Annotated in this window: 116 protein-coding genes and 1 other RNA gene (2 of these 117 cut by a window edge); 69 read left to right on the top strand and 48 right to left on the bottom strand. The window is 63.6% G+C overall.

Features of this window, described 5'->3' with window-relative positions; translation table 11 throughout:
- From IPF49_09620 to IPF49_09610, 3 genes are all read left to right on the top strand, one after another.
- Positions 1-231, top strand: partial view of an FAD-dependent oxidoreductase gene (locus IPF49_09620; protein ID MBK6287870.1) — the 3' end only. It extends 1,143 nt beyond the left edge of the window; 231 of the gene's 1,374 nt are visible here — the last part of the coding sequence; its start codon lies beyond the left edge, outside the window; its stop codon occupies positions 229-231.
- A gap of 16 nt (positions 232-247) precedes the next feature.
- A complete protein-coding gene (locus IPF49_09615) occupies positions 248-1,537 on the top strand; it encodes a dicarboxylate/amino acid:cation symporter (GenBank protein ID MBK6287869.1) in 1,290 nt (429 codons plus the stop codon).
- A 162-nt stretch (positions 1,538-1,699) separates the two neighbouring features.
- On the top strand, positions 1,700-5,104 hold the full coding sequence (locus tag IPF49_09610) for a DUF748 domain-containing protein (protein ID MBK6287868.1): 3,405 nt from the start codon (positions 1,700-1,702) through the stop codon (positions 5,102-5,104).
- Positions 5,105-5,131: 27 nt separating this feature from the next.
- Here IPF49_09610 and IPF49_09605 read toward each other — a convergent pair whose 3' ends face one another.
- Together IPF49_09605 and recG are read right to left on the bottom strand one after the other, a co-directional pair.
- A complete protein-coding gene (locus IPF49_09605; protein ID MBK6287867.1) occupies positions 5,132-6,511 on the bottom strand; it encodes an HDOD domain-containing protein in 1,380 nt (459 codons plus the stop codon).
- Positions 6,512-6,586: 75 nt separating this feature from the next.
- Positions 6,587-8,695, bottom strand: a complete 2,109-nt coding sequence (recG, locus tag IPF49_09600) for an ATP-dependent DNA helicase RecG (protein MBK6287866.1) — start codon at positions 8,693-8,695, stop codon at positions 6,587-6,589.
- A 52-nt stretch (positions 8,696-8,747) separates the two neighbouring features.
- Here recG and IPF49_09595 point away from each other — a divergent pair, with 52 nt between their 5' ends.
- Positions 8,748-9,617 (top strand): SDR family oxidoreductase, encoded by an 870-nt coding sequence (locus IPF49_09595; GenBank protein MBK6287865.1) that lies wholly within the window; start codon positions 8,748-8,750, stop codon positions 9,615-9,617.
- On the opposite strand, the gene IPF49_09590 is transcribed toward IPF49_09595, so the two are convergent.
- From IPF49_09590 to IPF49_09570, 5 genes are all read right to left on the bottom strand, one after another.
- On the bottom strand, positions 9,595-9,984 hold the full coding sequence (locus tag IPF49_09590; GenBank protein ID MBK6287864.1) for a RidA family protein: 390 nt from the start codon (positions 9,982-9,984) through the stop codon (positions 9,595-9,597). The two genes, IPF49_09595 and IPF49_09590, sit on opposite strands and share 23 nt — an antisense overlap.
- Before the next feature lie 30 nt (positions 9,985-10,014).
- A complete protein-coding gene (spoT, locus tag IPF49_09585; GenBank protein ID MBK6287863.1) occupies positions 10,015-12,132 on the bottom strand; it encodes a bifunctional GTP diphosphokinase/guanosine-3',5'-bis pyrophosphate 3'-pyrophosphohydrolase in 2,118 nt (705 codons plus the stop codon).
- Between the two features lie 44 nt (positions 12,133-12,176).
- Positions 12,177-12,434 (bottom strand): DNA-directed RNA polymerase subunit omega, encoded by a 258-nt coding sequence (gene rpoZ, locus IPF49_09580; protein ID MBK6287862.1) that lies wholly within the window; start codon positions 12,432-12,434, stop codon positions 12,177-12,179.
- Between the two features lie 84 nt (positions 12,435-12,518).
- A complete protein-coding gene (gmk, locus tag IPF49_09575; GenBank protein ID MBK6287861.1) occupies positions 12,519-13,154 on the bottom strand; it encodes a guanylate kinase in 636 nt (211 codons plus the stop codon).
- Positions 13,151-14,005, bottom strand: a complete 855-nt coding sequence (locus IPF49_09570; GenBank protein ID MBK6287860.1) for a YicC family protein — start codon at positions 14,003-14,005, stop codon at positions 13,151-13,153. The genes gmk and IPF49_09570 overlap by 4 nt, the downstream gene beginning before the upstream one ends.
- Positions 14,006-14,143: 138 nt before the next feature.
- Here IPF49_09570 and rph point away from each other — a divergent pair, with 138 nt between their 5' ends.
- Positions 14,144-14,872, top strand: a complete 729-nt coding sequence (rph, locus tag IPF49_09565; protein ID MBK6287859.1) for a ribonuclease PH — start codon at positions 14,144-14,146, stop codon at positions 14,870-14,872.
- An 18-nt stretch (positions 14,873-14,890) separates the two neighbouring features.
- Here rph and IPF49_09560 read toward each other — a convergent pair whose 3' ends face one another.
- Positions 14,891-15,667, bottom strand: a complete 777-nt coding sequence (locus tag IPF49_09560) for an endonuclease/exonuclease/phosphatase family protein (protein ID MBK6287858.1) — start codon at positions 15,665-15,667, stop codon at positions 14,891-14,893.
- A 137-nt stretch (positions 15,668-15,804) separates the two neighbouring features.
- Here IPF49_09560 and pyrE point away from each other — a divergent pair, with 137 nt between their 5' ends.
- Positions 15,805-16,446 carry an orotate phosphoribosyltransferase gene (gene pyrE, locus IPF49_09555; GenBank protein MBK6287857.1) on the top strand — a complete coding sequence of 214 codons (642 nt, stop codon included), beginning with the start codon at positions 15,805-15,807 and terminating at the stop codon, positions 16,444-16,446.
- Between the two features lie 66 nt (positions 16,447-16,512).
- Positions 16,513-17,199: a hypothetical protein gene (locus IPF49_09550; GenBank protein ID MBK6287856.1), complete on the top strand. Its 687-nt coding sequence runs from the start codon at positions 16,513-16,515 to the stop codon at positions 17,197-17,199.
- Here IPF49_09550 and slmA read toward each other — a convergent pair.
- From slmA to coaBC, 4 genes are read right to left on the bottom strand one after another with little or no spacing between them, the layout of a single operon-like run.
- Positions 17,184-17,780 (bottom strand): nucleoid occlusion factor SlmA, encoded by a 597-nt coding sequence (gene slmA / locus IPF49_09545; GenBank protein MBK6287855.1) that lies wholly within the window; start codon positions 17,778-17,780, stop codon positions 17,184-17,186. The genes IPF49_09550 and slmA overlap by 16 nt on opposite strands.
- A 52-nt stretch (positions 17,781-17,832) precedes the next feature.
- On the bottom strand, positions 17,833-18,753 hold the full coding sequence (gene argB / locus IPF49_09540; protein ID MBK6287854.1) for an acetylglutamate kinase: 921 nt from the start codon (positions 18,751-18,753) through the stop codon (positions 17,833-17,835).
- Positions 18,754-18,811: 58 nt separating this feature from the next.
- The gene (locus IPF49_09535; GenBank protein ID MBK6287853.1) at positions 18,812-21,262 is read right to left on the bottom strand and encodes a phosphomannomutase/phosphoglucomutase; all 2,451 of its coding nucleotides are present in this window, start codon (positions 21,260-21,262) and stop codon (positions 18,812-18,814) included.
- Entirely contained in the window at positions 21,259-22,476 is a 1,218-nt protein-coding gene (coaBC, locus tag IPF49_09530) for a bifunctional phosphopantothenoylcysteine decarboxylase/phosphopantothenate--cysteine ligase CoaBC (protein ID MBK6287852.1), read from the bottom strand. The genes IPF49_09535 and coaBC overlap by 4 nt, the downstream gene beginning before the upstream one ends.
- Positions 22,477-22,592: 116 nt before the next feature.
- On the opposite strand from coaBC, the gene radC reads away from it, so the two are divergent.
- The 5 genes from radC (at position 22,593) to IPF49_09505 (ending at position 25,153) form a co-directional block, all read left to right on the top strand.
- The gene (gene radC, locus IPF49_09525; GenBank protein ID MBK6287851.1) at positions 22,593-23,267 is read left to right on the top strand and encodes a DNA repair protein RadC; all 675 of its coding nucleotides are present in this window, start codon (positions 22,593-22,595) and stop codon (positions 23,265-23,267) included.
- A 135-nt stretch (positions 23,268-23,402) separates the two neighbouring features.
- On the top strand, positions 23,403-23,639 hold the full coding sequence (gene rpmB / locus IPF49_09520) for a 50S ribosomal protein L28 (GenBank protein ID MBK6287850.1): 237 nt from the start codon (positions 23,403-23,405) through the stop codon (positions 23,637-23,639).
- A gap of 26 nt (positions 23,640-23,665) precedes the next feature.
- On the top strand, positions 23,666-23,821 hold the full coding sequence (gene rpmG, locus IPF49_09515; GenBank protein MBK6287849.1) for a 50S ribosomal protein L33: 156 nt from the start codon (positions 23,666-23,668) through the stop codon (positions 23,819-23,821).
- A gap of 100 nt (positions 23,822-23,921) precedes the next feature.
- Positions 23,922-24,740, top strand: a complete 819-nt coding sequence (gene mutM, locus IPF49_09510; GenBank protein MBK6287848.1) for a bifunctional DNA-formamidopyrimidine glycosylase/DNA-(apurinic or apyrimidinic site) lyase — start codon at positions 23,922-23,924, stop codon at positions 24,738-24,740.
- 86 nt (positions 24,741-24,826) lie between these two features.
- Positions 24,827-25,153 (top strand): hypothetical protein, encoded by a 327-nt coding sequence (locus IPF49_09505; protein MBK6287847.1) that lies wholly within the window; start codon positions 24,827-24,829, stop codon positions 25,151-25,153.
- 22 nt (positions 25,154-25,175) lie between these two features.
- Here IPF49_09505 and IPF49_09500 read toward each other — a convergent pair whose 3' ends face one another.
- Genes IPF49_09500 through rsmD form a run of 3 tightly spaced genes read right to left on the bottom strand, consistent with a single transcriptional unit; the run spans position 25,176 to position 26,614 of the window.
- A complete protein-coding gene (locus IPF49_09500; GenBank protein ID MBK6287846.1) occupies positions 25,176-25,427 on the bottom strand; it encodes a YfhL family 4Fe-4S dicluster ferredoxin in 252 nt (83 codons plus the stop codon).
- 18 nt (positions 25,428-25,445) lie between these two features.
- Positions 25,446-25,931 carry a pantetheine-phosphate adenylyltransferase gene (coaD, locus tag IPF49_09495; protein ID MBK6287845.1) on the bottom strand — a complete coding sequence of 162 codons (486 nt, stop codon included), beginning with the start codon at positions 25,929-25,931 and terminating at the stop codon, positions 25,446-25,448.
- A gap of 56 nt (positions 25,932-25,987) precedes the next feature.
- On the bottom strand, positions 25,988-26,614 hold the full coding sequence (gene rsmD, locus IPF49_09490; protein ID MBK6287844.1) for a 16S rRNA (guanine(966)-N(2))-methyltransferase RsmD: 627 nt from the start codon (positions 26,612-26,614) through the stop codon (positions 25,988-25,990).
- Between the two features lie 88 nt (positions 26,615-26,702).
- Between rsmD and ftsY the strand changes: the two genes are divergently transcribed.
- From ftsY to trmB, 4 genes are all read left to right on the top strand, one after another.
- Positions 26,703-27,749, top strand: coding sequence for a signal recognition particle-docking protein FtsY (gene ftsY / locus IPF49_09485; GenBank protein ID MBK6287843.1), 1,047 nt, complete (start codon positions 26,703-26,705; stop codon positions 27,747-27,749).
- Positions 27,750-27,849: 100 nt separating this feature from the next.
- Positions 27,850-28,701: an RNA polymerase sigma factor RpoH gene (rpoH, locus tag IPF49_09480; GenBank protein ID MBK6287842.1), complete on the top strand. Its 852-nt coding sequence runs from the start codon at positions 27,850-27,852 to the stop codon at positions 28,699-28,701.
- 40 nt (positions 28,702-28,741) lie between these two features.
- On the top strand, positions 28,742-29,131 hold the full coding sequence (locus IPF49_09475; protein MBK6287841.1) for a DUF423 domain-containing protein: 390 nt from the start codon (positions 28,742-28,744) through the stop codon (positions 29,129-29,131).
- A complete protein-coding gene (gene trmB / locus IPF49_09470; protein ID MBK6287840.1) occupies positions 29,127-29,861 on the top strand; it encodes a tRNA (guanosine(46)-N7)-methyltransferase TrmB in 735 nt (244 codons plus the stop codon). Before IPF49_09475 ends, trmB begins: the two co-directional genes overlap by 5 nt.
- Here trmB and hemW read toward each other — a convergent pair.
- The 9 genes from hemW to IPF49_09425 all read right to left on the bottom strand — a co-directional run bounded on the left by hemW (position 29,858) and on the right by IPF49_09425 (position 36,346).
- Positions 29,858-30,994 (bottom strand): radical SAM family heme chaperone HemW, encoded by a 1,137-nt coding sequence (gene hemW, locus IPF49_09465; GenBank protein ID MBK6287839.1) that lies wholly within the window; start codon positions 30,992-30,994, stop codon positions 29,858-29,860. The genes trmB and hemW overlap by 4 nt on opposite strands.
- The gene (rdgB, locus tag IPF49_09460; protein MBK6287838.1) at positions 30,991-31,602 is read right to left on the bottom strand and encodes an RdgB/HAM1 family non-canonical purine NTP pyrophosphatase; all 612 of its coding nucleotides are present in this window, start codon (positions 31,600-31,602) and stop codon (positions 30,991-30,993) included. Before rdgB ends, hemW begins: the two co-directional genes overlap by 4 nt.
- Entirely contained in the window at positions 31,602-32,030 is a 429-nt protein-coding gene (locus IPF49_09455; GenBank protein MBK6287837.1) for a DUF4426 domain-containing protein, read from the bottom strand. Before IPF49_09455 ends, rdgB begins: the two co-directional genes overlap by 1 nt.
- A gap of 28 nt (positions 32,031-32,058) precedes the next feature.
- Positions 32,059-32,649: a methionine biosynthesis protein MetW gene (metW, locus tag IPF49_09450; GenBank protein ID MBK6287836.1), complete on the bottom strand. Its 591-nt coding sequence runs from the start codon at positions 32,647-32,649 to the stop codon at positions 32,059-32,061.
- Positions 32,639-33,817, bottom strand: a complete 1,179-nt coding sequence (locus IPF49_09445) for a homoserine O-acetyltransferase (GenBank protein ID MBK6287835.1) — start codon at positions 33,815-33,817, stop codon at positions 32,639-32,641. The genes metW and IPF49_09445 overlap by 11 nt, the downstream gene beginning before the upstream one ends.
- Positions 33,814-34,152 carry a DUF167 domain-containing protein gene (locus IPF49_09440; protein ID MBK6287834.1) on the bottom strand — a complete coding sequence of 113 codons (339 nt, stop codon included), beginning with the start codon at positions 34,150-34,152 and terminating at the stop codon, positions 33,814-33,816. Before IPF49_09440 ends, IPF49_09445 begins: the two co-directional genes overlap by 4 nt.
- Positions 34,152-34,745: a YggT family protein gene (locus tag IPF49_09435; protein ID MBK6287833.1), complete on the bottom strand. Its 594-nt coding sequence runs from the start codon at positions 34,743-34,745 to the stop codon at positions 34,152-34,154. Before IPF49_09435 ends, IPF49_09440 begins: the two co-directional genes overlap by 1 nt.
- 18 nt (positions 34,746-34,763) lie before the next feature.
- Positions 34,764-35,588 (bottom strand): pyrroline-5-carboxylate reductase, encoded by an 825-nt coding sequence (locus IPF49_09430; GenBank protein ID MBK6287832.1) that lies wholly within the window; start codon positions 35,586-35,588, stop codon positions 34,764-34,766.
- 74 nt (positions 35,589-35,662) lie between these two features.
- Positions 35,663-36,346, bottom strand: a complete 684-nt coding sequence (locus tag IPF49_09425) for a YggS family pyridoxal phosphate-dependent enzyme (GenBank protein ID MBK6287831.1) — start codon at positions 36,344-36,346, stop codon at positions 35,663-35,665.
- A 146-nt stretch (positions 36,347-36,492) separates the two neighbouring features.
- Between IPF49_09425 and IPF49_09420 the strand changes: the two genes are divergently transcribed.
- Both IPF49_09420 and IPF49_09415 read left to right on the top strand, forming a co-directional pair.
- On the top strand, positions 36,493-37,527 hold the full coding sequence (locus tag IPF49_09420) for a type IV pilus twitching motility protein PilT (protein MBK6287830.1): 1,035 nt from the start codon (positions 36,493-36,495) through the stop codon (positions 37,525-37,527).
- A 25-nt stretch (positions 37,528-37,552) separates the two neighbouring features.
- Positions 37,553-38,701, top strand: a complete 1,149-nt coding sequence (locus tag IPF49_09415; GenBank protein ID MBK6287829.1) for a PilT/PilU family type 4a pilus ATPase — start codon at positions 37,553-37,555, stop codon at positions 38,699-38,701.
- 3 nt (positions 38,702-38,704) lie between these two features.
- Here the strand turns inward: IPF49_09415 and ruvX are convergent, their stop codons facing one another.
- The 4 genes from ruvX to gshB are packed head-to-tail and all read right to left on the bottom strand — an operon-like array spanning position 38,705 to position 41,570.
- Positions 38,705-39,136: a Holliday junction resolvase RuvX gene (ruvX, locus tag IPF49_09410; GenBank protein ID MBK6287828.1), complete on the bottom strand. Its 432-nt coding sequence runs from the start codon at positions 39,134-39,136 to the stop codon at positions 38,705-38,707.
- Entirely contained in the window at positions 39,137-39,697 is a 561-nt protein-coding gene (locus IPF49_09405; protein ID MBK6287827.1) for a YqgE/AlgH family protein, read from the bottom strand.
- A gap of 44 nt (positions 39,698-39,741) precedes the next feature.
- Positions 39,742-40,614: an energy transducer TonB gene (locus IPF49_09400; GenBank protein MBK6287826.1), complete on the bottom strand. Its 873-nt coding sequence runs from the start codon at positions 40,612-40,614 to the stop codon at positions 39,742-39,744.
- Between the two features lie 8 nt (positions 40,615-40,622).
- The gene (gshB, locus tag IPF49_09395; GenBank protein MBK6287825.1) at positions 40,623-41,570 is read right to left on the bottom strand and encodes a glutathione synthase; all 948 of its coding nucleotides are present in this window, start codon (positions 41,568-41,570) and stop codon (positions 40,623-40,625) included.
- Positions 41,571-41,743: 173 nt separating this feature from the next.
- Here gshB and pilG point away from each other — a divergent pair, with 173 nt between their 5' ends.
- The 6 genes from pilG (at position 41,744) to IPF49_09365 (ending at position 52,292) form a co-directional block, all read left to right on the top strand.
- Positions 41,744-42,133, top strand: coding sequence for a twitching motility response regulator PilG (pilG, locus tag IPF49_09390; GenBank protein MBK6287824.1), 390 nt, complete (start codon positions 41,744-41,746; stop codon positions 42,131-42,133).
- Between the two features lie 19 nt (positions 42,134-42,152).
- Positions 42,153-42,527 (top strand): response regulator, encoded by a 375-nt coding sequence (locus tag IPF49_09385; GenBank protein ID MBK6287823.1) that lies wholly within the window; start codon positions 42,153-42,155, stop codon positions 42,525-42,527.
- 11 nt (positions 42,528-42,538) lie between these two features.
- A complete protein-coding gene (locus tag IPF49_09380) occupies positions 42,539-43,072 on the top strand; it encodes a purine-binding chemotaxis protein CheW (protein ID MBK6287822.1) in 534 nt (177 codons plus the stop codon).
- A 66-nt stretch (positions 43,073-43,138) separates the two neighbouring features.
- A complete protein-coding gene (locus IPF49_09375; protein ID MBK6287821.1) occupies positions 43,139-45,187 on the top strand; it encodes a type IV pili methyl-accepting chemotaxis transducer N-terminal domain-containing protein in 2,049 nt (682 codons plus the stop codon).
- A gap of 29 nt (positions 45,188-45,216) precedes the next feature.
- A complete protein-coding gene (locus tag IPF49_09370; protein ID MBK6287820.1) occupies positions 45,217-51,825 on the top strand; it encodes an Hpt domain-containing protein in 6,609 nt (2,202 codons plus the stop codon).
- Entirely contained in the window at positions 51,822-52,292 is a 471-nt protein-coding gene (locus IPF49_09365; GenBank protein MBK6287819.1) for a chemotaxis protein CheW, read from the top strand. Before IPF49_09370 ends, IPF49_09365 begins: the two co-directional genes overlap by 4 nt.
- A 10-nt stretch (positions 52,293-52,302) precedes the next feature.
- Here the strand turns inward: IPF49_09365 and IPF49_09360 are convergent, their stop codons facing one another.
- The 5 genes from IPF49_09360 to IPF49_09340 form a co-directional block, all read right to left on the bottom strand.
- Positions 52,303-53,025 (bottom strand): 16S rRNA (uracil(1498)-N(3))-methyltransferase, encoded by a 723-nt coding sequence (locus IPF49_09360; protein MBK6287818.1) that lies wholly within the window; start codon positions 53,023-53,025, stop codon positions 52,303-52,305.
- On the bottom strand, positions 53,026-53,865 hold the full coding sequence (metF, locus tag IPF49_09355; GenBank protein ID MBK6287817.1) for a methylenetetrahydrofolate reductase [NAD(P)H]: 840 nt from the start codon (positions 53,863-53,865) through the stop codon (positions 53,026-53,028).
- Between the two features lie 17 nt (positions 53,866-53,882).
- Complete coding sequence (locus tag IPF49_09350) at positions 53,883-55,271, bottom strand: adenosylhomocysteinase (GenBank protein MBK6287816.1); 1,389 nt, start codon at positions 55,269-55,271, stop codon at positions 53,883-53,885.
- 77 nt (positions 55,272-55,348) lie between these two features.
- Positions 55,349-56,509, bottom strand: coding sequence for a methionine adenosyltransferase (locus IPF49_09345; GenBank protein ID MBK6287815.1), 1,161 nt, complete (start codon positions 56,507-56,509; stop codon positions 55,349-55,351).
- Positions 56,510-56,529: 20 nt separating this feature from the next.
- Positions 56,530-57,516, bottom strand: coding sequence for a metalloregulator ArsR/SmtB family transcription factor (locus IPF49_09340; protein ID MBK6287814.1), 987 nt, complete (start codon positions 57,514-57,516; stop codon positions 56,530-56,532).
- Between the two features lie 163 nt (positions 57,517-57,679).
- Between IPF49_09340 and tkt the strand changes: the two genes are divergently transcribed.
- Genes tkt through IPF49_09310 form a run of 6 tightly spaced genes read left to right on the top strand, consistent with a single transcriptional unit; the run spans position 57,680 to position 66,846 of the window.
- The gene (tkt, locus tag IPF49_09335) at positions 57,680-59,680 is read left to right on the top strand and encodes a transketolase (protein ID MBK6287813.1); all 2,001 of its coding nucleotides are present in this window, start codon (positions 57,680-57,682) and stop codon (positions 59,678-59,680) included.
- Between the two features lie 56 nt (positions 59,681-59,736).
- Positions 59,737-60,753, top strand: coding sequence for an erythrose-4-phosphate dehydrogenase (locus IPF49_09330; protein ID MBK6287812.1), 1,017 nt, complete (start codon positions 59,737-59,739; stop codon positions 60,751-60,753).
- Between the two features lie 33 nt (positions 60,754-60,786).
- Entirely contained in the window at positions 60,787-61,956 is a 1,170-nt protein-coding gene (locus IPF49_09325; GenBank protein ID MBK6287811.1) for a phosphoglycerate kinase, read from the top strand.
- Positions 61,957-61,976: 20 nt separating this feature from the next.
- Positions 61,977-63,044, top strand: a complete 1,068-nt coding sequence (locus IPF49_09320; GenBank protein MBK6287810.1) for a cyclic nucleotide-binding domain-containing protein — start codon at positions 61,977-61,979, stop codon at positions 63,042-63,044.
- A 50-nt stretch (positions 63,045-63,094) separates the two neighbouring features.
- Positions 63,095-64,759, top strand: coding sequence for an acyl-CoA dehydrogenase family protein (locus tag IPF49_09315; protein MBK6287809.1), 1,665 nt, complete (start codon positions 63,095-63,097; stop codon positions 64,757-64,759).
- A gap of 11 nt (positions 64,760-64,770) precedes the next feature.
- The gene (locus IPF49_09310; protein MBK6287808.1) at positions 64,771-66,846 is read left to right on the top strand and encodes an SDR family oxidoreductase; all 2,076 of its coding nucleotides are present in this window, start codon (positions 64,771-64,773) and stop codon (positions 66,844-66,846) included.
- Between the two features lie 221 nt (positions 66,847-67,067).
- Here IPF49_09310 and IPF49_09305 read toward each other — a convergent pair whose 3' ends face one another.
- Positions 67,068-67,622 (bottom strand): hypothetical protein, encoded by a 555-nt coding sequence (locus IPF49_09305; GenBank protein ID MBK6287807.1) that lies wholly within the window; start codon positions 67,620-67,622, stop codon positions 67,068-67,070.
- A 182-nt stretch (positions 67,623-67,804) separates the two neighbouring features.
- Between IPF49_09305 and IPF49_09300 the strand changes: the two genes are divergently transcribed.
- The 7 genes from IPF49_09300 to IPF49_09270 all read left to right on the top strand — a co-directional run bounded on the left by IPF49_09300 (position 67,805) and on the right by IPF49_09270 (position 71,966).
- Positions 67,805-68,869 carry a fructose-bisphosphate aldolase class II gene (locus IPF49_09300; GenBank protein ID MBK6287806.1) on the top strand — a complete coding sequence of 355 codons (1,065 nt, stop codon included), beginning with the start codon at positions 67,805-67,807 and terminating at the stop codon, positions 68,867-68,869.
- A 7-nt stretch (positions 68,870-68,876) separates the two neighbouring features.
- Complete coding sequence (locus IPF49_09295; protein MBK6287805.1) at positions 68,877-69,854, top strand: alpha/beta hydrolase; 978 nt, start codon at positions 68,877-68,879, stop codon at positions 69,852-69,854.
- A 53-nt stretch (positions 69,855-69,907) separates the two neighbouring features.
- Positions 69,908-70,054, top strand: a complete 147-nt coding sequence (locus IPF49_09290; GenBank protein ID MBK6287804.1) for a hypothetical protein — start codon at positions 69,908-69,910, stop codon at positions 70,052-70,054.
- 97 nt (positions 70,055-70,151) lie between these two features.
- Positions 70,152-70,649: a hypothetical protein gene (locus IPF49_09285; protein ID MBK6287803.1), complete on the top strand. Its 498-nt coding sequence runs from the start codon at positions 70,152-70,154 to the stop codon at positions 70,647-70,649.
- Positions 70,646-71,104 (top strand): hypothetical protein, encoded by a 459-nt coding sequence (locus tag IPF49_09280; GenBank protein ID MBK6287802.1) that lies wholly within the window; start codon positions 70,646-70,648, stop codon positions 71,102-71,104. Before IPF49_09285 ends, IPF49_09280 begins: the two co-directional genes overlap by 4 nt.
- Positions 71,105-71,122: 18 nt before the next feature.
- On the top strand, positions 71,123-71,644 hold the full coding sequence (locus tag IPF49_09275) for a sigma-70 family RNA polymerase sigma factor (GenBank protein MBK6287801.1): 522 nt from the start codon (positions 71,123-71,125) through the stop codon (positions 71,642-71,644).
- A gap of 16 nt (positions 71,645-71,660) precedes the next feature.
- A complete protein-coding gene (locus IPF49_09270; GenBank protein ID MBK6287800.1) occupies positions 71,661-71,966 on the top strand; it encodes a hypothetical protein in 306 nt (101 codons plus the stop codon).
- Between the two features lie 7 nt (positions 71,967-71,973).
- Here the strand turns inward: IPF49_09270 and IPF49_09265 are convergent, their stop codons facing one another.
- The 8 genes from IPF49_09265 to IPF49_09230 form a co-directional block, all read right to left on the bottom strand.
- A complete protein-coding gene (locus IPF49_09265) occupies positions 71,974-73,554 on the bottom strand; it encodes an ERAP1-like C-terminal domain-containing protein (protein ID MBK6287799.1) in 1,581 nt (526 codons plus the stop codon).
- A gap of 48 nt (positions 73,555-73,602) precedes the next feature.
- A complete protein-coding gene (locus IPF49_09260) occupies positions 73,603-74,160 on the bottom strand; it encodes a hypothetical protein (protein ID MBK6287798.1) in 558 nt (185 codons plus the stop codon).
- Between the two features lie 120 nt (positions 74,161-74,280).
- The gene (locus IPF49_09255) at positions 74,281-74,610 is read right to left on the bottom strand and encodes a hypothetical protein (GenBank protein MBK6287797.1); all 330 of its coding nucleotides are present in this window, start codon (positions 74,608-74,610) and stop codon (positions 74,281-74,283) included.
- A gap of 166 nt (positions 74,611-74,776) precedes the next feature.
- Positions 74,777-75,733 carry an ATP-binding cassette domain-containing protein gene (locus IPF49_09250; protein MBK6287796.1) on the bottom strand — a complete coding sequence of 319 codons (957 nt, stop codon included), beginning with the start codon at positions 75,731-75,733 and terminating at the stop codon, positions 74,777-74,779.
- Positions 75,730-76,764: an ABC transporter ATP-binding protein gene (locus IPF49_09245; GenBank protein ID MBK6287795.1), complete on the bottom strand. Its 1,035-nt coding sequence runs from the start codon at positions 76,762-76,764 to the stop codon at positions 75,730-75,732. The genes IPF49_09250 and IPF49_09245 overlap by 4 nt, the downstream gene beginning before the upstream one ends.
- Positions 76,764-78,119 (bottom strand): ABC transporter permease, encoded by a 1,356-nt coding sequence (locus IPF49_09240; GenBank protein ID MBK6287794.1) that lies wholly within the window; start codon positions 78,117-78,119, stop codon positions 76,764-76,766. Before IPF49_09240 ends, IPF49_09245 begins: the two co-directional genes overlap by 1 nt.
- Positions 78,119-79,060, bottom strand: a complete 942-nt coding sequence (locus tag IPF49_09235) for an ABC transporter permease (protein ID MBK6287793.1) — start codon at positions 79,058-79,060, stop codon at positions 78,119-78,121. Before IPF49_09235 ends, IPF49_09240 begins: the two co-directional genes overlap by 1 nt.
- 10 nt (positions 79,061-79,070) lie before the next feature.
- Positions 79,071-80,678: a peptide ABC transporter substrate-binding protein gene (locus tag IPF49_09230; protein ID MBK6287792.1), complete on the bottom strand. Its 1,608-nt coding sequence runs from the start codon at positions 80,676-80,678 to the stop codon at positions 79,071-79,073.
- Between the two features lie 132 nt (positions 80,679-80,810).
- On the opposite strand from IPF49_09230, the gene IPF49_09225 reads away from it, so the two are divergent.
- The gene (locus IPF49_09225; GenBank protein MBK6287791.1) at positions 80,811-81,302 is read left to right on the top strand and encodes a histidine phosphatase family protein; all 492 of its coding nucleotides are present in this window, start codon (positions 80,811-80,813) and stop codon (positions 81,300-81,302) included.
- Positions 81,303-81,399: 97 nt separating this feature from the next.
- Complete coding sequence (locus IPF49_09220; protein ID MBK6287790.1) at positions 81,400-82,992, top strand: fumarylacetoacetate hydrolase family protein; 1,593 nt, start codon at positions 81,400-81,402, stop codon at positions 82,990-82,992.
- Positions 82,993-83,005: 13 nt separating this feature from the next.
- Here the strand turns inward: IPF49_09220 and rpiA are convergent, their stop codons facing one another.
- Complete coding sequence (rpiA, locus tag IPF49_09215; protein ID MBK6287789.1) at positions 83,006-83,683, bottom strand: ribose-5-phosphate isomerase RpiA; 678 nt, start codon at positions 83,681-83,683, stop codon at positions 83,006-83,008.
- Positions 83,684-83,826: 143 nt separating this feature from the next.
- Between rpiA and ilvA the strand changes: the two genes are divergently transcribed.
- Positions 83,827-85,362, top strand: a complete 1,536-nt coding sequence (ilvA, locus tag IPF49_09210) for a threonine ammonia-lyase, biosynthetic (protein ID MBK6287788.1) — start codon at positions 83,827-83,829, stop codon at positions 85,360-85,362.
- Here the strand turns inward: ilvA and IPF49_09205 are convergent.
- The 4 genes from IPF49_09205 to IPF49_09190 form a co-directional block, all read right to left on the bottom strand.
- Entirely contained in the window at positions 85,348-85,956 is a 609-nt protein-coding gene (locus IPF49_09205; protein MBK6287787.1) for a 5-formyltetrahydrofolate cyclo-ligase, read from the bottom strand. The two genes, ilvA and IPF49_09205, sit on opposite strands and share 15 nt — an antisense overlap.
- A gap of 34 nt (positions 85,957-85,990) precedes the next feature.
- Positions 85,991-86,170: non-coding RNA, 6S RNA (gene ssrS, locus IPF49_09200), on the bottom strand.
- A 44-nt stretch (positions 86,171-86,214) separates the two neighbouring features.
- Positions 86,215-86,529, bottom strand: a complete 315-nt coding sequence (locus tag IPF49_09195) for a cell division protein ZapA (GenBank protein MBK6287786.1) — start codon at positions 86,527-86,529, stop codon at positions 86,215-86,217.
- On the bottom strand, positions 86,526-86,735 hold the full coding sequence (locus tag IPF49_09190; protein MBK6287785.1) for a TIGR02449 family protein: 210 nt from the start codon (positions 86,733-86,735) through the stop codon (positions 86,526-86,528). Before IPF49_09190 ends, IPF49_09195 begins: the two co-directional genes overlap by 4 nt.
- Before the next feature lie 97 nt (positions 86,736-86,832).
- Here IPF49_09190 and IPF49_09185 point away from each other — a divergent pair, with 97 nt between their 5' ends.
- The 8 genes from IPF49_09185 to ptsP all read left to right on the top strand — a co-directional run bounded on the left by IPF49_09185 (position 86,833) and on the right by ptsP (position 95,749).
- Positions 86,833-87,378, top strand: coding sequence for a UPF0149 family protein (locus tag IPF49_09185; GenBank protein MBK6287784.1), 546 nt, complete (start codon positions 86,833-86,835; stop codon positions 87,376-87,378).
- Positions 87,378-88,730, top strand: a complete 1,353-nt coding sequence (gene pepP, locus IPF49_09180) for a Xaa-Pro aminopeptidase (GenBank protein MBK6287783.1) — start codon at positions 87,378-87,380, stop codon at positions 88,728-88,730. Before IPF49_09185 ends, pepP begins: the two co-directional genes overlap by 1 nt.
- A 38-nt stretch (positions 88,731-88,768) precedes the next feature.
- Positions 88,769-89,950 (top strand): 2-octaprenyl-6-methoxyphenyl hydroxylase, encoded by a 1,182-nt coding sequence (gene ubiH, locus IPF49_09175; GenBank protein ID MBK6287782.1) that lies wholly within the window; start codon positions 88,769-88,771, stop codon positions 89,948-89,950.
- Between the two features lie 6 nt (positions 89,951-89,956).
- Entirely contained in the window at positions 89,957-91,186 is a 1,230-nt protein-coding gene (locus IPF49_09170; GenBank protein ID MBK6287781.1) for a UbiH/UbiF/VisC/COQ6 family ubiquinone biosynthesis hydroxylase, read from the top strand.
- Between the two features lie 115 nt (positions 91,187-91,301).
- Positions 91,302-91,691, top strand: a complete 390-nt coding sequence (gene gcvH, locus IPF49_09165) for a glycine cleavage system protein GcvH (protein MBK6287780.1) — start codon at positions 91,302-91,304, stop codon at positions 91,689-91,691.
- Positions 91,692-91,721: 30 nt separating this feature from the next.
- Positions 91,722-92,912, top strand: coding sequence for a class I SAM-dependent rRNA methyltransferase (locus IPF49_09160; protein ID MBK6287779.1), 1,191 nt, complete (start codon positions 91,722-91,724; stop codon positions 92,910-92,912).
- Between the two features lie 67 nt (positions 92,913-92,979).
- Positions 92,980-93,471 (top strand): RNA pyrophosphohydrolase, encoded by a 492-nt coding sequence (locus IPF49_09155; protein MBK6287778.1) that lies wholly within the window; start codon positions 92,980-92,982, stop codon positions 93,469-93,471.
- A 19-nt stretch (positions 93,472-93,490) separates the two neighbouring features.
- Positions 93,491-95,749, top strand: a complete 2,259-nt coding sequence (gene ptsP / locus IPF49_09150; protein ID MBK6287777.1) for a phosphoenolpyruvate--protein phosphotransferase — start codon at positions 93,491-93,493, stop codon at positions 95,747-95,749.
- Positions 95,750-95,758: 9 nt separating this feature from the next.
- On the opposite strand, the gene IPF49_09145 is transcribed toward ptsP, so the two are convergent.
- Entirely contained in the window at positions 95,759-96,523 is a 765-nt protein-coding gene (locus IPF49_09145) for an NRDE family protein (GenBank protein MBK6287776.1), read from the bottom strand.
- A gap of 91 nt (positions 96,524-96,614) precedes the next feature.
- Here IPF49_09145 and IPF49_09140 point away from each other — a divergent pair, with 91 nt between their 5' ends.
- The 21 genes from IPF49_09140 to IPF49_09040 form a co-directional block, all read left to right on the top strand.
- Complete coding sequence (locus tag IPF49_09140) at positions 96,615-97,424, top strand: prolipoprotein diacylglyceryl transferase (GenBank protein MBK6287775.1); 810 nt, start codon at positions 96,615-96,617, stop codon at positions 97,422-97,424.
- Positions 97,421-98,215: a thymidylate synthase gene (locus tag IPF49_09135; protein ID MBK6287774.1), complete on the top strand. Its 795-nt coding sequence runs from the start codon at positions 97,421-97,423 to the stop codon at positions 98,213-98,215. The genes IPF49_09140 and IPF49_09135 overlap by 4 nt, the downstream gene beginning before the upstream one ends.
- On the top strand, positions 98,212-98,757 hold the full coding sequence (locus tag IPF49_09130) for a dihydrofolate reductase (GenBank protein MBK6287773.1): 546 nt from the start codon (positions 98,212-98,214) through the stop codon (positions 98,755-98,757). Before IPF49_09135 ends, IPF49_09130 begins: the two co-directional genes overlap by 4 nt.
- 174 nt (positions 98,758-98,931) lie before the next feature.
- Positions 98,932-99,711: a DUF3450 domain-containing protein gene (locus tag IPF49_09125; GenBank protein ID MBK6287772.1), complete on the top strand. Its 780-nt coding sequence runs from the start codon at positions 98,932-98,934 to the stop codon at positions 99,709-99,711.
- Entirely contained in the window at positions 99,708-101,105 is a 1,398-nt protein-coding gene (locus tag IPF49_09120; protein MBK6287771.1) for a MotA/TolQ/ExbB proton channel family protein, read from the top strand. Before IPF49_09125 ends, IPF49_09120 begins: the two co-directional genes overlap by 4 nt.
- Entirely contained in the window at positions 101,105-101,632 is a 528-nt protein-coding gene (locus IPF49_09115) for a MotA/TolQ/ExbB proton channel family protein (GenBank protein MBK6287770.1), read from the top strand. Before IPF49_09120 ends, IPF49_09115 begins: the two co-directional genes overlap by 1 nt.
- Positions 101,633-101,641: 9 nt before the next feature.
- Entirely contained in the window at positions 101,642-102,055 is a 414-nt protein-coding gene (locus IPF49_09110) for a biopolymer transporter ExbD (protein MBK6287769.1), read from the top strand.
- A gap of 4 nt (positions 102,056-102,059) precedes the next feature.
- The gene (locus IPF49_09105) at positions 102,060-102,671 is read left to right on the top strand and encodes an energy transducer TonB (GenBank protein ID MBK6287768.1); all 612 of its coding nucleotides are present in this window, start codon (positions 102,060-102,062) and stop codon (positions 102,669-102,671) included.
- A 14-nt stretch (positions 102,672-102,685) separates the two neighbouring features.
- Positions 102,686-103,231: a hypothetical protein gene (locus IPF49_09100; protein MBK6287767.1), complete on the top strand. Its 546-nt coding sequence runs from the start codon at positions 102,686-102,688 to the stop codon at positions 103,229-103,231.
- A complete protein-coding gene (locus tag IPF49_09095) occupies positions 103,195-104,001 on the top strand; it encodes a hypothetical protein (protein MBK6287766.1) in 807 nt (268 codons plus the stop codon). Before IPF49_09100 ends, IPF49_09095 begins: the two co-directional genes overlap by 37 nt.
- 425 nt (positions 104,002-104,426) lie before the next feature.
- Positions 104,427-104,801, top strand: a complete 375-nt coding sequence (locus IPF49_09090) for a hypothetical protein (protein MBK6287765.1) — start codon at positions 104,427-104,429, stop codon at positions 104,799-104,801.
- A gap of 563 nt (positions 104,802-105,364) precedes the next feature.
- Positions 105,365-105,994 carry a manganese efflux pump MntP gene (mntP, locus tag IPF49_09085; GenBank protein MBK6287764.1) on the top strand — a complete coding sequence of 210 codons (630 nt, stop codon included), beginning with the start codon at positions 105,365-105,367 and terminating at the stop codon, positions 105,992-105,994.
- A gap of 107 nt (positions 105,995-106,101) precedes the next feature.
- Positions 106,102-106,425, top strand: a complete 324-nt coding sequence (locus tag IPF49_09080) for a hypothetical protein (GenBank protein MBK6287763.1) — start codon at positions 106,102-106,104, stop codon at positions 106,423-106,425.
- A gap of 43 nt (positions 106,426-106,468) precedes the next feature.
- Positions 106,469-107,059 carry a DUF2269 domain-containing protein gene (locus IPF49_09075; GenBank protein MBK6287762.1) on the top strand — a complete coding sequence of 197 codons (591 nt, stop codon included), beginning with the start codon at positions 106,469-106,471 and terminating at the stop codon, positions 107,057-107,059.
- 99 nt (positions 107,060-107,158) lie between these two features.
- Positions 107,159-108,016 carry a class I SAM-dependent methyltransferase gene (locus IPF49_09070; GenBank protein MBK6287761.1) on the top strand — a complete coding sequence of 286 codons (858 nt, stop codon included), beginning with the start codon at positions 107,159-107,161 and terminating at the stop codon, positions 108,014-108,016.
- Positions 108,017-108,806: 790 nt separating this feature from the next.
- Complete coding sequence (locus IPF49_09065; GenBank protein ID MBK6287760.1) at positions 108,807-109,064, top strand: helix-turn-helix transcriptional regulator; 258 nt, start codon at positions 108,807-108,809, stop codon at positions 109,062-109,064.
- 138 nt (positions 109,065-109,202) lie between these two features.
- On the top strand, positions 109,203-110,009 hold the full coding sequence (locus IPF49_09060) for a nucleotidyltransferase domain-containing protein (protein ID MBK6287759.1): 807 nt from the start codon (positions 109,203-109,205) through the stop codon (positions 110,007-110,009).
- Positions 110,010-110,153: 144 nt separating this feature from the next.
- A complete protein-coding gene (locus IPF49_09055) occupies positions 110,154-110,663 on the top strand; it encodes a hypothetical protein (GenBank protein ID MBK6287758.1) in 510 nt (169 codons plus the stop codon).
- A 162-nt stretch (positions 110,664-110,825) separates the two neighbouring features.
- Complete coding sequence (locus IPF49_09050; protein ID MBK6287757.1) at positions 110,826-111,113, top strand: type II toxin-antitoxin system RelE/ParE family toxin; 288 nt, start codon at positions 110,826-110,828, stop codon at positions 111,111-111,113.
- A gap of 15 nt (positions 111,114-111,128) precedes the next feature.
- Complete coding sequence (locus tag IPF49_09045) at positions 111,129-111,428, top strand: putative addiction module antidote protein (GenBank protein ID MBK6287756.1); 300 nt, start codon at positions 111,129-111,131, stop codon at positions 111,426-111,428.
- 558 nt (positions 111,429-111,986) lie between these two features.
- Positions 111,987-112,186: the 5' portion of a type II toxin-antitoxin system HicB family antitoxin gene (locus tag IPF49_09040; GenBank protein MBK6287755.1), read on the top strand. The gene runs 13 nt beyond the window's last position; the window shows 200 of its 213 coding nt (coding positions 1-200); it begins with the start codon at positions 111,987-111,989; its stop codon lies beyond the right edge, outside the window.

Raw genomic sequence — 112,186 nt, 5'->3', positions numbered from 1 at the left:
GAGGTCTCGTATCCGGCGATGCCGGTAACGATCAAGACTCCCGCCTGTCCGGTCGTGGTGGCGCCACCGCCGGCGGGCGCGGCGGGAAGCTGGTCGTTCAGCGGCACGGCTCCCGACGTGGTCGCGGAATTCCGCGATGCCGGCGGCAAGCTGCTCGGCTTTGCGCTGACCGGCGAGGGCGCCCGGCAAAAACTGGAGTTGCAGAAAGAGTTGCCGCCCATTCTCCCCTGAGATTTTCCGCATGAACATGAAGCTCGCCCTGCATTGGCAGATCTGCATCGCGATTCTGCTGGCGGGAGTGGCGGGCTATTTCGGTGGACCCGACTGGCGCCTGCTCGGTGTTCCCGCCTACGGGGTGTACGAATTCCTCGGCACCCTGTTCATGAATGGTCTGAGGATGATCATCGTGCCGCTGGTGGTATCGACGATCATCACCGGTATTGCCGGCATCGGCAACGAAGCCGGTTTTGCGCGGCTCGGCATCAAGACGATTCTTTATTATTTGGCCACTTCGCTCGCCGCCGTGCTGATCGGACTGGTGCTGGTGAACTGGCTGCAGCCCGGATTGGCCGGTGGCGGTGAGTTGGCGGCGCTGCAGAATCATGCCGGCCTGGAAGGGGCGCTCGGCACGATCGAGGGCCGCGGCGCGGGTGACCTGGTCGATGTGTTCCTGCGCATGGTGCCCGCGAACGTGTTCCAGGCCGCGGCCAACGACCAGATGCTCGGACTGATATTTTTCAGCCTCATGTTCGGCTACTTCATGATGCGCATCGGCGATGGCAATGCCGAACTGATGCGCGGCTTCTGGCAGGGTGTTTCCGACACCATGATGTCCCTGACCATGTGGATCATGAAATTCGCGCCCCTCGGAGTATTCGGACTGGTTGCGAAGACGGTTGCCGATACCGGCTTCGCGGCCTTCGAACCGCTGCTGCTGTTTGTTGTCACGGTCCTGCTCGGATTCGCGTTTCATGTCTGCGTGACGATTGCATTGCTGGTCAAGGTGCTGGGAAAAACCGACCCGGTGGCGTTTTACCGCGCCATTGCGCCGGCGATGCTGACGGCGTTCTCGACGGCTTCATCCTCGGCCACGGTCCCGGTCAGCCTGGAGTGCATCGAGAAAAACGTCGGCGTGTCGAATCGGATAGGCAGTTTCGTGATACCACTCGGTGCGACGGTGAACATGAATGGCACCGCGCTCTACGAATGCGTCGCGGCGATCTTCATCGCCCAGGCCTATGGCATCCATCTGGACTTCACGACGCAGTTCACGGTCGTGGTGCTGGCACTGATGACCTCGATCGGCGTGGCGGGAATTCCGGCGGCCAGCCTGGTCGCCATTTCGATCATTCTCAATGCTGTCGGCCTGCCGCTCGAAGGTATCGGGATGCTGCTGGTGACCGATCGCGTGCTCGATATGCTGCGGACCAGCATCAACGTGCTTGGCGACTGCTCCGGTGCCGTGGTGGTGAGCACGCTGGAAGGCGAGCGCAACCGGTTGCGCTCGCAGGCGGCAGCCGAGCCCGGCCCAAGCTGATCGATTCGTGCCCCGTTGTGGCGCCCGGCGCGCCGCGCGCCTCGATTCGGCCACCCGGGCCACGCCTGCGTTTCTGGAAGGCTTCACCGCATCTGTGGCAAGGTGTTGGTCCTGGCGTTTGCCTGGCAGGCGGAGCCAGCTCATTTGGGGCAGGATGCAGTCATGTCGGAAACATCTCGTTCGAGCGCCCGCGCGGCGCGGCCGTGGTATCTGAGCCGCTGGTTGGCGCGCGGCGTTGCGGCATTGCTGTTGTATGCGGTGCTCGGGTTCCTGCTCGTGCCTGCTGCGCTGCGGCATTACCTGCCACAAATCGTCGATCGGCAAGTTGCCCGCCAGCTCAGTCTCGGTGAGTTGCGGATCAATCCGTTCCTGCTCACCGTGGAAATACGCGACTGCGCGTTGCGCGAGGCGGACGGCGCCGATCTGCTGTCGTTTTCGCGGCTGTTCGTGGACCTCGAGTTCGCCGGGTTGCTGCACCGCACCTGGACCTTCGCCGACATCAGTCTCGAATCGCCCGCGCTGGAAATGGTCATTGGGTCCGATGGCCGCCTGAATCTCGCCACCCTGATCGAGACGCTGGAGGGCGATGCGGCGGAGGAAGCCTTGGCGGAAGATTCCGAGCCGCACCGCATACGCCTGGAGCAGGCGAATATTCGCGCGGGGCGTATCCGCTTCAGCGATCATACCGGCGCGGAGCCACTCAGTGCGGTGATCGAACCGGTCGATCTGCACCTGGACGAGTTTTCCACGCTGCCCGGCAAGCACGGTCGACACCGGATCACCGCCACGCTCCCGGGGCGCGGCGGTCTAGAGTGGCAAGGCGAGGCCTCGCTGTATCCTCTTGCCTCGAGCGGTACACTCGCGGTAACGGATTTCACCCCGCTTGCGATCTGGGAATTCGCGCAGCGGCATCTTGGGCTGCAGAAGCCGGCAGGCACGGTGAATGCTGCGCTCGACTACCACGTCTCCTATGCCGATGGCGGGTTCGATCTCGGCATTGACTCGCTGCGTTTCACGGTCGATAAGTTGGCGCTGACGCCGCAGGGTGCCTCCGCGCCATTGCTTGAACTGCAGTCCATCGCGCTCGATGCGGCACGCTTTGATCTGGCGACCCGCGAACTGGTGGTGCCCGCAATAGCGCTGCGCAACGGGCGGATCGCGGCGAGCATCGATGAGCACGGTGAGCTCGACTGGGCGCGGGTGGTGCCGGCAGCTTCCGATGACGACCCGGCCTCGGGGCAAGCCCCATGGAAGTTGCGGATCGAATCGTTGGTGCTCGACGACGTGACGCTCGACCTGCGCGATGCAAGCCGGCGGGCACCGCTGCGCGTCGCGGTGGGATCGACGCATATCGATGTCGGGCTGCAGGCCGAGCTGGGCGGGGTCGCAACAAGCGTGCTGGCGACCAGCCCGCGCTTTGATCTCGAACGGATCGTATGGACGGAACAGGACGCACAAGCGCCACTGGCAGCCGTGGATCGGTTCGAGATCGCCGGGGCCGAGTTGGATCTCGCGGCCGGCGCGTTGCATGTGCCGCGGATTGCCCTCAGCGGAACGCGCTTCGATGTGCGGCGCGCGGCGGATGGATCGATCCGCCAGATCGCGGTGCTGGAACCCGGCTCGAACAGGGATGCCGGGGAGCCGGTGGTGCAGCCAACGGAGACCGCGCCGTGGCGCGTCGTGCTGGACGAGTTTTCGTTGCGCGGTATCGATGTCACGCTGGCCGACGAGAGCACGCAGCCGGCGCTCGAATATGCACTTGCCGATGGGGCGCTGGTGATCCGGAATCTGCACAGCGATGGTTCCGTGCCGTTTGCGCTCGAAGCGCGGCTGCCGATCGTCCAGGGGGGTACGATCGAGATTGGCGGGACCGCGGTGATCGGTGGCGAAAGTGCCGATATCCGGCTGCAGCTCGAGGATCTTTCGCTGCTGCCGTTGGCGCCGCTGGTGGCCCGGGACACCAATCTCGAACTGACATCGGGTACGGTGTCGGGCGATGCGCAAATCATCTGGCGTGCGGACGGCACGCCGTCCCTGAAGTCCAGCGCGAGCGCCGGTATCGAACGGCTCCTGCTGAACGAAGCGGCGAGCGGTGAACGTTTTCTGGAGTGGCACTCGCTGCGTGCCAAGGGTATCGATTTCAGTCTTGACCCCGATTGGCTCACGATCGCGGAGGTGCGGCTCAGCGGGGCTGGCGCCAAGGTACTGGTCTACAAGGATCGCTCCCTGAATCTGGCCAAGGTCATGGGCCGCACCGGTGCACCCGAGTCACCTCCTGCAGCGGCCGTCGAGGCCGAGATATTTCCGCTGAAGATCGACCGGGTACGGATCGACAAGAGCACGGTGGATTTCGCGGATCTCAGTCTGGTACTGCCTTTCAGGGCGCACATCGAACAGTTTCGCGGGGTGCTCAACGGTATTTCCTCCGTGGCGCAAAGTCGCACCACGCTCGCGTTGAGGGGGCGCGTGGGTGAATTTGGCGAGGCCCGCGTCGAGGGCTCGCTCGAACCCTTCGATCCCGCGCGCTTCACCGATATCGAGGTCGGCTTCCATAACGTTGCGATGCCGCCTCTCTCGCCGTATTCCGCGACATTCGCCGGACGGGCTATCAAAGGTGGCGATCTCGATCTCGAGTTGCAGTACAAGGTGGCGGAGCAGCAATTGCTCGGCGAGAACCGGATCGTGCTGCAGGACCTCGCCCTGGGCGAGCACATAGAGAGCCCCGATGCGCTCGATTTGCCGCTCGATCTCGCGATTGCGCTGCTGAGCGACAGCGAGGGCCGCATCGACGTCGCGGTGCCGGTTCGGGGCAACGTGGATGCCCCCGAATTCAGCTACGGGCAGGTGGTGCTGAAGGCGCTGGGCAAGCTCCTCGGCGATCTGGTGACCGCGCCGTTCCGCGCCCTGGGGGCGATGTTCGGTGGCGGCGGCGAGAATCCCGACACCCTGCACTTTCAGCCCGGGCAGGCTGCGCTGGCCCCACCCGAAGAGCAGCTGCTCGGCAATATCGCCCAAGCGCTCGCATCAAGGCCGCAGCTTGGCCTGGAGATACGCACGGGTTTCGATCCGCAACTCGATGGCGCGGCGATCAACGATGAGATCGTACGCCGCGCGCTGGCCGAGCTGATGGATGTGACGCTGGAGCCGGGGGAGGATCCCGGGCCGGTTGCCTTCGATGACCCCAAGGTCCAGCGCGCACTGGAGAATTTCCTCGAGGAACGTGACGGTAAAGACGCGCTGGAGCCCGTTGCGGCGCAATTCACCGCGACCACCGGGCAGGAAACCCGGCGGGTGAACCGGGCACTCGCCCTCGTCGGGCGCGGCGCAGGAGATCGCGGCTTCTACGAGTTCCTGCTGGCGCATATCGTCAGCACCACGCCCGAACCCGCGGCTCGCCTGCAGGAGCTGGCCCGCTATCGCGCGGCTGCAATCACGCGCTACCTGGTGGAGACTTCCGGCCTGGAGCCCGGGCGTATTCATAGCGACACGACAGCGCCCGTGCGCGCCGTTGACGGCGTTATCGAGACGAAGCTGGCGCTCGGGGTGCTCGGCTCCGGCGCATCGTAAACGGGCGCCGCCGGGCAGGGTGAGGGATCAGGCAGCGAGATCGCGCGCGATTGCCTTCAGGTCATCGGTGGCGTTGTGCAGGCGCTCGCATACCTTGTCCGCGTCCTCGCGGCTGATGCCGAGTTCCTCGAATACCGAATCGTCGAGGCGGGTTGTCGGCGCGCTGCCGATACCCTGCTGCGCCAGCAGGCGGATCGCGAGGTATAGCACGCGGGCGATGGTCTCGTGGTCGCCCGCCAGCGCGGGATCGTTCTGGTAGCGCAGCGCGGCGCACACCTCCTCGGGAAGATGCCAGAAATTCATCAGCCAGGCGGCCATCTGCTCGCGGGTGATACCGAGCACAAAACGCTCGACCGCCCAGTGGCCGAGGTGGGGGTTGACTTCGGTATAGCGGCAAACGAGCTGCAACTGCGGTTTGAACAGCTCCGCCATGATCAGGAAGCCGAAATTGTGCAGCAGCCCGCTCAGGTAGGCGTAGCCGAGCGGTGGCCGCTTGCCCGATGGCATCGCCTTGCACAAGCCCTCGACCATCGCGGCGCAATTGACCGCCTGCAGCCAGTAGCTGCGGTAACCGTAGCGCCCCTCGCGCGGGAGACGCAGGGTCTTGCCGAGCGACAGGCCGAGCGCGAGGTTCATGACCAGGTCGAAGCCAAGCACCCGCACGATGGCGTCCTGTATCGATTTGATCTTGCCGGGCGCGGCGTAATACGGTGAGGAAGCCCAGCTCACTACCTGCGCCGACAGCGAGGGGTCGATCTCGACCACGCGCGCCAGGTCCTTGACGCTCGCATAAGGGTCGGCGCCTATCTGGATGATGCGGTGGGCAATCTCGGGCAGAGGCGGAAAATCGAGGGTATCCTCCAGCCTTCGCTCGATGCGTCGCGAGGTGAATTTGCCCACGGCATTGCCGATTTCGAGCGCGTCCGTGCTGGCGTCGGCGGCCGCGGGTTGCAGTTCCTGCTGCGCTACCGAAAAGCTGCCGCTCATGCTGTTACCGGATTCGACCAGGCGGTGGAAGTCCGCGCGCGCGAGCTGGACCACGGTCGCTTCCGTGCCCGCGTTCAAGTTGATGAAATCGCTGTCCAGCAGACGCTGATCGATCACGACGGGCATTTCCAGCACATTTGGCACCGAGGGCAGCGAGAGCATGCCGTGCGGGGTGCAGAGCGCGCCCAGGGCTTCCTCGGGGGCGGCGCTGAGATCACGCCCGGTCAGGCGGTTGAGTGCGGCGAGGTCCAGCAGGCTGTCAGCGGGAACGAGCGCCTGCATGCGCCCGGCCTGGTCCTGCAAAACCACCGAACACACGTTGACTGCCGGCGTACCGGTCTCGGGGATGTCCAGATCGAGGAGACGATAGGCGGCACCTCCTGCATCCAGCGCATTTGCGACGGCCTGTGGTAACTGCATTTTGTTGCTGTCTCTTCTGTTCCGACTCCGGAAGTGTAGCCGACGCACGCCGCCGGCGCCGTGATTGCCTTCACATCAGGCCTGGGCGTATTGCGTCCTGCCCGGCATCCAGCGCTCGATCAGCGGGTCTATGCTTGCCGGGTATTGTTCGAGCATCCGGACGGCGGCCTCGCGCACCGTGGGCAGCAAAGCCGAGTCGCGCGCGAGATCCGCAAAGCGCATTTCGAAGGTTCCGGTCTGACGCGTGCCGAGCAGTTCACCGGGACCGCGCAGTTGCAGATCGCGCTCGGCAAGTACAAAGCCGTCATTGGTGTCGCGCATGACCTCGAGGCGCTCGCGCCCGCTCCGCGACAGCGGTGACTGGTACAGAAGCACGCAATGACTCGCCGCGCTGCCGCGCCCGACCCGCCCCCGCAGCTGGTGCAGCTGTGCCAGCCCCAGGCGCTCGGCGTTCTCGATGATCATCAGGCTGGCCCGTGGCACATCGACACCGACCTCGATGACCGTGGTTGCGACCAGCAGGTCGATATCCCCGGCCTGAAATGCCGCCATGATCGCCGCGCGTTGCCGCCCGCCAATGCGTCCGTGCACCAGCGCGATCCTAAGCTCCGGCAGTCGCCTTGCAAGCTCGCCGGCGATGACCTCGGCGGCCTGCGCTTCCAGTGCCTCCGATTCCTCGATCAGCGTGCACACCCAGTAAGCCTGCCGTCCATCGGCACAGGCATGACGCACCCTTTCCAGTACCTCCTCGCGCCGCGTGTTGCCAATCACCGCGGTGGTGACCGGTGTGCGCCCCGGCGGCAGCTCGTCGATGATCGAGTAATCGAGATCGGCGTAGGCGGTCATCGCCAGGGTGCGTGGAATCGGTGTGGCCGTCATGACCAGCTGGTGCGGTGCGCTGCCTCCCGCCATGCCCTTTTCCCGCAGCTGCAATCGCTGGTGCACGCCGAAACGATGCTGTTCATCGATGACCACCAGCCCCAGCCGCGCAAACGCAATCTGGTGCTGGAACAGCGCGTGCGTGCCGGCGACCAGGGCGGCAGTGCCGCTGGCTATGGCATCCATGACCGATCGGCGCTCGCCGGCAGACAAGCGTCCGCTGAGCAGTACCGTGTCGAGTCCCAGCGGGCGGAGCCAATCATCGAAGGTGCGCAAGTGCTGCTCGGCGAGCAACTCGGTTGGCGCCATGATCGCGACTTGCCAGCCGCTGCCGATCACACGCAGGGCCGCGAGCGCCGCCACCAGGGTTTTTCCGCAGCCCACGTCGCCCTGCACCAGGCGGAGCATCGGAGCGTGGCTTTCGAGGTCGGCACTGATCTGCGCCGCAACCCGCTGCTGGGCGGCGGTAGGTTTGAACGGCAGCGAGCGGAGGAAGCGCTCGCACAGGCGGGATCCCTTCAGCATCGGTATGGCGGACTGGTTGCGGGTGCGCTGGCGCAGGCGCAGCAGACCGAGGTGGTGCGCCAGCAATTCCTCGGCCGCAAGCCGCTGCTGATACGGGTGGGTGCCCGCCAGTAGTTGTGCCACCGGCGCCTCCGGCGGGGGCCGATGAAGGAAACGCAGGGCAGCGGCCAGCGGTGGTGCCTCGCCCAGCAATCCGCGTGGCACCAGTTCGCGCAGACTGTTGCTGCCGAGCCGCTCCAGCGCCTGTGCACTGAGCGAGCGCCAGGTGCCCTGGTGCAGGCCCTCGGTGCTGGGGTAAACCGGCGTCAGCGAGCTTTCGACCGCGATCGAACCGGGCCGCTCCAGCAGTTGGTACTCGGGGTGATACATCTCGAGACCGGCGCGTCCGCCGCGTGCCTCGCCGAAGCAGCGCAGCCAGTCGGCGCGCTCGAGGCTGCGTTGCTGTGCGACGCTGAAGTGAAAGAACCGCAGCGTCATCAGACCGCCTTGATCGCGCAACGTGCAGGCGAGACTGCGCCGTCTGCCAAACTCGACCCGTGTGCCAAGCACCTGCCCTTCCACCACCGCCTCCATGCCGGGTCGCAACTGGTCGAGCGGGGTAATGCGGGTGCGATCCTGGTAGCGCAAGGGCAGATGAAACAGCAGGTCGGTGATATTGTGAATCCCGAGTGCGCCGAGCTTCTCCGCCAGCCGCGGACCGACGCCGCGCAACGACGTCACAGGCATCTGTTCGGGCGTGAGGCTCTGCGGTAATGGATCTGGAGTCACGCGGCTGGTCATTTCCGGGAGCAAGCTGCGATGATAGCCCAATGCGTTGTCGGGGAGGATCGCCATGGCTGCCGAGAACATCCTGATCGCGGGCTGCGGTGATATCGGGAGCGGGCTCGCCCGGTCGCTGCGCGCGGCAGGTTTTCGCGTAACCGGGTTGCGGCGGCGCGCGCACCTGATAGCGGAGGGTATCGAAGCGCTGGCGGCGGATCTGGCGGAGCCGGAATCATTGGCGAAATTGGGCGATCGCACGTTCCGTTACGTGGTGATTGCCAGCGCCGCCACGGCTTACGACGCCCGGAGCTACCGCAGGGTATACGTGGACGGACTGCGCAATCTGCTGCACGCGTTGCGCGGCGAGCCCCGCCTGGTGCTGCTCTCGAGCACCGGCGTATACCATCAGCACGATGGCGAATGGGTTGACGAGGACTCCCCGACCGCACCGCGCAGCTTTTCCGGTCAGCTGTTGCTGGAGGCCGAAGCGCTGCTCCGAACGCAAGCACCCGCGCGATCGACGGTGCTGCGTCTCGGTGGAATATACGGTCCGGGGCGCGAACGCCTGCTGCGCGAAGTGCGCGAGGGCATCGGATGTACGCGTTACCCGGTTCGCTACAGTAACCGGATTCATCGCGATGACTGCGTCGGAATCCTGCGTTACCTGATCGCCCGGTGGCAGCAGGGTGCGGCGCTGGCACCACTTTATCTGGGCGTCGACTGCGATCCGGCACCGGTATGGGAAGTGCGCCATTGGTTGGCGGAGCGTCTGGGCGTTACCCTCGACGACGCGCGTGGCAGCACCGGAGCACGTGCGCCCGGCAGCAAGCGTTGCAGTAACCGGCGCCTTCGCGAACTGGGTTACCAGCTGTTGTACCCGGACTATCGCAGTGGTTACGCCGCGATGCTCGGGATGCTCAGGAAGGCACCACCATCGTAGCCTCGACCTCTATCGCCGCGCCGCGCGGCAGGGCGGCGACCTGCACGCAGGCCCGCGCCGGAAAAGGTTCGCTGAAAAACCGCGCCATCACCTCGTTGACGCTCGCGAAGTCGCCCAGATCGGTCAGGTAGATATTGATTTTCACGCACTGGTTGAGGTCGCCGCCGGCAGCGCTTGCCACGGCGCGCAGGTTCCCGAACACGCGTTCTGCCTGGGCACGGATATCGCCTTCCACCATCTGCATGGTTGCCGGATCGAGCGGGATCTGACCGGAAAGATAGACTGTGCCGTTGACCTTCACGGCCTGTGAATAGGGACCGATCGCCTGTGGCGCATCGCCGGTGCTGATGATGGCGCGGTTGCTCATGGGTACTCCTTGGGGGGCTTGTTTGTATGTTCAGCGCTTGACGCGCGTGACCTTGATCACGGATTTGACGGTACGCATGCGGCGAATGATGCGTGCCAGGTTGATGCGGTCGGTGACTGCAACCACCAGGCGCGCCTGGCCGAAGCGGGCGTCGCGTTCTTCCACGCCGATTTTTTCGATATCCACATCGAGACTGCTGATGCGGTTGGCGAGCGCGGCAATAGCGCCTTTCTGGTTTTCCATTTCGACCAGCAGTTCCACGCTGAATTCGCCACGTGTATCGTCGGCCCAGCGCAGCGGCATGCAGCGCTCGGGATCGCCGAGCTGTTCGGCGATGTTGTTGCAGTTGTCGCGATGCACCACCACGCCGCGCCCCGGGCTGATATGACCCACGATGCTGTCGCCCGGAATCGGATAACAGCACTTGCCGAAATTCATGACCACGCCTTCGGTGCCGCGGATTGCGAGCGGCAGCGCATCCTCGGCGCGCGAGCCGGGAGCGGAATCGGACTTGCCGAGCAGGCGCCGGGCGGTGAGCAGCGCGACCCGGTTGCCGAGACCGATTTCCTCGAGAATATTGTCCAGCGAGGCACGCCGGGTTTCGACCAGCAATTGTTCGACGGCCTGCGGCTCGATTGTCTTGAGGCTTCCATTCAGGCTGAGCAGCGCCTTGTCGAGCAGTCGCCGACCCAGGTCAACGGACTCGGACTGCTGCTGTCCCTTGAGGAAGTGGCGAATATTGGTGCGCGCCTTGGCGGTTACCACGGAGTTGAGCCAGCTCGGGTTGGGATGTGCGCGGGGCGCGGTGATGATCTCCAGGGTCTGCCCGCTCTGCAGCGCGGTGCTGAGCGGTGCGAGGTTGCGGTCGATCCGGCAGGCAACGCAGCTGTTGCCTATGCCGGTATGCACGGCATAGGCAAAATCGACCGCCGTGGCGCCGTTTGGCAACGCCAGGATGTCGCCCCTGGGCGTGAACACGTAAACCTCGTCGGGAAACAGGTCGATCTTCATGCTCTCGATGAATTCGAGCGAATTTCCCGCCCGCTGCTGCATTTCGAGCAGCCCCTGTACCCACTGGCGCGCCCGCGAGCGACCGCTTCCGGGCTTCTCCGAGCCGTTGGTCTTGTACAGCCAGTGCGCGGCGATTCCGTTGTTGGCCATCGCCTCCATTTCGGCGGTGCGGATCTGGATCTCGATCGGCACACCGTGCATGCCGAACAGCACGGTGTGCAGCGACTGGTAGCCGTTGGCCTTGGGAATCGCGATGTAGTCCTTGAAATGCCCGGGAACCGGTTTATACAGGTTGTGCATCGCTCCGAGCACGCGATAGCAGCTGTCCACGTTGCCGACCACGATCCGGAATGCAAACACGTCCATGATCTCGGAGAACGACTTGCCCTTCAGGCGCATCTTGCGGTAGATGCCGTAGAGGTGCTTTTCACGACCCAGCACACGCGCGGGAATTTCCTCCTCGCGCAGCCGGGCTTCGATCTTGCGCTGTACCTGCGAGACGAGTTCCTTGCGGTTGCCACGCGCCTTGCGAACCGCCGCCTGTATGCGGCGCGCGCGCATCGGGTGCAATGCCGCAAAACCTAGATCCTCGAACTCGATCCGGATGCTGTTCATGCCCAGCCGCTGGGCGATTGGCGCGTAGATGTCGAGTGTCTCGCGGGCAATGCGCTGGCGCTTCTCGGGCTTCAGTACGTCGAGCGTGCGCATGTTGTGCAGGCGGTCGGCGAGCTTGACCAGGATCACGCGGATATCCCGCGCCATGGCCATCGCCATTTTCTGGAAATTCTCGGCCTGTGCCTCGGCGCGCGAGGTGGTTTCGAACTGCGACAGCTTGCTGACGCCATCGACCAGTTCCGCCACGCTGGCACCAAACTGTCCGGCCAGGGCTTCCTTGCTGATGCCGGTGTCCTCGATCACATCGTGCAACAGTGCCGCGATCAGGCTCTGATGGTCCATGTGCATATCGGCGAGGATATTGGCCACCGCCAGCGGGTGGGTAACGTAGGGCTGACCGGTGCGCCGGACCTGCCCGTCGTGCGCCTGCTCGGAATAGTAATAGGCACGGCGCACGGCGTTTACCTGTTCCGGTGCCAGGTAGGCGTGTAGCTTGTCGCTCAGCGAGCCAAGGGTCTGCATGATGTGTTCATTATGCCCGAGTGGCGCAGACCCGGCAGAGCGGATCAGAGATTGGCGGCGTCCGCCTGTGCGCCAAGCAGCTCCTCGAGCGTCGGCTCGGCGGGCTCCTCGAAGGAACCGGGACCGATGAGGCCTTCCTCGATTTCACGCAACGCGATCACGGTCGGCTTGTCGGAAGCCTCCTGGACCAGTGGCTCCCTGCCGCCGGTGGCAAGTTGCCGGGCGCGTTTCGCGGCCACGATGACGAGCTCGAAACGGTTCTCGACCTTGTCCAGACATTCCTCGACGGTAATTCGTGCCATGCAGGTACCTTCTGTGCGTGGGATTCGCGACCGTGGATCCGGTCATTGCCGCGAAGCGGCGGGCGCGCAGTCTACCAGACTCGCTCAGGAATCCGGCAAAAGCTCTGTGATCAATTCACGCAATCGCATGGCCTGGGGGGCGAGGCGCAGGCGATCGGCCCGGATGATCGCTTCCAGGTCCGCCAGGGCGTGCTCGAATACATTGTTGACCAGCAGATAATTGGCCTCGTCGTAGTGCGACATCTCCCCCACCGCCTCGCGCATGCGTTGACGGATGGTTTCCTCGCCATCCTGGCGGCGCATTTCGAGGCGCGAGCGCAAGGTCTCCAGTGACGGCGGAAGGATGAATATCGAAAGCGCTTCCGCGATGCTCTCGCGTACCTGGCGCGCCCCTTGCCAATCGATTTCGAGCACCACGTCCACGCCGGTATTCAGGGTCTCCAGGACCCAGCTGCGCGAGGTGCCGTAGAGATTGCCGAACACCGTGGCATGCTCCAGGAAATCATTGTCCGCGAGCATGCTTTCGAAGCGCTCGCGGGTCACGAAATGGTAGTTCACACCATCGATCTCTCCGGGACGCATGGCGCGCGTGGTGTGCGAGACGGATACCAGGAGACGAGGATCGCGGCGCAGCAGTGCGCTGACCAGGCTGGTCTTGCCGGCCCCGGAAGGAGCCGAAACCGTATACAGGCGACCGGGATTGCAGACAGGACCGTTCATTCGATGTTCTGAACCTGTTCGCGCATCTGTTCTATCAGAACCTTCAGCTCGATGGCGGCCTGCGTCGTGGTGGTGGCTATCGATTTCGAGGACAGCGTATTCGCCTCGCGGTTGAATTCCTGCATCAGGAAGTCGAGACGCCGCCCGCAGGCGCCACCCTGACGCAGGCTCCCGCGCGTTTCGCCGACGTGAGCCTCGAGACGGTCGAGCTCTTCCGCGATATCGGCTTTCGCGGCCAGCATCACGATCTCCTGTTCCAGTCGCCCCGGGTCGATACTGATGTTCATTTCGGCGACCCGCTCCGCAAGCCGCTGGCGTTGCGCGGCGATGATCTCCGGCATGGCCTGGCGCAGGCTGGCCACGATGGTCTCGATCTGCGCCAGTCTTTGCTCGAGGAACTCCGCCAGCCGCTGTCCCTCGCGGGCGCGCATTTCCTCCAGTTCGGCAAGCACCCGCCCGAGCAGCGCAATCGCCTCGGTGCTGACTTCCTCCATGTCGGGTGCCGCCTGTGCGACCACTCCAGGCCAGCGCAGCACGTCGAGCGTGTTTGCAGCCGCGAGGCCGTTGCCCAGCTCCGCGACACGGTTGCACGCTTCGTGAAGGCTTCGCACCAGGTTTTCATCCAGCAGCAAGCGGCTGCCGGCCTGCTCCTCGAGATGCAGCCGCAACGAGCAATCGACCTTGCCGCGCGCCAGGCGCTCGCGCAGGCGCTCGCGTGCCGCTGTCTCGACATGACGCAGCGTGTCGGGAAGGCGCAGCTGGGTTTCCAGATAGCGGTGGTTGACCGAACGGACCTCCCAGGCAAGCGAACCCCAGGCCAGGTTCGCTTCACTGCGGGCAAACGCGGTCATGCTGTGAATGGCTGACAATTAAAGACTCCTTCGGCCCGCCCCAATTGTAGCCGTGCGCGCGCAGGAAATCATGACGCGCTCGCATGTGTATAATCGCCGCCTTCGCATTCCCGCCCACCCTGTCTCCGAGCACCGATCATGGAAAGACCCAGCGGCCGCCGTTACGACCAGCTTCGCCCTGTACGCATCACCCGCAACTACACCAGGCACGCGGAAGGCTCGGTGCTGGTGGAGTTCGGGGATACCCGGGTGATCTGTACCGCCAGCGTGGACAAGGGTGTGCCGCGATTCCTGCGCGGCGAGGGAAGCGGCTGGATCACGGCGGAATACGGCATGCTGCCGCGCTCCACGACGACACGCATGGATCGCGAAGCCTCGCGCGGAAAACAGGGTGGAAGAACGGTCGAGATCCAGCGGCTCATCGGACGCTCATTGCGTTCCGCGGTCGATCTGCGCAAGCTCGGCGAAAACACCCTGCTCATCGATTGCGATGTCATCCAGGCCGACGGCGGGACGCGTACCGCGGCGATCACCGGTGCCTGTGTAGCGCTGGCGGACGCGCTGGGAGTGGCGCGCCGGCGTCGCCTGTTCAGCGAGGACCCGCTGCGCTACATGATTGCCGCAGTATCCGTCGGCGTATGGAACGGGCAGGCGGTACTCGATCTCGATTATGCGGAGGATTCCGGCGCCGAGACCGACATGAACGTGATCATGACCGAGCATGGTGATTTCGTCGAAGTGCAGGGCACGGCAGAAGGCAAGCCTTTCCGTGCCGATGAGTTGCAGCAGATGCTCGACATCGCACACAAGGGTACGCAGAACCTGGTACGGGTGCAGAAAATGGCGCTTGCGGCGGAGACTGCCTGAGTCGTCGGCAACCTGTGGTTACAGGCGCTCGAGCTCGATGTCGTAATCCATGATCAGCGGTGCATGCGAGGAAAATTCCTGTCCCTTGTACAGGGCGCCGTACTCGATGATCCCGCGTAATCCACCCGATACCACCTGGTAGTCCACGCGCCAGCCATCGGCGCTCGCACGACCGCCCGGCCACCACGAGAACTCGTCGTCATCTCCGTTGATGGCCCGAAACGCATCCACATAACCCAGCTCTCCGAACAGGGAGTCGAGCCACTGCCGTTCCGCGGCGAGAAATCCGGGGGAGTCCGCATGCGCGGGCGCGCGCTGCACGTCGCGCGCGGCGTGGGCGATATTCCAGTTGCCGCAAAGGATGTACTGCCGGCGCTTCTTGCGAACCTTGTCGAGCTGGCCCTGCAGTTGTTCGAAAAAACGTGATTTCCGCGCCAGGGAACCGGTGTCTTCCGCGCTTGCCTGCGGCCCGAGCAGGCAAGCCACGCTGATATTCTCGAAATCCGCCTGCATGAAGCGACCCTCGCCGTCCGCCTCGCCAAGACCAAGACCGGTCATGATGGCTTTCGGCAGTTTGCGGCAGTAGATCGCGACGCCGTTGCTGTTGCCATCGATGGAATCGAAGAAATAGGAGTAATAGCCGTCGGGGTTGAATACGCGCGAACCCAGCGCGGATTCCGGAGCACGCAGATCCTGCACGCAGATGATGTCGGCGTCCTGCTCCAGCGCCCAGTCGAAAAAGCCTTTTTTTGACGCCTCACGGATACCGTCGGCGCAGAAACTGATCACTCTCATGGGGAGCCCTTCCGGATTGCGCGCGTATCATACATGAGCGGCGCGGTACAGGGAAAATGCGTGATCGACGGCGACAGTCCGGCGGCGCTGGTATACTTGCCGCCTCATTTGCGCAAGGCATCCGGGCACACTGGAACATGGACGCTTATCAAGCCGAGTTCATCGCGCTGGCTCTGGGTCAGCGCGCGCTGCGCTTTGGTGAGTTCACGCTCAAGTCGGGGCGCAGCAGCCCTTATTTTTTCAATGCGGGCGAGTTCAACACCGGTGCCGCGCTGGCGGTGCTCGGTCGCTGCTATGCGCGCGCGATCGGGCGCGCAGGCATTGATTACGACATGTTGTTCGGTCCCGCCTACAAGGGCATACCACTGGCCGTGGCTACCGCGATCACGCTCAATGAAACGAGCGGTCGGGATCTGCCGTGCGCCTTCAACCGCAAGGAGCGCAAGGACCACGGAGAGGGTGGTGTGCTGATGGGCGCACCGCTCGCGGGGCGGGTGCTGATCATCGACGACGTCATCACTGCCGGCACCGCGGTGCGGGAAGTGGTGGAGCTGATTCGCGCGGCGGGCGCGACCGTCGCCGGGGTGGTTCTCGGGCTTGACCGCGGCGAGCGCGGGCGCGGCAAGCAATCGGCGGTTGCGGAACTGGCCGATGAGCTCCAGGCTCCGGTCATCAGCATCGTGTCTCTCGGGGATATCGTGCATTATCTGGAGAGTTCTGCGCAGTACCGCGAGCAGTTGCCTCGCATGCTCGCCTACCGGGAGACCTGGGCGGCCTGAAGTCCGGGCCACTTCACGGGGCAGTTGCTACACTATTGGTGCTTGATGAGTGGTCAGCAGGGGGGTGTGTCTGTGCGTGTTCAACGTCTTGCCTTTGGTGCGTGCGCCTTTGCCGTGGCTGGAATGCTGGTTGCGAGTGGCGTTTCGCATGCCCAGGTGCGCTTCTATCGCTACCAGAATGCCGACGGAGTCACGGTCATCGATGACCGCGTGCCACCGCAGTTTGCGCAAAAGGGCTATGCGATCCTCGACAGCAATGGGCGGGTGGTCGAAGTGGTCCCGCGCGCACTGACCGAGGCCGAACGACGGGAGTCGGACTCCACTGCCGTCAAGGAGCGCTTGCGCGCGGAAGAGGCAGAGCGCCAGAAACGCTACGACATCATGCTGCTCGGGCGCTACAGTTCCGTGGAGGACATCGAAGCGGCGGAATTGCGCAAGGTGAACGAGATCAAGGTGCGGATCAACCTGCTGAATGCCAATATTGCCGGCCTCAAGAAGCAACTCGAGGTGCGCCAGGCGGAAGCGGCCGAAATCGAACGTTCCGGTCAACCGGTTCCGCCTGAGCTGCCTGCCACCATCGAGTCATTGCGTGCGGAAATTGCCGAAAACGATCGCTTGATAGGGCGGCACGAGCAGGAGCGCGAAACCACCGAGACCCGCTTCAGGTACGATATCGATCGTTTCAAGCTGTTGCACCCGCCGCGGGCGCCGGCAGAGCCGGTTGCGGTGGAGGCGGGTCAGGCCGGCGGTTGACGAAAAAACGCGGCGGTCAGGACCTGCCACTGTTCGGGCCAGTATTCGGTCGGAGGACGCCTGAATCCGGAGCGCACGAACTGGCTAATGCGTCCCTCCGCGGTCGATTGCAGCAGGTTTGCCGCCAATGCGATTGGTAGTACCGGGCGCAGCCCGTGCTGCAACTCGCCGTCGCGCAGCATCGATTTGAGCTCCGTTTCGATGCGATCGAACAGTTGCTGTACCCGGCCACGCAGGCGCTCGTTTTCTCCCACCAGGGCATCGCCGGTCAGCAGGCGCGTGATCCCGGGATTGCGCTCGCAGAACGTCAGCAGCAGGCTCAGGGCCTGCTCGCATCGTCCGAGCGCGGAACTTTCTTCCTGTCTGATCCGGCCGATACGGCTGAACAGTGTATCCTCGATGAATTCGATGAGCGCCTCGAACATCTTGGCCTTGCTGGGAAAATGCCGGTAGAGCGCGGCTTCGGAAACCCCTACCTTTGCCGCCAGCGCGGCGGTGGTGATGCGCCCGCCCGGAGTTGCTTCGAGCATCGAGGCAAGCGCCTGCAGGATTTCATCGCGGCGCGAAATCTTCTTGTTCATGTAGACGCAAATTCCCTACGCCGTTGGCAACCGATCCATGCTAACGGTTGGCTCAGGACGCCGCAACGCGGGCACTGCGGCGGTTGCTGATGAGCGTTCCCACACCCTCGTCCGTAAACACCTCGAGCAGTACCGCATGCGGCACCGTGCCGTCGATGATATGCGAGCTGCTCACACCTCCGGCAACCGCATCGAGTGCGCAGCGGATCTTGGGCAGCATGCCGCCGCGGATGACCCCGGCATCGATCAATTCGTTGACGCCATCGCTGTCGAGCCCGGTCAATACCTTGCCATCGGCATCCAGCAGTCCCGCGACATTGGTCAGAAGGATCAGCTTCTCGGCCTGCAGGACTTCGGCGATTTTGCCCGCAACGATATCGGCGTTGATGTTGTAGGACTGACCCGAGGCATCGACACCGATCGGTGCAACCACCGGGATGAAGTCGCTGTTGAGGATCATGTCGAGCACCGCCCGGTTGATGCGCCGGACTTCGCCGACATGACCCATGTCGAGAATTTCCGGGGCGTTCGTCCCGGGCGTCTGGCGCGACACCGACATGCGTGACGCCTCGATCAGATTGCCGTCCTTTCCGGTCACCCCGATGGCATTGCCTCCGTGACGATTGATATTGGAAACGATTTCCTTGTTGACCGTCGCGCCGAGCACCATCTCGACGACATCCATCGTCTGCGTGTCGGTGACGCGCATGCCTTCCACGAAGCGCGATTCGATATTGAGCTTGGAGAGCAGGGATCCGATCTGGGGCCCGCCGCCGTGCACCACGACGGGGTTCATGCCGACCAGCTTCATCAGCACCACGTCGCGTGCAAAGCTGTCTTTGAGTTGCGGATCGACCATCGCATTGCCGCCGTACTTGACGACGATGGTTTTGCCGGTGAATCGCTGGATATAGGGCAAAGCCTCGGTCAGAACGCGGGCGATATTGACGGCAGTGTCACGACTCAGGGACATGATCGGCTTCCTTGGCGCAGCGGAATTTCGGGTGATCGGAAGATTGCCGGGGCCGTCTTCAAAACGGCAGCGCGATGTCCGGCAGCAGACTGCCCAACTCGGCACGGAAGGCGGCCTGTATGCGCCGCATCGCCTCCTCGTCATCCGCTTCGAATCGGCAGATCAGGGCCGCGGAAGTATTCGAGGCGCGCACCAGCCCCCAGCCATCGGGGTATTCCGCGCGTACGCCATCGAGCTTGATCAGGCGCGCATTTTCCAGCGCAAGCGAATCCACTATCCGTTGCTGCAACGCGAACTTGTGCTCTTCGGGCACCTCGATGCGCAGCTCCGGCGTTCCGATCGCGTGGGGCAATTCCGCATTCAGCTCATCCAGCGATTGCCCGCTGGCAGTCAGGATTTCCAGCAGCCGCGCGGCGCTGTAGAGCGCATCGTCGAAGCCGAACCAGCGATCCCTGAAACAGATATGGCCGGTGAACTCGCCCCCGAGAAGCGCCCCGGTCTCCTTCATTTTTTCCTTTATCCACGAATGCCCGCTGCGGCACATGATCGGGCGTCCGCCATTCTGCACGATCACGGCTGTCAGGTTCCGGCTGCATTTCACGTCGAACACGATGTCGGCACCGGGATTTCGCGACAACAGGTCGCGGGCGAAAAGCATCAGCAGACGATCCGCCATCACGATGTTTCCGGAGGCCGTCACGACCCCGAGGCGATCGCCATCGCCATCGAAGGCGATCCCAAGGTCGGCGCCGCGGGCCCTCACTTCGGCAATCAGCTGCTCGAGGTTCTCCGCTACCGAAGGGTCCGGAGGATGATTCGGAAAACGGCCGTCGAGCTCGCAGAAAAGCGGCAGCACTTCACAACCGAGTTCCTGGAACAACTCCACGGCAATGACCGAGGCGGCCCCGTTGCCACAGTCGATCACCAGTTTCAAAGGCGATTCCACCAGCACATCGTCGAGGATCGCCTTGCTGTAGTCGCTGTCTATTTCGGTGACGCGGTAACTGCCCTGACCCTGGTGGTAGCGCTGCCCGGAAATGCGCTGGCGCAGATCCGCTATCCGCTCGCCGCACAGCGTCTCGCCATCGATCATGATCTTGAAGCCGTTGTGATCGGCCGGGTTGTGGCTGCCGGTCACCATGACACCACTCATCGTGTGCAGGTGATGGCAGGCGAAATAGAGCATCGGTGTTGGCACCGTACCCGCATCGATCACATCGATGCCGCAGGCAAGCATTCCCTGAACCAGGTGTTCGCGCAACAGCGGGCTGCTTTCCCGTGCATCTGTTGCGACTACCATCGAGGTCATGCCGCGATCGAGTGCTTCCGATGCGATGGCTTGTCCGATGGCATGGGCAAGAGCCTTGCTGATCTGGCTGGCGCGTCCGCGGATATCGTAATCGCGGAATATCTCCGGAGGGATCTCCAGCGTCGCATCGCTTTCGAAACGAACGGTATCCGGATCCGTTTCCTCCAGTTCCAGGATTTCCAGCGCGTCGATCGAGCTGCGTTCCACCGCCGGTTCTGCAAAGTCCTGGCCGGCGTGCGCGCGGTTTGCGCGGCGCAGCTGCACCAGCGCCTCGCCAAGCGGCGCAAGCACCGGGTAGTGCAGCGAGGGTATTGCGGCAGTGGCGCTGCGCTGGTAAAGGGCAAGGTCTTCCAGGCGCAAGGCGTCTTCGCGCAGCTGCATTCGCAGCTGGCGAAATGCGAATCCTACCAGTCCGATGAGTATGCATGCGCCGCACACGGTGCCCAGCATCAGCGGAAGCCCGGTGATCGAGGCATCGGCGATAAACGCTTGCGATGGCCTGAAACCTGCCTGAACTCCAGCCACCGCGGTTGCGACCCGATAGGTTGCGCTTTCATCCGGGGGAGCAGCATGCTCCTGTTCGAGCGCCGCCAGCTTGCCGTCCGCCGCGACCAGCCAAAGCGAATAATCACCCGAAGCCGATGCCGGCGTGAGGAAATCGCGCAAAACGGTTTGCAGGTCCGCGCGCAACAGCAGCACGCCGGCACGGCCGTTGCCATCGGGTGCCGCAACCGCCGCCGCAGCGCTCAATACCCATTGCCCGTTGGCCGAATTGGCTTCGGCCCTGGTTGGGCTGGCGTTGAACGCGGCACCGACAAGGTTCACCTCGATGTTGTTGTACATTGCGCCCGGGATGAATGCCGGGTCCGCGATGCCGAGCGCGCCGAGAGCGAGCAACTGTGCCGAATGCAGGCCGGGGAAGGCCCGCGGTGGCGCGGTGCCGCCAGCGGCCAGCGCCTGGACCACGCTCGTGCTGGACGCCAGTTCCGCGGTGTGTTCCTGCAACAGGCGTGCGTAACTTTCGAGCGAGAGCGCAAGCTGGGCGGCGTGTGCTTCCGCGCTGCGCCGCAGGGTCCTGCTTTCGAGCGCCCATGCATAGCTGTAAATGGCACTCAGCAGCACCCCTGCGGCAATCAGTGTCGCAGCCATGATGGCGATCATGGTGCCGCGCGGCCCGTCGAGCCGTTCACGAAGTTTCAAGGTGTGATCCTGTGCGTGGCTGCCTGAAACTGCCCGGCGATTTCGGCGATCAGCAAGCGGGCAAGGTGATCCTTGGATTGCCGCGGCAGTACCCGGACACCATCGCGCGAGACCACGCTGACCTCGTTGAAATCACTGCTGAATCCGATGTCATCGCGGGCCACGTCGTTGGCTATCACCAGATCGAGACCCTTGCGCTCGAGCTTGGCGCGCGCATTGGCGAGAAGCTCGGTCGTTTCCGCGGCAAACCCAACCGTAAAAGGTCGCGGTTCACGCGCTGCCACCAGTGCAATGATGTCTTCGTTGCGCACCATGCGAATATCGAGCCGATCGGCGGTTTTCTTTATCTTCTGCGCAGCGCATTGCTCGGGACGGTAATCCGCCACCGCGGCACAGCCGATGAAGATGTCGCAGTCGGCAATACATGCCATGACGCTTTGGTACATGTCGCGGGCGCTCGTCACGTCTATTCGCTTGACCAGTGCCGGAGTCTGCAGGCCTACGGGGCCGGAAACAAGGGTTACCCGCGCGCCAGCCATCGCAGCGGCGGCGGCAATCGCATAACCCATTTTCCCCGAGCTGTGGTTGCTGACAAAGCGCACCGGATCGATCGCCTCGCGCGTGGGTCCTGCGGTGATCAGCACGCGCACGTTCGCAAGGAGCGGCATGGCAAAGCGCGCTGCGGCGGCGAGCACCAGATCGCCCGGTTCGAGCATCCGGCCCGGGCCCGTGTCACCGCAGGCCTGGGCTCCGCTGTCCGGCCCGAGCAGGGTGATTCCGCGTTCGCGCAGCGTGTCACAGTTGTGCCGTGTCGCGCTGTTGCGCCACATCGCCTGGTTCATCGAGGGGGCTGCAAGGATCGGCGCGCTGGTGGCAAGACACAAGGTGGAAAGCAGATCGTCAGCGAGCCCGGCGGCCAGGCGCGCGAGGAAATTCGCACTCGCCGGAGCGATCAGCACCAGATCTGCCCAGCGAGCGAGCTCGATATGGCCCATGGCCGCCTCGGCGGACGGGTCCAGCAGATTCTGGTGCACCGGGTTTCCGGAAAGCGCCTGCATCGTCAGCGGGGTGATGAACTCGCCGGCCGCTGCCGTCATCACCACCCGCACCGTGGCGCCGCTATCGCGCAGGCGACGCACCAGCTCCGCAGCCTTGTAGGCCGCGATGCCACCGCTCACCCCGAGGATGATCTGTTTGTTGCTCAGTTGCGACATGGGAGCGGCTGGTGTCCTGGGATCCGGTTCTGCACGGTCGGCTTCGCCCTGTTCAGCTTGTGGCGGCATTCTAGTATAGTCAGGCGCTGCTCACAGCGCGGACATGGAGGTTCGCGATGACCATCAAGGATTGGCCTGCCACGGAGCGGCCACGGGAACGCTTGCTCGACTGTGGCGCCGGCGCCTTGTCCGATGCCGAACTGCTTGCCATATTGCTGCGGACCGGGCCGAGGGGCAGCACTGCGGTCGACAGGGCGCGCGAGCTGCTGGCACTTTTCGGCGGCTTGCGCCTCCTGCTGGAGGCCGAACCCGGCGCGTTCTGCGCGGCGCGTGGCTCGGGTGTGGCGACCTATGTGCAACTTCAGGCTGCGCTCGAGCTGACGCGTCGCTACCTGCTCTGCCGGATCAGCCGGGGGCGTGCGCTGGGATCGCCGGCCGAGGTTCGCCAGTTCCTGCAGCTCAAGATGCGCTACCTTGCGCACGAAGTGTTTGCTTGCCTGTTTCTGGACAACCAGCACACTGTGATCTGCTACGAAGAGCTTTTTCGCGGCACCATCGACGGTGCCAGCGTATATCCGCGCGAAATCGTCAAGCGCGCGCTGGCACTCAATGCCGCAGCGGTGATCTTTGCCCATAACCACCCCTCGGGTGTCGCGGAGCCCTCGCAGGCCGACCAGAGATTGACCCAGCGTCTGAAAACGGCACTGGGGACGGTGGACATCCGGGTGCTGGATCACTTCGTGGTCGGTGAGGCGGATGCGCTGTCGTTTGCCGAGCGCGGATTGCTGTGAGCGGGAAAATTCCCAACCCGCGCCCGCGCCTTGTAAGGCCTGGGACCATCTGGTATAAAGTCGCGCTCTTTTGGACGGGTGTACCCAGCACGGGTTGCCGTCCGGATCAAGCAGAAATTTGATGAGGCGGTCCCCATGTCCAAGGTTTGTCAGGTAACCGGCAAGCGCCCTGCGGTCGGAAACAATGTTTCCCATGCCAACAACAAGACGAAGCGACGTTTCGAGCCCAATTTGCACAAGCACCGTTTCTGGGTCGAGAACGAAAAGCGCTTCGTGACCTTGCGGGTATCCGCGAAGGGCATGCGCATCATCGACAAGCTCGGTATCGATGGCATACTCGCCGACATCCGGGCGCGCGGCGAACGGGTCTGAAACGGATTGCATGGAGTAAATGAGAAATGCGTGACAAGATCAAACTGGTTTCCAGTGCCGGTACCGGTCATTACTACACCACCGACAAGAACAAGCGCACCACTCCGGACAAGCTCGAGTTCAGGAAATTCGACCCCGTTGTGCGCAAACACGTGATGTACAAGGAACACAAGATCAAGTGAGCGCTGCTCGCGAGATACCAGGAACCCGGCCGCGGCCGGGTTTTTTGTGCCCGCTCGCGGGAATCTCCCGCGCGCCCGCCCCTGAACCCGTGTAGCGCCAATGCCGGAACTTCCGGAAGTCGAAACGACTCGCCGTGGCGTGCTGCCTTTTCTGGTCGGCAGGCGCATCGCTGGGGTGACGGTGCGGGATTCGCGTTTGCGCTGGCCGGTTCCCGCCAACCTCGACGCATTGCTGCGCGACCGACAGGTTCTGGATGTCCGCAGACGAGGGAAATACCTGTTGATCCGTTTCGGACAGGGAACCCTGCTGGTCCACCTCGGCATGTCGGGGAGCCTGCGGGTAGTGGAGCCGGCCGGGAGCGGGCTGCGCAAGCACGATCACCTGGATCTGCATATCGAAGGCGGGCGAATACTCAGATACCACGATCCCCGACGTTTCGGAGCGTTCCTGTGGCTCGAGGGCGATCCGCTGCAGCATTCACTGCTGCGCGATCTCGGTCCCGAGCCGCTCGAGCAGGATTTCGATGGAGACTACCTCCATGCCAGGTCGAGGCGGCGACGGTGTGCGATCAAGCAGTTCCTGATGGATGGCCGGATAGTCGTGGGTGTGGGCAATATCTACGCGAACGAGGCGCTTTATCTTGCGGGGATTCGCCCGCAAAGGCAGGCAGGCAAGGTATCGCTGCTGCGTTACCGGGTGCTGGCCGAGGCAGTGCGCACGGTGTTGGGCAATGCCATCTTGCAGGGCGGCACTACCCTTCGTGACTATGTGAGTGGTACCGGATCGCCGGGATACTTCAGCCTGAGTCTCAAGGTATACGGGCGGGAGGGGGAAGCCTGCCTGCATTGCGGGCAGCCGATCCGGGCGATTCGCAGTGCCCAGCGGGCGACGTTCTATTGTTCGCTGTGCCAGAGCTGAGCAGATGGCGCAAAACCGGGCTATCCTTGGTGCATGCTGCTCGCGACGCCTGCGGGCGGCTTTAACTGGTTTATATGGAGTTGGTTATGAGACATTCCAAGGTTTCCCGCCTGGCGGTCGCCGCGCTGGGTGCCGTGCTGCTCGCGCCGTGGTTTGCGCATGCGCAATCGGTGGAGGAGGATCCGAGCTTCATGGCGATGGGCGGCGACCTGCTGATCGCTCGCCCGGCGCTGCTGGTTACGACGCTTGCGGGCGCCGCGGTGTTCCTGGTGTCGCTGCCGTTCACTGCCGCGGGCGGAAACGTCGAGACCGCGGCACAAACGCTGGTGGGTGGCCCTGCGGAAGCCACGTTTGTGCGTTGCCTGGGTTGCCGCAACAGTCATAACCGGCACGCGGACGCCAACACGCACTGAGTTGCGGCTGGCGATGCGCGGCCTAATCGGGGCCGCGCAGACGTGCGTACTTGTCCAATAATTGCTCCGGGCTCTCCACGTGTTCGGGATCCGGCGGTATGCAATCGACGGGGCATATCAAGCGGCATTGTGGTTCATCGAAATGCCCCACACACTCGGTGCAGCGCAGCGGATCGATTTCGTAGATCAATTCCCCCGCGGAGATTGCCTCGTTGGGGCATGCCGGCTCGCACACATCGCAATTGATGCATTGATCGGTGATCAGCAGCGCCACGGGCCGGATATCGCCTGCTCAGACGCCGTCCGCGAATTTTTCCAGCAGCGCTGTTTTCACGACTGGATGAACGAACTTGCTGATATCGCCCTGCAGCGAGGCAATTTCGCGCACCAGCGATGAGGAAATATAGGAAAGGTGGTCGGAGGGCGTCAGGAAAACCGTTTCGAAGGTCGGGTCCATCGCACGGTTCATGTTTGCCAGCTGGAACTCGTACTCGAAGTCGGACACCGCGCGCAACCCGCGCAGTACGGCGCAAGCCCGGCGATCACGCAGGAATTTCACCACCAGGATGTCGAAACCGATGATTTCAACGTTCCTGGTATGTCCGAGCGCTGCCTCGCACAGCGTTATTCGCTCTTGCAGCGTGAACAATGGCCGTTTGCGATCGCTGCTGGCGATTGCCACCACGACATGGTCGAACAGGCGGCAAGCCCTTTCGACCAGGTCGACGTGTCCGTTGGTAATGGGGTCGAACGTTCCCGGGTAGACGATGGTGCGCATGAAGAAACCTTGCGGAATCCTTTGGGGGGCCGAATGTTAGCCAAATCAGCGGTGCGCTACAAATGCTCCGCGGCGGCCACCGGGTTGACGGACGGGGCAATGAAGAGCCGGTAAGCGACGTTTCCGGCGAACCGTTCGCGGTGCAGCACCCATCCGGGGCCTGGTATCGGGGCTGTCTCGTCGATTGCGCACTCGAGATAGACCCGTGCGCCCGGAGCGAGCAGCGCGCTGCGGTCCAGCAGCTGCAAGCAACGGGTCGCCAGGCTGCTGCTGAAAGGAGGATCCAGGAACACGACGTCATAACCCTGCTCCCGGGTGTTCAGCAACCAGTTACAGGCATCGGCCCTGATCAGGGTGGCCGCTCCGTTCTCGCCGAGGCGTTCGAGGTTGGCGCGGATCTCGCGGATGACGGTGGCCGAACTGTCGATCAGGGTGAGCGCTGCGGCTCCGCGCGACAAGGCCTCGATGCCGAGTGCGCCGCTCCCGCAGAACAGGTCGAGACAACGGCTGCCCGCAATCACTGGCTGCAGCCAGTTGAACAGGGTCTCGCGCACGCGCTCCGGGGTTGGGCGCAAGCCAGGTTCGGCCACGAAGCCGATACGCCGGCCGCGCCATTTCCCCGCGATGATACGCAACTCGCTGCGTGCATCGTTGGTGCCTGTGGGTTTGCTGCGACGCGCCATCGTGCTGCCGGGAAGTATGCGGAAAAGCAGTGCTCAGGATACCGTATAATCGCCGCCCGTTTCCCTGGCCAGCATGCATGCAACGCCGATGAAGATTTTCAGACGAAACAAAGCCGCGGAGCCGCCCGCCGCACCCGCGGAGCCTATTGCGCCGGAGCTCCCTGCGGCAGAGGCCCCTGCGGCGGAGACAGTTACGGCAAAGCCGCGCAGCGGCCTTCTGGCGCGTCTGCGCGCGGGGTTGGGCAAGACCCGCAGTGCGCTTTCCGAGGGCCTGGGCACGCTGTTTCTGGGGCGTAAAACGCTCGACGACGAGCTGCTCGATGAGCTGGAAACGCGGCTGCTGATGGCCGATGTCGGCATGGCAACCGTCAGGGTGATTCTCGACGGACTGGTGCAACGGGTGCGACGTCGCGAACTGAGCGATCCCGAGGCGCTGTTCCGGGCACTCAAGGACCAGATGACGGAAGTGCTGGCACCGGCCTCGGTGCCGTTGCAGATCGCGCAATCCGCCAAACCCTTCGTGATCCTGATGGTCGGTGTGAACGGAGCGGGAAAAACCACGACCATCGGCAAGCTGGCGCGCAGGTTCCAGGCCGAGGGCAAGTCGGTGATGCTGGCGGCGGGCGATACGTTCCGGGCGGCAGCGGTCGAGCAGTTGCAGGTCTGGGGTGAGCGCAATGGAGTGCCGGTGATCGCCCAGCAAACGGGTTCCGACAGTGCCTCGGTGATATTCGATGCCCTGCAGTCGGCCCGCGCAAGGGGTTGCGATGTGCTGATTGCCGATACGGCCGGGCGCTTGCACGTAAAAAGCCATCTGATGGACGAGTTGCGCAAGATCGTCAGGGTCATGCAGAAAATTGATCCCGAGGCGCCGCACGAGGTGATGCTCGTTCTGGATGCCGGTACCGGGCAGAACGGCCTGCCCCAGGCGCGCAGTTTCCGTGAAGCCGTCGGGGTGAGCGGCATCGTGCTCACCAAACTCGATGGCACCGCAAAGGGCGGGATCGTGTTTTCGGTGGCCCGTGAACTGGGTCTGCCGATCCGGTTCATCGGTATTGGCGAGGCGCTGGACGATCTGCGTCCGTTCGAAGCCGGCGAGTTCGTTGCGGCCCTGTTCGATGCCCCTGAGCATTGAGGCACCCGACCAACCGCCAGGCACATAACGGAACTTCCGTGCGTTTGGCACTCTAATGCGCTGAGTGCTAAAATGCGCCTTGAATTATGGAGACTCCGAAATGAATCAGCATCTGCAGCCGATGGCGTTATTGACGCCCGGCGGTAACATCAGCGCCTATATACAGGCCGTCAATGCCTTTCCGGTGCTTAGCGCCAAGCGCGAGCATGATCTTGCTACCGAGCTGTACTACCGTGATGACATCAACTCTGCACGGGAGTTAGTGCTCGCTCACTTGCGCTTCGTGGTCCATATCGCGCGCTCCTATTCGGGCTATGGCCTGCCCCTGTCCGACCTGGTGCAGGAAGGCAATGTCGGGCTCATGAAGGCGGTGCGGCGCTTCAACCCGGAAAAAGGCGTGCGTCTGGTGTCTTTTGCAGTGCATTGGATCAAGGCGGAGATGCACGAGTTCATCCTGCGCAACTGGCGGATCGTGAAAGTCGCCACGACCAAGGCGCAACGCAAGCTGTTCTTCAATCTGCGCAGTTCGAAGAAAAGCCTCGGCTGGCTCAGCAACGAGGAAGCTGACGCGATGGCCCGTGACCTTGGTGTCGATGTGGCCGAAGTGCGCCGCATGGAAGGGCGGCTGAGCGCAGCGGATGTCGCATTCGACGGACATGCCGACGATGACGATTCCGCGCCGTTTGCACCTGCCCACTACCTGGAGGATCGCGGCGCGGATCCGGCACGTGATCTCGAGGACAGCGACTGGGAGGCGGCCAGTCACGGGCTGCTCGAGCGGGCGATCGATGGCCTCGATGAGCGTAGCCAGGTGATCATGCAGCGGCGCTGGCTGGATGAGGACAAGGCGACGCTGCATGAGTTGGCGGCACAATTCGGCGTATCTGCCGAACGCATCCGGCAACTCGAGCAGGCGGCCCTCGGCAAGCTCCGCACCGCGATGCAGGCCTGAACGCCTGGTTTGCGCCGGACCGACGGGTGTTGCGTCGCTGATGAGCCTGTCCGCGGCACGCACCATCTTTGCGCTGGGCGCGGCCGGTGCCTTGACCGCGGTGATCGCGGGTGCCTTCGGTGCTCATGGGTTGCGCCACCGGCTCGACGCCGACCTGCTGGCGGTATTTCTTACCGGCGCGCAGTACCAGATGTACCATTCGCTTGCGTTGCTGGCCGTGGGTGCGGCCCAGGCCAGTGACTTGCGCTCACGCTGGTTCGGACGTGCCGCGCTCAGCTTCGTCGCCGGCATGATCCTGTTCAGTGGCAGTCTTTATTTGCTCGCGTTTACCGGGATGCGGCAGCTGGGTGCAATCACCCCGATTGGCGGGGTGTTGTTCCTGCTCGGCTGGATTCTGCTAATGGTCGGGGCGTGGCGTGAGCGGGATTGACCCGGCCTGCGCATTACCCCGGCCATCGGTGCGCAGCTTCGTCAGGCGCCAGGGCCGTTTCACTGCGGCCCAGCGTCGCGCTTTCGCCGAGCTGTGGTCCGGTCGCGGCCTGGAGCTGGGCCCGGAGCCACTGGATCTGCGCGCGCAGTTTCCGGGTTGCGAATCCTTTGTGGTGGAAATCGGCTTCGGCATGGGGCACGCACTGGTCGAACTCGCGGAGCGATCTCCGGGCACCGGCTTCGTCGGAATCGAGGTGCATCGCCCGGGGGTAGGGAAGCTGCTGGCGATGGCACAGGAACGGCAACTGCAGAACCTGCGGGTGTATTGTGACGATGCGGTCGAGGTGCTGAACCGCGGATTTGCCGATGCCTCGCTCGATACGGTATTGCTGCTGTTTCCCGATCCGTGGCACAAGGTGCGCCACCACAAGCGGCGCCTGGTGCAGCCACTTTTCGTCGAGCTGGTGCGGCGCAAGCTGCGCAGCGGCGGCACCCTGCACCTGGCGACCGATTGGGAAGATTACGCGCGCCAGATGCTCGAGGTAATGAGCGCAGCCCCCGGGTGGCGTAACCGGGCGGGTGAAGGCAGCTTTGCGCAACGCCCCGCCTCGCGTCCCATAACCCGGTTCGAGCGCCGCGGTCTGCGGCTCGGGCACGGGGTATGGGACCTGCTGTTCGAAAAGATCGCCAATAGCCGAGTTGCCATCGGTCCAGGCCCGGCAGCGTTCTAGGAAAAGCGTTCCAGCACCACATTGAGGAAGCGGAATCCGGTTTCCGTGGTGGCGATGCGCCCGGGTTCGCTGCTCATCAGCCCCTGTGCGCGCAATGTGTCGAGCTGGCTGGCAATCGTCGCGACCGCGATTCCGGTGCGAGCCTCGAAGTCCTCGAACGAGCAACCCTCGCGCAACCGCAGTACGTTCATCATGAACTCCAGCGCAAGTTCCCCGGGGGCCACCCGGACACGCGTGCGAGAGCTGCCGACCTGCGCTTCGAGATAATCACGCGGCGAGCGCGTTTTGCGGGTTCGCAGAATCTCGCCGGCACGCACCCGGCTAAGCTTGCCATGCGCGCCTGCACCGATGCCGATGTAGTCGCCGAAACTCCAGTAGTTGAGGTTGTGACGGCACTGCGCGCCGGGGCGGGCCCAGGCCGACACCTCGTATTGGGTGTAACCGTGGCGCATCAGAAGCTCCTCCCCGCGATCCTGGATTTCGGCCAGCAGGTCGTCGACCGGCAACAGCGGTGGCCTGCCGTGAAACGCGGTATTCGGTTCGATCGTAAGCTGGTACCACGAGATATGCGGGACATTCCCGGTCACTGCCTGCTCCAGATCCCGCATTGCCATCGCAACGTCCTGGCCGGGCAGGCCGTGCATCAGGTCGAGATTGATGTTCGTGAACCCGGCGGCTTTTGCTGCCGCGATCGCCGAGCGGGCATCGGCGGCGTCATGGATGCGCCCAAGCGCGCGCAGGCTCTGGTCACAAAAACTCTGCACACCGAGCGACAGGCGGTTTACGCCGGCTGCGTGCAACGCGCTGAACCTGTCGCGTTCGGCACTGCCGGGGTTGGCCTCGAGCGTGATCTCCACGTCCGGCGCGAAATCGATCGTCGCGGCGATACCCCGCAATGTGCGTGCGAGGACGGGTGCGGGGAACAGGCTCGGCGTTCCGCCGCCGAAGAACAGGGAGCCAAGCGCGCGGCCTTCGACCAGGTCGCAGTCTGCCCGCAGATCCGCCAGCAGGCATTCGGCATAGGCCGCAAACGGCGGCTCCGATTCGGCCTGGTAGGAATTGAAATCACAGTAGGGACACTTGCGCTCGCACCAGGGTAGATGGATGTACAGCGCCAGCGGCGGGAGCTTCAGCATGCGATACCGAGTGCCGGCAACAATTGCGCGAGCGCGAGCGCACGATGGCTGATGCGGTTTTTCAGCCCCGCGGGCAGTTCGGCCGCGGAACAACCGTGCTCGGGTACCAGGAACAGCGGGTCATAGCCGAATCCCCGCTCGCCGGCAGGGCTCCTCAGGATCTTTCCTTCCCAGGTGCCGCAACAGATCAGCGGCACCGGGTCTTCGGCATGACGCAGCAGGACGATCACGCAATGAAACCGGGCGTTGCGCCGTTCATCGGCAACGCCGGCCAGCGCCTCGAGCAATTTGCGGTTGTTCTGGGCATCGCTCGCCTGCGGACCGGCAAAACGCGCGGAATGGATCCCCGGGCGGCCGTTCAGCGCGTCCACCTCGAGCCCCGAATCGTCGGCCAGTGCCGGCAGTCCGCTGTGTCGACTGGCATGGCGCGCCTTGAGAATCGCGTTCTCGACGAAACTCAGGCCGGTTTCGTCGGCGCCCACGATAGCGAACTCGGCTTGCGAGCGCAGGCGGAGCCCGCTCGCACCGATCAACGCCCGCAATTCGAGCAGCTTTTTCTCGTTGCCGGTCGCGATGACCAGCTCTTCGGGATGCAGCGCGTTCATCAGTCGGCGTAAAGCGTCTGGTTGAACTGCAGCGACAGCGCACCCGGCTGGCCCTCGGGACGGATCGCCAGGTCGAGGTAAATGGCCTCGCCACTGATGAACGCAAAATCGGCCAGGTAATAAACGGCCTGTTCCTCGCGGATTTCGCGGAATTCGAGCGCATTGTTGTAGATGAGATCGCCGCGCTTGCCGCTGACCGCGGCGCTCACCGCGATGCCGGCAGGACTGTCGCTGCCGCGACGCACGGCGATGGTGAGGACCGCGCGATCACGGGCGCGCACGATCGAGTATGCGCTGGCGATCGAGGGTTGCAGAAAGCTGCTCTGGAACAGGCTGTAATGGACTTCGTAGGCGCCGAACCGGCGCACTTCGGCGTGAGCGGCACAGCCCAGTGAAAGCAGTATCAAGCCGATCCAGAACTGCTTCATCGCGTCGCCCGCCTTCGCATGTCGAGATTCATTTGGTCACCCGGTAGATGGCGGTCATGCCGAACAGGTTTGGCAGCAATCGCGCAAGCATGGTGCTGCGGCTGGCCTCGTTGACCACCACCCGGTTGATGATGTGGATTTTTTTCAGACGGCACAACGCCTCGAAATCGAACACGGTACAAAAATGGATATTCGGCGTGTCATACCACGTGTATGGCAGGAATCGTGATACCGGCATCCTGCCCATCAGGGCGAGATGCAGGCGGCAGCGCCAGTTGCCGAAATTGGGAAAGGTGATGACACATTCCTTGCCGACACGCAGCATTTCGTCGAGCACCAGGTCCGGGAAGCGCACGGCCTGCAGGGTCTGGGTCATGACCACGGTATCAAAGGAATTGGTGCGGAAATTTCCCAGCCCGCGATCGAGATCCTGCTCGATGACGTTGACCCCCCTGTCGATACAGGTCGCGATATTTTGCGGATCGATCTCCAGACCGTAGCCCTCGATCTGCTTGTCGCGCATCAATTCGTGGAGCAGGTCGCCGCCGCCACAGCCGAGATCGAGTACCCGCGCGCGCGGCGCGATCCACTCGCGGATGACGTCCAGGTCAACGCGCATCGCAACCTTCCCGCGATTCCAGACCGGCAGCGACGCGTTTCAGGTAGCTGCGCAGTGCGTCGTGATAGCGTTGTATCGGCAACAGAAACGCGTCGTGGCCTTCGTTGGCCTCTATTTCCAGGTAGCTTGCATCGCGTCGGGCAGCGATCAGCGCATCGACGATCTCGCGCGAGCGTCCCGGCGAGAAGCGCCAGTCGCTCGAAAAAGACATCACCAAAAAGCGGCTGCGGGCACATCGGAACGCGGCGATCGGATCGTCACCGAATTCGCGCGCGAGATCGAACTGATCGAGCGCGTGCGTCATCAACAGATAGGTATTGGCGTCGAAGCGATCGGCAAAGGTATCGCCCTGGTAGCGCAGATAGCTCTGGACCTGGAATTCAGACTCGTTCAGGGGGTGCGGATCGCCGGCATCCTGCAGCCGCTCGCGGCCGAAGCGGTCGCCCATCAGTTCGTCCGAGAGATAGGTCACATGTCCGATCATGCGGGCAATGGCGAGTCCCTGGCGCGGGACGGTTCCGTGATCGAGAAACCATCCGCCATGGAAGCCAGGGTCCGCGGTGATGGCTTTTCGCGCTATCTCGTTGAAGGCGAGATTTTGCGCGGAAAGCTTCAGCGCCGCGGCGATCACGATGCAGTGGGCGATGCGATCCGGATGATCGACGGCCCAGCGCATGGCCTGCATTCCGCCAAGGCTGCCGCCGATGACTGCCGCCCAGCGTCCGATACCCAGGTGTTCGGCAAGCCGCAGCTGGGTGCTCACCCAGTCGCGTACCCTTACCGCAGGGAAGTCGGGGCCCCATATTCTGCCAGTGGCAGGGTTGATGCTGCAGGGCCCGGTGCTGCCGCCGCAGCCGCCGATATTGTTGAGGCTGACGACGAAGAAACGCGTGGTATCGATCGGTTTGCCCGGACCGATGCAGTTGTCCCACCAGCCGGGTTTGCGATCCCCGGCGGTGTGGCGCCCCGCGGCATGATGATCGCCGCTCAGCGCATGGCACACCAGCACGGCATTGGAACCCTGCGCATTCAGCGTGCCGTAGGTTTCATAGACGATGTCATAGCCGGGCAATACGCGGCCGCAGGCCAGCACCAGCGCTTCATCGAAATGCTGCTGCTGCGGGCAGACGATGCCAACGCTGTCAGCGGCGCCAGGCGGTGTGCTCACGTCGCAACCCCTGGGTCCGACGGGTGGTGATGCGCTCCGTCGCGGGTGGCTGCAAGCCAAGCCGGCAGGTGTACGGGGCCGAGGATATGCACCGCCTTGTAACGATGGCAATGGCCGCTGCCAATCGTAACCGCGCCGGGCGCCACACCGAACTCGTCGGCCAGCAGGCGACGCAGGCGCTGGTTGGCCACGCCATCGGCGGGAACCGCCCGGATCCTGATGCGCAGACGGCCGGCGTGTTCGCCGACGATCTCGTCGCGGGCCGCGCGCGCCTGTATCTGGCAGCGCAGGACCAGGATATCTCCCTGCCAATTCCAGAATTGCATGGTTGTCATCACAACCCCAGCACGATCCCGCCCGGCATGCCCAGCCATGCGGCGAGCCCGCGCAACACGATCTCGAGCACGTTGATGGCGACAAAAGCCAGGATCGGCGACAGGTCGAGCCCGCCCATCGGCGGCAGCAGACGGCGCAACGGTGCCATCGCGGGCTCCGTGAGCTGGTGCAACAGCGCGAGTGCGGGGTGGTGGCTGTGAGGTGCGATCCAGCTGAAGATGATCATCGCGAGGATTGCGAAAAAATATACCTTGACCACCAGCGACAGGATCCCGACCGCGCTCCACACGATGACGATCAGCGGATTCGGCGTGCCGAAAGGCACGCCGAGCAAGCCCAGCACGATAATCGTCGCCAGGAATTGCAGCATCAACGCCAGCAGTACGGTGGCTGAATCAAGGCGCCCTATCGACGGTATCACCCGGCGCAAGGGCAACACCAGGGGGTTGCTCAGCTTCACCACGAACTGCGAGATCGGATTGTAGAAATCGGCGCGCGCCAGCTGCAGCAAAAGGCGCAGCAACACGGCGAAAATATAGATGCCGAAGACAGTCTGGGTCAGGTATCGCAGGACTTCCGCAAATGTAGCCATGGATGATGATTTCCCTGTTTATGCCTGGCCGAGCTCGGCGGCAAGCTCGCGCGATCGGTTGGCCGCTGCGGTCAGCGCCGCTTCGAACAAGCGGCGAAGTCCGCGCTCCTCGAATACCCGCAACGCCCGCTCCGTGGTCCCGCCGGGAGAGGTGACCCGGCGCCTGAGTTCCACTACATCGACATCCGACTCGAGCGCCATGCGTGCGGCACCCAGGGCGGTCTGCGCGGTCAGCTGGCGGCTGAGTTCGGGCTCCAGCCCCAGCGTTTCGCCGACCAGCTGCATGGCTTCCATCACCAGGAAGAAGTAGGCAGGCCCGCTCCCCGACAAGGCAGTGACGGCGTGCAGGAGTTCTTCCCGATCAACCCAGGCGGCGCTGCCGATGCTCTCGAGCACCGCGTGCGCACTGCGTCTCTGGATGGCGCTCACGTTCCCGGTTGCGAACATTACCGAGGCTGCGCATTGCAGAAGCGCGGGCGTGTTTGGCATGCAACGGACTATTGCTGCGCCGGGACCGATCCATGACTGCAGCGAGGCGGTTTCGACGCCTGCGGCAATGGAAATCACCAGCGAGCCGCGCTCGGCCACGCTCGGCGCGACCTCCATGCAGGCGCTGCGCAGTTGTTGTGGCTTTACCGCGAGCACCACGATCGATGCGGCTGCGGCTGCTTCCCGATTGTGTTCGGTGACATGGATGCCGAGGCTCGCCAGCCGGGTGCGCGTCGCGGGGTCGGGATCGCTGGCCCAGATGTTCTCTGCGTTCCAGCCCTGGGCGAGCACCCCTCCGATCATGCTGCCCGCCATGTTACCGCCTCCGATGAAGGCGATGGATTCACTCGTCACACTGCTCTCTCCTGATTCTCGTTGTGTGGATCGGCCCGCGCGCCGGCAAGGGCTGCGAACCGTCGGCCGCCAGGCTAGGTGCGCGGACCGAACAACGCGGTTCCGATACGGACCATGGTCGCCCCCTCGGCGATGGCCGCCTCCATGTCCGCGCTCATGCCCATCGACAGCGTATCCAGCTGCGGAATTGCCACGCGCAATTCCGCCAGGTGCTGCGCCAGCCGTGCAAACGGTATGCGCTGCCGCGCCAGTTCGTGGCTGGCCGCAGGCAGCATCATGAGTCCGCGCAGCCGGAGCCGCGGCATCGCCGCAACGGCTGCCGCGAGTGCTGCGAGCTCCCCCTCGCCGACGCCGCCTTTGCCTGCTTCGCCCCCCGAATTCACTTCCAGGCAACAATTGAGCGCTGGCAGGTTCCCGGGTCGCTGGTCGTTCAGCCGCTGGGCGATGCGCAACCGGTCCACTCCGTGCACCCAGTCAAAGCTCGCGGCGATCGCCGCGGTCTTGTTGGCCTGAATGCGCCCGACGAAATGCCATACTATCCGAAGGTCGCCAAGCTCTGCGATTTTCGGCAGCGCCTCCTGCAGATAGCTCTCGCCAAACTGCCGCACACCGCCTGCCCACGCCTCGCGAATACTCTGCGCGGGGTGCGTTTTACCGATACCGATCAGCGCAACCGAGCCGGGTTCGCGCCCATGGAACTGCTCCAGGCGGCTGATTTCGGTCAACAGGAACCGGGCCCGCTCCGCTATCGTAAGCATTCGATTCTCACTCGTTGGCAGGACTCGACCGGGGCGCTTTCGCAGCGGCTTTCCTTTACCGTTCTCAGGTCTGAGCTATTATACCGAGAGCGGTGCAGCGGTGCCCGCGGACCTAACGGCAACAACAACCGCCTTCGGGGGCGCACATGGATATCACGGAACTTCTGGCCTTTGCTGCCAAGCAGCGCGCTTCTGACCTGCACCTTTCGGCCGGCCTGCCGCCGATGATCCGGGTCGATGGCGATGTGCGGCGCATCAACCTGCCGCCGATGGATCACCGGCAGGTGCATGATCTCATCTATGAAATCATGAATGACAAGCAGCGCCGGGATTACGAGGAGTTCCTCGAGACCGATTTTTCTTTCGAGGTACCCGGCGTGGCCCGGTTCCGGGTCAATGCGTTCAACCAGAATCGCGGCTCCGGAGCCGTATTCCGCACCATCCCCTCCAAGGTGCTGACCATGGAAGACCTCGGGATGGGCCAGGTTTTTCGCGATATCTGCATGGAGCCGCGCGGGCTGGTCGTGGTCACCGGGCCAACCGGTTCGGGCAAGAGCACCACCCTGGCCGCGATGGTCGATTACATCAATGACAACAAATACCATCATATTCTCACCATCGAGGACCCCATCGAATTCGTTCACGAGGCGAAGAAATGCCTGGTGAACCAGCGCGAGGTGCACCGTGACACGCACGGTTTCGCCGAAGCGCTCAGGTCGGCGTTGCGCGAGGACCCCGACATCATCCTGGTCGGCGAGATGCGTGATCTCGAGACCATCCGGCTGGCGCTGACCGCCGCCGAAACCGGTCACCTGGTGTTCGGCACGCTGCACACCACCTCGGCGGCCAAGACCATTGACCGGGTCGTGGATGTCTTTCCGGCCCAGGAGAAATCCATGGTCCGGTCGATGCTGTCGGAGTCATTGATGGCGGTGGTGTCGCAGACCCTGCTGAAAAAGGTCGGTGGCGGGCGCATAGCCGCGCACGAGATCATGCGTGGGACGCCGGCCATCCGCAACCTGATCCGCGAGGACAAGGTTGCGCAGATGTATTCGGCGATCCAGACCGGTAGTGGCGTGGGCATGCAGACCATGGATCAGTGCCTGGCCGACATGGTCGCGAAACGGCTGATCACGCGCGAGGCAGCGCGTGAGAAGGCCAAGATTGCCGATAATTTCTGATACCCGCGACGCGAGGAGACAAGCGATGGAAGTCAATGACATGCTGTCGAGGATGGTGGAGAAGAAAGCCTCCGACCTGTTCATCACCGCGGGTGTGGCGCCATGCATCAAGGTGCACGGGAAGCTGCACCCGGTGGACGAGACGCCGCTCACTCCCGAGCAGGCCCGGGAGCTGGTGCTCAGCATCATGAGCGAGAGCCAGCGCAAGGAATTCGTGCGCAGCCACGAATGCAACTTCGCGATCAGTTCGCGCGGTGTCGGACGTTTCCGGGTCAGCGCGTTCTACCAGCGCAACCTGGTGGGCATGGTGCTGCGGCGGATCGAGTCGAAGATTCCGACGGTCGAGGAGTTGCAGCTGCCGACCATCATCAACGAGCTCGCGATGACCAAGCGCGGACTGATCCTGTTCGTCGGTGCCACCGGGACCGGGAAATCGACTTCGCTGGCGGCGATGCTCGGTTATCGCAACCTGAACAGTTCGGGCCACATCATCACCATCGAGGACCCGATCGAATACGTGCACCAGCACCAGAAATGCATCGTCACCCAGCGTGAGGTCGGGATCGACACCGAGAGCTTCGAGATGGCGCTGAAGAACACCCTGCGCCAGGCGCCGGATGTGATCCTCATCGGCGAGGTGCGTACCAGGGAGACCATGCAGCACGCAGTGACGTTCGCCGAAACGGGTCATCTCTGTCTGGCCACGCTGCACGCCAACAACGCCAACCAGGCGCTCGACCGGATCCAGAACTTCTTCCCCGCCGATGCGCGCGACCAGTTGTGGATGGATCTCTCGCTCAACCTGAAAGCAATGATCGCCCAGCAGCTGATTCCGACGGTGGATGGGCAGGGGCGCCGCGCCGCGGTCGAGATCCTGATAAATACCCCGCTGGTGTCGGATATCGTGCGCAAGGGCGAAGTGCATGCGCTGAAGGAATTGATGGAGCGTTCCACGGAACTCGGCATGCAGACCTTCGACCAGTCGCTCTATCAGCTGTACTGCGACGGCGTGATTTCCTACGAGCACGCGCTTTCGCACGCGGATTCGCAGAACAACATGCGCCTGATGATCAAGATGGGTACCCAGACCGGTGGCAACCTCGGGCGCGCCAGCGGGCTCAGTATCGACGACGAGCGAGAGAGCAACGCCGGCCAGTTTTTTGGCAAGCGCTGAGATTCAGCCCTGGCCGCGATCCGTGGCCTGCGCCGCGAACCAGCTCTGAAGTATCAGGCACGCGGCGATGCTGTCCAGCGCCACGTTCTGCGCGTAGTCGTCCACCAGTGAGCGCGCCTCGAAGCTGCTGAGGCGCTCGTCCATCATCTCGCTGGCGATGCCGAATCGCCCCGTGAGCCGGCGCGCGAAGCGCTCCGCGCGGACGCTCATATCGCTCGGCGTGTCGTCCATGTTCAGCGGCAGTCCGACCAGCAACAGATCCGGCTTCCATTCCTCGAGCAGCCGTCGCACCCGCTCCCAGTCCGGAACACCGTCACGGGCCGCCAGCGTGGTCAACGCACTGGCGCTACCGAGCAGGGCGTTGCCGACCGCGACACCGATGGTTCGCAATCCATAATCGAAAGCCAGCACGGTTTGCGGCCTGGGATCGCCCACTCAGGCAGTGCCGCAGCTGCCGCTCAGCAGGTCGAGATTGAAGCCGAGCCGCGCCGCGGCGGCCTGTGCCCTGCGTTCCAGGGGCACATCGAACAGGATGTGAGCCTCGGCCGGCAGGCTGAGCCAGGCATTGCCGGCCAGCTCCTGCTCGAGCTGCCCGGGAGCCCAGCCGGCGTATCCGAGTGCGATCAGCGCATCGCTCGGCCCGTCATCGTGGGCGATCGCCTCGAGAATGTCACGCGAGGTGGTGAGACTTATTTCATCGCTTATGTCCAGCGTCGATTGCCACCGCTTGCGATCGTTGTGCCGGTGCAGAACGAAGCCGCGATCGGTCTGTACCGGGCCGCCGGCCAGAATCGGCTGATCGTGGTGATGGGGAAAATTCTCGATATCGAGATGCTCGAAAATATCGTCGAAACTCAGGTCGAGGGCACGGTTGATGACGATGCCCATGGCGCCGTTCTCGTTGTGCTCGCACAGGTAGGTGATGCTGTGCGCGAAACGCGAGTCGTCCATGCCCGGCATGGCTATCAGGAAATGGTTGCGAAGGGTGTCACTCATGCATCAATTCTGCGACTCGTATTGCCGCAAGGCAAGCGCCGCGGTCATTCAGCCGCGCTCAGGCGGTTGCTGCGGAACTGCCAGGTGCGAATGATTTCCAGTACATCCGCCTCGGCGCGTAACTCGGGCGGAAATGCGTCAAACGGTTCCGCCAGGCGCACGATCCGTATCGCGGCATCGTCGAGCAACCGGTAACCGGAGGACTGCAGCACCCGCACCTCCCTGACGCTGCCATCGGGCGCCACCGCCACCAGCAGGCGCAGATCGCCGTAGAGACGGCGGGTGCGCGCTTCCAGGGGATAGTTGTTGTTGCCGATGGTCTCGATGCGCTGGGTCCAGTTGAGCAGGTAGGTCGCATCGACCGCCGCGCGGGTGGATACCGAAGTGATGCGGTGTACCTTCGGCATCTTTGCGTAGGCGCGCTGCTGGGCGTCCAGGCGTGCCATCAGCGAGGCAATTTCCTCGGCGCTGCGGGCGTCCTCCGGTGCCTGGTCGGAGTTGGCGGTGGGCGCGGCAGGTTGTGCCGCCGAGACCGTCGAAGTGCTTGTCGGCGCGGCACTGGTGGTGCTCAGCAAAGTGCTCGCAGCCGCCTCCGATGGCGGCGGTGGGCTGGCCTGGCGCAGCACTTCCTGTACTGTCGGGGCATCGCGCTCGGCTGCCACCGGGGTGCTGGGGCTGGCCGCCGCGGCCAGCGTGCCACTGCCATGCTGGTTGGATTGTGCGAGGAAATCGGCATCCGGCTCCGCGAGTTCCTCGCGATACTGGGCCAGGGTGATATCGAGGCTCCGGGGAGCCGGAGCCTGGTCATCGGGCGCAAACCCGAGCCCGAGGATCAGCCCCGCATGCACCAGCAGCGCCACCACGATCGCGAAGGCCAGCCGGTCATTGGCCGCGGTTTCGTCGTACCAGGCGAGCATGAAGGTGCTCAGCGCCCAAGGCGGCGGGCGATGCAGTCGATCAGCATCCGGCCGATATCGAGGTCGTGCGCCTGGTCCAGCTCGCGGATACAGGTGGGGCTGGTCACGTTGATCTCGGTGAGATAGTCCCCGATGACGTCGAGACCGACGAAGACCAGGCCGCGCTCACGCAGCGTCGGTCCGACTTCGCTGCAGATCCAGCGGTCGCGCGCGGTGAGCGCCCGCGCTTCACCGGTGCCGCCGGCGGCCAGGTTGCCGCGGGTTTCTCCGACTGCCGGGATGCGCGCCAGCGCATAGGGTACCGGTTCCCCGTCGATCATCAGGATGCGCTTGTCGCCGGCCACGATCTCGGGGATGTAGCGCTGCGCCATGATGGTGGTTGCACCATGACCGGTCAGGGTCTCGAGGATCACGCTGATGTTGGGATCGCCCTCGCGTACCCGGAATACCAGGGCTCCGCCCATGGCATCGAGGGGTTTGAAAACGACGTCGCCATGCTCGCGCTGGAAGGCGCGCAGACGCACGCTGTCGCGGCTCACCAGCAGCGGCGGACAGCACTGCGGAAATTCGGTGGCAAACAGCTTTTCATTGCAATCACGCAGCGAGCGCGGATCGTTGACCACCATGCAACCCGTGCGTACCGCTGCCTCGAGAATCTGGGTGGAATAGAGAAACTCGTTGTCGAACGGCGGATCCTTGCGCATGAGAATCACGTCGAGCTCGCCGAGGGCGATATCCCGTGGCGCATCGAGCTCGAACCAGCGTGCCGCGTCCCTGAACACCTGCAGCGGGCGGCTGCGGGCGCGCGGTCCGTCGTGCAGGAACAGATCCTGCTGCTCCATGTAATGCAGTTCCCAGCCCCGGTCGGCTGCTGCCCACAGCAATGCCAGCGTGCTGTCCTTCTTGAAGTTCAGCCTGCTGATCGGGTCCATCACCACGCCAAGCCGGATCGTCATCGCCATCCTCCGCACCGATTTATCTGGCGGTTCTGTATTTCCGCCCCGTAATGGTCTATTAATTATCGACCGCCGGGCAACGATAGCAGAAGCCCGGCCTCTGCGCGGAACCACCGGACGCACAACATGCAGCTGCCGGGGCGACGGCACGGACACCATCGGGAATCCTGACTATGGAACAGAGCTTGGCCGGCCTCAAGGTGATGGTCATAGACGACAGCAAAACCATCCGGCGCACCGCCGAGACGCTGCTGCAAAAGGAGGGTTGCGAGGTGATCACGGCGGAGGACGGCTTCGATGCACTGGCCAAGATCGCTGACAACAAGCCCGACATCATCTTCGTCGACGTGATGATGCCGCGTCTCGACGGCTACCAGACCTGTGCCCTGATCAAGAACAACAGCGAATTCAAGTCGACACCGGTGGTCATGCTGTCGAGCAAGGACGGGCTGTTCGACAAGGCCAAGGGACGCATCGTCGGCTCCGACCAGTACCTCACCAAGCCGTTCAGCCGCAACGAATTGCTCGGCGCGATCGGGCAGCACGTCAGGACGGCGAGCTGATCAGCTCCAGGGAGCCAGCATGCCTCGCGTATTGATCGTCGATGATTCGCCTACCGAGATGTACAAGGTCAGCGAAATACTGAAACGCAACGGTTACGAGGTACTGTCGGCCGATTGTGCCGAGCAGGGCATGCAGGTCGCGCGCGCGGAGCGGCCCGACCTGGTCCTCATGGATATCGTGATGCCCGGGCTGAACGGGTTCCAGGCAACCCGCCAGCTCACGCGCGATCCGCAAACGGCGGCCATCCCGGTCATCATGCTGACCAGCAAGAGCCAGGAAACCGACCGTGTCTGGGGGGCGCGCCAGGGCGCCAAGGGCTATCTCACCAAGCCCGTCGAGGATAGCGTGCTGCTGGCCACGATCGAGCAGGTGCTGGCTGCGGCCGGTCGCTAGGCGCCAGCATCGTGTCAGCGTCGCCCTTTGAATTGCTGCTCGACATCGCGACCCGCGCGCGCAGTGGCGGCGAGGAAGCACAGGCACGGTTGCGTATTCAGCCACACTGGAGCGGGGTCGGCTTTTCGCTGCTCGACCAGCGGCTGGTTGTGCCGATGGGCGAGGTCACTGAAATCCTGAAGCTCCCGGAGCTGACGCGTCTGCCGCGGGTTCAGCCGTGGGTCCGTGGCGTGGCCAATATCCGCGGACGCTTGCTGCCGATTGTCTGCCTCGCGGGGTTTTTCGGTGGCCGGCCCTCGCTCAACTGGCGCGCACACCGGGCGCTGGTCGTGGAGCACGGCGATATCTACTGCGCGCTGCAGGTCGATGAGGTGCATGGCCTGAAGCATTTCGGTGCCGAGGCGTTGCGCGAGGGAGCGCTTCCCGACAACGCCGCGCTGGCCACGGTAACGCGCGGAGCATACGCGGCCGGCGACGGGGACTGGTCGATATTCCAGCCCGGGCTGTTGCTGAACGACAGCCGGTTTCTCGATGCAGCGCTGTAGCGCGCATCTTCCATGGGCGATGCGGGCGCGCCTGATCCGCCCGATTTTCAGCGAGAGGAAATGACGATGAACGCCAAACAGAGAAGCCCGGTGCCTGGGCTGCCGAGCAGCCGGTGGATGATGGTATGGGGAGCTGTCCTGGTGGTTGCGGTCATCGCGTTCATGTGGAACCTGTTCGTGATGCTGCGCGATACCAACCGCGATGCCGCGTATCTGGAGCTGGTGGGCAATTTGCGGGTGTACTCCCAGCAAATCGACACCAGCGCACGCGTGGCGGTGGCGGGTGATACCGAGGCATTCACCGCGCTGGAAATCGCGCGCGAGGCATTTGATTCCGCGCTCGGCGAACTCGATAACGGCAGGGACGGGCTTCCCTCCCCGCGTGACATGCTGGCCGGCGAATTGGCGGTACTGAAGAAGATATGGTCTGAAATCGATGCCGCGGCGGCAACGATCGTGGCAAAAAAGGAAAGTATCCAGTTTCTCGGCGAAATCTCGAAACAGCTGAACGACTCGATTCCGGAGGTACAGAAAAAATCCGGGCGCATTGCCGAGATACTTGCCGCCAGCGGCGCAAACGCACGCCAGGTTGCACAGGCGGAACGCCAGGCCTGGCTGGCGGAGCGCATATCGCGCAATGTCGACCGGATGTTGCAGGGTGGCAGCGATGCGAGCGCGGCAGCGGAACAGTTCAGCAGCGATACCGACCGCTTCCTCGGTATCCTGGGCGGCATGCTGGGTACTAACCAGACGGTGGGCACGGCCGCGCTGTCAGGTGCGGATGCCCTCGTGCTCGCCAACGAGGTGGAAGCGCTGTTTCGGGTCGTGGGCAGCAGCAAGAGCCGGATTGCCGACTCCTCGACGGATCTGAAGCAGGCGCGCACGGCGGCCGATTCCATTGTCCAGAATGCGCCCAAGCTGTTCAATGCCACCAGCGTCGCTGCGGATCGAATCACCAATTTCGAGGACGAGCGCCAGCTCAACACCGGAAGCGCGCTGATATTCGGTGTCCTGATCGTGATCGCACTGGTGATGATCGGGGTGCAATCGACGCTGAACACACGCCGGCGCCTGGCGATGACCGGTGAAACGAACGAGCGCAATCAGCAGGCGATACTGCGCCTGCTCGACGAACTGGCGGGTCTCGCCGACGGTGATCTGACCACCACGGCCACGGTCAGCGAGGATTTCACCGGCGCGATCGCGGACGCGATCAATTACACCGTCGACCAGTTGCGGGTGCTGGTCTCATCGATCAACCAGACATCGAAAAACGTGTCCTCCGCCGCGGAAGACACCCAGGCCACCGCGCTGCATCTCGCGGAAGCTGCCGAACACCAGGCACAGGAGATAGCAGGCGCATCCGCGGCGATCAACGAGATGGCGGTCACCATCGACCAGGTGTCGTCGAACGCCGCGGAATCGGCCGGCGTCGCGGACCGTTCGGTGGCACTGGCCAACACCGGATCTCAGGTGGTGCAGAACACCATCGGTGGCATGGACATGATTCGCGAGCAGATCCAGGAAACCTCCAAGCGGATCAAACGCCTCGGCGAGAGTTCGCAGGAAATCGGCGATATCGTCTCGCTGATCAACGATATTTCGGACCAGACCAATATCCTGGCGCTCAATGCCGCGATCCAGGCATCGATGGCCGGTGATGCCGGGCGCGGCTTTGCAGTGGTCGCGGACGAGGTACAGAGACTGGCGGAACGCTCCGGAGGTGCGACCAAGCAGATCGAGGCGCTGGTGAAAACGATTCAGTCCGACACCCACGAGGCGGTGACTTCCATGGAGCAAACCACGGCCGAAGTGGTGCGCGGAGCGCGGCTCGCGGAAGATGCCGGCGTGGCGCTCGAGGAGATCGAGTCGGTATCCAAGAACCTGGCGGCGCTGATCCAGAATATTTCCAATGCGGCGCGGCAGCAGGCATCGTCGGCCGGACACATATCGAACACCATGAACATCATTCAGGAAATCACGTCGCAGACTTCGGCCGGAACCACGGCCACGGCGCAATCGATCGGCAAGCTTGCGGGCATCACCAACGAATTGCGCAACTCGGTGGCCGGATTCAAATTGCCCGACGACGCACGCGGCTCGCGCGCGCGTTGAGTCGCTGACGGTTCCCCGGGAATTCCGCGATGGATCAGGATTTCGTGGCCCTGCAGTGGGTGACGGGCGAGATCGAGCAGACCTCCGAGCAGTTCGGCAAGGCCTTGCTCGGCTATGCCGACGATGTTTCCGACCAGACCCGGTTGCGCCTGGCGTTGACCCACGCCCACCAGATCCACGCCACGCTGCGCCTGCTGGACATTGCGAGTGCGGTGCAGCTTGCCCGTGAAGTGGAAGAAGGCGTGCAGGCAATGCTGCATGGCAGGATTCCGGGCTCAGAGTCGAATCTGCAGGTTCTGCTTGCCGCAGGCCTGCAATTGCCGGGTTATCTGCGGCGCATTGCCAGCCAGCGTCAGGAATCTCCACTCGATGTGCTGAGCCTGGTCAACGAACTGCGCGTATTGAGGGGCGCGGAGCCGCTGGCAATGCCGGATCCGGTAATCGATACCCGCGCGCTCGAACGCGGCGTCGATCGGGATGCCACGCCGGCGAACGAGGAAGAGTTGCAGACGCTGCGGCGGGGGCGGCAGAAATTCCAGACCGAACTGCTTGGACTGTTGCGCGGCGAGGCGGTCTCCGAGCGCCTGCAGACGTTGCAGAAACTGTTCTCGATGCTCGCGGATTGCATGCGTCCGGGCGACCACCGCCTGTGGTGGCAGGCCTGTGCCGGGGTGTGCGAGGCAGTCGGGGCGGGCGGCGTCACACTCGATACGCGGGTGCACGAGGCTTTGCGCGAAGTCGATAACGAGTTTCGCGCGAACCTGGCACTGGAGCAGGGTTTTTATGCCCGTGCCCCTGCAGCGGCCGCCTACGACAAGTTGCTTTCGATCATCGCATTGAGCTCTCCGGTATCGGCGCAGCTGGCGGAAATCCAGCAACGTCATCACCTGCGCCCGGATGCCGCGGGTGCCCGCAATGCCACTGCACTCGACGATCTCGGTGCCACCGGCGCAGCGGTCGATGCGATTGGCGCCGAGCTGAACGTGGTGCTCGAGCGCCTCGAAGCGAGCGAGGGCGATGCATTCACCATCGGCCGGGTGCTGCGCGAGGTGGAACCGGAACTGCGCCGTATCGCGAGCGTGCTGGCCGGCCTCGGTTACAGCGAGGAGCATGCGCTGCTGTTGCCGCAGCTGGAGCGCATAGATGCGGGCCTGCTGAGCGGATCGGCGCTCGATGAGCGGCTCACCGAAATTTCGGCTGCCTTGCTCGACGTCGACCAGCGGCTTGCCGGGCGTGCAGTCGCAGCCGGCAAGGACAGCACGCGCGCCGAATCACGGCGCCCGCCGCTGGCGAGCGCACAGGTCGCGGTCTGTCGCGAAGTGCAGGCGGGCATCGATCAGATCAAGCAGGCGGTGACCGACTATGTGAGCTTGCGCGAGGCAAGCGTGCTCGAGGGCAGTGATGCGCGTCTGCATGCGATGGGCGGCGCGATGCTGCTGCTGGGCTCGAACAAGGCGGCCGCGGTGCTTGCGGATTGCGAGGCGCTGGTGGTCGCGACGGCGGGCGGAAAACGCGGCGCACTGCTGCCCGCGGAAATCGAAGTATTTGCCGATGCCCTGAGCAGCGTCGAGTATTTCCTCGAACGCCTGCTCATCGACAAATCGCCCGCCGACCTGGTGCTGGCGGGGGCGCACGAGTCGCTGCGCCAGCTGCTTTCCGCGTCGGCAGAGGCGGTGGTGGTGGTTACACCGGCGTCCGCGCTGGCCGATGACTTCATCGGCAAGATGCTGCTGGATCATGCGCCGGCGCTTTCAAAGCCCGAGCCGGAACCGGTATTGCCGCCGCAGCATGCGGCCGCGCCCTTGGTGCGGGTCGAGGACGAAGAGCCGCTGGATACGGAGATCATCGAGATATTCCTGGAGGAGGCGGGCGAGGTCCTGGAGGCCATCGGCGCGCAACTGCCGGCCTGGCGCGAGGCGCCGGGGCCGGGCGTGCCGCTGACGGAGCTGCGACGGGCCTTCCATACCCTGAAGGGCAGCGGCCGGATGGTGGGCGCGCAGGTGCTGGGCGAGTTGGCCTGGTCGGTCGAGAACCTGCTGAACCGGGTGATCGAGCGCACGCTGCCGGCGAACCGGGAGACGGTGGAGGCGGTCGAGCGCGCGTGGCGCCTGATGCCCTCGCTGGTGGAGGCTTTCGCGAGCCGCGGCGCGGTGGACCGGGCGGCGGTGGATCAGCTACAGCAGGCGGCGCAGGCCTTGGCACGCGGGGAAGCGGTGGCTTGGGGCGTAGCCGCCGGGGCCGCGGAGCCGGCAGAGGAGATCGCGTCCGTAGAGGCGACGCCCGAGCCGGAACGGGAGCCGGAAGTGGTTCTGGAACTCGAGCCGGAGTTCGAGGTGCAAACGGTACCGGAACCACAGCCCGAGCCGCAGCCGGAGTACGCGGCCGCGCCCGTGGTGCGGGTTGAGGACGAAGAGCCGCTGGACGCGGAGATCATCGAGATATTCCTGGAGGAGGCGGGTGAGGTCCTGGAGGCCATCGGCGCGCAACTGCCGGCCTGGCGCGAGGCGCCGGGGCCGGGCGTGCCGCTGACGGAGCTGCGACGGGCCTTCCATACCCTGAAGGGCAGCGGCCGGATGGTGGGCGCGCAGGTGCTGGGCGAGCTGGCCTGGTCGGTCGAGAACCTGCTGAACCGGGTGATCGAGCGCACGCTGCCGGCGAACCGGGAGACGGTGGAGGCGGTCGAGCGGGCGTGGCGCCTGATGCCCTCGCTGGTGGAGGCTTTCGCGAGCCGCGGCGCGGTGGACCGGACGCCGGTGGATCAGCTGCAGCAGGCGGCGCAGGCCTTGGCACGCGGGGAAGCGGTGGACTGGGGCGTAGCCGCCGGAGCCGCGGAGCCGGCAGCGGAGATTGCAACGCCGCCGCCAGAGACAGCCGCCATCGAAAGCGCAGTGCCGGAATCCGAGGCCGTTGCGGAGCCGGTGGAGGAAAGCGCGACGCCCGAGCCCGAAATCATCTGGCCCGTGGTGGAGCCCGTTGCGCAAGCGGCAGGGGAAGTTGCTGTGCCGGCGCCCGAACCCGGCATCACCGCACCGGATGCGGGACCGGTGGAGCACATCGCGGCACCGGCATTCGAGATCGAAATCACCGGAGCAGAAGCAGAGCCTGCGGTGGAGTCGGCAATGGAGGCCGCGCCTCTGGCCGAGGAGAGCGCCGCGCCGGATGCAGAAGCCGCTGCGGAGCCGCAACGGGAGCCTGTAATCGAGGTTCCCCCGGTCGCGGAGGTGGAAGTGGAGCCGGCACCCGCGGAGCGGCCCGAAACGGAGCCCTTCGCGCCGGCGCACGTTCCGGAACTGGTCGAGCTCGAGGATTGGTTGCCGGAACTCGAAGCCGCCGAGCTCGCGGTTGCCGCTGAAGCATTCGATGACTCGGGTGCCGGTTCGGCGGATCGGTTGCTGGAAATTTTTATCGACGAAACGCGCGGCCATGTCGAGGCATTGCGTGCTTATCTTGCGGAGGTCAGCGACGGGACCATCACCCAGACCCTGATGCGCACGCTGCACACATTGCGCGGCAGCGCGCGGGTGGCGGGCGAGGACCTGATCGGCGATGTGCTGGAGCCGCTGGAGGAGTTCGTCAGCGAGGCCGGCCTCGGCGGTCGTTTGCTGGCTCCCCCGGAGATCGCGCTGCTGCAGCGAGTTTGCGCCTTCCTGGTGCACATGCTCGACGCCCGGATGCAGGGGCATGCGCCATTGGACTCCGAGGCAGCCGCCCTTGCCGAAGAGTGTCGCGGGTTGCTGGCGCAGCCGCTGGCTGTCCCGCTGGCCGGCGCACCGGCGATGAGCGATGCGCGCCTGGCGCGTTTCCTGGAAGAGTCGCTGGAAAAGCTGTTCCACGCCACCACGCTGCTCGATGCCTGGAGTTCCGCGCGTGATGAGGAAGCGAGCCGTGCGGGTCTCTGCGACGAGCTGCTCGCCATCCACCAGCGTGCGACCCAGCTCGAGGTCAACGGCGTGCTCGACTTGTCCGGGCCCCTGCTGGAGGCACTTGCTCCGGCCGCGCAGGGGCGGGAGGCGCCCTCCGCGGAACTCTTCGGTTTGATAAAGGAGACTCTCGAAGCGTTCCTGGACGTGATGGACCGTCTTGCCGCCGGCCAGTTGCCGGAAGCTCCGGCAGCGATAATAGAGCGTTTGCGTGCCTATGCCGCGGCGCGCGCCGAGCTGCCTGTCGCGCCCGCGCCGGCGGCGAGCGCGGCCGCGCAGAGCGACGACGCAGGGCTGGAGTTGCTGCGTGTCCGGGTGGGTCGCGATCTGCTGCAGGCGGAGACCGAACTGCTCGATATCTTCATCGAGGAGGCCGATGAGCTGATGGTGTCGATCGACGAATCGATCGATGCATGGCGCCATGGTCGTGACGATCGCGGGCCTTTCGACAATCTGCAACGATACCTGCACACGCTCAAGGGCGGCGCGCGCATGGCGGGCCTCAAATACCTGGGTGAACTGAGCCATAATTTCGAAACCTTCCTGATCAACGAAAACCTGCATTTCGGAGGTTTCGGAGACAACTTCTTCGAGCGTGTTGCGGAGTTCCACGAGCAGCTGCTGCGCACCATGGATATGGTCAAGGAGCGGCCGGTCCTGCCCGTGGAGAGCGTCGCGATCGAGGATCCGGAGCACGCGCCGGTCGAGCTGCCGGAGCCCGCGCGTGAGGTGCCACCCGCGGAGCCGGAGGCTTCAGTCAGCGCACTCGAGCCCCTGCCGCCAGCCACTGCGCCGGCCGTGGCCCCGCCGCCGGAGAGAGCGACCGCGATGGCGGCGATAGCGGCGGCACGTCAGCCGGCCATTACCTCATCGCCGGCGGCGAAGCCGCGCGACGAAGTGGTTCGCGTTTCGGCCCAGTTGCTGGAAGACCTGGTGAATCTGGCCGGGGAGACCAGCATTTCGCGTGGCCGTGTCGAAGAGCAGGTCAGCGAGCTCGGTCACCTGTTCGAGGATATGCAGGGCACCATCGAGCGGCTGCAGAACCAGGTGCGTCGCCTCGACATCGCCACCGAGGCGCAGGTGCTGTTCCGGCGTGAACGCGCCGAGGGTGCGGGGCTGGACGGTTTCGATCCGCTGGAAATGGACCGCTACTCGCAGCTCCAGCAACTGTCACGCTCGCTGGTCGAAAGCGCCTCCGATCTGCTCGACATCAAGCGCAGCCTGGCCGAGAAAACCCGCGACCTCGAGACCGTTCTGATCCAGCAGTCGCGCATCAACAGCCAGCTGCAGGAAGGCCTGATGCGCTCGCGCATGGTGCCGTTCGCCAGCATTCTGCCGCGTCTCAAGCGGGTCGTGCGACAGGTGGCAGGAGAGCTTGGCAAGCGCGTCGAGCTCGAGCTCGGAAACCTGAGCGGCGAGCTCGATCGCGGCATTCTCGAACGCGTGGTCGCGCCGCTCGAACACATGTTGCGCAATGCCGTCGATCATGGCATCGAGGCGCGGGAGCTGCGCATCGCCGCCGGCAAGGACGAAACCGGACTCATCCAGATCGATATTGCCCGCGAAGGCGGCGATGTCCTGATTGCGGTTGCCGACGATGGTGCGGGTGTGAATCTCGAGGGGGTGCGCGCCAAGGCGATCGAGCGTGGCCTCATGGGCGCCACTTCGCATCTGGGCGATCACGAGGTACTGCAGTTCATTCTGCACAGCGGGTTCAGCACGGCGACCCGTGTAACCCAGATATCGGGGCGTGGCGTGGGGATGGATGTGGTCAGCAGCGAAATTCGCCAGATGGGCGGCTCGCTGGAAATCCAGACCAGGCCTGGTGCAGGTACCCGGTTCCTGATCCGTTTGCCGTTCACGGTCTCGGTCAGCCGCGCGCTGATGGTGGCGGTCGGCAGTGATGTCTATGCCCTGCCGCTCAATACGGTGGAGGGTGTCGCGCGCATGCGGGTCGATGAACTCGAACGCTACAGCGGGCCCGATGCAAGTCCTTTCCACTACGCGGGCCAGAGCTACCAGGTCCGTTACCTCGGTTCCCTGCTGCACCCCGGGGAGCTGGATCTCGCCAATCTCGGTGCGACCATTCCGGTGGTGCTGGTTCGTGGCGGTGGCCAGACGCTTGCGGTCGCGCTCGAGCGCCTGGTCGGTGCGCGTGAAATCGTGGTCAAGAGCCTCGGCCCGCAGTTCGGCGCGGTGCCGGGCCTGAGCGGCGCAACGGTTCTCGGCGATGGCAGCGTGGTGCTCATTCTCGACATTCCCGCGATGCTGCGCGCCGATGTCGCGCGTGGCGTCTTTGCCGAGGCCGAAACCTCACAGATCGCCCCGCAGGAAAAAACCGCGCGGACACCCCTGATCATGGTCGTTGACGATTCCGTGACGGTACGCAAGGTCACCACCCGGATCCTCGAGCGAGAGGGCATGCGCGTGGTCTCCGCCAAGGATGGTGCCGATGCGATGACCAAGCTGCTCGACGAGGTGCCGGACCTGATGCTGCTCGATATCGAGATGCCGCACATGGATGGATTCGAGGTGCTGAGCAAGGTGCGCCTCAGCGAGCAGTTGCGGCACCTGCCGATCATCATGATCACTTCGCGTACCGGGGAAAAGCACCGTGAGCGGGCGCTGGCGCTGGGCGCGGACCTGTATCTCGGCAAACCCTACCAGGAGAGTGTGCTGATGGAGCACATCACCACGATTCTCGGCAGATCCACATGAGCAATGGATTGTCGGCGGTCGATCTCAGTGCGCTGCTGCTGCCGGTGAGCGACCGCCTGCTGATCGTGCCGAGCGTGGTCGTGGCCGAAATCATCAAGCGTCGCGATCTGCACCCGCCTGCCGGTGCGCCGGACTGGCTGCTCGGGCGCATCCAGTGGCATCACGCCGCGGTACCGGTAATCTCCTTCGAGGCGCTGAACAATGATCAGCGGCCGGATCCCGGCGCGGGCAGCCGGATCGTGATTCTCGCCACGGTCGGAGAAGCCGTGCCCGAGCGCTATTACGCGATCCTCAGCCAGGGAGTGCCGCACCTGCTGCGACTCACGCCGGATGATGTCCGGGAGGCGGAGGGCGTGATGCGCGGGCCAGCCGAACTGATGCAGGTGCGGGTTCACGGCCAGCGTGCCGCGATTCCGGACCTCGAGTATCTCGAGCGCCACGCCGGCATCGGGGCTGCCGGGGACTGACCGTCGCCTGTCACCGGCTCCAGAGAAATTGCAGTATTGCCAGCGCCGCGACCGGTGCCGTTTCGGTGCGCAGCACGCGCGGGCCGAGAGACCAGGGAAGCAGACCGGCGCCGATGGCGTGGGAGAATTCCGCGTTGTCCAGGCCGCCCTCGGGACCGATCAACAGGCGCGCCGCGGCGGGGAGTGGGTCGAGGGCAAGCGTCGGGCTGTCGCGTGTGTGCAGCACCAGGCCCATGAGTTCGGGGCGCTGCGCGAGCCAGTGCTCGAGCGTTGCGGGGTGTTCGATCAGCGGCAATCGCGCCCGTCCGCATTGTTCGCAGGCGCTGATCGCAACCTGTTTCCAGTGACGCATGCGATTGTCGGCGCGCTTTTCCTCGAAGCGCGCATTGCAGCGCGCCAGCAGCAGGGGGGTGATGGAGCGCACGCCGAGCTCGGTGCTTTTCTGGATCACCCAGTCCATGCGTTCGCCACGCGAGAGCCCGATTCCGAGATGGATCTCGAGTCCCGTATCGGCGAGCGTTTCGAGTGCAGCCTCCGGCTGCAGCGTCAGCGAACGCTTGCCCTCGGCCACCACCGTGGCGCTGAACTCGTGCCCCAGTCCGTCGAAGACCGTGAGCGTTGCGCCGGTCTCGAGACGCAACACGTTGCGTGCGTAATGCAGCGCTTCGTCGCGCAGTTCGACCGGCAGCCCTGCGGCCAGCGGTGCGGCGCAGTAGAGCCGCGGAACAGCCATTCAGCCGATACCGGCCCGGCGGCAGATGGCAATGCTCGGTGCGGACTGGTTCATCGTGTAGAAATGCAGCCCCGGGGCACCGCCCGCCAGCAGGCGCCGGCACAGTGCCGCCACGAATTCCTCGGCGAATTCCTGCATGCCATGGGGGTCGGCGGCCAGTGATTCGAGACGGTAGTGAAGCCAGCGCGGGATCTCGGCACCGCAATTGCGTGCGAAGCGCTCAAGATTCTGATAGTTCAGGATCGGCATGATGCCCGGATATATCGGTTGCTCTATCCCGAGCCGCCGGCATTCCTCGAGGAAATGGAAATAGGCGTCGGCGTTGTAGAAGAACTGGGTGATACCGCTGTCGGCGCCGGCATCGAACTTGCGTTTCAGAAAGCGCAGGTCGCTGGCAAAATCGCGTGCCTGGGGGTGCATTTCCGGATAGGCCGCGACCTCGATAGCGAAGTGATCGCCGCTGGTGCGCCGCACGAACTGCACCAGTTGCGCCGCAAAAACCATCTGCGACATGCCGCCCATGCCGGAGGGCATGTCGCCGCGCAGCGCCACCAACCGGGTGATGCCCTGCGCGCGATAGGCTTCGAGCAACTGCGCGATGGTCTGCTCGGAATCCCCGCCGAATGACAGGTGCGGTGCGACGACGCTGCCGCGGGCGGACAGGTCCGTGACCACGGCGTGGGTATAGGTGCGGGTCGAGCCGCCGGCACCGTAGGTCACCGAGTAAAAATCCGGCGCCAGCGCGCCGAGCTCCTGGTGTGCGGTATGCAGTTTTTCCATGCCTTCGGGGGTCTTCGGCGGGAAAAACTCGAAACTGATGCGTGGTTTTGCGGCAGACATGTTGCGGGTTTCCGTACTCAGTAACGGTAGAGTTCGTTTTTGTACGGCCCGTCCACCGGCACCTTGATGTAGTCGGCCTGCTCCGGACGCAGGCGCGTCAGCACACCACCGAAACCGGCCACCATATGCCGTGCCACTTCCTCGTCGAGCCGTTTCGGCAGCACTTCGATGCTCAATGCCGCGGTGCGCAGTTCCGGCTCGAGCTCGGCGAAGCGGCGCTCGTAAAGATACATCTGGGCCAGCACCTGGTTGGCGAACGAACCGTCCATGATGCGCGAGGGATGCCCGGTCGCGTTGCCGAGATTCACCAGGCGCCCCTCGGAAAGCAGCAACAGGTAGTCGTCCGGCGCGCGATGGATCTTGTGCACCTGCGGCTTCACTTCTTCCCATTTCCATTCGCGGCGCATGAACGCGGTGTCGATCTCGTGATCGAAATGCCCGATGTTGCACACCACCGCACCGTTCTTCAGCGCCGCCAGCATATGGCGGTCGCATACATCCATGTTGCCGGTGGCGGTGACCACCAGATCGATCTGCGCCAGCAGCGCCTTGTCGACCTGCGCGGCGCTGCCGTCATTGTTGCCGCCGAGGTACGGAGACACCACCTCGTAGCCGTCCATGCACGCCTGCATGGCGCAGATCGGGTCGATCTCGCTGATCCTCACGATCATGCCCTCCTGGCGCAGCGACTGGGCCGAGCCCTTGCCCACGTCACCGTAGCCTACGACCAGCGCTTTCTTGCCGGACAGCAGGTGGTCGGTGCCGCGCTTGATGGCATCGTTCAGGCTGTGGCGGCAGCCGTACTTGTTGTCGTTCTTCGACTTGGTGACCGAGTCGTTGACGTTCACCGCCGGTACCTTGAGAGTGCCCTTTTCGAGCATTTCCTGGAGCCGCAGCACGCCGGTGGTGGTTTCCTCGGTGATGCCGTGCACGTGTTCGAGCAGTTGCGGGAAGCGCTGGTGAAGAATCGCGGTCAGATCGCCGCCGTCATCGAGCACCATGTTGACGGACCATGGCTGGCCGTCCTTCAGGATGGTCTGCTCGATGCACCACTCGTACTCCTCTTCGGTCTCGCCTTTCCAGGCGTACACCGCAATTCCGGCGGCCGCGATCGCCGCGGCGGCGTGATCCTGGGTCGAAAAGATATTGCACGAGGACCAGCGAACCTCGGCGCCGAGTTCGATCAAGGTCTCGATCAGCACCGCGGTCTGGATGGTCATGTGCAGACAGCCCAGGACGCGCGCTCCGGCGAGTGGCTGGTGGCTGCGGTAGCGATCGCGGATCGCCATCAGGGCCGGCATTTCGGTTTCGGCGATGCCGATCTCGCGCCGACCCCAGCCGGCAAGGGCGATGTCGGCCACCTTGTAGTCGCTGAACGCGGGTGCGATTTTTTTTGCAGAGCTCATGTTCGGATTCCTGTTTTCGGTTGAAGCCGGGCACCCTGGTGCCGCGGCAAATGGTTTTCAACGGCGGTGTGCGGTGCTTACAGTGCCTTCGCCAGTTCGGCAGCCTTGTCGGTGCGCTCCCAGCTGAAATCGCCGTCTTCGCGGCCGAAATGACCGTAAGTGGCGGTAGCGCGATAGATCGGACGCTTGAGGTCGAGCATTGCGACGATGCCGCGCGGACGCAGATCGAAATGTTCCTGTATCAGGGTGGAGATATGTGAATCGGACAGCTTGCCGGTGCCAAAGGTGTTGACCGAGATCGAGGTGGGTTCGGCCACGCCGATCGCGTAGGAAACCTGTATCTCGCAACGCTCCGCGATGCCCGCGGCAACGAGATTCTTGGCCACGTAGCGCCCCGCGTAGGCCGCGGAGCGATCGACTTTCGAGGGATCCTTGCCCGAGAACGCGCCGCCGCCGTGGCGCGCCATGCCGCCGTAGGTATCCACGATGATCTTGCGTCCGGTGAGGCCGCAGTCACCGAGCGGTCCGCCAATCACGAATTGCCCGGTGGGATTCACGTGGAAGCGGGTACCGGCGTGCAGCCATTCGGCGGGGATCACCGGGCGGATGATCTCGTCGATCACCGCCGCGCGCAGGTCTGCATGGGCGATGGTCGGGCTGTGCTGGGTCGAGATCACGACGGCGTCGACTGCCACCGGCTTGCCGTTCTCGTAGCGGATCGTGACCTGGCTCTTGGCATCGGGTCTGAGCCACGACAGGATGCCTTTCTTGCGCAGCTCGGCCTGGCGGCGCATCAGGCGGTGCGCGTAGGTGATCGGCGCCGGCATCAGCACGTCGGTCTCGTTGCTGGCATAGCCGAACATGAGACCCTGGTCGCCGGCACCCTGTTCCTTGTGCTTGCTCTCGTCCTCGTTCACACCCTGGGCGATATCGGGTGATTGCTTGCCGATCGCGTTCAGTACCGCGCAGGAGGCGCCGTCGAATCCCAGGTCGGAGCTGTTATAGCCGATGTCGAGAATTACCTGGCGGATCAGTTCCTCGAGCTCTATGTAGGTCTTGGTGGTGACCTCTCCGGCCACGATGGCCATGCCGGTCTTGACCAGTGTCTCGACCGCGACCCGGGCATCCGGATCGTCCTTGAGAATGGCGTCCAGGACGGCATCCGATATCTGGTCGGCCATCTTGTCGGGGTGTCCCTCGGAGACGGATTCGGAGGTGAAGATCGCATATTCGCTCATGGCTGATTCCTGTTTGAACCTCAAGTGGGCTGTTGAAAGAGTCGCAGTTGCACGCGAAATCCGTTGCGCAGCGCGAGATAGACGCTCTCGCCCTCGTCCAGCCCGGCATCACGGGCCCAGCGCGACAGATCCTCCGGGGCAAAACCAAGCCACAGATCGCCGCAGGCATCGCGCGCCCAGGACTGGTCGTGGGTGCACAGATCCGTCAGCAGCAGCACGCCGCCCGGACGCAGCGTCGCAGCCATATCGTTCAGCACGTCGGCGGGCGAGGCGGTGTGGTGCAAAACCATGTTGACGACCGCGAGGTCCGCGCCATGCGCCAGGCTTCGTGCATCGCGGTTGTCGCCGAGCATCAGTTCGACATTGCCGAGCTGCTGTTGCGCGCAGTGACTGCGCGCCTGTTCGAGCATCGCCGGCGAATTGTCGATCGCGATGACACGCCGGCAACGGGCCGCCAGTGCCGTGAGCAGCCAGCCCTCGCCCGGTCCGAGTTCCACCGCCAGGCCAGCCGGGTCGGGCAGTGCCTCGGCCAGCAATTCGTCGATCGCCTGCTGGTACTGTTCGCGCGGTGCAATCAGTTCCTGCTGGGCGCGGAATTTGCGCGAATTGACGGCAAAGAACTCGCGCGAGCTGGCGGCGCGTTCGGACTGTACCCGGGCCACTCCGCGCAAGGTCGATTCGCCGAGGCATATGTGGTCGGCACAGACATGGATCGATTGCGCGAGCGCATCGAGTTCCTCGCAGCTGGCACGATGCGCGCGGTGGTAGAAGATCGAGGTGCCCTCGCGGCGCCGGCACACCAGTCCGGCGTCGGCCAGCACTTTCAGGTGATGGCTCATCGCGGGCTGGCGCACCCCGAAAATACGGCACAGTTCGAGGACGCCATAGGAGTCGCGGCGCAACGAGCACAGGATCTCGAGCCGTAACGGATCGCCGGCGGCCTTGCACAGCTGGGCAAGGGGTTCGAAACCCCGTTCGGGTGGCAAAATGGCTGCGGCTTGAGTCATGGCGGGCGAGTCTAGCAGGACAAATCCCATATATCAAAATTATTCGATATAGCAGATCGACCGCTGGATTACCAAACCGGCCCCTGGGCGGTTTCCTGACAGGGTGCGCTGGTGGACAATAGCGCCCCTTTGCAGCCGCACCGTATTCCTCGAGGAAATATTCATGTCCAATCGTACCGAGCTTGCCAATGCGATCCGCGCTCTCAGCATGGATGCGGTGCAGAAGGCGGAAAGCGGCCACCCCGGAGCGCCGATGGGCATGGCCGACATCGCCGAAGTGCTGTGGAACGACTTCCTGGTGCACAACCCGGCCAATCCGGGCTGGTTCAACCGCGACCGCTTCGTGCTGTCCAATGGCCATGCCTCGATGTTGCTCTACTCGCTGCTGCACCTGAGCGGCTATGCCCTGCCGATGCAGGAGCTCGAAGCCTTCCGCCAGCTCCACTCGCACACTCCGGGGCACCCGGAGTACGGCGAGACCGTGGGTGTCGAGACCACGACCGGTCCGCTCGGTCAGGGGCTTGGCAACGCGGTCGGGATGGCGCTGGCGGAGAAAATGCTGGCGGCACACTACAACCGCGACGGCCACGCGCTGATCGATCACCACACCTACGTGTTCGTTGGCGATGGTTGTCTGATGGAGGGCATCTCGCACGAGGTCTGTTCGTTGGCAGGCACGCTGAAGCTCGGCAAGCTGATCGCCATTTACGACGACAACGGCATCTCGATCGATGGCCACGTCGAGGGCTGGTTCACCGACGACACCGCAAAGCGTTTCGAAGCCTACGGCTGGCAGGTGGTGCGCGCGGTGGACGGACACGACCCGCAGGCAGTGGCAGCGGCCATCGCCGCGGCGCGGGCGGCCGATTCGCGTCCCAGCCTGATCTGCTGCCGCACCGTGATCGGCAAGGGCGCACCCAAAAAGCAGGGAACAGAGGCTGTGCACGGCGCCGCGCTCGGGGCCGGCGAGATCAGCGCGGCGCGCGCAGCGCTCGGCTGGGAACATGCGCCGTTTCATATTCCGGCCGATATCTACGCGGGCTGGGATGCGCGTACGCGCGGCGCTGCCGCCGAAGCCGCGTGGCAGCAGCGCCTCGAAGACTACCGCGTGGCGTTTCCCGATGCTGCCGCCGAGCTGGAGCGCAGGATGCGCGGCGAGCTGCCCGAGGAGTTCGCAGCCGCGGCTGCACGCTATGTGCAGGACACCCAGGACAAGGGTGAGAACATCGCCAGCCGCAAGGCGTCGCAGAACGCGTTGCAGGCACTGGCACCGCTGCTGCCCGAGCTCGTCGGCGGTTCGGCGGATCTCGCCGGTTCCAACCTGACGCTGTGGAAGGGAGCGCAGGGGGTCAGCGCGCAGGACGCCGGCGGCAACTACCTCCATTACGGGGTGCGCGAGTTTGGCATGGGCGCAATCATGAACGGCCTGGCGCTGCACGGCGGGCTGCGTCCCTTTGGCGGTACTTTCCTGGTATTCATGGAATACATGCGCAACGCCGTGCGCCTTGCGGCATTGATGGGAGCGCCGGTGATCTACGTGTATACCCATGACTCCATCGGGCTCGGCGAGGACGGACCGACGCACCAGCCGATCGAGCAACTGGCCAATCTGCGTGGCACGCCGCGGCTGGCGGTGTGGCGCCCCGGAGACGCGGTGGAGTCTGCGGTGGCCTGGCAGCAGGCGCTGCTCAATCAGTCAGGGCCGAGTGCGCTGGTTTTCTCGCGCCAGAATCTGGCGCACCAGCCGCGCACTCCTGAGCAACTCGCGGCGATTGCGCGCGGTGGCTATGTGCTCGAGGACTGCGACGGCGTGCCCGAGGCAATCCTGATCGCCACCGGCTCCGAGCTGGCGCTCGCGCGCACTGCCGCGCAGCAATTCAATGCGGACGGGCGCCGGGTGCGGGTGGTATCGATGCCGAGCTGTGATCGTTTCGATGCCCAGGAACCGGCCTGGCGCGAGGCCGTGCTGCCCTCCTCGGTGCGCGCACGGGTGGCGATCGAGGCCGCGCATGCCGACTACTGGTACAAATATGTCGGCCTCGACGGCCGCGTGATCGGGATGCGGGATTTCGGCGCCTCAGCGCCCGCCGACGAGTTGATGAAGCTCTACGGATTCAGCATCGAACACGTGGTAGCGGTGGTGCAGGAAATGCTGGACTCCTGAACACGTTGTCGCCTGGCGGGGGGTGGGGCATCACGGCCACGGTTCGGGAATCGCCAATGAGCATACGCGCGGCAATCAATGGCTATGGCAGGATCGGGCGCTGCCTGCTGCGGGCGGCGTGCGAGCGTGGCCTGGGCGGAACGCTCGATATCGTCGCGATCAACGAGCTAGCGAACCTCGACACGATGGCCTATCTCACGCGCTACGACACCACGCATGGGCGCTTCCCCGGCACCGTGGAAGTGTATCCGCGGGGGCTGCTCATCGACGGCCGGGCCATTGCGGTGAGCGGTATCGAAGCCGTGGAACTGCTCGAATGGAATGCTGCCGGCATCGACCTAGTGTTCGAGTGCAGCGGCAGCTTTTCCTCGCGGGCACACGCCCAGGCACATATCGAGCGCGGTGCGCGCCGGGTGCTGTTCTCGCAGCCCGCGGGCGCCGATATCGATGCCACGGTGGTCTATGGCATCAATCACCACGGGCTTGGTGCCGCCCAGACGGTCATTTCGGCTGCCTCCTGCAGTACCAACTGCATCGTGCCGGTCATCGACGTGCTCGATCGCGCACTCGGTGTCGACAGCGGCGTCATCACCACGATTCACTCGGCCATGAACGACCAGCCGGTGCTCGACGCGTATCACCACACCGATCTGCGCAAGACCCGAGCGGCGCTGCAATCGATCATCCCGGTCGATACCGGTCTGGCCGCCGGCATCGGACGCATACTGCCGCGCCTTGCGGGGCGCTTCGAAGCACAGGCGATGCGGGTCCCGACGCTGAATGTCTCGGCCATCGACCTCTCGGTGGTGGTACGGCGCGATACCACGGGCGCCGAAGTCAACACGATCCTGCGCGAGGCCGCGCAGGGAGCGCTCGCGGGAATCCTCGGCTATACCGAGGAGCCGCTGGCCTCCTGTGATTTCAACCATGACCCGCGCTCGGGCATAGTGGATGCCTCCCAGACCCGGGTCGGTGGCCGGCGACTGCTCAAAGTCTTGACCTGGTTCGACAATGAATGGGGATATGCGAACCGCATGCTCGATGTCGCGCTATATTGGGCGGCAAAGCACTGAAGCCGGGACTGCTCGGCGAGGAGATCGGCAGCGATGCCCCTGAAGCTGATGACCGAATTCGACCTGCGTGGCAAGCGCGTGCTGATCCGGGAGGATCTCAACGTTCCGCTCAAGGATGGCCGGGTGAGCAGCGACGCGCGGCTGCTCGCGGCGTTGCCGACGCTGCGCCTGGCGCTCGAACAGGGCGCCAGGCTGATGGTGATGTCGCATCTCGGCCGGCCCAAGGCGGGTGCCAGCGCCGCCGACAACGCACCTTTCAGCCTCGCACCGGTGGCGCGGCGGTTGGGCGAACTGCTGGGTCGCGAGGTGCCGCTGGTGCGCGAATGGCTGGATGGCGTCGAGCTTGCCGAGGGCGACCTGGTGCTGTGCGAGAACGTGCGCTTCAACCAGGGCGAGAAGCAGGATGACGAGGCGCTGTCACGGCGCATGGCTGCGCTGTGCGATATCTACGTGATGGATGCTTTCGCGACCGCGCATCGCGCCGAGGCCTCGACCCATGGCGTGGCGCGCTTTGCGCCGATCGCGTGTGCGGGCCCGCTGCTTGCGGGGGAACTGCGCGCGCTGCGCAAGGCGCTCGAGCATCCGGCACGACCCCTGGTGGCCATCGTCGGAGGCTCCAAGGTCTCGACCAAGCTGACCGTTCTCGAGACCTTGAGCGAGAAGGTCGATCAGCTCATCGTCGGGGGTGGAATAGCCAATACCTTTCTTGCGGCGGCGGGCCTGCCGATCGGCAAATCCCTGCACGAAGCGGAACTGCTGGAACAGGCGCGGCGCCTGATGAAAAAAACCTCGATACCGCTGCCGGTGGATGTGGTGGTCGCGCAGGCGCTCGCTGAAGACGCGCCGGCGCGGGTATGCGAGGTGGCGGGGATCGAACCCACGGAGATGATCCTCGACATCGGCCCGCGTACCGCTGCGCAATTTGCGACGATGCTCACGGACGCCGGTACCATATTGTGGAATGGTCCGGTCGGGGTGTTCGAGCTTGAACAATTTGCGGGGGGTACCCGCGCGATTGCCGAGGCGGTGGCCGCGAGCCAGGCGTTTTCACTGGCCGGTGGCGGCGATACGCTCGCGGCGCTTGAAAAATTCGCGGTGGCCGACAGGATCTCCTATGCCTCCACCGGCGGCGGGGCTTTCCTGGAATTTGTCGAAGGCAAGGAACTGCCCGCGGTGACTATTCTCGAGGCGCGGGGCCTGTAGCAGCGGGAGGAATAATCTGAATGACCATCATCGATGGCTTCGATGTCACGCTCGAGCGTTTGCGCAACTTCCATCGGCTGGCGCTGATATCGGAGAAACACATCGAGCGTCTGATGGAGGGTGCCGGCATCAAGCGCCTGTCCAAGGGCCAATTCCTGTTCCGCAAGATGGCGCAGCCCGATACCAGTTACTTCCTGCTGGAAGGCGAAGTCGAGATCCGCGAATCCTTCGAAAAGCGCAACCTGGTGGACGCCGCGGGCCACCAGGCCCGGTTCCCGATAGAGGAGCACTGCCGCGGCGGGGCGGCCGTGCGTGCGCAGGGCGACTGCGTGGTGCTGACCCTGAGGCGGGATGCAATCGATGAGCTGATCGCGAGCGGCGACGATGCCGGTATCGATGTGGTGCTGGTGTCCGATACCGAGGAGCGCCTCGAGGAGGCGCGCTTCGATGACGAGTATTCCGAGGACTGGATGGCGCGCCTGCTGGAATCGCCGCTGATGTCGCACCTGTCCGCAACCAATATCCAGCGCTGTTTCATCGAGCTCGAACGGCTACCGAAAAAAGCCGGCGAGGACGTGGTGCTGGCAGGTTCGCGGGGTGAGCATTTCTACATCATCGTGGAAGGCGAGGCGAGCGTGATCACCGAGGAGGCCGGCCCTTACAAGGGACAGACATTCGACCTGGTGCCCGGTGACTATTTCGGCGAGGAAGCGCTGGTTGCGAACACCATCCGCAATGCGACGGTGCGCATGACCAGCGACGGCGCGGTGGGCCGGCTCGACCGCGCCCAGTTCGACGCGATTTTCAAGTCCTCGCTGGTACAGACCATCGATCTCGACAAGGCGCGCAAATTCCTTGCCAGCGCGGGTATCGGTTGCGAGATCATCGATGTGCGTTTCCCGGCCGAATACAAGCATGCGCATATCGAGGGCAGCGTGAACACGCCGGTGGTCAGCCTGCGCAAGCGTCTGCGCGAACTCGACCGCAACAAGAGCTACCTGGTCACGCCGGAGGGCGGGCGGCGCAGCGAGCTCGCGGTGTACCTGCTGCGCCAAGCCGGCCTGAACGCCTATCTTTTGAACGGCTGAAGCACGGGCGCCGCGGGTGCGGTTGCGGGTGCGCAACAGGAGAGCAAGCCATGCAGCGCGACAACGCCGCCCCGTCCGCGGGCGAAACCCATGAGGTATTCAACCAGCCGCCTGCGCTGGAGCCCTTCGATGCCTGGCTGAGCGACACCGCGCTGCGCGAGGCGGTGGTGCGCGAAGGTGGCGGGTGGGCGAGTACCCACATCGCGGCCTATGGTGCACTGGCCGGAGGTGAGCTGTTCGAGGCCGGGTTCCTCGCCGAGCGCTACCCGCCGCAGTACCACTCGCACGATCGCTACGGGCGGCGTGTGAGCCTGATCGAGTTTCACCCGGCCTACCATCGTCTGATGAAAGGCGCGATCGAAGCCGGGCTGCCGAGCCTGCCGTGGGCGCAGCCGCGGCCGGGGGCGCACGTGGCGCGCGCGGCGCTCGAATACCTGCACAACCAGGCCGATTCCGGCAGTGGATGTCCGCTGACGATGACCTTCGCGTCGGTGCCGGCGCTGCGTTTGCAGCCGGATATTGCCGCCGACTGGTTGCCGCGCCTGATGACGCGTGTCTACGACGGCTCCAACCGGCCTTGGTACGAGAAACAGGGCGTTACGCTCGGCATGGCCATGACCGAGAAGCAGGGTGGCACGGATGTGCAGGCCAATACCACGACGGCGCGGGCGCTGGGGGCAGCCGGCCCCGGGCGGGGATATGCGCTGAACGGTCACAAGTGGTTCTGCTCGGCGCCGATGTGCGATGGCTTCCTGGTGCTGGCGCAGAGCGGCGCGGGGCTGTCGTGTTTCCTGATGCCGCGCTGGCATCCCGATGGTGGCTTGAACGGCATCCATGTCCAGCGCCTGAAAAACAAGCTCGGCAACCGCTCCAATGCCTCCAGCGAGATCGAACTGCGCGATGCGCATGCCTGGATGATCGGCGGCGACGGGCGCGGCGTGCCCACCATCATCGAGATGGTGATGATGACGCGTTTCGATTGCATCGTCGGTTCGGCATCCCTGATGCGCCAGGCACTGGCGCAGGCGCTGACCCACTGTGCCGGGCGCGCGGTGTCGGGCCGTCCGCTGGTGCTGCACGCGCTGATGCAGAACGTGCTCGCCGATCTCGCGCTCGAAAGCGAAGCCGCGCTGGTGCTCGCGCTGCGCATCGCCCGGCGCCTCGACGAGGCTGCAACCGACGAGCGGGCGCGGCTCTTTTTGCGCATCGCGACGGCCGTGGGCAAATACTGGGTTTGCAAGCGCGCGCCGGCGCATATCAACGAGGCGGCCGAGTGTCTTGGCGGTGCGGGTTATGTCGAGGAGTCGATCCTGCCGCGGCTCTATCGCGAGGCGCCGGTCAACTCCACCTGGGAGGGCAGTGGCAACGTGCAGTGCGTCGACGTGCTGCGTGCCATCGCGCGCGAGCCTCGGGCGCTGGAGTGTTTCATGCAGGAACTCGATGCGGGGGCGCGGCTCGATGCACGCCTCGCGGCTTTTGTGAACGATCTGCGGCATGATCTCGAGCGGCGCGAACAGCGCGAGTACCGCGCCCGCACACTGGTCGGGCGCATGGCGCTCGCGTTGCAGGCGGCGTTGCTGCTCGAATCCGGAAATGCCATTGTTGCGGATGCGTTCTGCGCGGCGCGCCTCGGAACAGCCCGTGGTATGGTTTACGGCGAATTGCCGGCGAGTGTCGACTGTGCGGCGATCATTGCGCGTGCAAGCCCGACTTAGCGGAGAACGACATGGCAAATTATTTCGTCACCGGCGGCACCGGTTTCATCGGCCGTTTCCTGATTCCGAAACTGCTGGACCGTGGCGGCAAGGTCTACGTGCTGACGCGCGAGCAATCGCTCGGCAAGATCGAGCAACTGCGTGCGCTGTGGGGTGTCGGCGAATCGCAGCTGGTAGCCATCAGCGGTGACCTCGCCCGCCCGCGCCTCGGGCTGAAACGGGCGCAGATCGCCGCCCTGAAGGGCAAGATCGATCATTTCGTGCATCTTGCCGCGATCTACGATCTGAAGGCCGACGCCGAATCGCAGATCGAAGCCAACGTGGGCGGTACCCGTCACGCGCTGTCCTGCGCCAGGGCGCTCGCGGCGCGTTGCTTTCACCATGTCAGCTCGATTGCCGCGGCGGGTCTCTACAAGGGCACGTTTACCGAGGACATGTTCGAGGAAGCGACCGGCCTGGATCATCCCTATTACCGTACCAAGCACGATTCCGAAGGGCTGGTGCGCCGCGAAAAAGGGCTGCGCTGGCGGATCTACCGTCCGGGCATCGTGGTCGGCGACTCCTCCACCGGCGAGATGGACAAGATCGACGGCCCTTACTATTTCTTCCCGGCCATACGCGGCATCAGCCATACGCTGCCGGGCTGGTTGCGCGCGATCGGGGTGCAGGGCGGGCATCTCAATATCGTCCCGGTGGACTACGTGGTCGATGCCATGGACTACCTGATGCACCTCAGGGGGCATGACGACGAGACCTTTTTCCTGACCGACGACGATGGCATTTCGGTAGGGGACCTGATTCGCGTGCTGTTGAAAGCCGCGCACGGCCCCTCGCTCAGCGTGTTGCGCAGCGGCGCGCTCGACAAGCTGCTGGGACAAGTACCGATCGATCGCCTGGTGAGCGTGGGGCCGCTGCAACGAGCGCTCGGCGCGGTGCTCGGGCAATATGGCATTCCGGCCGAGTCGATGAAATTCGTTGGCTACCCGACCCGCTTCGACTCCAGCAAAACCCGCGGCCTGCTGGACAAGGCCGGCATCGAGTGCCCCCGCTTCGAGGACTATGCGGATGTGCTCTGGGAATACTGGTCAGCCAACATGGACGGGGCCGGCGCGAAGCGACGGAGCAGAGTCCCGGTTTGGGTGCGCGCGGTGGAAAGTGCCGTCGGGCGCCCCAGCCCGCGCCGGCTTGGTGCGGCGATCAAGGGCAAGGTCGTGGTGGTGACCGGGGCCAGTTCCGGAATCGGCAGGGATTGCGCGCTCAAGCTCGCCGAGGCCGGAGCCATCGTGATACTTGCCGCGCGCACCCCCGGGAAGCTCGAGGAAACCATCGCCGATATCCGCCAATTCGGTGGCGAAGGCCATGCGTACGCCTGTGATATCGCCGACCTTGCCGACTGCGACCGGTTTATCGACACGGTGCTGGAGAATCACGGTCAGGTGGATATCCTGATCAACAACGCCGGGCGTTCCATCCGGCGCTCGGTGCAATACTCCTTCGATCGCTTTCATGATTACGAACGTACCATGCAGCTCAACTATTTCGGCGCGTTGCGCCTGATCATGGGCTTCGCGCCGCGCATGCTGGAGCGCAGCAGCGGTCACATCATCAATATTTCCTCGATCGGAGTGCTCGCCAGCCCGCCACGCTTCTCGGCGTATGTGGCATCAAAAGCCGCGCTGGACGCATTTTCCTGGTGCGCGGCGGCGGAGTTCGCCGACCGCAACGTACGCTTCACGACCATCAACATGCCTCTGGTGCGAACGCCGATGATCGCGCCCACGAAGCTCTACGATGCGTTCCCGACGCTGTCACCCGAGCAGGCAGCCGACCTGGTGATGAAGGCAATCATCGACAAGCCGAAGCGGGTTGCGACAGGGCTCGGGCTGGCCGGGGCCGTTGCCCAGGCGATCGCGCCGCAGATGAGCGAATTCGTGCTCAACCAGGCTTATCGCCTGTTCCCGGATTCCGCCGCCGCACGTGGCTTGTCAGATGCCGAGGCCAAGAAGGAGCAGAAGAAGCTGCCGACCGGTTCGGTCGACCTGGCGCGCAAGATGTTTGCCCAGGTGTTCAGCGGAGTTCATTGGTAGGGAAAAGGGGAAAAGGGGACCGGGAAAAGGGGACAGAGGGGAAAAGGGGACAGATTTATTTTTCGAGGGAAAAGGGGACAGATTTATTTTTCAAAGGAAAATAAATCCAGGGGAAAAGGGGACAGATTCAGGGGAAAAGGGGACAGATTTATTTTTCAAAGGAAAATAAATCTGTCCCCTTTTCCTTTCCGTCGTCCCCTTTTCCGCTTTTCCGCTGACTATCAGTTCAGGTCGGCGTCTTTCCAGAATTTGGTGCCTTGGATCATCGCCTGCAAGGTGAGACCCGACTCGGTCATCTGGTAGATCTTGATTCCATCCAGCACCAGTTCTCCGCCCACTGCCGCACCCTGGGTATTGGCTTTGGCCGCGGCGTCGGCGTTGCCGCCGATATTGAGACCCTGTTCGATGAAGCGCTCCATGATATGGCGCTTGGAGAAGACGTAGACCGCGCGGTAGTCCTTGACGCCGGCGCCGAGACCACCACCCAGTGCACCCATCCCCATGTAGGTATGGGCGCCACTCACGTTATCCACCACCACGCCGAAGCCCTGGCCGACCGAGGCAAAAATCACGGCCGCGTTCCAGCTCGAAAATACCGCATAACCGGTCGCGCTCTTGATCTCGTTGGCGGCCCCGGGGTATTTCTTGTAAAGATCCGTCAGCACTTCCTTGCGCATGTTCTCCACATTGCGCCGCTTGTCTTCCTTGGTCTGGCCAGCAGCCATGCAGCCGCTCAGCAACACTGCCACGGCGAGCATAACGGTAACGATTCTCATGGGGGTTTCCTCGGAATAGGGGCTCGGCGGCATTGTAGACGCAATGCCGCCGCCAGCAAAACAGTGGCGATGACAGAGACGGGCGGCTGCATTAGACTCGCGCGCTGACCGAACGCCATGGAGAGCCCTGTTTCGAGGACGCAATCATGGCTGCCAGGACCGCCACACGCCGAGGATTCGCGATGTCATTGATCAGCATGAGACAGTTGCTCGACCACGCCGCCGAGTTCGGGTACGGGGTGCCGGCTTTCAATGTCAACAACCTCGAGCAGATGCGCGCGATCATGGAGGCCGCGGACGAGACCGCCAGTCCGGTGATCGTGCAGGCCTCGGCGGGCGCGCGCAAATATGCCGGTTCCAATTTTCTCAGGCACCTCATGCTCGCGGCGATCGAGGAGTTTCCGCACATTCCGGTCGTGATGCACCAGGATCACGGCGTGTCTGCGGCAGTGTGCCAGCGCTCCATCCAGCTCGGTTTCAGCTCGGTGATGATGGATGGTTCGCTCGGCGAGGACGGCAAAACCCCCACCGATTACGATTACAACGTGCGCGTGACGCGGCAGGTGGTCGAGATGGCGCATGCCTGCGGTGTGTCGGTGGAGGGCGAGATCGGTTGCCTGGGCTCGCTGGAAACAGGCCTTGCCGGGGAAGAAGACGGCATCGGTGCGCAAGGCCAGCTGAGCCACGAGCAGATGCTGACCGATCCCGACGAGGCGGCGCGCTTCGTGCGCGATACCGGTGTCGATGCCCTGGCCATTGCGATCGGCACCAGTCACGGCGCCTACAAGTTCTCGCGCAAGCCGACCGGCGACGTCCTGGCGATCGGGCGCATACGCGACATCCACGCGCGCATTCCCGATACCCACCTGGTGATGCACGGCTCGTCCTCGGTGCCGCAGGACTGGCTGGCGGTGATCAACGAGTTCGGCGGAGAGATACCCGAAACCTATGGTGTGCCGCTCGCGGAAATACAGGAAGGCATTCGCCACGGGGTGCGCAAGATCAACATCGATACCGATCTGCGACTTGCCTCGACCGGAGCGATCAGGCGTTTCATGGCTCGCAACAAGTCCGAGTTCGATCCGCGCAAGTATCTCCAGGAAACGATCAAGGCCATGAAGGCGATCTGCCGCGAGCGCTACGAGGCTTTCGGTGCCGCGGGGCAGGCCGATGCGATCAAGGGCGTGTCGCTCGAGGAAATGTATCGGCGTTACGCCAGTGGCGCGCTGACGCAGAAAGTGAGCTGAGCGAGCGATGGCCAGCGCCCCTTCCGGCGGCAGCCGTCATGGTCCGCGGATTTTCGATCCGCAAGTGACGCGCGCCGGGCTGCGGACGCTCGCGTTCAGCGGCCTCAGCGTGGCGAGTGCCGCGGAACACGATTATTTCGCGTTTTACGGTATCGATTTTGCGAACCGGATTGCGGGGGTGAATCACCATTTCGGGCTCACCGAGGCAGCGGGCTTCCGCATCGCCTGTCATTACTACCAGCTGCCGAAGGCGCGCGGAACCTGCATTTTGCTGCACGGCTATTTCGATCACGCGGGCCTCTATGGTCACCTGATCGAACATTGCCTGAACAGCGGGCGCAATGTGCTGATATGGGATCTGCCCGGTCACGGCCTGTCATCGGGGCCGCAGGCCAGGATCCACAGCTTCGAGGATTACACCGACGTGCTGGAGGCCATGCTCGAGTTGCATGGCGCGGAGTTGCCGCGACCGCTCTGGGCGATCGGCCAGAGCACGGGCGGCGCAATCCTGATGAGCTGGGCGTTCCGCAAATGCCGTTCACCGGCCGCATGCCCGTTCGAGCGCATGATGCTGCTGGCGCCATTGGTGCGTCCCGCGAGGTGGCACCGGGTGAAATTGCTGCACACCCTGTTGCATCGGGTGCGCAATAATCTCGGGCGCAGTTTCGTGCGCAATTCCAGTGACGACGAATTCCTGGATTTCGTACGGGTCGATCCGTTGCAAAGTCGTATCCTGTCGATCCGCTGGGTCAGCGCGATGCGCCAGTGGATCGGCGAGTTCGTCGGTCATGCCGCGACCGGCTACGCGCCACTGGTGGTGCAGGGAACGGCTGATGACACGGTCGACTGGAGATGGAACCTGCCGATGATCAGGCAAAAGTTCCCGCGCGCCGACATTCGCATGGTGGACGGGGCGGGCCATCATCTGGTCAACGAGTCGCGCGAGCTGCGCGCCGAGGTGTTCGCGGCACTGGCGCTCGACTGAGGCCAAAGCCGGCAATACGCGGCTTACGTCAGGCCTTCGGACACTCCTTCTGCTTGCGGCGCGGCCTCGTATACCTGCTGGGGGGCGACAACAACCGCGCCCGTGCCGACCTGTACCGGCTCGAGGAGCCGAGCGAGCACGATGTGTTCGAGCGCAATGATCACAACAAGCTGCAACTGCTGCCCCGAGAGTCCGGATGACCCGGCGTTCCGGAGCATTATTTTTCGCGGCGGGTGAATCCATCGTGCCGGCGTTCACGTCTATATCAGCAAGCAGGTGAATTGATGGATGGCAGACGTGGAAAAATATCTGTTGTTGCTGGGATTTCAATTGACGCAGACCGCCTTTCTCGGCGCGATCGACGGTTCCGCCTGGCGTGCGCTCGCTGAGCGAGGGATTGCCGGTGCGCTGCGCGATCTCGATCCGGATGCGTTCCGGCTGCTGTTCCAGACGCTGATCTCCGGCACCTGGATCGGACGTATCGCGGATCTTGGCGACATGGCGCTCGCGATGGCGCGGGGCGCCGAGGGCCTGCCGCTCGCGCTGATCGCGCTGCAATGGGTAGCTGTAGTGTTGTGGCTGGCCGCCGAGCGGATGGTGTTCGAGCGCCGCGGCGACGAGGATGATGCCGGTGCGGCGTCCAAAGCTCGTGGCATCACGATTACCGTGGACGCCGATGATGAGGAATCGAGCCCGGCGGACAGGGAAGTGGAGCGCGTGATCGGCAAACTCTCGAAGCGGCACTCGGGCGCCTTCCGGAAAGCATCGGCAGCGAGCTCGATGACGAGGATATGAGCGAGTTGCGTGCGGCGATCAGGGACATCGAGGGGCTCAAGCAAGGGCGCACCGTCGTGCACAAGGCGGAATCCGGATTCGATTCCGAGATCATTCCCGCAGTGCTCGCGATCGTGCTGTTGTTCGGCGGGCCGGTGCTGATCGTGACGATCATCAGTTTCAACAACCGTCGCAAGCGCCAGCTGGTACACCAGACCATCGACAAGATCATCGAACAGGGACGCGATGTACCGGTGGAACTGCTCGACGCGCTCGACAAGGGCAAGAACGGCAAGAGCGCACTGGCGCGTGGCACGGTGAATATCGCGATCGGGGTGGCCGTCTGTGTCTGGCTCTACCTGGTGTCGGGCATCGATGTGGCGAGCATCGGCCTGATACCCCTGTGCATCGGTATCGCGCAGATCGTGGTATGGAAGATCGAGAAGCCGAACGTCGGCAGCTCCGCGGTAGCCTGACTCCGGAACTGCCGGCCGGTGGAATCGAGCGATGAGGAGCTGGTCGCGCGTGCGGCGGGGCATGACGGTCGTCATGCCTTTGCGATGCTGGTCGCGCGTCACCAGTCGGACGTCCGCAATTCGCTGCGCCGGTTCACGCGTGGCAATATCGCGCTGGCCGATGACCTTGCCCAGGAAACCTTCATCAGGGCGTATCGTTCGATCGCCAGCTTCAGGCGCGACAGCAGCTTTCGCAGCTGGATCTATCGCATCGCCTATCGCTGCTTTCTCGACGAGCTGCGCCGCAACGAGCCCGCGGCCGAGGAGATCGGCGATCAGCATCCGAGCGCAGGCGAAGACCATGAGGCGCGCGAGTTCATGGATCATTTCGATGCGGCGATGCGCCAGCTCAGCCAGGCGCAGCGTGATGCGGTACACTTTTTCGCTTCAGCGCGGTTTTCACACCCGGAAATCGCGGACATCATGGCAATGCCCGTGGGGACCGTCAAAACACATGTACTGAGAGGCCGCCAGAAGCTGCAGGAAATCCTCAGCGACTGACAGGGGGGGTTCAGCAATGAATGAAGTCTGGCTGGAACGTGCGCTGGCAGGCGCGGCGGAGCCTCATATTGACGATGACGGCTTCACTCTGCGCGTGATGCGGGCATTGCCACCGGCACCCCGTCAGGCGGGTTCGCGTTCCGACTGGATCCTGGTCACGGGAGCTGCGACGGGATCGGCCGTGGCCGCGAGCCAGTTTCCGCTCGCTCCCTTTGTGAACCTGCTGCTGCAGTCCGCACAGGTCCCCTGGCTCGTCGGCATCATGGTGCTCGGCCTCATGGCTGTAGCATTGGTTGCCGAACCGCTGCGTCGCGTCCTGTGAGCGCGCTTCAGGGCCTGATCTGTAGTTCTGCATCCCGGATGGCCATGCACCGGTCATTGTCTTCGAGCGCAACGACAAGTCCGTCGTGCGCCAGTTTGCCGAGCGGTGCGGAAGAGGCAAGGGCTGCCGCGAGCAGCTGCGCGCTTGCGGTGTCGCACAGTACCGGGAAGAGCCGCACATAATCCGCCATGAAGTACTCCGAGCGCGTGCTGTCGAGCAGCGCCAGCGCAGCCAGGATGCGAGCGGCAAATACCCGCTGCAGTGCCATCTGCGAGGGCGGGAAAAGATGGTTCATGATGGCTGACGCAGCTGCCGTATTGTCCGCTTGCCCGCCGATCAGCCGCTCGAGCATCGCGCCTTTCAGGGGCAGCTCCGGTAGTGCTGCCTGTACTCCGAGCCAGGCAAGCTCTCCGCTGGACGACGGATCGCGCGCGCGCTCGGCTTGCGCCAGCTGCAATGCACCGGGGTAGCCGCCTGCCGCGAGATAGCCGAGCAGCGTCCAGCGGCGTGGCTGATCGAGGCTCCAGCCGAGCGTTTCCCGATCCTCGCCCAGTAGTCGCGCCAGGATCGCGAGATCCTCTTCGCCTCCGGCGATGCGCAGATAATGATCCAGCCAGATTTTCTGGCTGTCACTGGCCGCTGCGGCGGTCAACACCTCCCACCACGCATCGCGCCGCAGTTGCTGCATCAGTTCGGGGACCGCCACCGGCAGACCGCCGGCGGCACCGATCCGAAGAGCGAGGTCGAAGGCGGCCGCTATACGGTAATGGATGGACGCCAGGGTGCGCGGATCATGCTCTGCCGCCTCGAACTGCAGTGCGAGTTGCAGAAAGTCCGGCAGCGCGAGGGTGCCGTCCTCGACCATATGCCATAGCGTCTGCCAGATCATGTTACGCATCAGCGGATCGTCGAACTGCATGAGATTGCGTTGCAGGAAGTCGAGATCGGCCGGGCCGAGGCCGAGGCGTGCAAAGGCCCAGTCCCGGTGGTTGGGCCAGACGAAATCGGGGCAGGCGATCTGTCCGGGTATGGAAACCGCGCTGCTGGCGCCCGCTACAACCGTGTCGATCACCTGGTAAGGGCTGCCGTCGCCCTCGCGATACAGCGCCACCTCCAGGCGCTGCGAGCGCAACTGCGGACGGGCCGCGGGAGCGCTCTGCAGCAGGGTCAGGGATTGCAGTTGGCCGGCTGTGCATTGCACCGTGGCGCGGACGGTATTGGTGCCTGCTGCGAGCAACCATTCGCGTGTCCAGGCATCGAGGTTGCGTCCGCTTGCCTGCGCCAGCGCGGCCACGAAATCCTCGAGCCGGGCGTTGCGCCAGGCACGTTCCCGCAGATACGCGCTGACGCCGCTGCGAAAGGCCTCCGGCCCGAGCAGGAAGTACAGCTGCTTGAGAATCGCGGCACCCTTGCCGTAGGAGATACCATCGAAGTTGGCGAAGGAACTGCGCGCGTCCGCCACCACCACCTCGATCGGGTGCGTGGTCGCGCGCGCATCGTCACGATAGGCCCAGGTTTTCTCGGAGGCGTAGAAGCTGTGCCAGGCGTCCCTGAACTCGGTGGCTTCGGCAAGGGCGAGGAATGCCATGAAATTGGCAAAACTCGTTCAGCCACAAGCCGTTCCACCACTGCATGGTCACCAGTTGCCAAACCACATATGCGCCATCTCGTGCAGGATGGTGTTGGCGATGGTTTCGCGCGCGGTAGCGGTGAGTTGGCCGCGCCCGACCAGGTTTTCGTCGAAGACCACCGCGGCGACGTTTTCCATCGCGCCGGAGGCGTATTCCGGTACCAGGACCTGGTCATACTTGAGGAAGGGATAGGCAATGCCGAAGTAGTCTTCGAAGAATCCGAAGCCGGCGCGTGTCCAGCGGAACCAGTCATCGACCGGCACATGAGCCGCGATCGAATGGCGTGCGAACAGGCGTGACGGGATACGCGCTTCACGGTCCTCCCAGACCTGGTATTCGCCGGTATGCAGGCTGAACAGGTAGGTGCTGAAGCGGGCGCTCCGGGCAAAGGTCCAGCGGCGCGTGTCACCGGAATCGCTGACCCGGGTTTCCCGGGTAGCGCTGATCACCTGCCAGGAGGCCGGGACCTCCACGCCGAGTGTATAGCTGGCCTTGATATCGGGTTGGTCGAAGCAGGGGAAAGGCACGATTCGCCGCGTAGGCTTCGAAATCGGTGTAGACATAGCTGCGCCCATCCTCGGGGTCGGTGAAGCGGAACAGTCCCGAGGATTCCGTGCTCCAGGGGTGGCGGTAACGGATGCGGACGTCGTTGCTTCCCGCACGCAGCGCCGCCGCGGGAACCGTTATGAAAAACCGTTGTAATCGGCGGCCTTGAAAGATCCGCCGTTGACGGACATGGCTTCCACGGTGCCGCCGCCGAAGTCGATGGTGAGCGGTGCTCCGCGCGAGTTGAACCCGAAACGAATGATGACCTCACCACGGTATTCGGGCGAGCCGGCGTCGAGTTGCATATCGAGCTCATAGCTGACCTCGCTCAACTGCATTGCGCGCAGGCGCGCGCTGCTTTCGTCGAGCGTGTCGCTGGCCGGGCGCCCGGCCGCCGAACCGTGCAGTGTCGGCGTGCAGGCGGCACAGAACGCCAGCAGCAGCGCCGTGAGCGCTATCAGACGCATTCAACTCACGCTGCCCGGAAAGCCCCCGCGCCCCATCACGAACAGGAGGGTAAAAAAGGCAGACAATGACTTCATGTTGCCAGTATGGCCGATTTGAAAAATTTAGCGAAACTGACCGTGGTAATCGGTGTCTGTCAATGCATTCCCGCCGGCTACACCCCGGGTTTCAGTCGTACAGGTGGCAAGCGATCATGCGTCCGGCCTCGCGCGAGCGGTACCCGGGAGTCTCGATCCGACAGCGCGCCATCACGTCCGGACAGCGGCCTGCAAAGCGACAGCCCGCCGGCACGTTGATCGGTGATGGAATATCGCCCACGATCGGTTCATGCACGCGGGCCTTCTCGATCCGCGGGTCAGGTTCCGGATTGGAGGCGACCAGCAGCCGCGTATAGGGGTGGCGCGGCTCGAAATAGACCTGGTCCGCGGGGCCCTCCTCGACCAGGGCTCCGAGATACATCACCACCATGCGATCCGAGATATAACGCACCATCGACAGATCGTGGGCAATGAACAGCAGGGTCAGGCCGAGTGTTGCCTGCAATTCGCCCAGCAGGTTGACGATCTGGGCCTGCACCGACACATCGAGCGCCGAGATGGGCTCATCGCAGACCACGAATTTCGGTTTCACGATCAGGGCGCGTGCGATGCCGAGACGCTGACGCTGCCCGCCCGAGAATTCGTGCGGATAACGCATCATGTGATCCGCCGACAAGCCGACCCGCTCCAGCCATTGCGCCACCTGGGCACGATGGTCGCGGGGCGTCGCGCCGGGCTGCAGACGCAGCCCCTCGCCGATGATCTCCTCTACCGTCATGCGCGGATTCAACGAGGCGTAGGGATCCTGGAAGATCATCTGGATCTCGCGCGAGTAACGCCTGAAATCGGCCACCGAATAGCGTTGCGGCAGCGGTTTGCCGTCGTAGCGGATTTCCCCCGAGGTCCTGGGCAGCAGCCCCGCAACGGTCTTGCCGAGCGTTGATTTGCCGGAGCCGCTCTCGCCGACCAGCCCCACGATCTGGTTGCGCTCGATGGCGAGCGTGATCCCGTCGACCGCGTGCACGGTCTGGCGCGGTCCGAGACGGAAGTGGGTCTTCAGATCGCGGATATCGAGCAGCACGCTCATCGGGTGTCACTCATCGTGGGCGGGGTCGTGGCGACTGCCGGGGCCTGTGGGTGGTGCAACCAGCAACTGGCCCGATGTTGCGCCCCGAGCGCGCTTGGTGCCGGATCGTGCACCGCGCAGATATTCATCGCGTGCGGGCAGCGCGGCGCATAGGCGCAGCCCGGCGGAACCGCGAACAGGTCGGGCGGGCTGCCCGCTATGGCGACCAGTTTCCGGTGCGTGCGCGCAGCGCCCGGCATCGCGCGCTTCAATCCCGTGGTGTAGGGGTGCGCGGAGCGATAGAAGATATCCTCGACGGGGCCCGATTCGACGATGCGTCCGGCGTACATCACCGCCACATCATCGGCCATGCGCGCCACCACCCCGAGATCGTGGGTGATCAGCACGATGGCCATGCCTTCCTCGCGCTGGATCTCGCGCATCAGTTCCAGCACCTGGTTCTGGATCGTGACATCGAGCGCGGTCGAGGGCTCATCGGCGATCAGCAGCGCTGGTTTGCAGGCCAGGCTGATCGCGATCATCACCCGCTGCAGCATGCCTCCGGACAGCTCGAAGGGGTATTGGTTCGCGCGCTTGCCCGCCTCCGGGATGCGGGTGCGATCGAGCAGTTGCACCGCCTGCGCCAGCGCCTCGCGTCGGGCCATGCCGCGGTGCGCGATCAGCGTCTCGGCGATCTGGCTGCCGATCTTCATGGTCGGGTTGAGCGAGGTCATCGGATCCTGGAAGATCATGCCGATTGCCGCACCGCGCACGCGGTTGATCGCGCGCGCGCCGAGGCCGATCAGCTCCTGCCCCAGCAGGCGCGCGGAGCCACCCGTGATGCGTCCGGGCGGCATGTCGATCAGCCCCATGATCGCCTGCACGGTGACTGATTTGCCGCAGCCCGACTCACCGACCACCGCCAGCGTGCGCCCGCGCTCCACCGCGTAACTCACCCCGCGCACGGCCTTGACCACGCCCCCGTAGGTGGCGAATTCCACCTCCAGGTCACGCACCTCGAGCACTGGCGTTGAAACCGCTGGATCGCTCATCAGCGTGACCTCAGGCGCGCATCCAGCGCATCGCGCAGACCGTCGCCGAGCAGGTTGAACGCCAGTACCGTGATGCTGATGAACACCGCCGGAACGATCAACTCGTGCGGGTGCGCGAGCATGGTGCGGATACCGTCGTTGCACATCGATCCCCACGAGGGGGCGCTCGGCACCGCGAAGGTGAGCGCCACCAGCAGCACGCCCATCACGTTCGGCACCATATGGCGGAAGATCAGATACCGCGTGCCCGCGCCCATCATGCGCGCCGCCTGGATGTAGGCTTCCTCGCGGATCTGCAGCACCTGCCCGCGCACCAGCCGCGCGGATGCCGGCCAGCCGAGCAGGATCAGTGCAATCAGCATCGGCATCACCCCGCTCTCGCCGGGCCCGATGCCGAAGGCGACCTTGAACAGGATCATGAACAACAGGAAGGGCAGCGCGATCACGAAGTCCGCGAAACGCATCATGGCGTTGTCGATACGCCCGCCGAAGTAACCGGAAACGCCGCCATAACACAAGCCGAACAACACGTAGAGAAACGGCGCGGTGACGCCGATGAACAACGAGGTACGGGCCCCCTGGATGATGCGCGCGAGGATATCGCGGCCGAGGTAATCGGTGCCCAGCGGATGGGCGACCAGGCGGATATCCTCGCCGATCGCTGCCCCCTGCTCCGTGACCAGGCCGCGATAGCGCGCCTCGGAGATCGCGATCGCCTGGCGAAGCTGCTGCTCCAGCGTGATATAGGTGGGCCCCTCCTCGTGCCCGAGCAACGGTACTACCGAGTAGAAATAACGGCGCGATTCGAGTCCGAGCCGGTCCTCGAAGCTGACCGTGCCCGCCCCCTCCACCTCGCCCAGCGGCAAGCCGAGATCGAAGCTGCCGCCGGGAGGCAATTCATGGCGATAGATCGCGTAGCCCGTGGCGCCCGCGACCGGCGTCCAGTGGAAGCGCACCGCCTCGGTGGTCGGCTGGCCATGGACGGTGATCGCGGACGGTGCCGCCAGATCGGCCGCCGTGGCGGCGCGCGTGGGTGAAACGGTTACCGTGCGGCCCGCCCACGGGACGTAATCGTCCACCAACAGCGCCGACATTCCCAGGTTCGGCCCCTGGGAGATCTGGTCCAGTACCTGGTGTGCGGGGTTCACCCGCCACAGCAACGGTCCGACCAGGGTGCCGGCGATCATGAACGCCACCACCAGCAGCGAAAGCATCGCGCGGGGATTCTGTTTCAGCCGGCGCCAGGCATCCTGCCAGTACGACAGCGAGGGGCGGCTGATCTGCGCGCCTGTGGCCGCTTGCGCCAGCGGCAGGAAATCCGCCGCCACCGGCTGATAACCGCTGCTGACACTCATCAGTTGGCTTTCTCCACCCGGATGCGGGGATCGACGAAACCGTACAGGATGTCGACCACGATCACCATGAACACCAGGAACGAGCCATAGAAGACCGTGGTCCCCATGATCACGGTGTAATCGAGCTGTTGCACCGCCTGCACGAAGTAGCGCCCGAGCCCCGGAATCGCGAATACCAGTTCCACCACGAAGCCTCCGGTGGTGATCGCCGCGATCGCCGGCCCGAGCACCGTGATTACCGGCAGGATGGCGTTGCGCAGTTGATGGCTGAAGAAGATGCGCAGCGGCGAGAGCCCCTTGGCACGCGCGGTACGCACGTAATCGGAGCCGCGAACCTCGAGCATGGAGGAACGCATCAGCCGGGTCAGGAAAGCCATCGTGCCGAGGCCGAGCACGGTGGCCGGCACGATCATGTGGCTGAAACTTCCCCAGCCGGCCACCGGCAGCAGCGACACGCCAAGCGCTTCGTTGAGCCGCAGGATTGCGAGCTGACCGAGCGCCGCGAACACGAAGCTCGGCACCGATATGCACAGCACGACCAGGAACATGATCACGATATCAGGCAGCCGGTCACGGTAGTTCGCGGTCAGCGCGCCCCAGACGATACCGCCCAGTGTCGCGAACAGCATTGCCAGTACGCCGAGCAGCGCGGACACCGGAAAATGATCGCGGATGATGTCGTTGACGTGGCGGTTCTGCTGGGTGAACGATATGCCGAAATCACCACGCGCCATGTTGCCGATGTAGATCAGGTATTGTTGCGTGAGCGGTTTGTCGAGACCGTACAGTTGCTCGAGATTGCGGCGGATCTCGGGAGTCAGGGCCTTTGCGTTGAGCAACGGATCGCCGGGCACCGAATGCATGCCGACGAAGGTCGCGGTGGCGATGAACCAGATCGTCAGCAGGCCCGAGAGGATGCGGTTCAGGATATAGCGCAGCATGGGAACCTGTTCATTCTTCGATATACGCGTAGGTGAAGTTGGGGTCGCCGCCGAACACCCGCCGTTTCACGCCGCCAAGTCGCGGATGCTGCACGTAGAGATAGCCGCGCTCGTAGAGCGCGATGATCACCGCGTCCTCGATCACGATATCCTGGATGCGGGCAAATGCCGCGTTGCGCACGGGTGCCGCGACGCTCTGCTGCGCAATGGCGACCTGGCGGTCGTACTCCGCGTTGCTATAGCGTCCGCGGTTGTTCATGTTCCATGATGCAAAGAGGTCCGCGTAGGTCAGCGGATCATCATAGTCGGGGCCCCATGCCGAGGCGACCATGTCGAAATCGCCGGCAGTCATTTTCTCCAGCCGCTGTTTGAACACCTGCTTGTCGAGTTTCAGTTCGATGCCGAGCGTGCGCAGGTACAGGTCCTGCAGATACTCGGCCTGCTTGCCGGCCGTCGGCGTGTCGCCGAGCAGCAGCACCAGCGCGGGGATCTCGCCGAGTTCCTGCCTGGCCAGTTCCAGCTGCTGGCGCGCCAGTGCGACATCGGTGTGCAGTGCGCGCGGCGGGTGCTCGTGGCGGAACAGTTCCTTTTCTCCCTGGATCCAGCCCGGCAACAGGCTGCGCATCGGCTCGTTGCCGGGCACGCGCACGATGCGTGCCACGAAGGTGTCCGGATCGAAGGCGAGTTGCAGGGCCTTGCGCAGATGCCGGTTGCGCGTCGGGCGCCCGGGACGGTGGTTGAACTCGATGTAGAGCTGCGCGCCGTCGATGAAGCGCTTCACGTTCATGCGTCGCGCCAGCGCTTCGCGCATCGTGGAGTCATCGAGCGGTGCGAGTGCGATCTTGTCGTCCTTGAACAGGTTGAAGGTGGAACTCGGCTCCTCGGTGATATAGGGCACGTTGATGGCGTTCAGCGCGACCGCTGCCACGTTCCAGTATTGCGGGTTGCGCTCGAGACGCAAGCGCGCCCCGTGTACCCACTCGCTCAGGCGAAACGGACCGTTCGAGCGCAGGTTGCCCGCCTCCGCCGCATAGCGCTCGCCGAAACGCCGGTACACATCCTCGCGAATCGGCCGGTAGGTGATATACGCCGTGAGGCCGAGGAAGTAGGCGCACGGTTCCTCGAATTCGACCCGCAGCGTGTGATCGTCGAGCGCCCGCACGCCGAGCATCGCGGGCTCCAGTTCACCGGCATTGATGCGCCGGGCATTGCGGATCGGGAACATCAGTGGCGCGTACTGCGCGGCATTGCCGGGCCGCACCACCTCGCGCCAGGCAAACACGAAGTCATTGGCGGTCACCGCGACACCATCGTCCCACAGTGCATCGCGGCGCAAATGGAAAGTCGCGCCCTGCGGGCTCAGCTCCCAGCGTTGCGCGACGCCGCCGCTCAGGCGATTGTCGGCGTCGTAACCCAGCAGCCCCTCGCTGATATGATCGAGAATGCGCGAGCTCTCGGCGTCGGTGGCTTTCACCGAGTTGAGCGACGGCGGTTCGGTGGCCAGGGCGATGGCAATTTCCCGCTTTTCCGCATCGACGGCCATCTCGCTCGCATAACCAGGCATTGCGAGCAGAAGGCACAGCAGCGACAGGTGCAGCGAGCGCAGGGCAGATGGCAAAATGGTGATCTCGTGCGAAGCGCTGATCGGGGGCTACAGTGATAGCGGCATCTTTCGCACAAGTAAAGCACCGGATTCGTTACTGAGCGCCGGGCGAGCTGGTATTGATCGGGAACGGCAGGAGTGAGCGGAATGAAACATCTGTTGATAGTGCGGCATGCGAAATCGGCCTGGAGTGACGCTTCACTGCGCGATTTCGATCGCCCGCTGAACAAGCGCGGCGAGCACGACGCTCCGGAAATGGGCGCGCGCCTGAAGAGCCGTTCGCTGGTGCCGCAACAAATGATTGCCAGCCCGGCACGGCGCGCGCTGCGCACGGCGCAACTGCTGGCCGCGCAGTTCGATTATCCCGTTGCCGATATTGAAATCGTCGACGGGTTGTACGAGGCGGGGACCGGCGACTGGCTGGCGCTGATCGGCGCCCTGCCGGAGGCGCTCGAATGCGTGCTCGCCGTCGGGCACAACCCCACCATCACCGAACTCGCCAACCTGCTGTGCCCGGCGGCGCGAATCGACAATGTACCGACCTGCGGTGTATTGCACCTCGGTTACGGGAGCACGCCCTGGTGCGCGGTGGCCGGGACCAGGCCGCTGGAATGGGATTTCGATTACCCCAAGCGCTAGCCGCAGCGCCACAGCGCGGTTCGGGCTGCCATTCGCAGCCACTGACGCCGCGATTGGGCTCTGCTACCATCGTCGTCCCTTTCGGCTGGTCTTGACCATGTTGCATCCGGTTCTGGAGCGGGATCGACGCGCCACCGTGAGTTATCTCGCTGGCGCCGCGCAGCGCCTGGCCGGCCTGTTGCCGCAGCTGGAAGTCGACGCCGATATCGAGGTGCTGCACCGCTTCCGGGTCGAGCTGCGCCGCATACGCACCGCGCTGAAGGCGCTCGGGCAGTTCCTGCCGGTCGCGGACGTCGCGGAACTTGCGGATGAATGCCGCTGGCTGGCAGGGCGCAGCGGAGGTCTGCGCGATATCGATGTATTCCTGCAGCGGCTCGCGGATTATGCCCACCTGCCGGACACCGATCCCGCCGTGACGACGTTGCGCCGTGCGCTCAACCGGATGCGTTACCGGGAACGGCGTGCGCTGCTGTCCTCGTGCCGCAGCCTGCGCGCACATCGACTGGTGGAGCGTCTGCAATCCTTCGCCGGACTGACACCCCATACCCCGGGGTGGCCGGCGCGGGCGGTCAATCGCGGCGCGTTGCGCCATGCTCTGGGTTCGATGCTCAAACACGGGCGTGCGATCGATGACAGCTCCGAGCCGCTGCAGCTTCACGACCTGCGCAAGCGCTGCAAACGCCTGCGCTACCTGCTGGAAATGCATGCACCGGATGGCGACGAGCCCGAGATCGTTGCCGCGATCCGGCGTATGCGCAAGCTGCAGAACGTGCTTGGCGACTATCAGGATTTCGCCACGCATGCGCAGCTGTTGCAGGCCGTGCTGCAGTACCCGGGTGCGACCGGCGATGCGGCATTATGCCAGTTGATCGAGGCGCTGACGCAGGAGCTGCAGCGGCAGGCGGCGGCCGCGCGCGCGCGCTTCGCGGTCCGCTTTCGCCAGTTCAGCAGCGGCAAGCACCACCGGCGACTGCGCGCGTTGATTGCCGGTGACCCGGGCTTGCAGCGCCCGCTGGTCGGCACCGATGGTTACTGTCACGCTTATGTCTCCGGCAAGCGTATCGAGCTGCCGGTAGGCAAGCTGGTGTGTGTCGGGCGCAACTATGCGGCCCATGCGCAAGAGCTCGGAAACCCGGTTCCGGAAACGCCGCTGCTGTTCATCAAGCCGCCGTCCGCGGCGGTCGATTTCGCACCCTTCATCCGGGTACCTGCCGCGCGCGGCAGCGTGCACCACGAGCTCGAGATCGCGGTGCTGATCGGGCGCGAATTGTGCGCCGCCACACCCGGGCAGGTGCGCGCGGCGATCGCCGGTATCGGGCTCGCGATCGATCTGACGCTGCGCGATGTGCAGGATGGGCTGAAAGCGCAGAGCCATCCCTGGGAGATGGCCAAGGGCTTTGACGCATCCTGCCCGATCAGCGTATTTCTGCCACTCGATCCCGCTTGCGATCTGGCCAACCTGGAGCTGAAGCTCGCGGTGAACGGACGCCGGCGACAGTTTGGCAACAGCGCCCAGATGCTGACGCCGATCATCGATCTGATCTGCTATGCCAGTGCGCAGTTCAGTCTGTGGCCGGGTGACGTCGTGTTGACCGGGACGCCAAAAGGCGTGGGGCCGTTGGTCCCGGGGGATCGGATCAGTGCGGATCTCACCGGCCTGTTGCGGGTGCGTTCGCAGATCGTTGGCTGAGCCGGGCGCCCGCTCAGGACGCGCGCATCTCGCGCACGCCGTCGGGACCAGCCAGCAACAACAGGTCCGCCGGGCGGCGCGCGAAAAGCCCGTTGCATACCACCCCGACGATGTTGTTCAGCTCGACTTCCATCAGCAGCGGATCGTAGGCCGGCAAATCGTGTACATCGATGATGATGTTGCCGTTGTCGGTCAGCACGCCCTGACGGTAAACCGGGCTACCGCCGAGATGCACGATCGCGCGCCCCACGTGGCTGCGCGCCATCGGGATCACCTCCACCGGCAGCGGGTATGCACCGAGCCGGGCCACCAGCTTGCTGTGGTCGGCGATGCAGATGAATTCGCGCGCCACTGCCGCAACGATCTTCTCGCGGGTCAATGCGGCGCCGCCCCCCTTGACGAGCTGCAGTTGCGCGTTGGCCTCGTCGGCTCCGTCGACGTAGATGTCGACCCCGTCGACCGCGTTCAGGTCGAGAACCGGGATGCCATGCGCGGCAAGCCGCCTGGCCGAGCCCTCGGAGCTGGCAACCGTCGCCGTGATGCGCGCGCGAATTCCGGCCAGCAGGTCGATGAACAGGTTGGCGGTCGAGCCGGTGCCGACGCCGATCACGGTACGCTCGTCGAGCCGCTCGCGCACATGCTCGAAGGCCGCTTGCGCGGCGGCTCGTTTCAGCTCGTCCTGGGTTTTCATGGCGATCTCGATGGGCGTGGCGCGGGGAGGCGCGAGCTTACGTTATCGTGCGGGCCGCGGGCAATTTCGCCGATATTGGCAGTGGCGTCCGGATTGCTGGCTGTTTACCATGAGTTGCCGTTTTCCATGCCGGTTCCCGCACCATGCCGAAGTCCTATATCAAGCGCATCCTTGCCGCGCGTGTCTATGATGTGGCCATCGAGAGTCCGATCGACGAGGCGCGCCAGTTGTCGGCGCGTTTTGGCAACCGCATCCTGCTCAAGCGCGAGGATTTGCAGCCGGTGTTCTCGTTCAAGCTGCGCGGCGCCTACAACAGGATCGTCGCGCTCGGCGCCGAGGAGCGCGCGCGCGGTGTAATCACGGCCTCGGCCGGCAACCATGCCCAGGGCGTGGCGCTGGCAGCCGAGCGTCTGCAGATCAAGGCGCTGATCGTGATGCCGCGCACCACGCCGGAGATCAAGGTGAGCGCGGTGCGCAGCCGCGGAGCGCGCGTGGTGCTGCATGGTGACACCTATGACGAAGCCTGCGCGCATGCCCTGACGCTGGCCACCGAAAAGGGCATGAGCTATGTGCATGCCTATGATGATCCGGACGTGATCGCGGGGCAGGGCACGATCGGCATGGAGATTCTGCGTCAGTTGTCGGGGCCGCTCGATGCGGTGTTCGTTCCAGTCGGCGGCGGTGGCCTGCTGGCCGGTATCGCGGCCTATATCAAGTACGTGCGGCCTGCGGTCAGGGTGATCGGTGTCGAGCCCGACGATGCGGCCTGCCTGGCGGCGGCATTGAAGGCCGGGCGGCGCGTCAAGCTCACGCACGTGGGCATTTTTGCCGATGGCGTGGCGGTCGGACAGATCGGCAAGGAAACCTTTCGCGTGATCCGCCAGACCGTCGATGAGGTGATAACCGTCAGCACGGACGAGATGTGCGCGGCGATCAAGGACATCTTCGATGACACGCGCTCGATCGCGGAACCGGCCGGCGCGCTGGCACTCGCGGGCCTGAAGAAATACATCGAGCGCGAAGGCGTGCGCGGACAGACACTGGTCGCGATCGACAGCGGTGCGAACACCAATTTCGACCGCCTGCGCCATATCTCCGAGCGTACCGAGATCGGCGAGAAACGCGAAGCGGTGCTGAGCGTCACGATCCCCGAGCAGCCGGGCAGTTTTCGCGCGTTCTGCAACGTGGTGGGGCGCCAGCGTTCGATCACCGAATTCAATTACCGCTACGCCGATGCGGGCCAGGCGCGGATCTTTGTCGGGGTGCAGGTTTCGCCCGAGCGCGGCGATCGCGAGACCCTGGTGGAGGAACTGGGTGCCAGGGGTTACCCGGTCATGGACCTGAGCGACAACGAGATGGCCAAGTTGCATGTGCGGTATATGGTGGGCGGGCGCGCGCCGGCGAAGGGCGCGGAGGAGATCGTCTATCGCTTCGAGTTTCCGGAGCGTCCCGGCGCATTGCTCAATTTCCTGAACAAGCTCGAGCACGGCTGGAATATCTCGCTGTTTCACTACCGCAACCACGGTGCCGATTTCGCCCGCGTGCTGGTCGGATTCCAGGTGCCGAAAAAGGAGCGCCGGGCACTGGCCGAGTTCTTCGCGGAAATGGCCCGTGTTCACCGGGTCTACAACTATTGGGACGAAAGCGAGAATCCCGCCTACCGGCTATTCCTGGGCTGAGTCGCGCGAGGCAGCGCACTCGATGAGTTCCCGCTCGGTCGCGATCGCGCCAAGCGGTACGTCCCAGGGCGCACGCGCAATGCCACCAAGCTCCTGGTTGGCGAATGCCACGCCGAGCAGGCGGGGTTTTGCGGCGGACTCGTCGAGCTTGAACGAGAACGCGCGGTCGTAATAGCCTCCGCCGGCACCAAGACGGGTGCCGCTGCGGTCGAATCCGAGCAGTGGTACGCAGACCAGATCGAGCAGCGCAGGCGCCAGCATATCGCGGCCGAGATAGCGCGGCTCGGGTATGCCGTAATCATTCAGATACAGTTCGGTGGTGGCGCGATAGCGCACGAACACCATCTTGCGGGCGCTGCGCATCACCGGCAGATAACAGCGCTTGCCGTGGCGCAACGCCGAGCCCAGCAATTCGCGCAGGTCCACTTCCGTGGAATCCATCGGCCAGAATACGGCGAGGTGACTGGCAGCCCAGTAATACGCCGAGGTCCGGATCCGTCGGCAGATCTGCAACGAGGCCTGGCGGCGTTCGGCCCCGGACAGCTGTTCCCGCAGCGTTCGGCACTGGTTACGCAGAATGGTGCGCGAGGACATCGATCAGGTATCCGGGTGATCAGGCGCAGGATGGGGATTCCCCGGAGCTACCGCTGCCAATGTCGCCCTTGAACCCAACGGTTCAAGGCGGTGGCCTCTGCGGCGCCTCAGGCTTTCCGACGTGCGGACATGCACACTGGCTCCAATCGAGAGACCCCCAGTTTGGTGTCAATCGGCTCGAGGACTAACTGGCTGGCAAATAGTCCAGGGAATCGGCGTGAAGTATAACAGCAGAATTATGCGAAGCAGCCGACGGGTCTACATTTCCATCTGGCGGACGCTGTTGATGCTGTCGTCGATGCGCGTGGTAAGCCGTCGGATCCGCTCCTGCAGATCCTGGCTGCCGAGGCTGGACTGCTGACCCTGGCGAATCAGCTCATGGGTGATGTTGAGCGCTGCCATCACCGCGATGCGCTCGACGCCGACCACCTTGCCACCCTGGCGGATGGTGCGCATTTGCTGGTCGAGGTAACGCGCCGATTCGACCAGCGCATCGCGCTCCGCGGCCGGGCAGGAAACCTGGTAATCCTTGTCGAGAATGTTCACCTTTACGGTGTTGACATCCGCACTCATGATTCCTGCTCCAGGGAGCGCAGGCGCCCGATCATCGCTTCCACCTTGGAGCGCGCGTCCTCGTTCTTGCGCAGCAGTTGCGCCCGTTCGTCGCGCAGTTGCCGCTCCGAGCTCTTGAGGGCGCGGATCTCCTGATCCAGGCGTGCACACAGCCGGATCAGGTCTTCGACCCGTTGCTCGAGAAGTTTCAATTGCTGCATTTCCATTGGATGCCTTCATCGCATCACGCGCTTTGGTTACTATAGTGAGCCACCCTGTCACGGTCAATCGAGCGACGATTTCAAGATGGTTCACGGTGTCTGAATGATGCAAGCCGAAAGCGATGGCTTTGCGGCAATTGCCGCGATGCTCGATCCGGAGCTCTCCGTTGCCAGCCTGCACGGGGCCCTGGTGGGAGGCTTGTGCGCGGATACCGGCGCGCGTCTCAGCGCCTCCGCGCTGGGCGCCTGCCTCGATCTGGTCCTCGATGAGCAGGACCTGAAGGTGAGCGGAGTGCTCGATGCAGTGCGTGTCACCGAGGAGGCGCTGCGCGATCCGGAGTTTGGATTCACGCCGCTGCTTCCCGACGACGACACCAGCCTCGCGGCGCGGGTACGGGCGCTTGCCGAGTGGTGCGAGGCTTTCGTCGACGGCTTTTCCGCGATGAATAGCGGTGCGGCGCTGTCCGCCGAGACCAGCGAGATTCTTGCCGATCTGGGTTCCATCGCGGGTGGTCTCGACGAGGAGTCACTGGCCGAGGGAGACGACGAGGACGAGAATGATTTCATGCAGATCGCGGAGTTCGTGCGCATCGCCGCGCTCGGAATCTTCACCGAGCGCGCGGCGCCCGTCGAAGCGACGCTGCACTGATGCCGGCCACCAGCAGGCGCGCGCCCGCGCAACCGCGGATCGGCAACCGGGAGTTTGCGCGCCGGCGCCGTGACCTGATGGCGTTGATGGAGCCGGACAGCATCGCGATCCTGCCCTCTTCCGAGATCCGCATCCGCAACCGCGACAACACCTATCCATTTCGCCAGGACAGCGATTTTCACTACCTCAGCGGGTTTTCCGAACCGGAATCCGTGCTGGTGCTGGCCCCCGGACGGCGCCACGGCGAATTCCTCCTGTTCTGTCGCGAACGCGACCGCGCGCGTGAGTTATGGGATGGCTATCGCGCGGGTCCGGAGGGTGTCTGCGAGCAGTATGGCGCCGATGATGCATTTCCGATCGGCGATATCGATGACATCCTCCCCGGCCTGATCGAGGGGCGCGAGCGGGTCTATTACGCAATGGGCCGGCAAGCGGATTTCGATCGCCGGCTGATGGTCTGGATCAACAAGATCCGCGCCAGGGCCCGGTCCGGAGCGCATCCGCCCGGCGAGTTTCTCGATCTCGATCATCTGCTGCACGAGCTGCGTCTCTACAAGAGCACGGACGAGATCAAGGTCATGCAGCGCGCGGGCGAGATTTCCGCGCAGGCACACAAGCGTGCCATGCGTGTCTGCCGGCCCGGCATGTACGAGTACCAGCTCGAGGCGGAGCTGCTGCACGAGTTCGCCACCCGGGGCGCGCGTTCGCCTGCCTACAGCAGCATCGTCGGCGGTGGACGCAACGGCTGCATCCTCCACTACGTCGAGAACAACGCCCGGTTGCGCGCCGGCGAGCTGGTGCTGATCGATGCGGGCTGCGAGTTCGAGCACTACGCCTCGGATGTGACCCGCACCTTTCCGGTCAACGGCCGCTTCGATGGCGCGCAGCGCGCGCTCTACGAGATCGTGCTGGAGGCACAGCTCGCCGCAATCCGCGCCGTGAAGCCGGGCAGTCACTGGAACCAGCCGCACGACATCACGGTGCGCGTGATCACCGCGGGCCTGCGTGACCTCGGCCTGCTCGATGGCGAGTTGAACGAGCTGGTGGATCTCGAGGCCTTCCGGCCCTTCTACATGCACCGGGCCGGTCACTGGCTCGGCTTGGACGTGCACGATGTGGGCGACTACAAGATCGCCGACGAGTGGCGGGTGCTGGAACCCGGCATGGTGCTGACCATCGAACCCGGTATCTATGTTTCACCGGATGATCCTTCCGTGGCCAAGAAATGGCGCGGCATCGGCATCCGCATCGAGGATGACGTGGTGGTGACCCGTGGTGGACGCCAGGTTTTGAGCGATGCGGCGCCGAAAGCAGTCGCCGATATCGAGCAATTGATGGCGAAATCCAGGTGAGCGCAGAGCACTTCGATGTGGTGATCGTCGGCGGTGGCATGGTCGGTGCCAGCCTGGCGTGCGCGCTGAGCAATACCACGCTGCGCGTTGCGGTGATCGAGAGCACGGCATTGCTGGGCGCCGGACACGCGCCTTCCCGGCAGCCGAGTTTCGATGCGCGCTCGACCGCATTGTCGTTGAGCAGCGCGCGCTTTCTCGACGGTCTGGGCCTTTGGCAAGCGGTGCGTGGTCATGCCCAGGCGATACAACGCATCCATGTGTCCGATCGCGGACATTTCGGGTCGACCCGCATGGATGCGCGTGAGGAAGGCCTCGAAGCGCTCGGTTTCGTGGTCGAGAACCAGTGGCTCGGCAGCGTGCTTCATGGCGCCTTGGCCAGATGTCCGTCGCTGCGAGTGCTGGCACCCGCCAGTGTTGCGAACATCCGAGTCACTCCCGGTGGTGCGCGGCTGGATGTGCGCGAGGACGGGCGGGAGCTCGAATTCGACGCCTCACTCGCGGTGATCGCCGATGGCGCGCGCTCCGGCCTTGCCGCCCGGCTTGGCATCGCCATGGAGCAGCTGCCCTACGGGCAGCACGCCCTGATCACCAATATCGGACACCAGAAAGACCACGGCGGGCTTGCGTTCGAGCGCTTCAGTGACCAGGGGCCGCTGGCCATGCTGCCATTGCCGCCGGACGCCGACCGAGGTGCGCGCAGCGCACTGGTCTGGGTGTTGCCACCCGCGCTCGCGACCGCAGCGGCAGCCCTCGATGAAAGCAGTTTCCTGCGCCGTCTGCAGACCCGCTTCGGTTATCGTCTCGGGCGCTTGAGCCGTTGCGGCGAGCGCCATATCTACCCTCTCGGCCGGTCCTCGGCGAGCGAGCAGGCGCGTGCCGGCGTGGTGCTGCTCGGCAATGCCGCGCACTCGCTCCACCCGGTGGCCGGGCAGGGATTCAACCTGTCGTTGCGCGATGTGGCGGCGCTCGCCGAGTTGTTGCGCGAGGCTGATGCGCGGGGTGAAAACCCGGGCTCGCTGGCCCTGCTGCAGCGCTTCGTGGATGCACAGCGCCTCGATCAGGAACTCACCGGCGGCTTCAGCGACGTGCTGCCGCGGTTGTTCGGCAGTGCGTTTCTGCCGCTGGCTGCGGCGCGTGGTCTCGGCCTGATCGGGCTCGATCTGCTGCCCGGGGCACGCAGTCTGCTGGTGCGCCAGGCGACCGGACTGGGTGGGAGCTGAGCATCGATGAAGTCTCCTCGAGTGCCTTCTTATGATGTGGTGATCGTCGGCGGCGGTATTGCCGGCTGCGCGCTGGCCGCAACTCTGGCGCCGCTCGGTCACGAGGTACTGCTGGTCGAGGCCGCTGCGCTGGCGGACTCGCTGCCGCCGCTTGCCGCTACCATTGCCGAGGTCGATCCACGGGTCAGCGCCCTGAGCGCCGCCTCGACGGAGCTGATGCGCGAGGTCGGCGCCTGGGATTTGATCCCGCCGCGAGCCCGGAGCTCCTACGAGGCGATGCGCGTATGGGAGGAGGACGGCAGTGGCCTGATCGAGTTCCGCGCCGAGGAGGTGCGGCGACCGGAACTCGGCCATATCGTCGAGAACCGCTGGATCGTGGGTGCTTTGCTGGCGCGCCTGGGCAGTTGCCCTAATGTCGAGCTGAAGGGATCCGAGCGGCTGCTCGCCCTCGAGCAGCCTGTAGCCGGGCGCGCCGCGCTGCGCCTGCAGCTTGCCTCCGGCGCTCTCATCGATACTGCGTTGCTGGTCGGCGCCGATGGTGCAAATTCCGCGGTACGCCGGTTGTGTGGTGTGCGGGCGCGCACCGAGGACTGCGGCCAGCGTGCGATCGTTGCCACCATCCGCACGGACGAGGGTCACCGGCGCACCGCGCGGCAACGATTTCTGCAATCCGGACCGCTGGCACTGCTGCCACTGGCGACGCTGGAGGCTGATCACGCCTGCTCGATCGTGTGGAGCGCGGACGATGGACGGGCACAACAGTTGCTGGCGCTCGACGATCGCGCGTTCGCGCTGGAGTTGCAGCGCGCCTGCGAGAGTTGTCTCGGTGGCATAAGCGAGGTATCCCGGCGCTACGATTTTCCGCTGCGCCAACAGCATGCCGACGCGTATGTTGCCCCGGGCGTCGTGCTGGTCGGCGATGCCGCGCACGTGATCCATCCGTTGGCCGGGCAGGGCATCAACCTCGGATTCTCCGACGTGCGGGTATTGGCCGAAGAGCTTGGTCGCGCCCTGCGTCGTGGCGCCGGACCCGGCGATCTGGACGTGCTGGCACGCTACCAGAGGCGTCGACGCGGGGAAAACGCGCTGATGCTGCGCGCGATGCAGGGGTTTCGCCGCCTGTACGGCGCGGATCGGCTCGACCTGCGCCTGCTGCGTAACGTCGGCATGAGCCTGGTGCATCGCAGCGGGCCGCTCAAACGCGAGTTCATGCGCCGCGCCATGGGGCTTGGCTGAGAAGGCGTTCAACGTCGCGCCGGCGTGGTTTTGTTTTGCCGGGGCGGACGTTAGAATCGCCGCCGGTCAGCGATCGCCACTCTTCATCCTTCTATTTTATTGCCGGGGGTTCCCGATGAGCACTGTTCCTGCGGATCGAAAATTTGCCATTACCCACGAGTGGGCCATGGACGATGGCACGGGTATCGTGACCGTGGGTATCAGTGATCATGCCCAGGCCGCGCTCGGTGATGTGGTGTTCGTCGAACTCCCCGAAACAGGCACCCACCTCGATGCGGGCGAGCAGGCCGGCGTGGTCGAATCGGTCAAGGCCGCGTCCGATATCTACGCTCCGGTCGCGGGCGAGGTGATCGAAGTCAACGAGGCGCTCGAAGGCAACCCGGAACAGGTAAATGCCGACCCCTATGGCGACGGATGGTTTTTCCGGCTGCGCGCCGACAGCAGCGAGGACATGGACGCGCTGCTCGACGCCGAAGCCTATGAAGCAAGCCTCGATGAGGAATGAACCCGGAGCGTCCAGCTGATGAGTGGCGCGATGGAGCTGCCGCGCCTGCAATTGCGGCGTAACGAAGATCGCCGTATCCGCCAGGGTCACAACTGGGTCTACAGCAACGAGATCGATACCGCGGCCACACCGCTCAGAGCGTTCACGCCGGGTGCACAGGCGCTGCTGTTTGCCGCAAGTGGAAGACCGCTCGGCGTGGTTTCGGTAAACCCGCACTCCCTGATCTGCGCCCGCATGCTGGTGCGCGAGGGCAACACCGCGGTGGGCGAGGCGTTTCTGCGCGGGCGGCTGCGTGTGGCGCTCACCTTGCGCGAGCAATTGTTCAGCGAACCCTTTTACCGCCTTGCCTACGGAGACAGCGACGGGTTGCCCGGCCTGATCGTCGATCGATACGGCGAATACGTGGTGGTGCAGATCGCGACCGCGGGCATGGAAGTGCTGCTCGAGGCGCTGGTTGCGGTGCTGGTCGAACTGCTGGCACCGGCGGGTATTCTGCTGCGTAATGACGCCAGCATCCGTGATATGGAGCAGCTCCCGATGTACGCGCGGGTGGTTCATGGCGAGGTACCCGAGCTGATCGAGCTCGGCGAGAACGGCGTGCGCTTTTGGGTCTCGCCGCATGGTGGCCAGAAAACCGGCTGGTTCTTCGACCATCGCACCGGGCGCCGCCGCGTGGCCGAGCTGGCGCGTGGGCGGCGGGTGCTGGACGTGTTCTGCTATGCGGGGGCATGGGGCGTTCAGGCGGCGGTCGCGGGCGCGAGCTCGGTGCTCGGCATCGACAGCTCCGAGCCGGCGCTGGCGCTGGCCGCGCGCAACGCCGCGCTGAATGGCGTGGGCGAGCAACTTGCATTTCGTTGCGGCGATGCCTTCGAGCAGATGCAGCAACTGGCGGCCGAGGGCGAGCGCTTCGACGTGGTGATACTCGATCCACCCGCCTTCATCAAGCGTCGTCGCGACCAGAAGAGCGGGGAACACGCCTACCAGAAGCTGAACCGGGCCGCGATGAACCTGCTCACTGACGATGCCATCCTGGTGAGCGCCTCCTGCTCGCTGCATCTCGAGGAGTCCGGTCTGATCGACATCGTGCGTGCTGCGGCGCAGCAGGCCGGTCGGGAGTTGCAGATCCTCGAAATCACCGGGCAGGGTCCGGATCATCCGCTGCACCCGGCGATTGCCGAAACCCGCTATCTGAAGACCCTGATCTGTCGCAGTCACCGTTGATTTGTCCGCGCCGGACGATCTGTGGAAGAATGCCCCGGAACCCTTTCCGATCGGTGGAAGCGCGCGCGTGATCGATGAACAAGGCTATCGACCCAATGTGGGAATCATCCTGGCCAACAGCCGGGGCGACCTGCTGTGGGCACGCCGCCGCGGCCAGAATGCCTGGCAGTTTCCGCAGGGCGGTATCCAGGAGGACGAATCGCCCGAGCAGGCGATGTTCCGCGAGCTCACCGAAGAGGTCGGGCTGGTGCAGAGCGATGTGGACCTGCTCGCCTGCACCGCGGGCTGGCTCAAGTACCGTCTGCCTCCGCAATACATGCGCAACCGGCGTGATCCGAATTTTGTCGGCCAGAAACAGAAATGGTTTCTGCTGCGCCTGGTGAGCGAGGACCAACGGGTGCGGGTCGATGCGCATCGCGCCCCGGAGTTCGATCACTGGCGCTGGGTCAGTTACTGGTATCCGCTGGGACAGATCGTGCCGTTCAAGCGGGAAGTCTATCGTCGGGCGCTCTGGGAACTGGCGCCACGTCACGGCAGGCTGGTGCGCAATGGGAGCTGAAAAGACGCCGGTCAATTCCATGCTGAAATCGCTGCGCAGCATCGTGCAGGAGGTGGTCACCGCGCGCGATCTGCCGCAAACCCTGCAGATCATCGTGCGGCGCGTGCGCGATGCGATGGGCACCGAGGTGTGTTCGGTGTACATCCATGATGCGGAGCACGATCGCTATGTGTTCATGGCCACCGAGGGCCTGAACAAGCAACTCGAGGGGCAGGTGAGCCTGGCCCTGGACGAGGGACTGATTGGCTACGTGGCGCGGCGCGAGGAGCCGCTCAACCTCGAAAATGCCGAATCGCATCCGCACTACAAATACATCGAGAATTCGGGCGAGGAGGTCTTCAAGGCCTTTCTCGGGGTGCCGATCATCCACCACCGCAAGGTACTCGGCGTGCTGGTGGTGCAGCAGCGCGAGCGCCGCCGTTTCGACGAGGACGAGGAAGCCTTCCTGGTCACGATGTCGGCGCAGCTCGCCGGTCTCATCGCCCACGCCAGTCTGACCGGGGCGTTTCGCGGGGCGCGTCGCGATGCCCGCGGACGGTCCACGGAATTTCGCGGGATATCGGGATCGCCGGGCATCGCCATCGGGCGCGTGGTGGTGGTCTCGCCACCCGCGGATCTCGATAGCGTCCCGCAGCGCGAGTGCACGGACCCCGCCGCCGAGGTGACGCTGTTCCAGCGGGCGGTGGACCGGGTGCGCGAGGAGATTGCCGCGATCCGCACCCAGCTGAGCACCCGGGTGCGCCCGGAAGAGCTGGCGCTGTTCGATGCCTACCGCATGCTGCTCGACGATCAGGCGATTTCCGGCGAGGTGATCGAGCGCATCCGTGGCGGTTCCTGGGCCCAGGGTGCCCTGAGCCAGGTGATGCTCGAGCACGTGCAGACTTTTGAAATGATGGAAGACGCCTATATTCGCGATCGCGCCACCGATCTGCGCGATCTCGGGTGCCGGGTACTGGCCCAACTGCAGGCCGGTGTGCAGACCATAACCGAGTATCCGCAGCACACCGTGCTGGTCGGGGAGGAGATCCCGGCCTCCTTGCTGGCCGATGTGCCCGCAGTGCGCCTGGCGGCGTTGGTGTCGGTATCGGGTTCGGGCAATTCGCACGTGGCGATCCTGGCACGCGCAATGGGTGTGCCGACCGTGATGGGTGTCGTCGGTCTGCCGTTCGCGGCGCTGGAAGGCGCCGAGATCGTGGTCGATGGCAATGAAGGCCGGGTGCTGGTGAATCCGCCCCCGGAAGTCCTGCAGCAATATGCCGAGGCGATGGCACTCGAGCGTGCCGATGCGCGCGCGATGGAAAGCTGCATCGATCTGCCGTGCGTGATGACCGATGGCAAGGCGGTGAGCCTGATGCTCAATACCGGGCTCGATTCCGCGATCATTCGCTCGTTGGGGCGCAGCGCCGAGGGCGTGGGGCTCTACCGAACCGAGATACCGTTCCTGGTTCGCGAGCGTTTCCCGACCGAGGAGGAGCAGCGCCTGATCTACCGGGAACAGCTCGAGGCCTTCGCGCCGCGCCCGGTTACCATGCGCACGCTCGACGTGGGTGGAGACAAGGCGCTGCCGTACTTCCCGATCGAGGAAGAAAACCCGTTTCTCGGCTGGCGCGGTATCCGGGTGACGCTCGACCATCCGGAAATCTTCCTGGCGCAGGTGCGCGCGATGCTCAAGGCAAGCGTGGACTTCGACAATCTGCGCATCATGTTGCCGATGATCAGCAATACCGCCGAGGTCGACGAGGCATTGATACTGCTCGGCCGAGCGCATGCGGAGGTTCGCGAAGAAGGCTGGGACGTGAAGTTGCCGCCGGTGGGGGTGATGGTCGAGGTGCCGGCTGCGGTCTACCAGGCGGCCGCTCTCGCCGGTCGCGTCGATTTCCTGTCGGTCGGCAGCAACGATCTCACCCAGTACCTGCTGGCGGTTGATCGCAACAATGCGCGGGTCGCGGGGCTCTACCATTCGTTTCATCCCGCGGTGCTGCAGGCATTGGCCGCGGTCGCGAACGCGGCGCATGCGGCCGCCAAGCCGGTCAGTATCTGCGGCGAGCTTGCCGGCGACCCCGGCGCGGCCCTGCTGCTGGTCGCGATGGGCTATGACACGCTGTCGATGAGCGCGACCAATCTCGCGCCGGTGAAATCGGCGCTGCGGCGTTTCAGTCGCGCGCAGGCCGTGGCGCTGCTCGCCGAGGTTGCGCGCATGGACGATGCGCGGGCGATCCGCGCCTGCGTCGACGAGCGCTTGCGACGCGAAGGCGTACCGGTGCGCACGCGTATCTGAGTCCGCGGATCAGGTGATCCGGAAACGGTGTGCAACCGTTTGCTGGCGCTTGCCGCGGGCATCGAAGGAATGCTCCTCGAATTCCACCCTGCCTTCCCGGCTCACACGCACCACGGTGCTGGCGCGTGTTCCATAGCGCTCGGAAACGATGAAGCACGGTGCGAGCAACTGTTCGTGTTGCTGGCCGACCCCGGTATCGGGGAGTTCATGCGCCGGGGGCAGCGAGCGCTCACCAAGGAGCGCGAATATCTCGTCTGTGCCAGGCTCGGCTTCGATCAGTGCCGCCAGGTTTGCACGGGCAGCGCGCACTTTTGGCCACGGTGTGTCCAGCAAATGATTCGACAATCCATAGACGCCGGGCTCAAGGCGCCGGATGGCATCAGCGCGGTTGGAAAAGTAGTACAGCTCGCCACCCAGTTCTCCGAGCAGCAGGTTGAAGCCGGCATGGCGCGCCGCCTGCGGCTGCAACTGTTCGAGATAGCTGCGCGGCGTATCGCTGCCACGCAGAAACGCGCTCACCAACTCCCCGCGCGAGGGTGCGTTGCTCGCCTTTGCCTCGGGGGCGCGGAAATTGGTGAGTGCCGCGAATCGTCCGCCGCGGGTGATGCCGAGCCAGCTGCCTCCGGCCAGCAGATCGCGGCCGGCGCAAAGTTGCGGCGCGTCGCACCAGAATCCGGCGGGCAGGCTGGGGCGATCATGGAACTCGTCGCGGTTCGCGCCGATGAGCAGGGGGTAGGCGCGGTGGCTGCGCCAGGCGATCACGATAAGGCACATAAGCTGTGACTGCGGTTGCGGTGAGGCATAATAGCGCTCCGCCACGGTCGGCGCCCATGGTGCCGCAACCAGAAACCGCCCGGAGCCGCTGATGCTGCATCATCCTGCCTTCGATCCGGTCGCTGTCGCGATCGGTCCGCTCAAGGTGCATTGGTACGGGCTGATGTATCTCGCCGCTTTTGCCTCGGCCTGGTGGCTGGCGCGGGTGCGTGCCGCCCGTCCGGGAGCGCCGATCACCGGGGAGCAGGTAGAGGACCTGATTTTCTGGGGCGCGATCGGTGTCGTGGTTGGCGGCCGGCTCGGCTACGTACTGTTTTACGGTTTCGCCCATCTGCAGGAGGATCCGCTGTGGCTGTTCCGGGTCTGGGAAGGGGGCATGTCGTTCCATGGTGGGCTTCTCGGGGTAGGGGTCGCGTTATGGTGGTTTGCGCGCTCGCGTGGCTGCCGCATCGCGGATATTCTCGATTTCGTGGCGCCCATCGTGCCGCTGGGGCTCGGCTTCGGGCGTATCGGCAACTTCATCGGCCAGGAGCTGTGGGGCAGGCCTACCGATCTGCCGTGGGGTATGGTGTTCCCGCGTGATCCGCTGGCGCTGGCGCGGCATCCCTCGCAGCTTTACCAGGCCGCGCTCGAGGGTCTGCTGCTGTTTGCGCTGCTGTGGTGGTACTCATCCAGGCCGCGCCCGAGATTGGCAGTGACCGGGCTGTTTCTGACGCTGTACGGCGTGTTTCGCTTCGCGGTCGAATTTGTTCGCGAGCCTGACCACGACATAGGATTCCAGGCGTTCGGCTGGCTGACCCGTGGTCAGCTGTTGTGCCTGCCGATGCTGGTGGGCGGTGTCGTGCTGCTGCTGTGGGCTTACCGCGGTCCGGGGCCGGCCGGGGACAAAGCACGGCCATGAAGCAGTACCACGCATTGCTGCGCCACATCCTCGAAAATGGCGCTTCGAAGGGCGACCGTACCGGCACCGGCACGCTCAGCGTATTTGGTTACCAGATGCGCTTCGACCTCGCCGAGGGCTTTCCGCTGGTCACCACCAAGAAGCTGCACCTGCGCTCGATCCTGCACGAGCTGCTGTGGTTCCTGCGCGGTGACACCAATATCCGCTACCTGAAGGACAACGGAGTCTCGATCTGGGACGAATGGGCGGATGCCGATGGCGAACTCGGACCGGTCTACGGCTACCAATGGCGCAGCTGGCCTGCCGCCGACGGGCGGCATATCGATCAGATAACCGCGCTGCTCGAGCAGATCCGCGGCAATCCCGATTCGCGCCGGCTGATGGTGAGCGCCTGGAACGTGGCGGATATCGAGCGCATGGCGCTGGCCCCCTGCCATGCGCTGTTCCAGTTCTACGTTCAGGGCGGGCGTCTGTCCTGTCAGCTCTACCAGCGCAGCGCCGATGTTTTTCTGGGGGTCCCGTTCAATATCGCCTCCTACGCCCTGCTCACCCATATGGTTGCGCAGGTCTGCGGCCTGCGCCCCGGCGATTTCGTGCATACCTTCGGCGATGCCCATCTCTACATCAATCATCTCGCCCAGGCACGCTTGCAACTCGAGCGCGAGCCGTATCCCTTGCCGGTGCTGGAACTGAATCCCGGGGTAAGTGACCTGTTCGCGTTTCGTGCCGAGGACATCGCGTTGCGCGCTTACCAGGCCCACCCGCATATTGCCGCGCCCGTGGCGGTATGAGCGGGGCCGCGGTGAAGCTGTGCCTGGTGGTCGCGATGGCCGCCAATCGCGTGATCGGTCGTGACAATGCCCTGCCGTGGCGCTTGCCCGAGGATCTGCGCCATTTCAAGGCGCTGACGCTCGGCAAGCCGGTGATCATGGGGCGGCGCACCTTCGAATCGATCGGTCGCGCCTTGCCGGGGCGCAGCAATATCGTGTTGAGCACCGTGTCTGGTTTTGCGCCATCCGCGGATGTGATCGTCACGCGCGATCTGCCCACGGCGCTGGGGCTGGCCCGCGAGATCGCGACCCGGGATGGCGTCGGCGAGTGCATGGTGATCGGCGGGGCGGAAATCTACCGGCAATGCCTGCGGTTTGCCGATCGCATCTACCTGACGCAAATCGAGCTGGAGATCGCGGGTGATACCTGGTTTCCCGAAATCGACCCGCGGCAGTGGCGGGAGTCGGAGCGCGTGCCTGGTCAAAGCGCCGCGGAACCCGGGCTGCGGTTTTGCTTTGTGACGCTGGAGCGTTTGCCCGCGGTTGCCGGACGAGCGATTTGAGTCGGAAACCTGCGCCAGAACAAGGCGGACTCAGGATCTCGTTGACTTGGCAAAATGACTTCCTTTTAATGCAGCGAGGTCGCAAATAGTCGGAAATTCCGTAAGGGTTTGGGCGCCGTGACCGGGGTCGATGCCCGCGGATGGTGAACGTTCGAAAACAGGGACAAGATCGCGATGAGCAAATACACGATGAAGCAGGCCTTCCTCGCCATGTCCGTCGCGGCGCTGCTGGGCGCCCCGAGCATCCATGCCGATACCTTCAACGATATCTTCAGGGTGAGCCAGGCGTCCGCGGAGGCAGGCCAGGCTTCGCAGGCCAAGATCGACAAGATCGCCGACGAGACCCGCGACCTGCTGCAGGAATACAAGACCGTGACCAAGCAGATCGATGGTCTGAAGGTCTACAACGCACGGCTCGAAAAGCAGGTTGCAAACCAGACGACCCGTGCGTCCCAGATCGATCAGTCGATCGCCGACGTGACGATCATCCAGCGTCAGATCACCCCGCTGGTGATCCGCATGATCGACGGTCTCGAGGAATTCGTGGCGCTCGATCTGCCGTTCCATCTCCAGGAGCGGGGCAATCGGATCGCCTTTCTGCGCAACAATCTCGATCGTGCCGATGTCACCACGGCAGAGAAGTTCCGCCAGGTGCTGGAGGCCTACAAGATCGAGATCGAGTACGGTCGCAAGATCGACACCTACAAGGACACGATAACGATCGAAGGCGTGGAGCGCGAGGTCAACGTGCTGCGCGTCGGTCGTGTCGCGCTGCTGTACCAGACGCCTGATCTCGCGGTATCGGGACACTGGAACGTGGCCACCCGAAGCTGGGAGGAGCTGGACAGCGCACAGTACCGCAGCGCCATCCAGAACGGCATCCGCATGGCCAACAAGCAGGCGGCGATCGACCTGCTGATGCTGCCGGTAGCAGCACCGGAGAGCACGCTATGAACAAGCTGAACCGATTCCTGGCAACGGCATTCAGCACGATCGCAATCGGGTTTGGCGCGGTTGCCAGCGCCGCGGATCAGAAGCCGCAGACGCTGGATCAGTTGCTGCAGTATGTGAAGCAGGGGCAGGCGAGCGATGCGCGCGAGGCGCGCGAACGGGAAGCGCGTTTCGCCAAGGACAAGACCCGGCAACAGGCGGAGCTCAACCGGGTCAAGGCCGAGCGCAATGCCGCGCAGGGTCGCTCGGAGCAGCTCGAGACCAATTTCGAGGCCAACGAGCTGCTGATCTCCCAGAAGCAGGCGCAATTGCGCGAGCGGCTCGGTTCGCTCAGCGAACTATTCGGTCATGTGACGTCCGCCAGTGGCGATGCGCGCGCAACCTTCGAGACCTCGATGACCGGCGCCCAGTTCGGGGTGGAGCGGATCGGCAGGATCGACCGCCTGATCGAGCTCGCAAGCAGCGGCGAGAGCCTGCCGAGCATCGAGGATCTCGAGGGATTGTGGTACGAACTGCAGCAGGAGATGATCGAGTCCGGCCGGGTGGTGAAATTCGATGCAACGGTGATTGCGCCGAATGGCGACCAGGCCGTCAAGCCGGTGGTTCGGGTCGGCGTGTTCAATGTGCTGAGTGACGATGGCATGTACCTCGAGTATCTGCCGACGAAGCACCTGCTCTCGGAACTACCGCGCCAGCCTGCCGGAAAATTCGTCGATGCCGCCGAAGAACTTGCCAACGCCACGGACGGTTATCACGCTTTCGGCATCGACCCCACCGGGTCCTCGGGAGGCTCGTTCCTGGCGGCATTGATCGCCGCCCCCACGCTCGAGGAGCGGGCTCACCAGGGCGGACTGGTTGGCTACATCATCATCGCGCTGGGCGTTTTTGGTTTGCTGCTGGCGGTTTACCGCCTGGTCGTGCTGATGAGGATGAGTTCGCATGTAACCAGGCAGCTGAAAAGCGCCAAGGCGCTCAGCGACAATCCCCTCGGGCGCGTGCTCGCGGTGCATGAACAAAACCCCGACATGGATCTCGAGACCCTGGAGCTCAAGCTCAGCGAGGCCGTGCTGAAGGAGATTCCGAAAATCGAGAGCGGCCTCACGCTGATGAAGATCATCGCGACGGTCGCCCCGCTGCTCGGGTTGCTTGGCACCGTGACCGGAATGATCGTGACTTTCCAGGCAATCACCATCTTCGGTGCCGGCGATCCGAAAGCGATGGCCAATGGCATCTCCCAGGCGCTGGTGACAACGGTGCTGGGATTGTGCGTCGCGATACCGGTGGTGCTGATGCACACCCTGGTCAGCGGGCGGGCCAGGCGCGTGATGCAGGTGCTGGAGGAGCAAACCACGGGCATCATTGCCGAACACACCGAGTCCTCGTTGAGGAAGGATTGATGTTCTCCCTCTACGACGCGCTGGAGAGTATCCGGCAGTTCGTCGCCTCCGGTGGCCCGGTTCTCTACGGAATCGGAGGGCTGACGTTCTTCATGTGGACGCTGGTGTTCGAGCGTATCTGGTATTTCCGCTTCGTGCTGCCCGGGGAAGTGATCGTCGTGGTCAATGCCTGGGAGCAGCGCGCGGAGCGAGCGTCCTGGAATGCCAGGCAGATTCGCCGGGCGCTGGTTTCGCGCACCCGGGAAAAGATCGAGCAGAACCTGTCGTTGATCAAAGTGTGTGTGTCGTTGTGCCCGTTGCTGGGGTTGCTCGGCACGGTCACCGGGATGATCGTGGTGTTCCACGTCATGGCCGTCACCGGCGGCGGCGATGCGCGGTCGATGGCCGGCGGCGTGTCGCGGGCCACGATTCCGACCATGGCCGGCATGGTCGCCGCGATTTCGGGAGTTTTTGCCAATATCTATGTCGCGCGTACCGCGAGCCTGGAAATGCGCCGGCTCGAAGACCGCCTGACCACGGATCATTGAGAAGCGCTCATGCGTCGCAACCCGTCTTTCAAATCCGCCGACAATGCGGCACAAAGCGAGATCGATCTCACGCCGATGCTGGACGTGGTGTTCATCATGCTCATCTTCTTCATCGTGACCGCGTCCTTCATCAAGGAGGCGGGCATCGAGGTGAACCGGCCGGAGGCGGTAACCGCCGAGCAGAAGAAAAATGCCAAGATCCTGGTCGCGGTGAGCGCCGCCAACCAGATATGGATCGACAAGCGGCAGGTCGATACCCGCAGCGTCAGGCAGCAGATAGAGCGTATGCATGCCGAGAACCCGAAGGGCGGATTGGTGGTGCAGGCGGACACTCACTCCAGCACCAGGGTGGTGGCGGCGGTGCTCGATGCCGCGCGCGATGCCGGTGTGGAGGATGTTTCAATTTCCACGCAAAGCAAATAGCCTCATGAAAAGCGTGCGGATAGTGGTTGCAATGATTCTCGGGCTGGTCGCCACGCTGGCCCTGTTCCTGCTCATGCACACCCTGATCGCAACCGCCGACCGCACGGTCGACGAGTCAGCGGCCACCCGGATCGCCGACATCACGATGAGCGAGACCAGGATAGAGACCAATATCAAGGAGCAGAAACCGGAGAAAGTGGAAGATCCGGAGGAACCGCCGCCGCCGCTCGACCAGCCCAATGTGCGGGAATTCGATTCCGCATCAAAAATTGCCGTGAACATGTCGGCCACGCCGAAGCAGGAAGTGAAGCTCAGCAGCGGGCTCGGCATTTCCGCGTCCGACGGCGAATACCTGCCGATCGTCAAGGTCGCCGCGATCTATCCGCGCCGCGCACAGACGCGCGGCATCACCGGCTACTGCATCGTGGAGTACACGGTGACCACGACCGGGGCGACTCGTGATCCGGTCGCGACCGACTGTTCGCCGGCGGGCTTGTTCGAGGACGCCTCGGTAAAGGCGGCGATGAAGTTCAAGTACAAGCCACGGGTCATCGATGGAGAACCGGTTGAAGTGGTTGGCGTGCGCAACCGCTTCCTGTACGAGCTCGAGAACTGAGCAGGGTGGGACGCGTGAAGATAACGACGATTTCGCGAAGCGCACGCACCCTGGCGCTCGGGGTGCTGTTGAGCGCCTGGCCTGGCTTACCGGGTATCGACAGCGGCATGGTCCATGCCGAGGAACAGAAACCGGCTGCCCAGAAGGCGCGCCGGACTCCGGCGCTGCGCAACGAGGTCTATGAAAAGCTGGCACTCGCGCAGCAGGCCGCGGAGGCCAACGATTTTGCCGCGGCCCAGCGCGCGCTCGAAGCCCTGCAGCGCGAATACAGCGGCAAGCGGGCGCTGAACAGCTACGAACTCGCGAATGTCTACAATTTCTACGCGTTCATCTATTACTCCCAGGAAAAATACCAGGACGCGATCAGGGCCTACGAGAAGGTGCTCGCGCAGCCGGAACTGCCCGAGGCAATGGAGATCGGCACGTTACAGCCTCGCGCAGCTCTATTTCGTGATAGAGGACTGGCGGCGCGCGGCGAGCATGCTGAAATCCTGGTTCAAGGTGGCGCCGAATCCCGCGCCCGATGCATGTATTGCTGGCCCAGGCCAATTACCAGCTGAAGGCCTATGACGAGGCGCTGCGCAACATTGAAGCCGGGATGGCCGAAGCCAGGCGGCGCGGCCAGGAGCCGAAGGAAAACTGGTACCTGCTGATGCGGGTGCTGTACTACGAGAAGGGCGATATCCAGAAGACCACCGATATCCTCGAAATCCTCGCCAGGAAATGGCCGAAGAAGGACTACTTCGTGCAGCTTGCCGGCATGTACGGCGAACTGAAGAACGAAAAGGCACAGCTCGGTGCCATGGAAACCGCCTACCTGAGCGGATGGGTCACCGGGGAGCGTGAGCTGGTCAACATGGCCTATCTCTATCTCGGTTCGGATCTCCCCTACAAGGCGGCGCAGGTGCTCGACAAGGGTGTCGAGGGCAAGCAGATAAAAGCCACCGCGAAGAATCTCGAGCTGCTGGGCATCGCCTATCGCCAGGCGCGCGAGAACAAGCGTGCCATTCCCTATCTCGAGCGCGCCGCGAAGGTGTCCGACGACGGCGAGATGTGGGCGCGGCTGGCCAATATCCAGCTCGACGAAGACGACAACGCCAAGGCTGTCGATGCGGCGCGCAAATCGTTGTCCATGGGTGGCGGGCGCCGCCCCGACAATACCCGCGTGGTGCTCGGCATGGCGCTGTACAACATGGGCAAGCTGGACGCCGCCAAGAATGCCTTCATGGAAGCGCGCAGTGATGAGCGCTCGGCCAAGATCGCCGCGCAATGGCTGAAGTTCCTCGATACCGAGATAGAGCGCGAAGCGCAGCTGGCCAAGGAAGTCTGAAAAAATTTGCCGGCACCCGAACACGCCAACGCGTATTTGACGGGACTTGGACCCAATCGAAGCCACGACAGATTCCCTGAAGCGATGAACAAGCGGTGAGCAATGAGTCGATCCGCGCCGGCAGCATCGCATGGCCGGTAGTCGGCAAACATGACTATTCGCAGGGCTTGATCAGCGACAATCTTCGCGTGACGGGATAGCACCGAGAAACAGGTATGCGTTACAACATGTCAGCGAGCACAATCCGATTGAACTCAAATGCTTGGAGCAAGGCTCATCGGATTACACGTCACATTCGACGTGATAATCTGCTTCGCATTAGAGTCCGAATTATTAGTTATGCCTCTATGAGCCAACACTCTCGTCCTCTCGTCGTAGGAGCTTTGGCATCCAGCTTTGCTGTACCCGCGCTCATGGCGCTACTCATGACGTTCTCCACCATGAGCGTCATGACTCCGCCCATACTTGTCTTCTTCGTTGGCGTGCTAATTACGGTTCCCACGACCTGCCTTGTTGCGGTGCCCTTGGCGTTGTTGTTTCGCCGTTTTGGTAGGCTAAACGCGATCTACATGTGCCTACTCGGCACGGTGCTAGGCGCATTAGCGCTTGGGCTCTACACGCTAGATAGCTCTTACTATCCTCAAATGAACGACAAAGCTTTTGCTCTCTGGGTCGCACAGCAAGCAGCGCTGAAGTCCCTCATGCCAGGAGCAGTGTATGGTTTCGTATCGGCAGCGGCTTTTTGCGTCGGTGCCGGCATAACAGTTCGTCCAAGCGGACGCCGTACCGGCGCCGCTTAACTCCAGCGTTATGCCTCTATGAACCAACATCGACGCCCAATCTGGTTTGCCGTGCTCGCTACGGCTATGTCCGTACCTCTTATCCTCGCTCTACTATCAACTCTGGCTATTCACTTGGTGGGTAGCTTCGTTCATTTTAAGGGTTGGGGTGCCCTTACTGGTCTCGTTGCCTTCATCCTTCCATATAGCTACGTGGCAATGCTTGTCTTCGCGCTCCCCTACATACTTTGGCTTCGAGCTCGCGGCGAACTCACGCGCCCAAATATATGCTCTGGAACTGTAGTTGCTTCGCTTCTTGCGGTGCCAGTCTATTCCTCGCTGGTTGCTCCACAATTTGAGGTCAGCGGGGCTATTCCCTTGTTGGCTGCTTCGCTTGGGTTGCTTTCGGGCATATGCTTCTGCGTTGCCGCTGGCATAACTTTTCGTTCAAGCCGACGTGCTGCGCACGCGGCTTAACTCTGACGTTATACGGCACTAGAGACTCGCGAGACGTCTTGCAACCTTCGTTCTCGCCACCCTCCGGCTATCATTACCTTCCAGAACTGCCCTAGGCGGAGAATTCGTTGAGCCTGCTTTCCATCATTCTTATCGCCCTTGCCATGTCAACTGATGCCTTTGCTGCAGCGGTCGGTAAGGGCGCCGCAATGCACAAGCCCCGCTTTCCAGATGCACTCCGCGCTGGCGTAATCTTCGGCACGATTGAAGGCTTGACCCCTGTCATTGGTTGGCTATTAGGCTTGGCAGCAGCAAATTACATCAGCGAGTGGGATCACTGGGTCGCATTCACTCTGCTCAGCATGCTCGGAATCCACATGATCTACGCCGGGCTCAAATCTGAGAGCGCAGAAGGTTCTCCTGATGGTGTTGGCCGTCCAGATGGTTTCTGGAGCCTCGCCGCAACTGGATTCGCGACCAGCATCGACGCAATGGCAGTTGGAGTCGGACTTGCGTTTCTGGACGTCAATATCGCGTTCGTAGCTTTGGTGATCGGCCTCACTACATTAGTGATGGTGACACTCGGAATAATGCTGGGCCGAATTCTTGGCGCTCTTGCCGGAAAACGTGCAGAGATATTAGGCGGGATCGTGTTGATCGCAGTTGGCGCCACAATTTTGCACGAGCACTTATCGGCAGAGCGCAAGATCCCAGCTGTGTCTGAGACTGCATATGTGACTCCAGCAGGTGCCGTATAACTATTCGTTCAAGCCGAGACCGCTTCGCGGCTCGGCTTGCGCGGTATCGTGTACCACACCGCCGAGCCGCTACGCGTCCCGGCTTAACTCAGGTGTTGGGCAGCAGCATGAAGTATGACGACGGCTCAAAAATGCATCTCGGTGACATCGTCCGAGTCCCGACGCCGGACGGCAACAAGGAAGCTCGAGTCGTGATGCTTGGTGACTCACGCGATCACCTAGAACTCGACCCTGATTTCATTGAATGGATCGTCAGAGACAACATTTTGGCTTCAACGTCGATCTTCGTTGAGTGGCTCGGGGCCAATCCATTCGCTCATAAGAACCCAAAATTCGCGCCTGTCGGGAACTACATGAGCACCACCGTCGACGAGCATATTCATTTCGTTTCGCGGGCAGCCGCCCAACTATTCAATCAAGCCGACCGCTGACGCGGCGGCTTATTTCCGGTGTTAGGGCTCGAAGCAAGCACCTATGACCTATGCACTTCTCAAGTTTTTGCATGTATTGGGCGCAATCCTGATGGGTGGAGGTCTTATCGCTGTTTGGCTCTGCGACTTGCGCTCTCGTCAAGTGCGCGAGCTGCCCCGTTTTGCCGAGGCGGTGCGCAACATCGCTGTGTTTTATGACGGGGTCGTCGTACCCGGTGCAATTCTTCTCTTAGTCTCGGGAACCTGGCTGATTGTCGAATTCTTCGGCGGTTGCGGTTTCATGAAAATACCGTGGCTAGCCGGAATGGTGGCTCTGTTTGCTTTCGAATTCATCGAAGGGAACACCATCACGAGGCTCTACTTCATGCGGTTGCGCAGGCTCACGAACGAAGCCCAGAAGGTGGGTAGATTCACTGCTCAACTCGAGCAGGCGCGCGCCGAAAGCGTGGCTACGTTTACCCACTTTCTCGATCTGCCGATTCTCTTCTTGATCGTAGCTCTCGGCGTAATTAAGCCAGGCACTTGGGTATTGTTCATTGCCGGCGCCGTAGCGTCGCTCGTGATTGCGACTGCCCTGACAATCTACATACCAAGGCTCTACCCGTGGGGCGTTGAGCAGGAGCAGTCTAAGTAACCTCCGTTGGAAGTCGCTTGAGCCCTAACAAGCGCATGCAGAGCGACGCGCTGACGCGCGCGCCTGATGCGCGAACGTTGGGCATCAAGAGAGAGGACTATGCAAGACGAACACGCCGCAGAACCAGACAATACAGCCGTTCGCACCGCGCTATGGCGGGCGTTGCATGTACAAGTAGATGAGCCGCCACACGTATTTGAAGATGAAGTCGGCTTGAAGCTGGTCGCACCAGATGATGATTGGCGTAACCGTCCGGACATGAGCCTGTTCACAAAGCCGTTCCGGGCTGCCATTTTGGCGCGAGCTCGTTTCATCGAAGATTTGGTCGAGGAGCAAGTTGCGAGTGGTGTTGGTCAGTATGTTCTTCTCGGCGCGGGCTTGGATTCATTTGCACAACGTAAGCCAAAACTTGCATCTCAACTACGCGTCTTCGAACTGGATCAGCCGGAATCTCAAGAGTGGAAGCGCCAGCGCCTTTTGGCTACTGGCTTTGGTATTGCCGATCACCTCAAGCTCGTGCCAGTGGACTTCGAGGCCGGCAACAACTTGTTAGAGCGGCTGGTTGCATCAGGTTTCGACGCTAAGCGCCCAGCAGTCGTAACATCCACCGGTGTAAGCATGTATCTGACCAAAGATGCAATCATGGCGACCTTACGCCAAATTGCAACGTTCGCGTCTGGTTCCACATTTGTCATGTCATTCCTGTGCCCAATTGAAATGCTAGATCCTGAGATACGCATTGGCGTCGAGCGCGCTGCAGAAGGTGCACGCGCCAGTGGCACGCCCTGGATTAGCTTCTTCAAGCCTAACGAGATAATGGCTCTTGCCCGCGAGGCAGGGTTTGAGAATGTACAGCATGTGTCGGCTGCCGATCTGGCGGAACGCTACTTCGCAGGCAGAACAGATGGTTTGCGTCCACCAAACAATTCCGAAGAATTGCTGGTGGCAACGGCTTGAATGCCCAACAAATCGCTGCAGCCGACCGTCATCCCGCTACGCGGGCTGCCGGCGACTGAGCTCAGGCGTTGTGCGTCACAATGAATCGAGTCTGATGGCCGCTTCACCGCCGAATTATGGAACACCGCATGCGCGTAATTCCTGGTTCGCACGTCCGCGCGTGTTCTCCCACCGCCATTTCGGGGATCCGCATCATGCCTCGGTTTACAGAATCGTCAGGGCTGTCATTTCCCTCTGCGGTCACCCGTTTGGGTCACGCTCCAGGCCCATCCCGTCAGAGGGCGCGCGGGCTCTTTGCCACTCCGGGTTCGGCGCACCGTTCCCGTTTCTTCCACCCCTTGCGCAGCGCTGCGGGTTTGGATCATTCTGACGCACAACAAATCGGTCAACCGGACGTCATTGCGCGTCGCTCCTTCGTCGCGCCACACAATGCCGCCGGTTACCTCAGGCGTTGGGTTGCAGAATCTCGCTTGACATATCATTTAAGGTATATACCATACACTGCATGTGGGAAGTCTTTGAAAGCCGGTCTGCAGCGAAGCAACTCGATGGGCTTCCCACCGAGGTCCTGAAGCGCTACGAGAAGTGGAAGGATGTGGTACGGATTTCTGGCCCACCTGGGCTACGCAAGATTCGCGGCTTCAACGACGAGGCGCTTGCAGGAGATTGGGCTGAGCACCGATCATCACGGTTGAACCAGCAATACAGGGTGATTTATAGGGTATTGAAGGAAAGCATATGCGTGGAAGTCGTGCGGGTTTCCGCGCACGATTATCGCAGGAAGTAGCGTATGAAGATGCAACGATCCAAACAGCGGGTAAATGTCTCGGTCGGTGATTCCGTCCGGATTATGCGGGAGCTACAAGAGTTGAGTCAGAACCAACTCGCACAGCTAACGGGTATCCCACAATCCACAATTTCCGCAATTGAGCGGGAGCGGGTTAACCTCGGCGTCGAGCGTGCAAAGATTCTTGCGCGTGCTCTCCGCTGTCATCCTGCCGTTCTCGTTTTTCCATCTTGGGACGTCCAGCGTGAATCTGCAGCGTAAAGCGTGTGCAACCCAACAAATCGCTGCAGCCGACGTCGGTCTCGTCGCTTCGCTCCTCAACCGCCGCGGCTGAGCTTCGTCGTTATGCGGCACCTCACTCTCCGTCTCGTCCCGACAATCTCTTTTGGTAGTTAGGTCGTGGAGATCTTAGTTCGAGACGAAATTCTCAAACGCCTTCGAAAGGCAGAGTCGGAGCATTCGATTCGGATTCCCTATGCGTGCGAATCGGGAAGTCGCGCATGGAATTTCGCGTCACCGGATTCCGACTATGATGTGCGCTTCATCTACGTCAGAAAACCCGAGTGGTACCTGTCATTCGATGTCGAGCGACGGAGAGACGTGGTTGAGTATCCCATCGTCGATGATATCGACTGCTCAGGCTGGGACGTCCGGAAGGCGCTCTATCTCTTCACGCGAACCAACGGCGCACTCTTTGAGTGGCTGCATAGTCCGATCACCTATATCGAGGAGGGTTCGTTGGCTCGGAGCCTTCGCGACCTTGCACCGCGCGCGTTCAATGCCACTGCGCTGTGCTATCACTACAGCCACATGGCTCGGCGTAACGCGCGAGAATACCTGTTCCACGACAGGGTTCGTCTCAAGAAATACTTCTACGTGCTCAGGCCCTTGCTTGCGATACGCTATATCGAAGCTGGCCTCGGCATTCCGCCGGTCCAATTCGAGAAGTTGGTTGAGGCCGTCGCGCCGCATCAGCTGCGCAACAGCATCGCTGAGCTATTGGAGTTGAAGAGCCGAACGTCTGAGCTAGGCCTCGGCGAGCCGATACCAGAAATTGGCGCTTTCATTGAATCCGAACTCGAGCGGCATGGCGAGCAGTTCTCAGGCCAGGGAAGGCCGGATCTCCTGGAGGGCAAAGAGGTCCGTGCCGAACTCAATGAGATCTTTCGGCGGGCTGTTGCAGAGGGAAACACTGGTGCCGCATAACAAGTGGTTGCAGCGTACCCAACAGGGCGTCATCAAACTTGCATGCGCAAGTTTGCCGCCGCCCTGCCGGGCCGCTGAACCACGACGTTAGACATATCATCTGGCGTGACAAGAACCTCCGCGCTTGCTCGACTGACCGTCGTAGTGCTCACAGCACTGTTCCTGATTGGCTATTGGATGTATCAGAATAACTTCCGCGGCGACACCGAGGCAGGTCGAATTCAGTTGGAGGTAGACCAAATCAGAGGTGCAAGCGAAGACGACGTCACGGAACCTCGATTCCACCCAGGACTTGGTGGGTACCAGAAGGTGCTACTACCTCGTCTACCGGTCGGTACGCAGGTCACGGTCGATGTATCGGTTGCGGAATTCGGCTTCTACCGCCTCGGTGGCGACTGGATCTTCCTTGGGGAACGGTCTCTTGGCTGGTATTCCGTTGCGGCTTCCGCCCTGACGATGAAATCGAGCAATTCGAGCAGTCTGGAGACACAACTCGAATCGACGCCGGGTGTCCCCACTCGCAACCGTATCGTGCTGCGTGCCGTTCGACCCGGCACGAGCCGTATCTCGCTCAGTGTGCTCAAACTCGATGCAGCGTTCGAACCGACAGCAAGTGAGCCGGTCTCTGACTCGCTGGAGATCACGGTCCAATGAGCTTCGTCGATGAGAAGACCGGCGATAGACCACAGCGTTAGTGTCCAACACTTCATTCCAGCCGACGCCGCTTCGCGACGCGGCCGAGTTTCGGCGTTCGGCGTCAAAGACCCACCAGATTAGGTCGTTGACGTAATGTAGCCTGGCGGATACAGTGGCGACATGGCGATCCGCAAGACCGAGACGTTTGCAATCTGGCTCGATGAGCTTCGAGACTTGCGCGCTCGAGCTCGTGTGCAGGCTCGAATAGAGCGGCTGGCGGGTGGAAACGCTGGAGACATGAAACCGGTCGGTGAGGGCGTGTCCGAAATGCGGATCGACTACGGACCGGGATACCGGGTGTACTTCACTCGGCAGAAGCGCGAGTTGATTGTATTGCTGGCAGGCGGTGATAAGTCCACGCAGGCCGCAGACATCAAGACCGCATTACGTTTGGCGCGAGAGCTTTAGAGGTGAGGTTATCTCATGGCTAAGACCAAGACTACCAAGTACGACGTAGCTGAGCATCTTCGGACGCCCGAGGAAATGGCAGCCTACCTGAAAGCCTGCATGGAGGAAGCAGACGGTGATGCAACCTTTATCGCAAAGGCGCTTGGACACATCGCGCGCGCCAAAGGTATGTCGCAAGTTGCCCGGGATGCCGGACTCTCTCGTGAAAGCCTCTACAAGGCTCTGTCGGGGGATCGTGCCCCAACCTTCGACACCATTCTGAAGGTGATCAATGCGCTTGGCCTAAAACTGCATGCTGAAGCGGTGAAGCATTGACGCCGAACAAGTCGCTCCAGCCGACGTCGCACTCGTCGCTTCGCTTCTCGCCCGGTGCGGCTGAGCTTCGGCGTTATGTTCCTCTGGTTTGCAGCGTGGTACGCCAGTGACGAATCAAAAGCACTGCTGTAAAACAATGCCGACAGAAGGGGTCGCCGTAGTTCCGAGCAATGGAAATCTGGGGCAAAGCCACTGGTTTTGGTGCATGGCAGTCGAACGTTGTGCGACCGAAGCAGATCTAAATGACAACTCGCATCTTGAACAGGTCGGGGACACGATCTGGAGCACGATAATTGGAATCTCCCACTGCCCGTTCTGTGGTGCGAAACTCGAGCCGTCAATCGATCAACCGTCGGAACGAAAGTCCCATTTCATCCATATTGATCACAGCGATTGGTATGCAAAAGTCGAGTAACCAAAACGTACAGGGGCAGTCGGAACATAACAAATCGCTCCAGCCGACAGCCGCCATGCGGGCGTCTGCGACTGAGTTCAGTCGTTGTGTCATTCCTTCGGCGAGGCGGGTAAACTCGATCACATTGATGCAGGTAGAAATACATGAACGCACGCTACACCGCCGTGGTGAAGGAAGATTCGGGTTGCTGGATCGGCTGGATCGAAGAAGTGCCGGGGGTCAACTGCCAGGAGCCCACCCGTGACGAACTTCTTGAATCCTTGCGGGTTACGCTTAGGGAAGCACTTGATCTGAATCGCACCGATGCGCTGCGTGCCGCAGGTGCAGGCTTCGAGGAACTCGA

This window comes from Gammaproteobacteria bacterium (genome assembly GCA_016705365.1).
GTDB lineage: Bacteria > Pseudomonadota > Gammaproteobacteria > Pseudomonadales > UBA5518 > UBA5518.
This window is presented reverse-complemented; position numbering and strand designations above follow the sequence as displayed.

What these genes read in the sequence shown, in the direction of transcription:
- IPF49_09615 (MBK6287869.1), top strand. Translation starts at nt 248, where the DNA reads ATGAAGCTCGCCCTGCATTGGCAGATCTGCATCGCGATTCTGCTGGCG.
- IPF49_09610 (MBK6287868.1), top strand. Translation starts at nt 1,700, where the DNA reads ATGTCGGAAACATCTCGTTCGAGCGCCCGCGCGGCGCGGCCGTGGTAT.
- IPF49_09605 (MBK6287867.1), bottom strand. Translation starts at nt 6,511, where the DNA reads ATGCAGTTACCACAGGCCGTCGCAAATGCGCTGGATGCAGGAGGTGCC.
- recG (MBK6287866.1), bottom strand. Translation starts at nt 8,695, where the DNA reads ATGACCAGCCGCGTGACTCCAGATCCATTACCGCAGAGCCTCACGCCC.
- IPF49_09595 (MBK6287865.1), top strand. Translation starts at nt 8,748, where the DNA reads ATGGCTGCCGAGAACATCCTGATCGCGGGCTGCGGTGATATCGGGAGC.
- IPF49_09590 (MBK6287864.1), bottom strand. Translation starts at nt 9,984, where the DNA reads ATGAGCAACCGCGCCATCATCAGCACCGGCGATGCGCCACAGGCGATC.
- spoT (MBK6287863.1), bottom strand. Translation starts at nt 12,132, where the DNA reads ATGCAGACCCTTGGCTCGCTGAGCGACAAGCTACACGCCTACCTGGCA.
- rpoZ (MBK6287862.1), bottom strand. Translation starts at nt 12,434, where the DNA reads ATGGCACGAATTACCGTCGAGGAATGTCTGGACAAGGTCGAGAACCGT.
- gmk (MBK6287861.1), bottom strand. Translation starts at nt 13,154, where the DNA reads ATGAACGGTCCTGTCTGCAATCCCGGTCGCCTGTATACGGTTTCGGCT.
- IPF49_09570 (MBK6287860.1), bottom strand. Translation starts at nt 14,005, where the DNA reads ATGACCGCGTTTGCCCGCAGTGAAGCGAACCTGGCCTGGGGTTCGCTT.
- rph (MBK6287859.1), top strand. Translation starts at nt 14,144, where the DNA reads ATGGAAAGACCCAGCGGCCGCCGTTACGACCAGCTTCGCCCTGTACGC.
- IPF49_09560 (MBK6287858.1), bottom strand. Translation starts at nt 15,667, where the DNA reads ATGAGAGTGATCAGTTTCTGCGCCGACGGTATCCGTGAGGCGTCAAAA.
- pyrE (MBK6287857.1), top strand. Translation starts at nt 15,805, where the DNA reads ATGGACGCTTATCAAGCCGAGTTCATCGCGCTGGCTCTGGGTCAGCGC.
- slmA (MBK6287855.1), bottom strand. Translation starts at nt 17,780, where the DNA reads ATGAACAAGAAGATTTCGCGCCGCGATGAAATCCTGCAGGCGCTTGCC.
- argB (MBK6287854.1), bottom strand. Translation starts at nt 18,753, where the DNA reads ATGTCCCTGAGTCGTGACACTGCCGTCAATATCGCCCGCGTTCTGACC.
- coaBC (MBK6287852.1), bottom strand. Translation starts at nt 22,476, where the DNA reads ATGTCGCAACTGAGCAACAAACAGATCATCCTCGGGGTGAGCGGTGGC.
- radC (MBK6287851.1), top strand. Translation starts at nt 22,593, where the DNA reads ATGACCATCAAGGATTGGCCTGCCACGGAGCGGCCACGGGAACGCTTG.
- rpmB (MBK6287850.1), top strand. Translation starts at nt 23,403, where the DNA reads ATGTCCAAGGTTTGTCAGGTAACCGGCAAGCGCCCTGCGGTCGGAAAC.
- rpmG (MBK6287849.1), top strand. Translation starts at nt 23,666, where the DNA reads ATGCGTGACAAGATCAAACTGGTTTCCAGTGCCGGTACCGGTCATTAC.
- mutM (MBK6287848.1), top strand. Translation starts at nt 23,922, where the DNA reads ATGCCGGAACTTCCGGAAGTCGAAACGACTCGCCGTGGCGTGCTGCCT.
- IPF49_09505 (MBK6287847.1), top strand. Translation starts at nt 24,827, where the DNA reads ATGAGACATTCCAAGGTTTCCCGCCTGGCGGTCGCCGCGCTGGGTGCC.
- coaD (MBK6287845.1), bottom strand. Translation starts at nt 25,931, where the DNA reads ATGCGCACCATCGTCTACCCGGGAACGTTCGACCCCATTACCAACGGA.
- rsmD (MBK6287844.1), bottom strand. Translation starts at nt 26,614, where the DNA reads ATGGCGCGTCGCAGCAAACCCACAGGCACCAACGATGCACGCAGCGAG.
- ftsY (MBK6287843.1), top strand. Translation starts at nt 26,703, where the DNA reads ATGAAGATTTTCAGACGAAACAAAGCCGCGGAGCCGCCCGCCGCACCC.
- rpoH (MBK6287842.1), top strand. Translation starts at nt 27,850, where the DNA reads ATGAATCAGCATCTGCAGCCGATGGCGTTATTGACGCCCGGCGGTAAC.
- IPF49_09475 (MBK6287841.1), top strand. Translation starts at nt 28,742, where the DNA reads ATGAGCCTGTCCGCGGCACGCACCATCTTTGCGCTGGGCGCGGCCGGT.
- rdgB (MBK6287838.1), bottom strand. Translation starts at nt 31,602, where the DNA reads ATGAACGCGCTGCATCCCGAAGAGCTGGTCATCGCGACCGGCAACGAG.
- IPF49_09455 (MBK6287837.1), bottom strand. Translation starts at nt 32,030, where the DNA reads ATGAAGCAGTTCTGGATCGGCTTGATACTGCTTTCACTGGGCTGTGCC.
- metW (MBK6287836.1), bottom strand. Translation starts at nt 32,649, where the DNA reads ATGCGCGTTGACCTGGACGTCATCCGCGAGTGGATCGCGCCGCGCGCG.
- IPF49_09440 (MBK6287834.1), bottom strand. Translation starts at nt 34,152, where the DNA reads ATGACAACCATGCAATTCTGGAATTGGCAGGGAGATATCCTGGTCCTG.
- IPF49_09435 (MBK6287833.1), bottom strand. Translation starts at nt 34,745, where the DNA reads ATGGCTACATTTGCGGAAGTCCTGCGATACCTGACCCAGACTGTCTTC.
- IPF49_09425 (MBK6287831.1), bottom strand. Translation starts at nt 36,346, where the DNA reads ATGCTTACGATAGCGGAGCGGGCCCGGTTCCTGTTGACCGAAATCAGC.
- IPF49_09420 (MBK6287830.1), top strand. Translation starts at nt 36,493, where the DNA reads ATGGATATCACGGAACTTCTGGCCTTTGCTGCCAAGCAGCGCGCTTCT.
- IPF49_09415 (MBK6287829.1), top strand. Translation starts at nt 37,553, where the DNA reads ATGGAAGTCAATGACATGCTGTCGAGGATGGTGGAGAAGAAAGCCTCC.
- IPF49_09405 (MBK6287827.1), bottom strand. Translation starts at nt 39,697, where the DNA reads ATGAGTGACACCCTTCGCAACCATTTCCTGATAGCCATGCCGGGCATG.
- IPF49_09400 (MBK6287826.1), bottom strand. Translation starts at nt 40,614, where the DNA reads ATGCTCGCCTGGTACGACGAAACCGCGGCCAATGACCGGCTGGCCTTC.
- gshB (MBK6287825.1), bottom strand. Translation starts at nt 41,570, where the DNA reads ATGACGATCCGGCTTGGCGTGGTGATGGACCCGATCAGCAGGCTGAAC.
- pilG (MBK6287824.1), top strand. Translation starts at nt 41,744, where the DNA reads ATGGAACAGAGCTTGGCCGGCCTCAAGGTGATGGTCATAGACGACAGC.
- IPF49_09385 (MBK6287823.1), top strand. Translation starts at nt 42,153, where the DNA reads ATGCCTCGCGTATTGATCGTCGATGATTCGCCTACCGAGATGTACAAG.
- IPF49_09375 (MBK6287821.1), top strand. Translation starts at nt 43,139, where the DNA reads ATGAACGCCAAACAGAGAAGCCCGGTGCCTGGGCTGCCGAGCAGCCGG.
- IPF49_09370 (MBK6287820.1), top strand. Translation starts at nt 45,217, where the DNA reads ATGGATCAGGATTTCGTGGCCCTGCAGTGGGTGACGGGCGAGATCGAG.
- IPF49_09365 (MBK6287819.1), top strand. Translation starts at nt 51,822, where the DNA reads ATGAGCAATGGATTGTCGGCGGTCGATCTCAGTGCGCTGCTGCTGCCG.
- IPF49_09360 (MBK6287818.1), bottom strand. Translation starts at nt 53,025, where the DNA reads ATGGCTGTTCCGCGGCTCTACTGCGCCGCACCGCTGGCCGCAGGGCTG.
- metF (MBK6287817.1), bottom strand. Translation starts at nt 53,865, where the DNA reads ATGTCTGCCGCAAAACCACGCATCAGTTTCGAGTTTTTCCCGCCGAAG.
- IPF49_09350 (MBK6287816.1), bottom strand. Translation starts at nt 55,271, where the DNA reads ATGAGCTCTGCAAAAAAAATCGCACCCGCGTTCAGCGACTACAAGGTG.
- IPF49_09345 (MBK6287815.1), bottom strand. Translation starts at nt 56,509, where the DNA reads ATGAGCGAATATGCGATCTTCACCTCCGAATCCGTCTCCGAGGGACAC.
- IPF49_09340 (MBK6287814.1), bottom strand. Translation starts at nt 57,516, where the DNA reads ATGACTCAAGCCGCAGCCATTTTGCCACCCGAACGGGGTTTCGAACCC.
- tkt (MBK6287813.1), top strand. Translation starts at nt 57,680, where the DNA reads ATGTCCAATCGTACCGAGCTTGCCAATGCGATCCGCGCTCTCAGCATG.
- IPF49_09330 (MBK6287812.1), top strand. Translation starts at nt 59,737, where the DNA reads ATGAGCATACGCGCGGCAATCAATGGCTATGGCAGGATCGGGCGCTGC.
- IPF49_09325 (MBK6287811.1), top strand. Translation starts at nt 60,787, where the DNA reads ATGCCCCTGAAGCTGATGACCGAATTCGACCTGCGTGGCAAGCGCGTG.
- IPF49_09320 (MBK6287810.1), top strand. Translation starts at nt 61,977, where the DNA reads ATGACCATCATCGATGGCTTCGATGTCACGCTCGAGCGTTTGCGCAAC.
- IPF49_09315 (MBK6287809.1), top strand. Translation starts at nt 63,095, where the DNA reads ATGCAGCGCGACAACGCCGCCCCGTCCGCGGGCGAAACCCATGAGGTA.
- IPF49_09310 (MBK6287808.1), top strand. Translation starts at nt 64,771, where the DNA reads ATGGCAAATTATTTCGTCACCGGCGGCACCGGTTTCATCGGCCGTTTC.
- IPF49_09305 (MBK6287807.1), bottom strand. Translation starts at nt 67,622, where the DNA reads ATGAGAATCGTTACCGTTATGCTCGCCGTGGCAGTGTTGCTGAGCGGC.
- IPF49_09300 (MBK6287806.1), top strand. Translation starts at nt 67,805, where the DNA reads ATGTCATTGATCAGCATGAGACAGTTGCTCGACCACGCCGCCGAGTTC.
- IPF49_09295 (MBK6287805.1), top strand. Translation starts at nt 68,877, where the DNA reads ATGGCCAGCGCCCCTTCCGGCGGCAGCCGTCATGGTCCGCGGATTTTC.
- IPF49_09280 (MBK6287802.1), top strand. Translation starts at nt 70,646, where the DNA reads ATGAGCGAGTTGCGTGCGGCGATCAGGGACATCGAGGGGCTCAAGCAA.
- IPF49_09270 (MBK6287800.1), top strand. Translation starts at nt 71,661, where the DNA reads ATGAATGAAGTCTGGCTGGAACGTGCGCTGGCAGGCGCGGCGGAGCCT.
- IPF49_09265 (MBK6287799.1), bottom strand. Translation starts at nt 73,554, where the DNA reads ATGGCATTCCTCGCCCTTGCCGAAGCCACCGAGTTCAGGGACGCCTGG.
- IPF49_09260 (MBK6287798.1), bottom strand. Translation starts at nt 74,160, where the DNA reads ATGTCTACACCGATTTCGAAGCCTACGCGGCGAATCGTGCCTTTCCCC.
- IPF49_09255 (MBK6287797.1), bottom strand. Translation starts at nt 74,610, where the DNA reads ATGCGTCTGATAGCGCTCACGGCGCTGCTGCTGGCGTTCTGTGCCGCC.
- IPF49_09250 (MBK6287796.1), bottom strand. Translation starts at nt 75,733, where the DNA reads ATGAGCGTGCTGCTCGATATCCGCGATCTGAAGACCCACTTCCGTCTC.
- IPF49_09245 (MBK6287795.1), bottom strand. Translation starts at nt 76,764, where the DNA reads ATGAGCGATCCAGCGGTTTCAACGCCAGTGCTCGAGGTGCGTGACCTG.
- IPF49_09240 (MBK6287794.1), bottom strand. Translation starts at nt 78,119, where the DNA reads ATGAGTGTCAGCAGCGGTTATCAGCCGGTGGCGGCGGATTTCCTGCCG.
- IPF49_09235 (MBK6287793.1), bottom strand. Translation starts at nt 79,060, where the DNA reads ATGCTGCGCTATATCCTGAACCGCATCCTCTCGGGCCTGCTGACGATC.
- IPF49_09225 (MBK6287791.1), top strand. Translation starts at nt 80,811, where the DNA reads ATGAAACATCTGTTGATAGTGCGGCATGCGAAATCGGCCTGGAGTGAC.
- IPF49_09220 (MBK6287790.1), top strand. Translation starts at nt 81,400, where the DNA reads ATGTTGCATCCGGTTCTGGAGCGGGATCGACGCGCCACCGTGAGTTAT.
- rpiA (MBK6287789.1), bottom strand. Translation starts at nt 83,683, where the DNA reads ATGAAAACCCAGGACGAGCTGAAACGAGCCGCCGCGCAAGCGGCCTTC.
- ilvA (MBK6287788.1), top strand. Translation starts at nt 83,827, where the DNA reads ATGCCGAAGTCCTATATCAAGCGCATCCTTGCCGCGCGTGTCTATGAT.
- IPF49_09205 (MBK6287787.1), bottom strand. Translation starts at nt 85,956, where the DNA reads ATGTCCTCGCGCACCATTCTGCGTAACCAGTGCCGAACGCTGCGGGAA.
- IPF49_09195 (MBK6287786.1), bottom strand. Translation starts at nt 86,529, where the DNA reads ATGAGTGCGGATGTCAACACCGTAAAGGTGAACATTCTCGACAAGGAT.
- IPF49_09190 (MBK6287785.1), bottom strand. Translation starts at nt 86,735, where the DNA reads ATGGAAATGCAGCAATTGAAACTTCTCGAGCAACGGGTCGAAGACCTG.
- IPF49_09185 (MBK6287784.1), top strand. Translation starts at nt 86,833, where the DNA reads ATGATGCAAGCCGAAAGCGATGGCTTTGCGGCAATTGCCGCGATGCTC.
- pepP (MBK6287783.1), top strand. Translation starts at nt 87,378, where the DNA reads ATGCCGGCCACCAGCAGGCGCGCGCCCGCGCAACCGCGGATCGGCAAC.
- ubiH (MBK6287782.1), top strand. Translation starts at nt 88,769, where the DNA reads ATGGTCGGTGCCAGCCTGGCGTGCGCGCTGAGCAATACCACGCTGCGC.
- IPF49_09170 (MBK6287781.1), top strand. Translation starts at nt 89,957, where the DNA reads ATGAAGTCTCCTCGAGTGCCTTCTTATGATGTGGTGATCGTCGGCGGC.
- gcvH (MBK6287780.1), top strand. Translation starts at nt 91,302, where the DNA reads ATGAGCACTGTTCCTGCGGATCGAAAATTTGCCATTACCCACGAGTGG.
- IPF49_09160 (MBK6287779.1), top strand. Translation starts at nt 91,722, where the DNA reads ATGGAGCTGCCGCGCCTGCAATTGCGGCGTAACGAAGATCGCCGTATC.
- ptsP (MBK6287777.1), top strand. Translation starts at nt 93,491, where the DNA reads ATGCTGAAATCGCTGCGCAGCATCGTGCAGGAGGTGGTCACCGCGCGC.
- IPF49_09145 (MBK6287776.1), bottom strand. Translation starts at nt 96,523, where the DNA reads ATGTGCCTTATCGTGATCGCCTGGCGCAGCCACCGCGCCTACCCCCTG.
- IPF49_09140 (MBK6287775.1), top strand. Translation starts at nt 96,615, where the DNA reads ATGCTGCATCATCCTGCCTTCGATCCGGTCGCTGTCGCGATCGGTCCG.
- IPF49_09135 (MBK6287774.1), top strand. Translation starts at nt 97,421, where the DNA reads ATGAAGCAGTACCACGCATTGCTGCGCCACATCCTCGAAAATGGCGCT.
- IPF49_09130 (MBK6287773.1), top strand. Translation starts at nt 98,212, where the DNA reads ATGAGCGGGGCCGCGGTGAAGCTGTGCCTGGTGGTCGCGATGGCCGCC.
- IPF49_09125 (MBK6287772.1), top strand. Translation starts at nt 98,932, where the DNA reads ATGAGCAAATACACGATGAAGCAGGCCTTCCTCGCCATGTCCGTCGCG.
- IPF49_09120 (MBK6287771.1), top strand. Translation starts at nt 99,708, where the DNA reads ATGAACAAGCTGAACCGATTCCTGGCAACGGCATTCAGCACGATCGCA.
- IPF49_09115 (MBK6287770.1), top strand. Translation starts at nt 101,105, where the DNA reads ATGTTCTCCCTCTACGACGCGCTGGAGAGTATCCGGCAGTTCGTCGCC.
- IPF49_09110 (MBK6287769.1), top strand. Translation starts at nt 101,642, where the DNA reads ATGCGTCGCAACCCGTCTTTCAAATCCGCCGACAATGCGGCACAAAGC.
- IPF49_09105 (MBK6287768.1), top strand. Translation starts at nt 102,060, where the DNA reads ATGAAAAGCGTGCGGATAGTGGTTGCAATGATTCTCGGGCTGGTCGCC.
- IPF49_09095 (MBK6287766.1), top strand. Translation starts at nt 103,195, where the DNA reads ATGCATGTATTGCTGGCCCAGGCCAATTACCAGCTGAAGGCCTATGAC.
- IPF49_09090 (MBK6287765.1), top strand. Translation starts at nt 104,427, where the DNA reads ATGACGTTCTCCACCATGAGCGTCATGACTCCGCCCATACTTGTCTTC.
- IPF49_09080 (MBK6287763.1), top strand. Translation starts at nt 106,102, where the DNA reads ATGAAGTATGACGACGGCTCAAAAATGCATCTCGGTGACATCGTCCGA.
- IPF49_09075 (MBK6287762.1), top strand. Translation starts at nt 106,469, where the DNA reads ATGACCTATGCACTTCTCAAGTTTTTGCATGTATTGGGCGCAATCCTG.
- IPF49_09070 (MBK6287761.1), top strand. Translation starts at nt 107,159, where the DNA reads ATGCAAGACGAACACGCCGCAGAACCAGACAATACAGCCGTTCGCACC.
- IPF49_09065 (MBK6287760.1), top strand. Translation starts at nt 108,807, where the DNA reads ATGAAGATGCAACGATCCAAACAGCGGGTAAATGTCTCGGTCGGTGAT.
- IPF49_09050 (MBK6287757.1), top strand. Translation starts at nt 110,826, where the DNA reads ATGGCGATCCGCAAGACCGAGACGTTTGCAATCTGGCTCGATGAGCTT.
- IPF49_09045 (MBK6287756.1), top strand. Translation starts at nt 111,129, where the DNA reads ATGGCTAAGACCAAGACTACCAAGTACGACGTAGCTGAGCATCTTCGG.